This window comes from Streptomyces sp. NPDC059785, assembly GCF_042732375.1.
Classification (GTDB): Bacteria; Actinomycetota; Actinomycetes; order Streptomycetales; family Streptomycetaceae; genus Streptomyces.
In genome coordinates, this window is record NZ_JBHWHV010000034.1 from 1 (window position 1) to 98,518 (window position 98,518).

The 98,518-nt window shown below is 72.3% G+C and carries 90 protein-coding genes and 1 tRNA gene; 51 read left to right on the plus strand and 40 right to left on the minus strand.

What is annotated here, in order from left to right; genetic code table 11:
• The first annotated feature begins 181 nt into the window (after window positions 1-181).
• The 4 genes from ACFV6E_RS24540 to ACFV6E_RS24555 all read left to right on the plus strand — a co-directional run bounded on the left by ACFV6E_RS24540 (window position 182) and on the right by ACFV6E_RS24555 (window position 3,656).
• Window positions 182-1,324, plus strand: coding sequence for an acyl-CoA dehydrogenase (locus ACFV6E_RS24540; protein WP_385174621.1), 1,143 nt, complete (start codon window positions 182-184; stop codon window positions 1,322-1,324).
• A gap of 93 nt (window positions 1,325-1,417) precedes the next feature.
• Window positions 1,418-1,915, plus strand: coding sequence for a PaaI family thioesterase (locus ACFV6E_RS24545; RefSeq protein ID WP_385174624.1), 498 nt, complete (start codon window positions 1,418-1,420; stop codon window positions 1,913-1,915).
• Between the two features lie 44 nt (window positions 1,916-1,959).
• Window positions 1,960-2,739 (plus strand): thioesterase II family protein, encoded by a 780-nt coding sequence (locus ACFV6E_RS24550; RefSeq protein ID WP_385174627.1) that lies wholly within the window; start codon window positions 1,960-1,962, stop codon window positions 2,737-2,739.
• Between the two features lie 197 nt (window positions 2,740-2,936).
• Window positions 2,937-3,656 (plus strand): BTAD domain-containing putative transcriptional regulator, encoded by a 720-nt coding sequence (locus tag ACFV6E_RS24555; RefSeq protein ID WP_385174630.1) that lies wholly within the window; start codon window positions 2,937-2,939, stop codon window positions 3,654-3,656.
• A 56-nt stretch (window positions 3,657-3,712) separates the two neighbouring features.
• Here ACFV6E_RS24555 and ACFV6E_RS24560 read toward each other — a convergent pair whose 3' ends face one another.
• On the minus strand, window positions 3,713-4,711 hold the full coding sequence (locus ACFV6E_RS24560; protein WP_385174633.1) for a phosphatidylglycerol lysyltransferase domain-containing protein: 999 nt from the start codon (window positions 4,709-4,711) through the stop codon (window positions 3,713-3,715).
• A 180-nt stretch (window positions 4,712-4,891) separates the two neighbouring features.
• On the opposite strand from ACFV6E_RS24560, the gene ACFV6E_RS24565 reads away from it, so the two are divergent.
• The 10 genes from ACFV6E_RS24565 (at window position 4,892) to ACFV6E_RS24610 (ending at window position 13,716) form a co-directional block, all read left to right on the plus strand.
• Window positions 4,892-4,980, plus strand: a tRNA-Cys gene (locus ACFV6E_RS24565).
• 70 nt (window positions 4,981-5,050) lie between these two features.
• A complete protein-coding gene (locus ACFV6E_RS24570; protein ID WP_385464590.1) occupies window positions 5,051-6,007 on the plus strand; it encodes a diacylglycerol/lipid kinase family protein in 957 nt (318 codons plus the stop codon).
• Window positions 6,008-6,234: 227 nt separating this feature from the next.
• Window positions 6,235-7,782: an MmgE/PrpD family protein gene (locus ACFV6E_RS24575; protein WP_385174637.1), complete on the plus strand. Its 1,548-nt coding sequence runs from the start codon at window positions 6,235-6,237 to the stop codon at window positions 7,780-7,782.
• On the plus strand, window positions 7,779-9,062 hold the full coding sequence (locus ACFV6E_RS24580) for an aspartate aminotransferase family protein (RefSeq protein WP_385174640.1): 1,284 nt from the start codon (window positions 7,779-7,781) through the stop codon (window positions 9,060-9,062). Before ACFV6E_RS24575 ends, ACFV6E_RS24580 begins: the two co-directional genes overlap by 4 nt.
• Before the next feature lies 1 nt (window position 9,063).
• Entirely contained in the window at window positions 9,064-9,531 is a 468-nt protein-coding gene (locus ACFV6E_RS24585) for a type II toxin-antitoxin system RatA family toxin (protein WP_385174643.1), read from the plus strand.
• A gap of 82 nt (window positions 9,532-9,613) precedes the next feature.
• Complete coding sequence (locus ACFV6E_RS24590) at window positions 9,614-10,141, plus strand: hypothetical protein (RefSeq protein WP_385174646.1); 528 nt, start codon at window positions 9,614-9,616, stop codon at window positions 10,139-10,141.
• A 53-nt stretch (window positions 10,142-10,194) separates the two neighbouring features.
• Window positions 10,195-11,175: a VlmB-like protein gene (locus tag ACFV6E_RS24595; protein WP_385174649.1), complete on the plus strand. Its 981-nt coding sequence runs from the start codon at window positions 10,195-10,197 to the stop codon at window positions 11,173-11,175.
• Between the two features lie 10 nt (window positions 11,176-11,185).
• A complete protein-coding gene (locus tag ACFV6E_RS24600; RefSeq protein WP_385174652.1) occupies window positions 11,186-12,229 on the plus strand; it encodes a beta-ketoacyl-ACP synthase III in 1,044 nt (347 codons plus the stop codon).
• 36 nt (window positions 12,230-12,265) lie between these two features.
• Window positions 12,266-12,496: an acyl carrier protein gene (locus tag ACFV6E_RS24605; RefSeq protein ID WP_385174654.1), complete on the plus strand. Its 231-nt coding sequence runs from the start codon at window positions 12,266-12,268 to the stop codon at window positions 12,494-12,496.
• On the plus strand, window positions 12,493-13,716 hold the full coding sequence (locus ACFV6E_RS24610) for a beta-ketoacyl-[acyl-carrier-protein] synthase family protein (protein WP_385174656.1): 1,224 nt from the start codon (window positions 12,493-12,495) through the stop codon (window positions 13,714-13,716). Before ACFV6E_RS24605 ends, ACFV6E_RS24610 begins: the two co-directional genes overlap by 4 nt.
• A 268-nt stretch (window positions 13,717-13,984) precedes the next feature.
• Here ACFV6E_RS24610 and ACFV6E_RS24615 read toward each other — a convergent pair whose 3' ends face one another.
• Both ACFV6E_RS24615 and ACFV6E_RS24620 read right to left on the minus strand, forming a co-directional pair.
• Window positions 13,985-14,806: a BTAD domain-containing putative transcriptional regulator gene (locus ACFV6E_RS24615; RefSeq protein ID WP_385174659.1), complete on the minus strand. Its 822-nt coding sequence runs from the start codon at window positions 14,804-14,806 to the stop codon at window positions 13,985-13,987.
• A gap of 185 nt (window positions 14,807-14,991) precedes the next feature.
• Window positions 14,992-16,146: an oxygenase MpaB family protein gene (locus tag ACFV6E_RS24620; protein WP_385464593.1), complete on the minus strand. Its 1,155-nt coding sequence runs from the start codon at window positions 16,144-16,146 to the stop codon at window positions 14,992-14,994.
• Window positions 16,147-16,970: 824 nt separating this feature from the next.
• Here ACFV6E_RS24620 and ACFV6E_RS24625 point away from each other — a divergent pair.
• A complete protein-coding gene (locus tag ACFV6E_RS24625) occupies window positions 16,971-18,521 on the plus strand; it encodes an RICIN domain-containing protein (RefSeq protein ID WP_385464596.1) in 1,551 nt (516 codons plus the stop codon).
• Between the two features lie 69 nt (window positions 18,522-18,590).
• Here the strand turns inward: ACFV6E_RS24625 and ACFV6E_RS24630 are convergent, their stop codons facing one another.
• The 4 genes from ACFV6E_RS24630 to ACFV6E_RS24645 form a co-directional block, all read right to left on the minus strand.
• Window positions 18,591-19,412, minus strand: a complete 822-nt coding sequence (locus ACFV6E_RS24630; protein WP_385464598.1) for an SAM-dependent methyltransferase — start codon at window positions 19,410-19,412, stop codon at window positions 18,591-18,593.
• A 130-nt stretch (window positions 19,413-19,542) separates the two neighbouring features.
• Window positions 19,543-19,989 carry a MarR family winged helix-turn-helix transcriptional regulator gene (locus tag ACFV6E_RS24635; RefSeq protein ID WP_385464601.1) on the minus strand — a complete coding sequence of 149 codons (447 nt, stop codon included), beginning with the start codon at window positions 19,987-19,989 and terminating at the stop codon, window positions 19,543-19,545.
• Window positions 19,990-20,069: 80 nt separating this feature from the next.
• On the minus strand, window positions 20,070-20,576 hold the full coding sequence (locus ACFV6E_RS24640) for a BTAD domain-containing putative transcriptional regulator (protein WP_385464603.1): 507 nt from the start codon (window positions 20,574-20,576) through the stop codon (window positions 20,070-20,072).
• Window positions 20,577-20,983: 407 nt separating this feature from the next.
• Window positions 20,984-21,181: a hypothetical protein gene (locus tag ACFV6E_RS24645; protein WP_385173993.1), complete on the minus strand. Its 198-nt coding sequence runs from the start codon at window positions 21,179-21,181 to the stop codon at window positions 20,984-20,986.
• A 195-nt stretch (window positions 21,182-21,376) separates the two neighbouring features.
• On the opposite strand from ACFV6E_RS24645, the gene ACFV6E_RS24650 reads away from it, so the two are divergent.
• From ACFV6E_RS24650 to ACFV6E_RS24755, 22 genes are all read left to right on the plus strand, one after another.
• Window positions 21,377-21,964: a DUF4255 domain-containing protein gene (locus ACFV6E_RS24650; RefSeq protein WP_385173990.1), complete on the plus strand. Its 588-nt coding sequence runs from the start codon at window positions 21,377-21,379 to the stop codon at window positions 21,962-21,964.
• Entirely contained in the window at window positions 21,961-22,689 is a 729-nt protein-coding gene (locus ACFV6E_RS24655; protein ID WP_385173987.1) for a carboxypeptidase-like regulatory domain-containing protein, read from the plus strand. The genes ACFV6E_RS24650 and ACFV6E_RS24655 overlap by 4 nt, the downstream gene beginning before the upstream one ends.
• 11 nt (window positions 22,690-22,700) lie before the next feature.
• Complete coding sequence (locus ACFV6E_RS24660; RefSeq protein WP_385464606.1) at window positions 22,701-24,956, plus strand: phage tail sheath family protein; 2,256 nt, start codon at window positions 22,701-22,703, stop codon at window positions 24,954-24,956.
• A gap of 104 nt (window positions 24,957-25,060) precedes the next feature.
• Window positions 25,061-25,516, plus strand: coding sequence for a phage tail protein (locus ACFV6E_RS24665; protein WP_385173982.1), 456 nt, complete (start codon window positions 25,061-25,063; stop codon window positions 25,514-25,516).
• Between the two features lies 1 nt (window position 25,517).
• Window positions 25,518-27,017 (plus strand): phage tail sheath family protein, encoded by a 1,500-nt coding sequence (locus tag ACFV6E_RS24670; protein WP_385173979.1) that lies wholly within the window; start codon window positions 25,518-25,520, stop codon window positions 27,015-27,017.
• Window positions 27,014-27,532 carry a phage tail protein gene (locus tag ACFV6E_RS24675; protein ID WP_385173976.1) on the plus strand — a complete coding sequence of 173 codons (519 nt, stop codon included), beginning with the start codon at window positions 27,014-27,016 and terminating at the stop codon, window positions 27,530-27,532. The genes ACFV6E_RS24670 and ACFV6E_RS24675 overlap by 4 nt, the downstream gene beginning before the upstream one ends.
• 14 nt (window positions 27,533-27,546) lie before the next feature.
• Entirely contained in the window at window positions 27,547-27,723 is a 177-nt protein-coding gene (locus ACFV6E_RS24680; RefSeq protein ID WP_385173973.1) for a putative phage tail protein, read from the plus strand.
• A complete protein-coding gene (locus ACFV6E_RS24685; RefSeq protein ID WP_385464608.1) occupies window positions 27,720-28,391 on the plus strand; it encodes a LysM peptidoglycan-binding domain-containing protein in 672 nt (223 codons plus the stop codon). The genes ACFV6E_RS24680 and ACFV6E_RS24685 overlap by 4 nt, the downstream gene beginning before the upstream one ends.
• Before the next feature lie 10 nt (window positions 28,392-28,401).
• On the plus strand, window positions 28,402-29,583 hold the full coding sequence (locus ACFV6E_RS24690) for a phage late control D family protein (RefSeq protein WP_385173967.1): 1,182 nt from the start codon (window positions 28,402-28,404) through the stop codon (window positions 29,581-29,583).
• Window positions 29,580-30,275 carry a phage baseplate assembly protein V gene (locus ACFV6E_RS24695; protein WP_385464611.1) on the plus strand — a complete coding sequence of 232 codons (696 nt, stop codon included), beginning with the start codon at window positions 29,580-29,582 and terminating at the stop codon, window positions 30,273-30,275. The genes ACFV6E_RS24690 and ACFV6E_RS24695 overlap by 4 nt, the downstream gene beginning before the upstream one ends.
• The gene (locus ACFV6E_RS24700; protein WP_385464614.1) at window positions 30,272-30,694 is read left to right on the plus strand and encodes a GPW/gp25 family protein; all 423 of its coding nucleotides are present in this window, start codon (window positions 30,272-30,274) and stop codon (window positions 30,692-30,694) included. Before ACFV6E_RS24695 ends, ACFV6E_RS24700 begins: the two co-directional genes overlap by 4 nt.
• Window positions 30,691-32,640 (plus strand): baseplate J/gp47 family protein, encoded by a 1,950-nt coding sequence (locus ACFV6E_RS24705; RefSeq protein WP_385464617.1) that lies wholly within the window; start codon window positions 30,691-30,693, stop codon window positions 32,638-32,640. The genes ACFV6E_RS24700 and ACFV6E_RS24705 overlap by 4 nt, the downstream gene beginning before the upstream one ends.
• Window positions 32,637-34,679, plus strand: a complete 2,043-nt coding sequence (locus tag ACFV6E_RS24710; RefSeq protein ID WP_385464619.1) for a putative baseplate assembly protein — start codon at window positions 32,637-32,639, stop codon at window positions 34,677-34,679. Before ACFV6E_RS24705 ends, ACFV6E_RS24710 begins: the two co-directional genes overlap by 4 nt.
• Entirely contained in the window at window positions 34,676-36,676 is a 2,001-nt protein-coding gene (locus tag ACFV6E_RS24715) for a phage tail protein (RefSeq protein WP_385464622.1), read from the plus strand. Before ACFV6E_RS24710 ends, ACFV6E_RS24715 begins: the two co-directional genes overlap by 4 nt.
• 18 nt (window positions 36,677-36,694) lie before the next feature.
• The gene (locus ACFV6E_RS24720; RefSeq protein ID WP_385464624.1) at window positions 36,695-38,116 is read left to right on the plus strand and encodes a hypothetical protein; all 1,422 of its coding nucleotides are present in this window, start codon (window positions 36,695-36,697) and stop codon (window positions 38,114-38,116) included.
• Window positions 38,117-38,118: 2 nt separating this feature from the next.
• Window positions 38,119-40,245, plus strand: coding sequence for a hypothetical protein (locus tag ACFV6E_RS24725; protein WP_385464626.1), 2,127 nt, complete (start codon window positions 38,119-38,121; stop codon window positions 40,243-40,245).
• Window positions 40,242-41,390, plus strand: coding sequence for a hypothetical protein (locus ACFV6E_RS24730; protein WP_385464629.1), 1,149 nt, complete (start codon window positions 40,242-40,244; stop codon window positions 41,388-41,390). The genes ACFV6E_RS24725 and ACFV6E_RS24730 overlap by 4 nt, the downstream gene beginning before the upstream one ends.
• A 27-nt stretch (window positions 41,391-41,417) precedes the next feature.
• Window positions 41,418-41,975, plus strand: a complete 558-nt coding sequence (locus tag ACFV6E_RS24735; protein WP_385167670.1) for a hypothetical protein — start codon at window positions 41,418-41,420, stop codon at window positions 41,973-41,975.
• Window positions 41,972-43,732 (plus strand): hypothetical protein, encoded by a 1,761-nt coding sequence (locus ACFV6E_RS24740; RefSeq protein ID WP_385464632.1) that lies wholly within the window; start codon window positions 41,972-41,974, stop codon window positions 43,730-43,732. The genes ACFV6E_RS24735 and ACFV6E_RS24740 overlap by 4 nt, the downstream gene beginning before the upstream one ends.
• Window positions 43,733-43,820: 88 nt before the next feature.
• On the plus strand, window positions 43,821-45,995 hold the full coding sequence (locus ACFV6E_RS24745; RefSeq protein ID WP_385464635.1) for an ATP-binding protein: 2,175 nt from the start codon (window positions 43,821-43,823) through the stop codon (window positions 45,993-45,995).
• A 5-nt stretch (window positions 45,996-46,000) separates the two neighbouring features.
• Window positions 46,001-46,318 (plus strand): hypothetical protein, encoded by a 318-nt coding sequence (locus ACFV6E_RS24750; RefSeq protein WP_385464638.1) that lies wholly within the window; start codon window positions 46,001-46,003, stop codon window positions 46,316-46,318.
• Between the two features lie 254 nt (window positions 46,319-46,572).
• A complete protein-coding gene (locus ACFV6E_RS24755; protein ID WP_385464641.1) occupies window positions 46,573-47,145 on the plus strand; it encodes an exonuclease domain-containing protein in 573 nt (190 codons plus the stop codon).
• A 326-nt stretch (window positions 47,146-47,471) separates the two neighbouring features.
• Here the strand turns inward: ACFV6E_RS24755 and ACFV6E_RS24760 are convergent, their stop codons facing one another.
• The 3 genes from ACFV6E_RS24760 to ACFV6E_RS24770 all read right to left on the minus strand — a co-directional run bounded on the left by ACFV6E_RS24760 (window position 47,472) and on the right by ACFV6E_RS24770 (window position 54,218).
• Window positions 47,472-48,149: a hypothetical protein gene (locus ACFV6E_RS24760; RefSeq protein WP_385464644.1), complete on the minus strand. Its 678-nt coding sequence runs from the start codon at window positions 48,147-48,149 to the stop codon at window positions 47,472-47,474.
• 19 nt (window positions 48,150-48,168) lie between these two features.
• Window positions 48,169-52,155 (minus strand): hypothetical protein, encoded by a 3,987-nt coding sequence (locus ACFV6E_RS24765; RefSeq protein ID WP_385464647.1) that lies wholly within the window; start codon window positions 52,153-52,155, stop codon window positions 48,169-48,171.
• Window positions 52,156-52,493: 338 nt separating this feature from the next.
• Window positions 52,494-54,218, minus strand: coding sequence for an aminotransferase class V-fold PLP-dependent enzyme (locus ACFV6E_RS24770; protein WP_385464650.1), 1,725 nt, complete (start codon window positions 54,216-54,218; stop codon window positions 52,494-52,496).
• Window positions 54,219-54,540: 322 nt separating this feature from the next.
• Here ACFV6E_RS24770 and ACFV6E_RS24775 point away from each other — a divergent pair, with 322 nt between their 5' ends.
• Together ACFV6E_RS24775 and ACFV6E_RS24780 are read left to right on the plus strand one after the other, a co-directional pair.
• Window positions 54,541-55,812 (plus strand): phosphatase PAP2 family protein, encoded by a 1,272-nt coding sequence (locus tag ACFV6E_RS24775; RefSeq protein ID WP_385167684.1) that lies wholly within the window; start codon window positions 54,541-54,543, stop codon window positions 55,810-55,812.
• A 179-nt stretch (window positions 55,813-55,991) separates the two neighbouring features.
• Window positions 55,992-57,221 carry a cytochrome P450 gene (locus ACFV6E_RS24780; RefSeq protein WP_385464653.1) on the plus strand — a complete coding sequence of 410 codons (1,230 nt, stop codon included), beginning with the start codon at window positions 55,992-55,994 and terminating at the stop codon, window positions 57,219-57,221.
• A 94-nt stretch (window positions 57,222-57,315) separates the two neighbouring features.
• Here the strand turns inward: ACFV6E_RS24780 and ACFV6E_RS24785 are convergent, their stop codons facing one another.
• The 4 genes from ACFV6E_RS24785 to ACFV6E_RS24800 form a co-directional block, all read right to left on the minus strand.
• Window positions 57,316-58,548: a PLP-dependent aminotransferase family protein gene (locus ACFV6E_RS24785; protein ID WP_385167682.1), complete on the minus strand. Its 1,233-nt coding sequence runs from the start codon at window positions 58,546-58,548 to the stop codon at window positions 57,316-57,318.
• A 209-nt stretch (window positions 58,549-58,757) separates the two neighbouring features.
• Window positions 58,758-59,939 (minus strand): alpha-hydroxy acid oxidase, encoded by a 1,182-nt coding sequence (locus ACFV6E_RS24790; RefSeq protein ID WP_385167654.1) that lies wholly within the window; start codon window positions 59,937-59,939, stop codon window positions 58,758-58,760.
• Window positions 59,936-61,048, minus strand: a complete 1,113-nt coding sequence (hppD, locus tag ACFV6E_RS24795) for a 4-hydroxyphenylpyruvate dioxygenase (RefSeq protein ID WP_385167652.1) — start codon at window positions 61,046-61,048, stop codon at window positions 59,936-59,938. Before hppD ends, ACFV6E_RS24790 begins: the two co-directional genes overlap by 4 nt.
• A 208-nt stretch (window positions 61,049-61,256) precedes the next feature.
• Complete coding sequence (locus ACFV6E_RS24800; protein ID WP_385464656.1) at window positions 61,257-61,754, minus strand: DUF3592 domain-containing protein; 498 nt, start codon at window positions 61,752-61,754, stop codon at window positions 61,257-61,259.
• A 190-nt stretch (window positions 61,755-61,944) separates the two neighbouring features.
• Between ACFV6E_RS24800 and ACFV6E_RS24805 the strand changes: the two genes are divergently transcribed.
• Window positions 61,945-63,267, plus strand: coding sequence for an alcohol dehydrogenase catalytic domain-containing protein (locus tag ACFV6E_RS24805; RefSeq protein ID WP_385167648.1), 1,323 nt, complete (start codon window positions 61,945-61,947; stop codon window positions 63,265-63,267).
• Between the two features lie 160 nt (window positions 63,268-63,427).
• Window positions 63,428-64,090, plus strand: a complete 663-nt coding sequence (locus ACFV6E_RS24810) for a phosphoribosyltransferase (protein ID WP_385167646.1) — start codon at window positions 63,428-63,430, stop codon at window positions 64,088-64,090.
• Window positions 64,091-64,225: 135 nt separating this feature from the next.
• On the opposite strand, the gene ACFV6E_RS24815 is transcribed toward ACFV6E_RS24810, so the two are convergent.
• The 3 genes from ACFV6E_RS24815 to ACFV6E_RS24825 form a co-directional block, all read right to left on the minus strand.
• Window positions 64,226-64,621: a hypothetical protein gene (locus ACFV6E_RS24815; RefSeq protein WP_385167645.1), complete on the minus strand. Its 396-nt coding sequence runs from the start codon at window positions 64,619-64,621 to the stop codon at window positions 64,226-64,228.
• Between the two features lie 133 nt (window positions 64,622-64,754).
• Window positions 64,755-66,131, minus strand: a complete 1,377-nt coding sequence (locus ACFV6E_RS24820; RefSeq protein WP_385167643.1) for a jacalin-like lectin — start codon at window positions 66,129-66,131, stop codon at window positions 64,755-64,757.
• Between the two features lie 340 nt (window positions 66,132-66,471).
• A complete protein-coding gene (locus tag ACFV6E_RS24825; protein ID WP_385464659.1) occupies window positions 66,472-67,923 on the minus strand; it encodes an MFS transporter in 1,452 nt (483 codons plus the stop codon).
• A gap of 145 nt (window positions 67,924-68,068) precedes the next feature.
• Between ACFV6E_RS24825 and ACFV6E_RS24830 the strand changes: the two genes are divergently transcribed.
• The gene (locus ACFV6E_RS24830) at window positions 68,069-69,004 is read left to right on the plus strand and encodes a LysR family transcriptional regulator (RefSeq protein WP_385464662.1); all 936 of its coding nucleotides are present in this window, start codon (window positions 68,069-68,071) and stop codon (window positions 69,002-69,004) included.
• A gap of 268 nt (window positions 69,005-69,272) precedes the next feature.
• On the opposite strand, the gene ACFV6E_RS24835 is transcribed toward ACFV6E_RS24830, so the two are convergent.
• The 5 genes from ACFV6E_RS24835 to ACFV6E_RS24855 all read right to left on the minus strand — a co-directional run bounded on the left by ACFV6E_RS24835 (window position 69,273) and on the right by ACFV6E_RS24855 (window position 74,607).
• A complete protein-coding gene (locus ACFV6E_RS24835) occupies window positions 69,273-70,067 on the minus strand; it encodes an ABC transporter ATP-binding protein (protein WP_385464665.1) in 795 nt (264 codons plus the stop codon).
• Complete coding sequence (locus ACFV6E_RS24840) at window positions 70,057-70,905, minus strand: ABC transporter ATP-binding protein (protein ID WP_385464668.1); 849 nt, start codon at window positions 70,903-70,905, stop codon at window positions 70,057-70,059. Before ACFV6E_RS24840 ends, ACFV6E_RS24835 begins: the two co-directional genes overlap by 11 nt.
• A gap of 3 nt (window positions 70,906-70,908) precedes the next feature.
• Window positions 70,909-71,724: an ABC transporter permease gene (locus ACFV6E_RS24845; protein ID WP_385167635.1), complete on the minus strand. Its 816-nt coding sequence runs from the start codon at window positions 71,722-71,724 to the stop codon at window positions 70,909-70,911.
• A gap of 186 nt (window positions 71,725-71,910) precedes the next feature.
• Window positions 71,911-72,960: an ABC transporter permease gene (locus ACFV6E_RS24850; RefSeq protein ID WP_385464671.1), complete on the minus strand. Its 1,050-nt coding sequence runs from the start codon at window positions 72,958-72,960 to the stop codon at window positions 71,911-71,913.
• 27 nt (window positions 72,961-72,987) lie between these two features.
• Window positions 72,988-74,607, minus strand: coding sequence for an ABC transporter substrate-binding protein (locus ACFV6E_RS24855; RefSeq protein ID WP_385177264.1), 1,620 nt, complete (start codon window positions 74,605-74,607; stop codon window positions 72,988-72,990).
• 311 nt (window positions 74,608-74,918) lie between these two features.
• On the opposite strand from ACFV6E_RS24855, the gene ACFV6E_RS24860 reads away from it, so the two are divergent.
• Complete coding sequence (locus tag ACFV6E_RS24860) at window positions 74,919-75,494, plus strand: hypothetical protein (protein WP_385177266.1); 576 nt, start codon at window positions 74,919-74,921, stop codon at window positions 75,492-75,494.
• Between the two features lie 44 nt (window positions 75,495-75,538).
• Here ACFV6E_RS24860 and ACFV6E_RS24865 read toward each other — a convergent pair whose 3' ends face one another.
• The 7 genes from ACFV6E_RS24865 to ACFV6E_RS24895 form a co-directional block, all read right to left on the minus strand.
• Window positions 75,539-76,894 (minus strand): hypothetical protein, encoded by a 1,356-nt coding sequence (locus ACFV6E_RS24865; protein WP_385464674.1) that lies wholly within the window; start codon window positions 76,892-76,894, stop codon window positions 75,539-75,541.
• 120 nt (window positions 76,895-77,014) lie between these two features.
• Window positions 77,015-77,785, minus strand: coding sequence for a pentapeptide repeat-containing protein (locus ACFV6E_RS24870; RefSeq protein WP_385177270.1), 771 nt, complete (start codon window positions 77,783-77,785; stop codon window positions 77,015-77,017).
• A 358-nt stretch (window positions 77,786-78,143) separates the two neighbouring features.
• Window positions 78,144-79,682, minus strand: a complete 1,539-nt coding sequence (locus ACFV6E_RS24875) for an acyl-CoA synthetase (RefSeq protein WP_385177272.1) — start codon at window positions 79,680-79,682, stop codon at window positions 78,144-78,146.
• 43 nt (window positions 79,683-79,725) lie between these two features.
• Window positions 79,726-80,214 (minus strand): (2Fe-2S)-binding protein, encoded by a 489-nt coding sequence (locus tag ACFV6E_RS24880; RefSeq protein WP_385464676.1) that lies wholly within the window; start codon window positions 80,212-80,214, stop codon window positions 79,726-79,728.
• A 29-nt stretch (window positions 80,215-80,243) separates the two neighbouring features.
• Entirely contained in the window at window positions 80,244-82,565 is a 2,322-nt protein-coding gene (locus ACFV6E_RS24885) for a molybdopterin cofactor-binding domain-containing protein (protein WP_385464679.1), read from the minus strand.
• A 165-nt stretch (window positions 82,566-82,730) separates the two neighbouring features.
• Window positions 82,731-83,954, minus strand: a complete 1,224-nt coding sequence (locus ACFV6E_RS24890) for an oxygenase MpaB family protein (RefSeq protein ID WP_385464682.1) — start codon at window positions 83,952-83,954, stop codon at window positions 82,731-82,733.
• A gap of 25 nt (window positions 83,955-83,979) precedes the next feature.
• Complete coding sequence (locus ACFV6E_RS24895; protein ID WP_385175119.1) at window positions 83,980-85,215, minus strand: oxygenase MpaB family protein; 1,236 nt, start codon at window positions 85,213-85,215, stop codon at window positions 83,980-83,982.
• Window positions 85,216-85,388: 173 nt separating this feature from the next.
• On the opposite strand from ACFV6E_RS24895, the gene ACFV6E_RS24900 reads away from it, so the two are divergent.
• The gene (locus ACFV6E_RS24900) at window positions 85,389-86,075 is read left to right on the plus strand and encodes a TetR/AcrR family transcriptional regulator (RefSeq protein WP_385464685.1); all 687 of its coding nucleotides are present in this window, start codon (window positions 85,389-85,391) and stop codon (window positions 86,073-86,075) included.
• A gap of 24 nt (window positions 86,076-86,099) precedes the next feature.
• Here the strand turns inward: ACFV6E_RS24900 and ACFV6E_RS24905 are convergent, their stop codons facing one another.
• Window positions 86,100-86,312: a hypothetical protein gene (locus ACFV6E_RS24905; RefSeq protein ID WP_385175125.1), complete on the minus strand. Its 213-nt coding sequence runs from the start codon at window positions 86,310-86,312 to the stop codon at window positions 86,100-86,102.
• 8 nt (window positions 86,313-86,320) lie between these two features.
• On the opposite strand from ACFV6E_RS24905, the gene ACFV6E_RS24910 reads away from it, so the two are divergent.
• A complete protein-coding gene (locus tag ACFV6E_RS24910; protein ID WP_385464688.1) occupies window positions 86,321-87,004 on the plus strand; it encodes an HAD family hydrolase in 684 nt (227 codons plus the stop codon).
• Window positions 87,005-87,045: 41 nt separating this feature from the next.
• On the opposite strand, the gene ACFV6E_RS24915 is transcribed toward ACFV6E_RS24910, so the two are convergent.
• A complete protein-coding gene (locus ACFV6E_RS24915; RefSeq protein ID WP_385175131.1) occupies window positions 87,046-87,198 on the minus strand; it encodes a hypothetical protein in 153 nt (50 codons plus the stop codon).
• A gap of 124 nt (window positions 87,199-87,322) precedes the next feature.
• On the opposite strand from ACFV6E_RS24915, the gene ACFV6E_RS24920 reads away from it, so the two are divergent.
• Window positions 87,323-88,063 (plus strand): M55 family metallopeptidase, encoded by a 741-nt coding sequence (locus ACFV6E_RS24920; RefSeq protein WP_385464713.1) that lies wholly within the window; start codon window positions 87,323-87,325, stop codon window positions 88,061-88,063.
• Window positions 88,064-88,105: 42 nt separating this feature from the next.
• Here ACFV6E_RS24920 and ACFV6E_RS24925 read toward each other — a convergent pair whose 3' ends face one another.
• The 3 genes from ACFV6E_RS24925 to ACFV6E_RS24935 all read right to left on the minus strand — a co-directional run bounded on the left by ACFV6E_RS24925 (window position 88,106) and on the right by ACFV6E_RS24935 (window position 89,949).
• On the minus strand, window positions 88,106-88,540 hold the full coding sequence (locus tag ACFV6E_RS24925; protein ID WP_385464690.1) for a hypothetical protein: 435 nt from the start codon (window positions 88,538-88,540) through the stop codon (window positions 88,106-88,108).
• Window positions 88,541-88,549: 9 nt separating this feature from the next.
• Entirely contained in the window at window positions 88,550-88,993 is a 444-nt protein-coding gene (locus ACFV6E_RS24930) for a glutaredoxin domain-containing protein (protein ID WP_385175137.1), read from the minus strand.
• A 74-nt stretch (window positions 88,994-89,067) separates the two neighbouring features.
• Window positions 89,068-89,949 carry a LysR family transcriptional regulator gene (locus ACFV6E_RS24935; protein WP_385175139.1) on the minus strand — a complete coding sequence of 294 codons (882 nt, stop codon included), beginning with the start codon at window positions 89,947-89,949 and terminating at the stop codon, window positions 89,068-89,070.
• Between the two features lie 400 nt (window positions 89,950-90,349).
• Here ACFV6E_RS24935 and ACFV6E_RS24940 point away from each other — a divergent pair, with 400 nt between their 5' ends.
• Entirely contained in the window at window positions 90,350-91,618 is a 1,269-nt protein-coding gene (locus ACFV6E_RS24940) for an MFS transporter (protein ID WP_385464693.1), read from the plus strand.
• Here the strand turns inward: ACFV6E_RS24940 and ACFV6E_RS24945 are convergent.
• Complete coding sequence (locus tag ACFV6E_RS24945; RefSeq protein WP_385464695.1) at window positions 91,551-92,375, minus strand: nucleotidyltransferase; 825 nt, start codon at window positions 92,373-92,375, stop codon at window positions 91,551-91,553. The two genes, ACFV6E_RS24940 and ACFV6E_RS24945, sit on opposite strands and share 68 nt — an antisense overlap.
• A gap of 66 nt (window positions 92,376-92,441) precedes the next feature.
• Complete coding sequence (locus tag ACFV6E_RS24950) at window positions 92,442-92,903, minus strand: hypothetical protein (protein WP_385464698.1); 462 nt, start codon at window positions 92,901-92,903, stop codon at window positions 92,442-92,444.
• An 82-nt stretch (window positions 92,904-92,985) separates the two neighbouring features.
• Between ACFV6E_RS24950 and ACFV6E_RS24955 the strand changes: the two genes are divergently transcribed.
• Window positions 92,986-93,399 (plus strand): DUF3224 domain-containing protein, encoded by a 414-nt coding sequence (locus tag ACFV6E_RS24955; protein ID WP_385464701.1) that lies wholly within the window; start codon window positions 92,986-92,988, stop codon window positions 93,397-93,399.
• A 75-nt stretch (window positions 93,400-93,474) separates the two neighbouring features.
• Here the strand turns inward: ACFV6E_RS24955 and ACFV6E_RS24960 are convergent, their stop codons facing one another.
• The gene (locus ACFV6E_RS24960; protein ID WP_385464703.1) at window positions 93,475-93,927 is read right to left on the minus strand and encodes a DUF6355 family natural product biosynthesis protein; all 453 of its coding nucleotides are present in this window, start codon (window positions 93,925-93,927) and stop codon (window positions 93,475-93,477) included.
• Between the two features lie 273 nt (window positions 93,928-94,200).
• On the opposite strand from ACFV6E_RS24960, the gene ACFV6E_RS24965 reads away from it, so the two are divergent.
• A complete protein-coding gene (locus ACFV6E_RS24965; protein WP_385464706.1) occupies window positions 94,201-94,659 on the plus strand; it encodes a hypothetical protein in 459 nt (152 codons plus the stop codon).
• A gap of 130 nt (window positions 94,660-94,789) precedes the next feature.
• Here ACFV6E_RS24965 and ACFV6E_RS24970 read toward each other — a convergent pair whose 3' ends face one another.
• From ACFV6E_RS24970 to ACFV6E_RS24980, 3 genes are all read right to left on the minus strand, one after another.
• Window positions 94,790-95,473, minus strand: coding sequence for a lytic polysaccharide monooxygenase (locus tag ACFV6E_RS24970; RefSeq protein WP_385175158.1), 684 nt, complete (start codon window positions 95,471-95,473; stop codon window positions 94,790-94,792).
• A 252-nt stretch (window positions 95,474-95,725) separates the two neighbouring features.
• Complete coding sequence (locus ACFV6E_RS24975) at window positions 95,726-96,151, minus strand: pyridoxamine 5'-phosphate oxidase family protein (RefSeq protein WP_385175161.1); 426 nt, start codon at window positions 96,149-96,151, stop codon at window positions 95,726-95,728.
• 19 nt (window positions 96,152-96,170) lie between these two features.
• The gene (locus ACFV6E_RS24980; RefSeq protein WP_385464708.1) at window positions 96,171-96,842 is read right to left on the minus strand and encodes a hypothetical protein; all 672 of its coding nucleotides are present in this window, start codon (window positions 96,840-96,842) and stop codon (window positions 96,171-96,173) included.
• A 126-nt stretch (window positions 96,843-96,968) separates the two neighbouring features.
• On the opposite strand from ACFV6E_RS24980, the gene ACFV6E_RS24985 reads away from it, so the two are divergent.
• Both ACFV6E_RS24985 and ACFV6E_RS24990 read left to right on the plus strand, forming a co-directional pair.
• Entirely contained in the window at window positions 96,969-97,979 is a 1,011-nt protein-coding gene (locus ACFV6E_RS24985) for a phosphotransferase family protein (RefSeq protein ID WP_385464710.1), read from the plus strand.
• Between the two features lie 208 nt (window positions 97,980-98,187).
• Complete coding sequence (locus ACFV6E_RS24990; RefSeq protein ID WP_385175168.1) at window positions 98,188-98,436, plus strand: DUF5133 domain-containing protein; 249 nt, start codon at window positions 98,188-98,190, stop codon at window positions 98,434-98,436.
• The last annotated feature ends 82 nt before the right edge of the window (window positions 98,437-98,518 follow it).

Sequence of the window (98,518 nt, forward strand, 5' to 3'; positions counted from 1 at the left end):
TGGCACTGCGGGAGGCGAAGTCGGCGCGGCCGTACGGGGGCTGAGACGGCCGTGGGCGCCCCCGGTCCCGTGCGGGCCGGCCCCCGGCCCCCCCCCGTGGGGGGGGCCGCCCCCCGGGCGGCGGCCCGGGCGGGGCCCCGCGCCCCGGCGCGGCGCCCCGCCCACGGAAGGACGTCACCGCGTGCGCTCTCTGGACTCGGACCGGGAGGTCTGCGAGCAGTACCACCCCGGCCTCGGCAAGGCCCTGGAAGACATCGACCTCACCGAACGGGAGGCCCCCGGCAGCCCGGTGACCGAACTCTTCCGCGAGCACGGCGGCCCCGCCCTGCTGGTCCCCGCCGGCTTCGGCGGCCGGGCCGCCGACCCCGTGGACGCCGTACGCGTCATGCGGGCCGTCGGCTCGTACTCGCCCTCCCTCGCCGCCGCCGCGACCATGCACCACTTCACCGCCGCGATGCTGTTCTCCCTGGCGGGACGCGAGGACGGGCTCACCGGCGTCCAGCGGGCCCTGCTGCACGACATCGTCCCCGGACGCAGACTGATGGCCTCGGGCTGGGCCGAGGGACGTACCCGGCAGAACATCCTGACCCCCGCGGTCGCCGCCCGGCCGGTGGACGGCGGCTACCGGCTCGACGGCGCCAAGAAGCCGTGCAGCCTGTCCCGTTCGATGGACCTGCTCACCGCGAGCGTCGCCGTCCCGGACGCGGACGGGCGGCCGGAACTGGCGATCGCGCTGGTCACCCGCGACACCCCGGGGCTGACCGTGCACCCGTTCTGGAGCAACGGGGCGCTCGCCGCGGCCGAGAGCGACGAGGTGCGCCTGACGGACGTGTTCGTGCCCGAGCAACTGGTGGTGCGCACCACCGCCGGTGACCCCGACCGGCTGTCGGAGCTCCAGAGCACCGGGTTCGTCTGGTTCGAGCTGCTGATCTCCGCCGGGTACGCGGGCGCGGCCGCCGCCCTGGCCCGGCGGGCGCTCGACAACGGCCGGGGCGCCGCCACCGACCGGGCCGCCCTCGCCGTGCGCACGGAATCGGCCCGCCTGCTGCTGGAGGGGACCGCCCGGGCCGTCCGCGACGGCGACCTCACGGGCGAGGAGGCGGTCGCCGCCGTACTCATCGCCCGGTACGCCGCCCAGGAGGCGCTGTCCGGCGCCGCCGACCTCGCCCTGGAACTGCTCGGCGGCATGGACTTCGTCCGCTCGCCCGAAGGCGCCCTGCTCGCCTCCTCGGTCCGGCCGCTGGCCTTCCACCCGCCGTCCCGCAACAGCGCCGCGGAACCCCTCGTGGCGTACCTCGGCGGGGACCCCCTCGTCCTGACCTGAACACCGCCCGGAACCGCGGTGGACAGGACCGTCCGCCGTCGCCCACGGTGGGACGGGACCGACCGACGCGCCGGCCCGGGGAGGCGGACCACCATGCCCGAGACGATGGAGAGCGCGATGCTCGCGCTGTGGGACGAACTGTCCGGAGCACAGATGCTCCAGGCCGTCGCCGACGGACGGATACCGCACGGCGCCCACCACGCCCTGCTCGGCCTGCGCGTCACCGGGGCACGGGCGGGGCTGGTCGAGGAGACCTGGCGGCCCCCCGCGGAACTGGCCAACTTCGCCGGCAGCGGGGTGCACGCGGGCTACATCGCCATGGTGCTCGACGACATGTGCTGCGCCGCCGGGTCGAGCCACGGCGACCACGCCTACCCCATGATCACGCTCGATCTCGGCATCGACTTCCTGCGCCCGGTGCGCCCGGGCCACGACTACGCCGTGCGCGGCGAACTCGTCCACCCGGGCCGGACCCGGATGGTCGCCAACGCCCTGATCACGGACGCCGACGGCGCCGCGGTCGCCCAGGCCCACGCCGGCATCGTCCCGGACCTGAAGTTCCAGGAGCGCATGCGCGACGCCGGGGCCTGAGCGCACCTCACCCACCTCACCCGTCCCCTACCGGGAGTCATCAGGTGCTGTCCCCGACGGCCCGCTGGTTCCACACGGCGGAACCGAGCCCCGACGCCGCGTGGCGGCTGTTCCTCTTCCCGCACGCCGGCGGCAGCGCCGCGGCCTACCCCGGGTGGCCCGCCCTGCTGCCCGGCGCCGAGGTGCACACCGTCCAGTTGCCGGGCCGGCGCGAACGCCGCGGCGAGGAGCCGTACCGGCGGCTCGGCCCGCTGATCGAAGCGCTCGGCGAAGCGCTCGACGCCGAACTGGACGGCCGCCCGTACGCGTTCTTCGGGCACAGCCTCGGCGCGCTGCTGGCCTACCGGCTGACCGTCCGCACGGAACGGGAGCGCGGTACGGGCCCCGCCCTGCTCGCGGTGTCCGGCTGGGCACCGGGCCGGTTCCGGCCGGTCGACGGCCTGCTCCCGCTGCCCGACGCCCGGTTCACCGCCGCCGTCCGCCGCTTCGGCGTGCTGCCCGAAGAGGCCGTCGCCGAACCGGAACTGCTCGCGCTGGTGCTGCCCGCGCTCCGCGCCGACCTCGCGCTGGTCGCCGACTTCCGCGACGACGGCGCCCGGACCGTCTGCCCGGTCGCCGCCTACGGAGCGCGGTCCGACCCGACGCTCGAGCCGGGCGGGCTGACCGAGTGGGCCGCCCGCACGCCGGCCTTCCTGGGCAGCAGCGAATTCCCCGGCGGGCATTTCTATCTCGCCGACGGCACCGCCGCGCTCGCCATCGCCGCCGATCTCACCCGCCACCTTGGGCGCCGCACGGGCGACGAAGCCGCGAAAGGGGGACGATAGCGGGTCGTTGTAACGTCCCGCTCACGCGTTCCGCGTTTCGTTCCCCGCTGCTCCGGCTCCCTTCGCGGAGTCCAAGGAGAGAAGAATTGACCGGTGGCGGTACAACAGAAGACCGAGCAGTCGAATTCCGTATTCTCGGCGGCCTGGAAATGCTCTCCCCCGAGGGGAGGGCCACGGTGGGCGGAGAGTTGCAGCGCGTGCTGTTACAGACCCTCCTGGTGAGCGAGGGCAACGCCGTCTCCGCCGGGACACTGATGGGTGAACTGTGGGGAGAATCGACTCCGGACGGCGCCTCCAACGCCCTCCAGGCCCACGCCAGCCGCATCCGCAAGAAGATCAGACGGCTCGAGCCGCGCCGCACGCACCCCCGGATCGTCTGCCTGCCGCACGGCTACCAGTTGCTGATGGACGGCGCCGAACTCGACGCCGTCGCGTTCGTCAGGCGCGCCGAGCGGGCCGAGCGGATCCGGGCGAGCGCCCCCGCGGAGGCCGTCGGCCTGCTGCGGGGGGTGTTCCGGCTGTGGCGCGGGGCCGTCTTCGGCGGCGGCGCCTGCGGGCCGCTGTGCCGGGCCGCCGCCGCGCGCTACGAGGAGCACCGGCTGCTGGCCATGGAGACACTGTTCGACTGCGAGCTGCTGCTCGGCCGGTCCGCCGCGGTCCTCGCGGAACTGCGCGAGGCCCATATGCGCGACCCGCTGCGCGAGCGGTTCTGCGAACAGCTCATGGTCGCGCTGTACCGCTCGGGCCGGCAGGCCGAGGCGCTGGACACCTACCGGCAGACCCGCCGGTGCCTGGACGAGCAGCTCGGTGTCGACCCCTCGCCCGCGCTGCGCCGGCTGGAACGCGCGATCCTGACCCAGGACGCGGCACTGGAACGGGGACCCGCGGGCGTCCGGCACGCCGCACCGGCCGGTTAGAAGGGGCGGCCGGATCAAGGGTTCCGGCGGCCGGGCGGCCCGCCGGAACCGCGTGCTCACAGTGCGCCCGCCGCCCGGAAGACGTGCGCGAAGGACCGCAGCGACGCCCGCCCGTGGAAGGCGATGTAGTCCGGGAGCACCACGTCAGGGGCCCACTTCTCCTTGTAGGCGAGCTGGGTGCGCGCCGGGTAGACGGCCTCGCCGTGCTCCCACAGCCAGCGCACCAGCCGCCCGAACGCGGCGCTGTGCCCGTCCAGTTCGTGCCTCCGCTCCAGACCCGTGAACGGCGTGAAGCCGAAGTGCAGCCAGCGGGTCCCCTCGCCGCGGAACGCCTCGATCGCGTACGCGTTGACCGCTTCGGCCACCCCGGGCGGGCCGTCGGGCCTGCGGCGGCTGAGATCGTGCAGCCACCCGGCCCGGTCGCCGAAGACGGGAGAGTACGAGATGTAGCCGGCCAGCTCGCCGCCGGTCAGGCCGATGAACAGCCGCCGGTGCCGCTGGGCGGCGCCGCCGTGCTCGCCCACCAGGAACCGCAGCGGCCTGGCGTGCCTGCCCTTGCCCGCGAGCCAGACGGCGTCCAGCTCGCCCAGCGCCTCCTCCCACTGCTCCGCGTCGGCCTCCCGCACGGTCAGGCCGCTGCGCAGCGACCGCGAGATCTTGTTGCGCAGCCGCATGAAGCGCGCGCCGCGCAGGGAGAACCCGTCCAGGTCCACCGCGTAGGACGCGCCGAGCTGGTTGACGGTGAAGCCGGCCGCCGCGTACCGCTCGGCGTCGGCCCGCTGGAGCTGGACGGCGACCAGGCGCCGCCGCCGCTCCCGTGCGTGGGCGACGAACTCCGCCAGCAGCCGGCAGTAGTCCTCCTCGGGCGCGAAGACCCCGCCGAACTGGACCAGGCAGCGCCCCGAACGCCGGTGGACGGCCAGGCCCTCGGCCACGGGCGAGGTGAACAGGTCGTTCCCCTCGTTGAGGGCCAGGAAAGCGCTGGGATTGCCGGAATGCGCGTACGCGGTGATGGCCTGGAAAGCGGAAACTTCCGATGCCGGTCCGGCGGTCACGTCTCCTCACCTCCGAGCGCGGGAAGCGGACGAACGGAGTGCCGAGTACAGCACCGGGAAAGGACCACGGCAAGAATCGCGCACTTCCCGGGTACGTAATCGAGTCACGCCGCGGAACGGTCAGCGGAATGTCAGTCGGCCGTCAGCGCGATGGTGCATCCTCATTCGCGGAACGGTTCGGGAGAGGTACCCGAAGTGGCCCAACGGGGACCGGTGCATTCACCGGCCGGGCGCTCGCGCCCCCGCAGGTTCGAATCCTGCCCTCTCCGCCCATCTCGCCAATTCCGCCGCCCGCGCGTGCTCCACGGCGCCCGGGGGCGGACGACATCAGGAGTGAGCATGCCGTACCCGGTCGGCCCGGCCCCGCGGCGCGCCCTGATCGTGGCCAACCCCGCGGCGGGCGGCTACCACCCCGATCTGGTGGAGCAGCTGGCCGCCCGCTGCGACGAGCTGACCGGAGCGGTGACCGTGCACCGCACGACGGGGCCGGGGGACGCCACCGACGCCGTGCACCGCGCCGTCACCAAGGAGCCCGCGGACCAGCGCCCCGGCGTGATCGTCGCGGTCGGCGGCGACGGCACCGTCCGCGAGATCGCCGAGGGGCTGCTCCGCCAGGGGAACCTGGACCGGCGGGCCGCGCTGCTCGTCGTCCCTGCGGGCAGCGCCAACTCCGACTACCGCATGTTCTGGGACGACCGGCCGTGGCAGGAGGCGGTGTCCATGGCGCTCGGCCCCGAACAGCGGGCCCGGCTGCGCCGGGTGGACCTGGCCCGGCTCGCTCAGACCGGCGCGCATGTGCTGCTCGGCTCCTGCACCGGCCTCGGCGCGCAGCTCCTCGCCACCCTCGCGTCGGTGCCCGGCACCGGGCGCGAGCGCTACGCCCGCGCGCTGGCCGAGACGGCGGCGGACTTCCGCCCCTACCCGGGCCGGGTGACCGTCGACGGTGCCGTCCTCGCCGAGGGCCCCACCGTCCTCGTCAACGTCGGCGGCGGGCGGCACCGGGCGGGACAGTACCTGCTGCTGCCGCACTCGGAGCCGGACGACGGCCTCCTCGACGTCTGCGTCATCGGCGACATCGACCCCGTACTGGTACCGCGACTGACGCGCGACGGCGCCCACCTGGGCCTGCCCGGGACGGCGTACGGGCGGGGCAGGCGGATCGTCGTCGAGCGGCTGGACGGCGAGGGCCTCGCCCTGGAACACGACGGCGAGCCCCAGGACCGCTTCGGCCCCAAGGCCACCTTCGACGTGGTACCGCGCGCGTTGCCGGTCTGGGCGGCACCACCACGGCGCTGAAACGTCCCGGCGCCGCGGCGGTGGGACCGTCCGGCGGTGCGAGGTGAGTGAAGGAGGAGGCGTGGGGGCCACTGCGCTGGAGGAACTCGGCGCCCGGGCCGTCCGGTTCGGGTCGAGGGGTGCTTTGGACGTGGTGCCGCGCGCGTTGCCGGTCCGGGCGGCGCCGCCGCGGCGGTGGGACCGTCCGGCGGCGCGTCCGGCGGTGCGAGGTGAGTGAAGGAGGAGGCGTGGGGGCGACCCTGTTGGAAGAGCTCGGGGTCTGGGCCGCCCGGCTCAGGCCCGAGGACGTGCCCGAGCGGGTGCTGCGCCTCGCGGCCAGCCAGGTGCTGTCCCAGCTCGGGGCGATCCGGGCCGGCGCGGACCATCCGCTCGGCCGCCGGCTGACCGCGGCCTTCGGGCCGCCGCTGCAATCCGATCCGCGCCGCTCGGCCTGCGTCCTCGCCGGACTCGGCTCCTGGCTCAACCTCGACGACACCGCGTACGCGGGCCATCTGTCCAACTCCACCGCCGCGGTACCGCTCGCCTTCGCCCACGCCCGCCTCCTCGACGGCCCCGCGCTGCTCACCGCGGTGGTCGCGGCCAACGAGTGCGCGGCCCGGATCACCGCCGCGGCCACCCTGGGCCCGCTGCGCGGCCAGACCGCGCTCCACGCCCACCTGGCGGGAGCCGTCGCCGGACGGCTGCACTGCGAGCGCGCGGCGAGCCGGCGCTGGCCGGACGCGCTCGCCCTGGCCTACGCCCAGCCGCCGTGGCCGCTGCTGCGCGCCTTCCTGGGCGGCGACGCCCGGCTGCTGAACGCCCTCGGACCGGTGCGTACGGCGATGGACGCGTGCGACGCGGCCGCCGCCGGACTGACCGGACCGCACGACCTGCTGGAGCACCCGGACGGGTTCCTGCGCCGGTTCGCCACCGTCCCGCTGCCCGAGGCGGTCACCGCGGGACTCGGCACGCGCTGGCACACCGAGACCTTCTCGTACAAGCTGCACCCCGGCGGGCCCGGCATCGACGCCGCCGTGGACTGCGCGTCGGCGCTCCACCACGACCTGGACGCCCCAGGGCCCGACGACGTCGCCGACGTCCTGGTGGAGGCCTCGCTCTACACCGTCCTCGCCGCCCGGCGGGCCCGCCGCTACCTCGACGGGACCGCGCGCCCGCCCGGCGCCCTGGTCCTCGACGTCGGCTACCCGGTGGCCACCGCGCTGCTGACCGGCCGCTTCACCGTGCCCGACCTGGACCCGCAGGCGTCGGACGACCCGGTACGCCGGTCCGTGGCCGCCCGGGTCCGGCTGCTGCACGACACCGCGATGACCCGCGAACTCCTGGACTCCGTCGCCCCGTTCGGGGAGGCACTGCGCCAGGCGGGACCCGCGGGAGCCGCCTGGCTGCGGGAGTTCGGCGGGACGGAGCTGGCCGACCTCGCGGACCGGCCCGGGGCTCCCGCCGCGGACTTCACCACGGCCGCCAAGGCCACCGGCGCCCGGGTCACGGTCCGGCTCCGCGACGGCCGCCGCGCGGTGCGCGAGCTGCGCATCCCGCTGGGCGCCGCGGGCCCGCACACCCGCACCCACCATGCCGCCCTGGTCCGCGCCAAGTTCGGCGGCCTCGGCGGCCCGCCCGGGGTCGCCGACGCGCTGCCGTACGTACCCCGGATGACCGGCACCGAGCTGCGGCGGTGGACCGAGGCGGCGCTCGGCGAGCCGGCCGCGAGACACCGGGCGCCGTCCCGTACCGCCGTCCGACCGTGCCCAGACGACAGCGAGGAGCCACCCCCTTGAGCGCCCCGACCGACACCGCACCGGGTGCGGAACAGCACATCCTGCGCCTGTGCCGGGAACACTTCGGCAAGGGCCGGGCGACCATGGCCGAGCTGTTCGGCGCCCGCATGGAGGCCGGGTCCCGCGGCGCCTGGCTGACCACGAGCGACGGCGAGCAGTACCTCAACTGCGGCGGCTACGGGGTGTTCGTCATGGGCGCACGGCACCCGGTCGTCATGGCCGAGGTCCGCCGCCAGCTCGACACCCACCCCGTTGCCACCCGCCTGCTCCTCGAACCGTCCGCCGCCCGCGCCGCCGAGGCCCTGGCCGGGGTCACCCCGCCGGGCCTGGACCGCGTGCACTTCTCGCTCTCCGGCGCCGAGGCGGTCGAGACCGCGCTCAAACTCGCCCGGGCGCAGGACCGGCGCAGGGTGGTCTCGGCCCGCATGGGCTACCACGGCAAGACGCTCGGCGCGCTCTCCGCCACCGGCAAGGACGTCTTCCGGCACCCGTTCCGCCCCCTGCTCCCCGACGTCGTACACCTCCCGTACGGGGACACCGGGGCGCTGGAGAAGGAACTGGCCGCCCACCCGGGCGAGGTGTGCCTGGTGCTCGAACCCGTGCAGGGCGAGGGCGGCGTGGTCATCCCGCCGGACGGCTATCTCCGCCGGGCCGGCGAACTGTGCCGTGCCCACGGGGCGTTCCTCGTCCTGGACGAGGTGCAGACCGGCATGGGACGCCTGGGCACCTGGTGGGGCGCCGACGCCGAGGGCGTGGTGCCGGACGTGCTCCTCGCGGGCAAGGCGCTCGGCGGCGGCGTACTGCCGGTCTCCGCGGCGGTCGCCACCCGGGAGGCGTTCCGGCCGTTCGACAAGGACCCCTACCTCCACACCGGGACGTTCTCCGGCGCCCCGCTCCTCATGGCCGCCGTCCTCGGCGCGATCCGCGCGGTGCGCGAGGACGACCTCGTCGCCCGCGCCGCCGCCCTCGGCGCCCGGCTGCTGCCCGATCTCGCGGAGATCGCCCGCCGCAACATCCCGGACCTGCTCATCGAGGTCCGCGGCCGGGGCCTGCTCATCGGCGTCGAACTGGTCGAGGCCGGACTCGCGGGCGAGCTGCTGATCGAGCTCTTCAACCACCACGTGGTGGCCAACCACTCCATGAACGGCAGCAACGTCGTGCGGTTCACCCCGCCCGCGGTGCTCACCGCCGCGGACGCCGATTTCCTCCTGGAGGCGTTCGACGGCGCCACCCGCGCCCTGGTTGAACAGGGCGTCCGCACCCCGGAAGGAGGCAGGTGAGATGCGGCAGGTCGTCCTGGCGGCGCTCGTCCCCGGCCGGTCCCCGGAAACCGTCTTCGACGGCGTGACCCGCTTCGAGCGCTACCCCGGACTCGCCCCCCACGTACGCGCCACCACCGTGCACGCCGGGCCGCCGGGGGAGCGGGGCAGTTCGAGCTGGGAACTGCGCTTCCGCAGCGGACTGCTGCGCTGGACCGAGACCGAGGACTTCGACCGCGCGCACCTGCGCATCGCCTTCCGGCAGACCGACGGCGACTTCGACGCGTTCTCCGGCCGCTGGGTGCTGCGCCGCTCGGGCGACGGCTGCGCCCTGCGCTTCGAGGCCCGCTTCGACTTCGGCATCCCCAGCATGGAGGGGATCCTCGACCCCATCGCCGGACGCGTCATCAGGGAGACCGTGGCCTGGGCCGTCACCGGCATGTTCACCGGGACCGTGCTCGGCGAGGAGACCGGCACCACCACCCCGTGACACCCGAGCACCCCCGAGACCGGGCGGCCACGCGCCCGAGCACCCCCGAAATCCGGCGGGCCACGCGCCCAAGGAGTGACCGATGGATCAGGCCAACCCGTTCGAGACCCGCACCACCTTCCGGCTGCACCGCGCCGAGTACCTCGTCGCCCTCGCCGTGTGCACGGGACTCCTCGTCGCCCACGCGGGCGAGATCCGCTGGCCCTACGCGCTCGCCCTGTTCGCCTACATCGACCTCATCGGCTACATCCCCGGAGCCGTCGCCTACCGGCGCAGCGGCGACGGCCGCGTCTCCAAGGTCTACTACGTGCTCTACAACACGATGCACAGCCTGATCACCCAGGCGGCCGTCGCCGCGCTGTGGTGCTGGCTGGTGCGTCCCGAGTGGGCGCTGCTCGTCCTGCCGTTCCACCTCTGCGGCGACCGCGGCCTGTTCGGGAACTTCCTCAAACCGTTCGCGCTGCCCTTCGAGCCCCACCCCGAGCCGGGCTACCGGCGGCTGGTGGCGGAACTGCGCGGCCGCGCCGCCGGCCGCCGCGTCCCCGTACCCGTCCACGAAGTGCCGGGCCCCGGGGCGGCACCCGTCGGCACGCCCGGCGCCGGCGGATGACACCGCCCCGCCGCCGGCGGCCCGTCACGACCACCACAGGAGGACGACCAGCGATGACCGACGCCATATCGCCCGAGGCTGACTTCGACACCGCCCCCGGGCTGCTGCACGGTGCCAAGCACCTCGAGCTCACCGCCGAACGGTGCGACCTGGCGTACTGGCTCCGCCACGTCGCCCAGGGCACCCTGCGGGGCCGCGCGGTCACCGGACACGCCGAACGGGCCCGGACTCCGGAGTACATGCGGCGCCCGGGACCGCTGCGCGAGGCGCTGGCCCTGGAGCTCGGCTTCCGGTCCCTGGCCGAGGAGGCGGCCACCCGGGCCCTCGGCTTCTACGTGGCCCACGCACCGGACGTCCCGGAGCTGGAGTTCTACGCCACCCAGCTCGTCGACGAGGCCCGCCACGCCCGGGTGTTCCGCCAGTACCTGGTCGAACTCGGCCTGCCCGCCCGGACGCTGCTCCAGGACATCCGCGCGGCGGGCGCCGACTACCGGGAGCGGGTGCTTCGCCCGCTGGAGGAGTTCACCCTCGACATCGTCCGCGACCGGGCCGACTTCGCGGGCGGCGTGGCCGTCCTCACCATCATCGTCGAGGGCGTCCTCGCGCCCGCGGCCGAACTGAGCGAACGCAAGTGGGGCCCGCTCGACCCGGCCGCCTCCGAGGTCTCCCGGGGTGCGGCGATCGACGAGATCCGCCACCTGGCGGTCGGCGGCGCCATCCTGCGCGACCACCTCGCCGCCCGTCCCGAGTACCGGCCGCGGCTGCTCGACATCCTGCGCGGCGGCCGCAAGCTGTGGGACGAACTGCCCGACCGCGAGTTCGTCATCGCCCGCGAGGAACTCTTTCAGCAGGGCATGCTCCGGCACGCCGACGTGGTGGGCGACTACGAGATCTGGCCGGGCCGCCGCATGCTCGACACCACCCCCGAGGAACGCTACGACGCGGCCGAGCGCTGGACCGACGAGACGGCCGGAGTACGCCTGACCCAGATGGGCCTGAAGGACGGCCTCGCCGTCCTCGGCGGCCAGGGCTGAGGGGGCGGCGGTGGACGACGCGACGCCCCCCGTCACCGGCCGCCCGGACGGCCCGCGCCGGGCCGTCGTCACCGGTGTCGGCGGCTGGCTGCCGCCCGACATCGTGACCAACGACGACCTGGCCGCCCGCCTGGACACCTCGGACTCCTGGATCCGCACCCGTACCGGCATCGCACGGCGCCACGTGGCCTCCCCCGGCACGGCCGCCTCCGACCTGGCCGTGGAGGCGGGCCGCCGCGCCCTGGCCTCGGCGGGCAGCCCCTCGGCGGACGCGGTCCTGCTCGCCACCATGACCCCGGACCACCGCGCCCCGGCCACCGCGCCGGCCGTCGCCGCCCGCCTCGGCCTCGCGGGCGTCCCCGCCTTCGACCTCGCCGCCACCTGCGCCGGGTTCGTCCACGGCCTCGCCACCGCCGCCGGACTGATCGCCACCTCGGCCGCTGACCGCGTCCTGCTCATCGGCGCCGAGGTGCTCACCACCGTCGTCGACCCCCGGGACCGCTCCCTGGCCGTCCTGTTCGCCGACGGGGCCGGAGCCGTGGTGCTGCGCGCGGGACACGAGGACGAACCGGGCGCGCTGGGCCCCGTCGTCCTGGGCAGCGACGGCACGCTCGCCGAACTGCTGTGGATCCCCGAGGGCGGCTCCCGGCGGCGTACGGACGGCCGGTCCGCCGAGCCGGGCGGCGCCTTCCTCCAGATGCGCGGCCGGGAGATCTTCCGCAACGCGGTACGGCGGATGAGCGAGTCCTCCCGGCGCGCCCTCGACGCCGCGGGCTGGAAGACCGGCGACGTCGACCGCCTCGTCGCGCACCAGGCCAACGCCCGCATCCTGGCCGCGCTCGGCGACGAACTGGGCATCCCCGCCGACCGGGTGCCGACCACCATCGAGCACACCGGCAACACCGCTGCCGCCTCCGTCCCGCTGCTGCTGGCCGAGGCCGACGCGGACGGACGGCTGCGGCCCGGCCACCGCATCCTGCTGACGGCCTTCGGCGGCGGCCTCGCCTGGGGCGCCACCACCCTCGTGTGGCCGCACCTGCCGGGCGCGCGCTGACATTCCCGTACCTCATGGACCCCGGGAGGACCGGTCATGTTCGAGCAGTTGAAGGAGATACTCGTCGGCAAGCTCCACGTGCCCGCCGACACGATCACCCCCGACGCCACCCCCGGGGACATCGAGCTGGACTCCCTCGCCGTCGTCGAGCTCTCCCTCGTCCTGGACAAGGAACTCGGCATCCGGATCAGCGACGACGAACTGGCCGAGGCCAGGACCGTCGGTGACATCGCCGGGCTCATGGCGTCCAGGGAGGCGGCCCTGTGAGGCCCGGACGCGACGCGGCCGTCACCGGGGTCGGACTCGTCACCCCGGCGGGCATCGGCATTGAGGAGAACTGGGCGGCCGTGTGCGCGCCCGCGCCCGCCGCCGCCCTGGACCCGGCACTGGAGGACGCCCCGGTACGGATCTCCTGCCGCGTGCCCGGCTTCGACCCGGCGGCACGGCTCGGCGCCCGGCGCGCCCACCGCCTCGACCGCTTCGTCCAGCTGGCCCTCGTCGCCGCCCGCGAGGCCCTGGCCGACGCCGGCCTCGACCCGCGGACCTGGAACGGCGGCAGGGTGGCCGTGGTCCTCGGCTGCGGCGACGGCGGCACCGCCACCCGGGAACGCGAACACCGGGTACTGCTGGAGGAGGGTGCGCACTGGGTCTCGCCCCTGCTGCACCCGATGGGACTGCTCAACATGCTGGCGGGACAGGTCGCGATGGAGTACGGGGCGAGGGGCCCCAACCTCGTCGTCGCCACCGCGTGCGCCTCCGGGACCACCGCCATCGGGGTGGCCAGGGACCTGCTCGCCCTCGACCGCTGCGACATCGTCCTCACCGGAGCGAGCGAGGCCCTGCTCACCCCGCTCCAGGTCGCCGGCTACGCCCAGCTCGGTGCCCTCTCCCGGCGCGAGGACGACCCGGCCCGCGCCTCCCGGCCGTTCGACGCCGACCGCGACGGCTTCGTCCTGGGGGAGGGGGCGGGGGTGCTCGTACTGGAGCGCCCGGACCACGCACGGGACCGCGGCGCGCGCATCCGGGCCCGCGTCGTCGGGTACGGGTCCTCCGCGGACGCCCACCACATGACGGCCCCGCACCCCGAGGGCCGCGGCATCGAGGCCGCGCTGCGCGGCGCGCTCACCGACGCGGGAGCCTCCCCGCGCGACGTCGCGCACGTGAACGCGCACGGCACCTCCACCCCGCTCAACGACCTGGTCGAGGCGCGGGCGCTACGCCGGGTGCTGCCGCACAGCCCGGTGGTGACCTCGACCAAGGGGGTCACCGGGCATCTGCTCGGGGCCGCCGGGGCCGTCGAGGCGGTCTACACCGTGCTCACGGTGGAACGCGGGCTGATTCCCCCGACCGCCAATCTCACCCGGCTCGACCCCGGTGTGGAACTGGCGGTCGCCGCCGTTCCCACCCCCGCCCGGATCGGCCTCGCCCTGACGAACTCACTCGGCTTCGGCGGCCAGAACGCGGTCCTCGCGGTCGCCGCGGCGTGATCGGCACCGAGCGATGCATGGTGTCCCGCCGTCCCGCCGTCCCGCCGTCCCGCCGGTCACCTGGTCACCCGGCCTGCGGGACCCGGCAGGGCGCGGCGGCCCGCCGGACAACCGGATCCGGGAAACACTGCTGCCCAGCCCGGCGCGGGAGGGATCGTCTGCGCGCCCGGCGTGGAAGTTGTCGTCTGTGCGCCCCGCCCGGAAGCGGCCGTCCGCGGGCCCGTTGCGGAAGCGGCCGCCCGCGCGTCCGGTGCCGAAGAGATCGTCCTCACGCGAAGTGCGGGAGACCGCCGCACCCCTGTGCCAGGTCGTCGTCCCGGCGCAGGATCGCCCGCTCCAGCGCGCGCAGTTCCCGGCCCGGCTCCAGCCCCAGTTCCGTCGCGAGCACGCTGCGCGCCCGCCGGTAGGAGGCCAGCGCCTCCGCCTGCCGCCCCGACCGGTACAGCGCCATCATCAGATAGCCGTTCAGCCGCTCGTTCAGCGGATATTCGCCGACCAGACCGGTCAGTTCGGGTACCAGCGTCCGGTGCAGACCGAGCCGCAGCTCCAGCTCGATCCGCTTCTCCGACGCCGCGATGCGCTCCTCGTCCAGCGGCGCGGCGGCCCGGCGCGCCGCGTCCGCGTGCAGCCCGGACAGCGCGGGACCGCGCCACAGCGCGAGGGCGGACCGGTACAGGCCGACCGCCCCGTCCCGGTGGCCCCGCGCCTGCGCGAGATCCGCCGCCGCCGTCCTGCGCCGGAAGACCTGGACGTCGAGATCGCCCGGCCGCGCGGGCAGCACGTAACCGTGCGGCCGGGTCTCGATCCCGGGACCCGCCGGCGCCGTCTCGGCGAGCCGGTGCCGCAACTGCGAGATGCAGATGTGGATCTGGCCACGGGCGGTGGACGGCGGCCGCTCGCCCCACACCGCGTCGATCAGCCGCTCGGTCGCCACCACCCGGCCCGCGCTGAGCAGCAGGGCCGCCAGGATCAGCTTCTGCCGCTCCCCGCGCAGCGGCGGCGCGCCGGTCGCGGGTCCCACCTCCAGCGGCCCGAGGACGCGGAAGAACGGCAGGTCGCCGGGGTGCGGACGGGGGGCGGGGACCAGCATGGCTCTTCTCCCTGACAGCGCAGCGCACGGTGCCGTACTTCGCGGACTGTCGCACAGTAGACCGACCGCTGATTACCTCTCAAGGCGCCCGAATCGGCACAGAGGGGCTTGAGCCATTTCCACCGTCGGCCGTCCTGACGCGACGGACCTGCCGTGCTCCCCGGCACGGCAGGCCGCCCGGGGACTCAGCGGTCGTCGCCGAGTTCCTGGTGCATCTGGGGCTGGTCGTCCTGGCCCTGGGTGAGCGCCGCCTTCTCCATCTCGCGGAACGCGCTGGAGGCGACGCCGAGAATCTCCTTGTAAGGGTTGACGCCGACGGTGTCCTCGGCGGTGCCTCCCAGGAGCCCGCCGCCGAGACCGCTGACGGCCTTGTGACCCGCCGCCAGCGGCCCCGCGGCGGTGTCCAGGAAGCCGCGGGGCAGGCCCGCCATGTCGGCGTACTGGTCGGTCAGCGCGGTGCGGACCATGGCGACGAACGCGTCGTGGAAGGGGCCCGGGACGAACTTCTTGTAGTAGTCGAGGGCCTGCTTCGTCATGAAGACCCCGTCGTCGGTTTTCTTCCACTCCCTGTCCCGTTCCTCGGTCCACACCCGGTCCACCGCGTCCACGTCCTTGGGCAGCACCCACTTCTCGGGGGTGCCGAGGTAGTGGTTGACGTAGTGCCAGGCGCACATGAACCCGTGCGCGTCGTCCGCGGACACGTCCAGGCCGAGATTGCGCATGGCCTGGAGGATCTGCACGCTGAAGACGCAGGAGGCGCCGGTGGTGTACTTCTGCGAGACCGGCTCGCCCCACTTGTCGTAGTCCCACTGACCGCTCTTCTTGTGCAACTGCCGCACGGAGGCGTGGACCAGGCGCACCTTGGTGACGTTGGCGGCCAGCGTCCCGTCCGTCATCGCCCCCTGCTTGTCCATGTCGATGAACAGGCGCGAGGACTGCGACAGCCGCCGGCCCGGCCCGTCGACACCGCCCAGCCGTCCGGTGGAGCGCAGCGTGAACGCGCCGGTCGGGGACAGATAGGTGCCGATCAGGCCGACGGTGCCCTGGAGCATGGCCACCTCGCCGCGGTGGCGGGAGAAGAACTTCTCCGCGGCCCTGACATCGGCGTCGCTCCAGCCGGGCGGTTCGGCCTCCGCGGCGCTGAGGAACTCCGCGAGCCGCGGCGGCAGACCGGAGCGGTCCTGGCCGTGCTTGAGGGTGGCGACGGTACGGAACAGGGCGTTGACCCCGTCCACTTCGCGGTGGTCGATCAGGTCGGACACGAGCGCGTCGGCCTCCGGGTCACCGACCTGGTTCGCCGCCTGCAATTCCTGCGCGGCGTTCTCGATAGACAGCGGCATGGTCAAACTCCCTCTGCTCGGTGGACGTTCGGCTGGGACCGGCCCGGCCCTGCTGCCGCCACTCCGCCACTCCGCCACTGCGCGACTTCGCGACTTTGCGACGGCTACCGGAACGGACCACTCAGCCGGAGTGCTGCCGGTGATCGTCGCAGCGGCCCCACGCACTGGCGATGCCCCGATCGTGGGACGTGGGCGTACGCCCCACGCGCGGCGGCCGCGAGCGGAACACCGCCCCGCACTCCGCACTCCGCGCCGCACCCCGCCCTCCGCTTCCCACGCCGTCCTGCGCCCCCCGACGCCCTCCGCTTCCCGCGCCGCCTCCCGGTGTCCGCGCCGCCCTCCGCGCCCCGCACGGTCGCCGCCACCACCCGGCGGAACGGCCGTCCGCCGGCCCGGAACGCCGGAACGCCCCTGTTCGACCCGGCGGTTACGGCTCCCGCACCACGCACGCCTTAGGTCCCCTTCCGTCGCGAATGACCTCGTCAGCGCAGTCGTCTCAACCATTTACATCGATGTACAAGCGGCTCTACATTGACGCCAATGTGTCCGCAGGAAGGAATGCCGTGTTGCCGTTCCTCTCGTTCCGCGTCTTCAGACGCCAACGCCCCCCATCCGCTGGTCACAGCGCGACCCGATCACAGGGATCGGGATCCAGCGCGCTCCGCTTCCGGCGTACCGCACAGACCGCGGCCCTGGGTCTGACCGTCCTCCTCGGCCTGGCCTACGGTCCCCCAGCCGCAGCCCTGACCGCCGCCTCCACGGCCTCGTCGGCCTCGTCGGCTTCGTCTGCCTCCTCCGCCACGGCCGCCGCGGCCGCCACCGCGGTGGACGACGCCTCCGTGCTGGCCACCGGCACGGCGCTGGGCGACGGCACCGGGCTCTACCCCCGGGCCATTCGGCTGGCGCACAACGGCTCCGCGAACGGCCGGGTCATCGCCAGCGTCGTGTCCTTCAGCGGCAACAACGGGATCGGCGCCATCTACGAGAGCACCAACGACGGAGCGTCGTTCTCGCGGGTGGGCGGCGTCTCGGACCCGGAGTCCGCGAGTGGCCAGGGGCTGTGCTGCACCACGCTGTTCGAGCTTCCCCGGCAGGTGGGCAGCCTCCCCGCCGGCACCCTGCTGTGGGCGTCCTCCGCGGGCCAGGACGAGACGGACCGGCGCATGTCGCTGCGCATCTGGCGCAGCAACGACGTCGGCCGCACCTGGTCCTACCTCTCGGCCTGCGCCACCGCGACGACCACCGGCGGCCTGTGGGAGCCCGAGTTCTCCGTGGCCTCGGACGGCGCCCTGGTGTGCCACTACTCCGACGAGACGGACTCCGCGCACAGCCAGAAGCTCGTGGCCGTGCGCAGCTACGACGGCGTCACCTGGCAGGGCAAGCACGACACCGTGGCCAGCACCCTGTCGACCGACCGTCCGGGCATGCCGGTGGTGCGCCAACTGCCCAACGGCACCTACTTCATGAGCTACGAGATCTGCACCCCGAGCGGCCAGTACCAGTGCGTGGTGCACTACCGGACCTCCGCGGACGGCTGGAACTGGGGCGACGCCACGTCGCTGGGCTACCGGCCCGAGACGGTCGACGGCAAGTACTTCCGCGCCGCGCCCACCATCGCCTGGGCACCGGCGCCGGACGGCAGCCCCAACGGGCGGATCCTGCTGATCGGGCAGCGCCTGCTCAACAAGGACGGCTCGGTCGCCTCGGACAGCGGGCACACCATCCTCGCCAACACGGAGAACGGCTCCGGGCCCTGGTACGAGATCGAGTCGCCGGTGAACGTGCCGTCGCCCGAGATCAACTACTGCCCGAACTACAGCTCGCCGCTGCTGCCGTCGGCCGACGGCACGAAGGTGCTGGAGATCGCCACCGACTACGACGGCACCGTGTGCCGGCCCTACTTCGCCACCGGCAGCCTGCTCGGCAGCTCGGATGCGACCGGCGTCACCGACGGCGCGACGTACCGGCTGGTGAACGCCAACAGCGGGCTCTGCCTCGACGTCTCCGCCGACTCCCGTGACCCCGGCGGCAACATCCAGCAGTGGACCTGCAACGGCCTGAACCCGCAGAAGTGGACGCTCCACGCGCGCGGGAGCGGCTACTTCACGCTGACCGGCCTGAACAGCGGCTACTGCGCGGACGTCGAGAACGGCTCCGCCACGGCGGGCGCGAACGTACGGCAGTGGTACTGCAACAGCGCGGCGGCGCAGGACTGGAAACTGTCGAACGTCGGCCGCGGCTACTACCGGCTGATCGTGAAGTCCAGCGGCCAGTGCCTGGACGTGGCGAACGGCTCCCGCGAGGCCGGCGGCAACGTCCAGCAGTACACCTGCAACGGCCTCCAGCCGCAGGTCTGGCGGCTGGAGAAGGTCTGACCCGACGGGTTCGTCCGACGACGGGTCACCCGACGGGTCAGTGGTCGCCCTGCCGTAGGCCCCCGGGGCCTACGGCACGCGGGCGACCGCCGCGTACATGGGGCTGGCGAAGCCGTCCTCCTGGCCGGGGACGGCTTCGCCCAGCTCCGGGTGCCACTGCTCGGCGAGCACCACGCCCGGCTCGACGAGGTCGAGTCCCTCGAAGAAGCGGGTGAACGCGGCGCGGCTGCGCGGGGCCAGCGTGAGCCCGCTCGCCTTGTACTTGCTGTCGGCCTCCCGGGTGACCTCGGCCGAGTGGAAGTCGGAGGTGATGTGCGACAGGACCACGTAACTCCCCGGGGCCGGGGCGGCCTTCAGCCGGTCCACCACCGCCTGGGCGCCGTCCTCGTCGCTGAGGAAGTGCAGCAGCGCGATCATGGAGAGGGCGACGGGCCGGCCGAAGTCCAGGATCTTCCCGGCCCGTTCGAGGATCAGCTCCGTGTCGCGCGCGTCGGCCTGTACGTAGTCGATGGCGCCCTCGGGGGTGCCGCGCAGCAGCGCCTCGGCGTGCGTCAGGACGATCGGGTCGTGGTCGCAGTAGACGACCCGGGTCTCGGGGGCGACCCGCTGCGCCACCTGGTGCAGATTGGGCTCGGTGGGTATGCCCGTGCCGATGTCGAGGAACTGCCGCACGCCCTGGGCCGCGGCCCACCGGGTGGCCCGCTGCATGAAGGCCCGGTTGATCCGCGTGATCACGGGGATGTTCGGTTCCAGCGCCATGAGCTGCCGGCCCATCGCCTCGTCGACGGGGTAGTTGTCCTTGCCGCCCAGGAACCAGTCGTACATCCGTGCGGGGTGAGGTCTGCTGGTGTCGATCCGGGGAAAGCCGGACGCGCCGTCCAGTGCGGACATCGTGAACTCCTGGGAGACGTGACGAAGGATGTGATCAACCGCGCGTCAGTCTAGGCGAGTTGACCTGGCGGAGTGGCCGGTCGGACGACCGCGCGGCCGTCCGCGTCGCCACCCCGCCGGACACCCGTCCTCAGTCGTGCGTCAGCCGTTCCAGTACGGTCATCGCCGCGATCACCGTGCGGCGTTCCTCCTCGGTGCACCGCTCCTGGAGCCGGGCGGCCAGCCACTCGGTGCGGGCCTGGCGTCCTTCCTCGACCCGGCGGCGGCCCTCGGCGGTCAGTGCGACGAGCTGGCGCCGTCCGTCGTCCGGATCGGGGCTGCGCCGCACCAGGCTCCGCGCGGCCAGCGCGTTGACGGTCGCCGTCATCGACTGGTGCCGCACCCCCTCGACGGACGCCAGATCGCTGACCGTCACCCCGTCCTTGCCGGAGAGCCGGGCCAGGGCGGACGCCTGGCCCAGCGTGAGGTCCTCGACCTCCGAGGCGTTCAGGATGCGCCGCCGCAGACGGCTGATGACGGCGCGGACCTGGTGCGACGCCTGGACCGCCGAGGCCGACGGGCGGGGACTCTCACTCATGTCCCCACGTTAACCTGTACAGGCTCACCTGTCCAGGTAAGCCTGTACAGCTAAAACTGCGTAACGGACGGGGGCGAGGGTCAGGCGCCCGAGTGCTGGAGCCGTGATCGTCCGTTGTGTTCGGTGCGGGGTGGCAGGAGGGCTCGCAGGGATGCGGAAGGTTCGAGTCCCAATTCGTTCTGCAGGGTACGGCGGCATTGTTCGTACTGGCGCAGTGCCGCGCCCCTGTTGCCGGCCGCCAAATGTGCCCTCATCAATACGTGATGGGCGCTTTCCCTTAAAGGTTCGGTGCGTACGGCGGTGAGTCCGGCGGCGACCGCTTCACCGTGGCGCCGCGCCGCCGTGAGTCGTTCGGTCATCGCCTCCAGGGCATAAAGCCGCAACTGACGGTATTGCTCCTGCTCGATCAGCATCCAGTCGTTTTCCGGCCATTCCGGCAGCAGGTCGGCCGACAGGTCTGTGAGGGTTTGCATGGTGAGGATGTCGTCGCAGGTGCGTGAGTTGTCCAGCAGTCGGTGGGCGCGCGCCACCGACTGGTGCAGATCGACGACGATGTCCTTGGAAATCGCCAGTTCGTGCGAGGACACGTCGATGATGGGATGGCCCGGGCGAGTCGCTCGCCAAAGGGATGATCTCAGGTTGGCATTGGCGCGGGACGTGGTGACGTTCGGCCAGAGGATTCCGGCCACGTAGGCGCGGGATCGGGGCATGTCCTGCAAAGCCAGGAATGCAAGAAGTCGTTGAGTGCTGGAACATACCGGAATGCGGGTGTGATCAATCGTCAGTGCGAATCCCTTGAGCAGTCTCAGGGAGATGGGATGTGATTGTCCGTTCATCGACGCCCCCGGTGACGATGTCGGCTTCGGTGATCTTCGGTCTGTCTCCGTGTGACTCCAGAGATTCCCGATGCCATGTTACGAGCAAGTTATGATCGCAGGCTCGACTATTAACGCGGCGGGCGTCAAAAGGGAATCACCGGTGCGTCGCAGAAACGTCACGCACCGCGTTCCAGGAGCTCATCGAGCCAGGTCCGCACCACCGCGAGGACATCGGCGGTCTTGCTCACGGCGGTGGGGGGCTCCTGCTGCCCCTCGACGCTCTGGAGGATGCGTGCGCGGAAGCCGTCCTCCCGGTCGTTCTCCACCCACACCCGGAGGATCAGGACGCCGGATCGCGCTGAGGGAGTCTCCATGAGAGACCGAGTGTGCCGCACCGCTGTCACCCCGGCGTTGTCGATCCGTGTCCGCCGACGTCATCGCGAGCGGCGCCGACGGACGCGCCGACGCGGCGGTGACGCCGGTGTGACGGGCGAGTCGCGGACCGATCACAGGGGGCTCTGCATCCTCTCGGTGTACGTCGTCAGCGCGCCGGCCAAGGGGGGCTTCGCATGGGTGACTTCGGTGTGATCGCCGATGTCTCGACCGTCATCGTGGACGCCCTGACCCGCTCCCTGGCCGCGTTGGGCCAGGGCCCCGACGTGCCGCCGCCGAAGGCGGAACTCAACGACCTCTCCGAGACGGTGCAGACGACCGAACCCAAGCTCACGGTGTTCCTGTACGAGATCGCCGAGGACCCCACCTCGCGCAACCGGCCCCCGGTGCGCTCCCAGCCGCCCGACCCGCTGACCGTACGCAAACCGCCGATGGCCCTGCTGCTGCGGTACCTGATCACCCCGTGGGGCGGCAGCCAGGAGACGCAGCACCAGATGCTCGGGCGCGCCCTCCAGACCTTCTACGACGACGCGATCCTCGACGGCCTGCAACTGGCCGGCAGCCTCGCGGGCAGCGCCGACTCGCTGCACGTGACCCTGACACCGCTGACCCTCGACCAGAAGTCCTGGGTCTGGTACGCGATCCAGAAGCCCTACCGGCTCTCGCTGAACTACGAGATCCGCGTGGTCAACCTGGACTCGGCCGTCGAACTGCCGGTGCGCCCCGTACGCAGCCGGATCATCGAGGGGACGCCGACCTCATGACCGCCTTCGTACCCCTCACCCGGTCGACGCTCTACAGCCCCGTCTGGCTGGTGCCCTACGACGACTTCGCCCGCAGACCGCGCTCCGCGGGCGTGGAGGCCGCCCTCGAACGGTCCGACGGCGCGGGCGGCTGGGTGCCGCTCGACGACAGGGCGGTGCGCACCCCCAGCGGAGCCATCGCCTTCCCGGGACTCGGCAGGCGGTCGGAGCCGTGGGCGGCCCGGCCCGAGCCGCACCGGATCCGGCTGTCGGCCGCCGGCTACCGGCCGCTGTACCCGGCCGACGGAGAGCCGTTCTCGGCGGACCTCGCCGCCATCGAATTCCTGGTCCACCCGTACGACAACACCAACCCCCCGTCCGTGGAGGCCTCCCCGCGGCTGGTCCGGCTGCTGCCCTCAACCGCCTTCACCTACCCGCCGTACGTGCGCACGGTGCGCGGCGTCGTCCTCGACGCGGCCACCCGCGCACCCGTCGCCAACGCACTCGTCGAGGCCGAGGGACACACGAGCGTCGAGCACACGCCGTGGCACGAACGCACCCTGACCGACGCCACGGGCGCGTTCCGGCTCGCCCTGCGCTGGGAGGGCGAGAAGGCCCCCGTGCCCTCCGTCGAGGAGACATTCCTGCTGGTGGCCACCGAACGGCCGGGCCGGGCCGGGTCGCTGACCGTACGCCTGCCCCAGGACGCCGAGAGCCGACACGTCATCGAGATCCGTGAGCAGTGAAGGAGCCATCCATGGCCGAGTATCTGAGCCCCGGGGTCTACATCGAGGAGATCGATGCGGGGCCACGGCCGATCGCGGGGGTGAGCACGAGCACCGCCGGCATGGTCGGAGTGACCGCTCGTGGCCCGTACACCGGGAAGCCCAAACTGGTCACGAACTTCCTCGAGTTCCAGACGGTCTTCGGCGGCTTCCTGCCCGAGCCTGACGCCGACGTACGCGACGCCTGGGTCAACAACCCGTCCGAGGGCGGCCGCTGGTGGCTGTTCCCGCTGGCGGTCAAGGGCTTCTTCGACAACGGCGGCCAGCGGCTCTACGTCAAGCGGGTCGCCAGCGCGGACGCGGCACCCGCCTCGGGCACCCTGGTCCAGGGCCTGGTGAGCCCGATCGCCGCCGGCGCGGCGGCCGGCGCGACCAGCCTCCAGCTCGGCCACCTGATCGGCTTCAGCGGCGTCGACCAGCAGCTCACGATCCACCGCGGCGACGACCAGACGGTGATCACCACCGTGCAGGTCGCCGACTACGACGTGACCGCCCGCCGGATCGAGCTGCGGGCGCCGCTGGAGGCCGGGGTCAGGACCTCCCGCGGGGACTACGTCCAGGCCGGGAGCCAGGACGGCCGGCCCGAAGAAGCGCTGCGGCTGTCCGCGGTCAGCCCCGGCGCCTGGGGCGGCGGCGTCCAGGTCCGCGTCCAGCCGACGGTCGGCGCGTCGCTGCCGGTGCTGCCCGACCCGCAGCAGGGCGCGCTGTTCATCACGCGGCTCGCCGCGGCCGCGGCCGCGGACAGCGAGACCGTCGAGGTGGTCGCGGTCGACGGGCTCGATGCGGGCACCGTGACGGTGCAGATCGGCCCCCGCCGGTTCGAGGCGGAGGCGAGCGCGGCGGCCGAGGGCAGGGTGACGCTGACCTTCCCGGCGGGCACCACCCACGCGGCCTGGGACCGCGGACTCACCGTGCGCCGGGTCCGGCTCGGCAACCCCTCGGGCGGAGCGAGCCTGCACATCGGCGGCGCGAGCCGGCTGTACGAGGGCGCCGTCGTCCAGATCGACACCGGCACCGCACTGAAGGTGCACAAGGTCCAGTCGGTCCTGGACGACCAGGTGACCTTTGACGGGAACATCCCCGACAGCCTCTACGAGAACGACCGCATCCAGCTCATCGAGGCCGAGGTCAGCACCCGGTTCACGGATGCGGGCGGGGCCGCGGTCACCGAGACGTTCCCCAACCTCCGGCTCGAGGGCGACAGCCCGTCGAACGTGGTGACCGCCCTGGAGAGCCGGTCCCAGCTCGTCCGGGCCACGGCACTGTCCCTGTCCGGCGACCCCGCGCGGTTCCCGGTCTCCGCGACCGGCTCCTGGCTGACGCTGGCCGACGGCGACGACGGGTACGACAGCCTCAGCGTGGCGGACTTCGTCGGCACGGACGGCGGCAGCGGCCGGCGCACCGGCATCGTCGCCCTGGAGGACATCGACGAGGTGGCCGTCTGCGCGGTGCCCGGCATGTGGTCGGGCACCGTCGAATCGGCGCTGGTCACCCACTGCGAACTGCTCAAGGACCGGTTCGCGATCCTCGACCCGCGCGACGGCCTCGACATCGAGGGCATCCAGACGTTCCGCGAGCCCTTCGACACCAAGTACGCGGCGCTCTACTACCCGTGGCTGGTCACCCAGGACCCGTCCACCGGGCGCGACGTCGAGGTGCCGCCGTCGGGGCACATGGCCGGGATCTACGCCCGGGTCGACGTGGAGCGGGGCGTGCACAAGGCTCCGGCCAACGTCGTCGTGCGCGGTATCAAGCAGACCGACGGCTTCGCCGCGGACATCACCAAGCGGCACCAGGACCTGCTGAACCCCAAGGGCATCAACGCGCTGCGGTTCTTCCCCGGGCTCGGCCACCGGGTGTGGGGCGCGCGCACGCTGTCCTCGGACAGCTCGTGGAAGTACATCAACGTCCGGCGGCTCTTCCTCTTCCTGGAGGAGTCGATCGACGAAGGCACCCAGTGGGTGGTCTTCGAGCCGAACGACGAGGCGCTGTGGGCCCTGGTCCGCCAGACGGTCACCAACTTCCTCACCACGGTCTGGCGCAGCGGCGCGCTCGCCGGCACCACCGCCGACGAGGCGTTCTTCGTCGCCTGCGACCGCACCACGATGACCGAGGACGACCTGGCCAACGGCCGGCTCATCTGCGTCATCGGGGTCGCGCCGGTCTTCCCGGCGGAGTTCGTGATCTTCCGGATCCAGCAGAAGACCCGCGAGACCCAGCTCACCTGAGCGCCGAGCCCGGGCGCCGAGCCCGAGCGCCCCACCGAGCCTGAGCACCCGACCGGGACCGAGCGCCCGGCCGGGCCCGGGCGTCCGACCGAGGAGAGGCCAGCATGCCACCCGTGACCAGGGAAGATCCGTACGCGTCATACAACTTCCAGATCATCGTGACCAACGTCAGTGACGACGGCGTCGCGGTGAGCGGCTCCTTCACCGAGATGAGCGGTCTGGAGCTGGAGATCCCGCCGATCGAGTACCGCAACGGCAGCGAGGACATCACCGTCCGCAAGATCCCGGGCCTGAAGAAATTCACCAACCTCACCTTCAAGCGCGGGGTCACCGGCCACGTCGGCTTCTGGAACTGGGTGACCGAGGCGCTCAACGGCAAGGTGCGCCGCACCTCCGGCTCGATCGTCCTCCTCGACGAGAACCGTCAGGAAGCAATGCGGTGGAACTTCGACCGGGGCTGGCCCACCAAGTACACCGGGCCGACGCTCACCGCGACCAAGAACGAGATCGCCATGGAGACGCTCGTCCTGGCGGTCGAGAAGCTGGAGATCGACGTCTGACATGACCAGCGAAGCGCTTCCCGGCGTAACCCTGACGTTCGCGCCCCGCGGCTTGGACACGGAGCCGCTGCGCACGGACGTGGCGGCGTTCCTCGGCCGGTTCCGCCGCGGCCCGGTCGGCACCCCGGTGCGGGTGGAGAGCTGGAACGACGTCGTGGGCGCCTTCGGACCGCCACCGCCGGAGGGCGCCTTCGCCACCCCGTACGCACTGCGCGGCTTCTTCGAGAACGGCGGCCGGACGGCCTGGGTGCTCCGGGTGTCCGGGCCGGCCGCCACCGCGCAGGTCCGCTGGGAGGCCGGGGACATCGGCGGATTCGGGGCGACGGCCTACCGGGTGGTCGCCACCAGCCCGGGCGGCTGGGCCAACGGCGTACGGGTCGCCGTCCGCTACCAGGCGAGCACCGTCGCCGGACCGCCCACGGTGAGCCTGCGCGTCACCGTCCCCGGCGAGGCACCCGAGACCTTCCCCGGCCTGCCGCCCGCCGGCGTGGCCGACGGGGTGGCCGCCTCCCGCTACATCCGGCTCGTCCCCGACGGCGAGCCGCCGTCCCCCGACGGGCCGGGACCGATCTCCGCGTCCTGGGACCTGACGCTCGCGGGCGGCACCGACACCCCGCCGGGGCGTCAGGAGTACGCGGACGCCGTGACCGCGCAGTCCGAGCTCCCGGAACCGGCCCTGGTGGCCCTGCCCGACCTGGGCACGGACCTGACCGGCACCGCGCACTCCGACCTGGTCCTCGACCTGCTGAACAGTGTGCTCCCGCTCCTGGACCGCCTCGTCGTCCTGGACGTCCCGCCCGAGCACGACTCCGTGGACGCCACGGTCGAATGGGTCGGGTCACTGACCGGGACCGGCGACAACGCGCTGCTGAGCTGCGCGGCCGTCCACCACCCGCCGCTGCGGGTGCCCGACGGCACCGCGCTGCGCACCGTCCCGGCGTCCGGGCACGTCCTGGGCGTGATCGCCCGGCTCGACGCGGAACGCGGCGCGCACCACACCCCCGCGAACGCGGTGATCCTGGAGGCCGTCGACCTCGCCGCCGACCTCCCCGAACCCCAGCAGGTCCGGCTGTTCGACGCGGGCGTCGACCTGATCCGGTGCACCCGCGGCCGGGGCCTGACGGTGTGGGGCGGACGCACCCTGTCCGCCGACCCCCGCACCCGCTACATCGCCCACCGCAGACTGCTGCACCTGCTGGTGCGCGCGATCCGGCGGGTGGCGAGCCCGCTGGTCTTCGACGTCAACTCGCCCGAACTGCGGCTGACCCTGGTGCGCGCGATCACCTCGGTGCTCCTGTCCGCCTTCCGGGCGGGCGCGCTCGCCGGGACCAGACCTGAGCAGGCGTTCCGGGTGGTCTGCGACGACACGAACAACCCGCCCGAGCAGGACCCGGGGCAGCTCGTCTGCGAGGTCGAGGTCGCCCCCGCCGTGCCCATGGAGTTCATCCGGCTGCGTCTCGTACTCGGCCAGGACCGCGGTCTGGAGGTGATCGAGGCATGACCCAGGATCCACTGCCGAAGTACCGCTTCCTCGTGACGCTCGACCCGGGTGACGCGTATCTGCCGTCCGCGCAGGCGCTGTTGCTTCCCCTGGTCGCGGCCGGCGCGTTCCAGGAGGTGGCCGGGCTCGGCGCCCAGCTCGAGGTGACGAGCTACCCGGAGGGCGGCCGCAACGACTCCGTCCACCAGCTCCCGCTGCGCCACTCCTGGAACCGGATCACCCTCAAGCGCGGCGTGGCCCGCGATCCGGGCCTGTGGGCCTGGTACCAGGCCGGACTCGCCGACTCGCTCGGCGCCCGCCGCGACGGCGCGGTGATCGTGCTCGCCCCGGACGGGACGCCCGCGGCGGCCTGGGCGTTCCACGGCGGGCTCGCCGCCAAGTGGAGCGGCCCCGACCTGCACGCCGAACAGAACGCGGTGGCCATCGAGTCGCTGGAGATCGCACACGAGGGGCTGACCAAGGTCCTTCAGGACACCGTGGCGAACGCCCTGCCGCAACAGAGCCAAGGGAGGTGACCGGAGTGCCGAAGGTGACCATTCACAACCTCGAGGTCCGGTTCCAGGTGGAGGGCGACGACGGCGCCGTGTTCACCCGCCTGTTCAACAAGCACATCCAGGCGTGGTCGAAGCTGTACGAGGACGAGTGCGCCCGCGTGAAGCACACCGAGGCCGAACGCCGCTTCGGTGACGAGGAGGGCGCGCTGTGAGCGTGACGCCCGTCTCCTTCGCCCGGCAGGGCGCCGCCCAGGCCCGCCTGGAGATCGTCCGGCCGGTCATCGCCGACGAGCGGCAGCGGCGCATCCCGCTGCGGTTCAACCCCGCCGACTACAAGCTCAGCAAGAGCAACACCTTCGCCGAGATCACCATCCCCGGCCTGGAGACACCCCCGCTGCAATACGTGCGCGGCGGCACCGAGACGCTCACCGTGCAGGCCCTCGTCGACACCTCCGACACCCTGGAAAACGTACGCACCGCGTACGTCAACGCCCTGCGGAACCTGCTGCGGCCCGACAGCCGCGAACACGCGCCGCCCGTCGTCCGGTTCGTCTGGGACGAGGAGGTCTTCACCGGCGTCCTGGAGAAGCTGGACGTCAACTACCAGCTCTTCCGGCCCGACGGCGTGCCGCTGCGGGCCATGCTGGACATCTCCCTCAAGGAGTTCAGGCCGGCCGCCGTCCAGGTCGCCGAGACCCCCCGCTCCTCGCCCACGGTGGAGAAGAGCTACGTGGTGCGCCGCGGCGACACCCTCAGCTCCATCTCCTTCGCCCTGTACCGGCGCCCCGACGCCTGGCGCGAACTGGCGCGCGCCAACGGGATCGACGACCCGCGGGACCTGCGGCCCGGCCGGGTGCTGACCGTGCCCCGGCTGCCGTGAGGAGGACGCGATGAGCTCTCCCACGCCCGAGGTCGCCTCTCCCGACCGGTACGCGCCCGAGTTCGAGGTGCGCATCGAGGGCCTGGAGATGGACCCCTCCACCAAGAACGACATCATCGACATCAAGGTGAACCGGGACATCGACGAGATGTCCGGCTTCGACCTCACCCTGAACAACTGGGACGACGCCAACCTGCGCTTCAAGCACAGCGACTCCACGAGCCTCCAGCTCGGCGGCCGGGTCTCGGTCCGGCTCGGCTACGCCGACCAGCTCCTCACCGTCGCCACCGGCACCATCTCCACTCTCAGCCCGAAGTTCACCGACAGCGCCTCGCCCACCGTCGCGATCAGCGGAGTCGACGGACTGCTGAAGCTGAAGGACCGCAAGCCCGAGGAGAACGAGACCAAGATCTACCGCAACAAGGCCGACTGGCAGATCGCCCAGGAGATCGCCCGGCGCAACCACCTGCGGATACAGGTCACCGAGGAAGGACCGGTCCACGACATCGTCGTACAGAAGAACCAGGACGACGCCAGTTTCCTCCTGGAGCGCGCCAAGCGGCTCGACTTCGACTGCTACATCCTGCCCGACCCGGCCACCGGCGAGGACACGCTGTACTTCATCAAGCCCACCGACGGCCGGGACGGCCGCCCGATCCGCCTGTACCGCCTCGCCTACGCGCCCGGACTCTCCACCGGCCCCACGAACCAGCCCGAGGGCCTGATCCCCAACCTGATCGAGTTCACCCCGACGATGACGGTCTCCCAGCAGGTCAGCAAGGTCACCGTGCGCGGCTGGGACCCCCGCACCAAGGAGTCGATCGCGTTCACCGCGACCGCCGAGAACCTCCCCGCAGGACAGAACTCGGCCGACGGGCAGAGCGGGCCCGAGGCCGCCGAATCGACGCTGGGCGGACGCCAGGAGGTCGTCGTCGACGCACCGGTCACCAGCGACCAGGAGGCCCGCGAACTGGCGATCAGCCTGCTGCGTGAACGCGCCTACGAGTTCATCACCGCGACCGGCAAGGTCGCCGGACTGCCCGAGCTGCGGCCCGGCGACAACCTGGAGATCTACGGACTCGGCCGCCGGTTCTCCGGCACCTACTTCGTCAAACGGGTCGAGCACACCCTCAGCACCAGCGGTTTCTTCACCCAGTTCACCGGACGCCGGATCCACCAGGGGGACCAGTGACAGCCAGGACCACGCCACGGGCCCGCTCCACCGACAAGCGGTACTACGGGGTCGTCACCGCGCTCGTCGTGGAGAACGACGGCGACGACGAGGGCCGGGTCAAGCTCAAGTACCCGTGGTTCGACAACACCACCGTCACCGACTGGTGCCGGATGAGCCAGCTCTACGCGGGCAACGGCTACGGCTCCGTGTTCGTGCCCGAGGTGGGCGACGAGGTGATCGTCGCCTTCGTCCACGGCGACATGCGCCTGCCCATCGTCCTGGGCGGCCTCTACAACGGCAAGGACAAGCCGCCGACCGCCCGCACCGACGGCCGCGACCAGAAGATGATCCGCACCAAGCACGGCCACGAGGTGCTGCTCGACGACACCGGGTCCAAGGCCGCCGTACGGATCACCTCGGCCGCCGGGCACGTGGTGGAACTCGACGACGAGGGCAAGGAGATCCGGATCACCGCGGCCGGGGGCGGCAAGGTGACCGTGACGGCGCAGGGGGACATCACCCTGAAGGCGGAGAAGGTGGTGGTCGACTCCGCCGGCACGATCGAACTCGGCGCCGGCGCGAGCCAACCGCTCGTGCTCGGCAACGTGCTGATGGCCGCGTACAACACGCACACCCATGGGGGTCCGGGCAGCCCGCCGAGCAACCAGCTCACGAAGACCGCACTGACCGAGAAGGCGAGGGCGGTATGAGCGAGGAGTTCCTCGGAACCGGCTGGCGCTTTCCGATCCTGCCCGACGAGGCCGGGCGGCTCGGCTACGCCGTCGGCGAGGAGAGCATCGAGCACTGTCTGCGGGCGCTGCTGCTCACCGGCCGGGGCGAGCGCGTCATGCAGCCCGAACTGGGCACGCGCGCCGCGGAGCTGGTGTTCGCGCCGGGCAGTGTGCAGAACCTGCGCGACCTGGAGAGGTCGATCGCCGAGGCCGTACGCACCCATGAGCCGCGGGTGGAGCTGGACGAGGTCCGCGCGGAGGCCGACCCGGCCGACGAGTCCCGGGTCACCGTCTCGGTCGTCTACCGCATCCGGCGCAGCAACACCAAGGCGAACCTGGTGTTCCCGTTCTACGTCGGTCTCACCGGTCTCACAGGCCCCACGGGGAGCACGCCATGACCCTGCCCGCGCCGAAGCTGGACGACCTGACCTGGGCCGACATGATGGCGGCCATCCGCCGCCGGATCCCGGCCGAGTCGGACGGCATCTGGACGCTGCACGCGCCCGTCGACCCCGGCGTCACCCTGCTGGAGCTCTTCGCCTACCTCCTCGAACAGCGGCTGTACTGGCTCGACCAGGTGCCCGACACACTGGTCGTCGCCATCCTGCGGCTGCTCGGACTCGAACCGCCGCGCCCCGCCGTGCCCGCGGCCACGGTGCTGCGACTGTCGGCCCGGCGGCCGGACACGGCCGTCCCGGTCGTCCCCGCGGGGACGGCGCTGACCCGGGACCCGATGGGGCGCGTCGTCTTCACCCTGGACGACGACGTCACCGTCCTGCCGCTCGCCGAGGACGGCGAGGTCACCGTGTGGACCGACCGGGACCGCACCGCCGATCTGCGGGCCGGGCGGGGCGTCGCGCTCCTGGCGGGTGACGGCGGGGCCGCCGAGGCCCGGTTCACCCTGCCGCTCGCCGGGGCGGAGCCCGCGCCCGGCCCGGTCAGTCTCCTGATCGCCCTGGACGCCCCGGCCGCCGCCGTGCCGTCCTGGCTGCCCGGCGCCGTCTCCGACGTGCCCCCGCCCGCCGGACTGACCTGGTCCTGGTTCCGGCCGGACACCGGTGTCTCGGGCCCGTTCGAGAAGGTCGAGGACGGCACCGGCGGGCTGCGGCGCTCCGGGATCGTCCGGCTGCACCCGCCCGCCGGCTGGACCACCGAGGACCGCGGCGTACTGGTGTCGACCACGGCCGCGACCTACGCGGCACCGCCCCGGCTGACCCGGCTCGCCGTCAACGTCTCCGCCGCCCGCCACCGCCGTGAGTTCACCGCGCAGGCCGCCGATCTGGCGGACCAGGTCCACGCCTGGCTCAAACTCCCCGGCCAGCACCTCGTACTGCCGGACGCCGCGGGCCGGCTCCTCGACGCGGCCGTGCGCCTGGACGGCGATGAGTGGCTGCCCGTACCCGACTTCACCTTCGGCGCGCCGACCGACCGGGTGTACCTGGCCGACCGGACCGAGGGCGCGGTGGTCTTCGGCGACGGGCTCACCGGACGTATCCCGCCGCCGGACACCGAGGCCGTCGTCGGGTACGCGCTCGGCGGCGGCCGGGACGGCAACGGCGGACTGACCGCCAACTGGACCGCCACCGACGACACCCCGGTAGAACTCGGCGCCGTCACGGCCGCCAACCTCGTACGGGCCGAGGGCGGCGAGGACCCCGAGACGGTCGACGCCGCACGGCAGCGCGCCGCGGGCTCGCTGGGAGAGGTGACCCGCGCGGTCACCGCGGACGACTACGTCACCCTCGCCCGGACCACCCCGGGCGTCGCCGTCGCCCGTGCCTACGCCGCCCTCGGCGAGCACGCCGGGTTCCCGTGCACCCAGGTGCCCGGCGCGGTGACCGTCCACATCGTCCCGGCGGCCCCGCGCACCGACCTCGGCCGCGAGGACTTCACCGCCGCGCCGCAGCCCGACCCGGGCATGCTGCGCGCGGTCGCCGCCCGCCTGGACGAGGCCCGGCTGCTCACCGCCGAGGTCTTCGTGCGCGGGCCCCGCTACCGCGACGTGGCGCTCCGCGTCGACCTGTCCGGCTCCCCGGCCGACCGCGCCCGGGTGTCCGCCGTCCTCGCCGCCGCGCTGCGCCGCTTCCTCGATCCGCTCGTCGGCGGCGAGGAACAGGACGGCTGGCCGTTCGGGGAGGCGCTGCGCCCGTCGGCCCTCCTGCGGGCCGCGCAGCGGGCCCTGGGCGATCTCGCGGACGTCGCCGCCGTGGCGATCGGCCTCGACGGGGCCGACCCGGAGGAGGACTGCAACGAAGTGCCGCTGGGCGCGGGCGAACTGCCCGTACTGCGCTCGGTGCGCACCCGGATCGTGGCCGTCGTCGAACCGGGGGAGGGCCTGGCATGACCGGCGATGTGTGGTGGGAGAAGGACGCGCGTACCGAGGGCGAGATCGTCCCGGGCCCCGGGCCCTCCGGGGTCCAGCCCGAGCTGGTCGAGGCGGCCCGGGAGGCGGTCCGCAGCGACGTACGCGGCCGGATCCCCGGATACACCCCGGACTGGACCGACCCCGACCGGCAGGACGCCGGGGTGGCGCTCGTCCGGCTCTTCGGCACCCAGGCCGAGCCGGTGCTCGCCCGCGTCAACCGGCTGCCGGAGAAGCTGCTCGCCGAGCACCTGGCGACGGCCGGGGTGCGCAGACGGCCCGCGGGCGCCGCCGCCGCGCTGCTCGAGTTCACCGTGAACCCGCCCGACGGCGCCTCCGTGCTCGTCCCGGCCGGCTTCCAGAGCGCGGCCTCCACCGCGGCGGGCCAGGTCGTCTACGAGACGGAACAGGACCTGTACGCCACCCCGGCCACCCTCGGCGCGCTCGCCGTCGAGGAGGCCGGGACCCTGGAGGACCTGCCGCTCGGACCGGCCGGACCGGGCCGCCCGTTCCCGCCGTTCGGCCAGGACCCGCAGCCCGGCAACGGCCTGTGGATAGGCCTCGCCGGGACGGCCGCCCCCTACCCGAGCCTCTCGCTCGGCTTCGTGGTCGTCGCCACGGCGCCCGCACCCGTGGACTCCGGCGGTCCCACGCCCCTTCCGCTGTCGCCCGCGCCCCTGCTGCGCTGGGACGTCCTCGACGGCACCCGGCTCGTCCCCGCCGAAGTGGTAAGGGACTCCACCGGCGGACTGACCGCCGACGGGACCGTGGAACTGAGGGTCCCGCGCGCGTGGGAGCCCGGCAGCCCGCCCGGCTCGCGGGCCAGGGCCAGGGCCCGGCTGCGCTGGCTGCGGTTGCGGATCGCGCACGGCGCCTTCGACGGGCCCGCGCCCGTGCTGTCCGGGCTGCGGCTCAACATGGTCGCGGCCACCGCCGCCCGCACGGTCAGGAACGAACCGCTGCAACCGGTCCAGACCCCGGGGGCCGACAGCTCCCGCACGATGCTGCTCAGCCAGACGCCCATCCTCGCCGGATCCGTCGTCATCGAGGTCGACGACGACACGGCCGGCGACGTGTTCGGCACCACGGCGGGCACGTCCTCGCGCTGGCAGGAGGTGGAGAGCCTGGCGGCCTACGGCGCCGACGACCGGGTCTTCACCGTGGACCACGAGAGCGGCGCGGTGACCTTCGGGGACGGCGTCCACGGCACGGCCGTGCCGCCCGGCTTCCGCAACGTACGGGCCGTGCGCTACCGGGTCGGCGGCGGCAGCGCCGGAGCCGTGCGCGCCGGTGCCGTCAACGGGGTGGTGACCGCGCTGCCGTTCGTCACCGGCGTCAACAACCCCTTCCCGGCCACCGGGGGGTCGGACGCCGAGCCCGACGCCGACGCGATGCGCCGGGGCGTCGGCCAGCTCCGCGCCCGCGGCCGGGCCGTGGCACCGGCCGACTACGGGCTCCTCGCCACACAGGCGCCCGGCGCGTCGGTGGCCCGCGCCCAGGGCGTGGCGGGCCTGCACCCCGACTTCGCCGGGGTGCCCATCCCGGGCGTCGTGGGCGTCCTCGTCGTACCGCCGGGCGACGACAGCGGTGAGCCGCCCGTGCCCACCGCCGCCACGCTGCGGGCCGTCACCGAGTACCTGAGCCGCGAGGTCGCCCCGGCCGGAGTCACCGTGGTCGCCGCCCCCGCGCCGTACCGGAGGGTCGCCGTGGAGGCGTGGGTCACGCTCGACCCGGACCTGGACCGGGCCACCGTCCTGACCGGCGCGGGCGACGCGGTCCGCACCTACCTCGATCCGCTCACCGGCGGCGAGAACGGGGCGGGCTGGCCGTTCGGCGGCGCCCTGCGGCACACCGCGCTGGTCCGGCGGCTCCTCGCGGCCGACGGCGTGCTGGCCGTCTCCCGGCTCTCGCTCCTCGTCGACGGCGTACGGCAGCCGGCCTGCGCCGATCACGCCATCCCGCCGCACACCCTTCTCTGGCCGGAGCGCCCGCTGCTGATCCCGGTAGGAGACCGGACATGACGTGCACCCCGCACCCCGCCACCTTCCGCCTCCTGGACCCCTACGTCGGCTGGGAGGAGCCCGCCGCCGGCGAGCCCGGTATCGACGGCATCGTCGGGTTCGACGACCCGGCCGGACTCCGGCTCGCCCACAGCGGCTCCGCACCGGAGGGACCCACCCGGGAGCAGCTGCTGCCGTGGTTCCCCGACCCCCGCCTTGCGCCGGGCTGCGGCCCCTGCTCCTGGTACCTGCTGGTCCCGGACGCGGCGGACGGCCCCGGGCTGCTGCGCCGCGACGTCTGCGCGGGCACCTGGACGAGCGTGTGGCCGCGCGGGCACGGCCCCCGGCCGCTGCGCGATCCCGTCTCCGTCGCCGCGCGGGGCCACCGGCTGGCCGTGGTCGACGGCGACCGCGTCCTGGTGTGGCGCCGCGAGGGAGAGCAGCTCGCCGGTGTCATCGGGCTCCGCGAGCCCCGGTGGGCCGCGCTCGGCGCCGACGACGAGGTCCTCGTCGCCTGCGCCGACGGCACGGACCTGCGCAGGTTCGACTCGACCGGCGCCTTCCGCGGGGTGCTGCGCACCGGCGCGCGAGGAGCGGTCGCCGGACTGCGCACCGGCCCCGACCGCACGGTCTGGCTGCTCACCGACGACGACGGGCGGCTGACCCTCTACCGGGGCACCGGGCGGGGGCACGGGCACGGCGCCTTCCGCACCGCCACCCCGGACGAACTCGCCGCGGCCCTGCCCCCGTCGGCACTCGTCTCGGCGGACGCGGACGGATTCTGCCTGCGCGAGAACGGCCCGGACGGCGCCGTGACCACCTGCTGCACCTGGCAGGGTGAGCCGCGCCAGAACCCGCCGGCGGCAGGCACCCCGTATCTGACCAGCGGTTCGCTCCTCACCGGGTTCATCGACAGCGGTATCTCGCGCTGTCGCTGGCACCGCGTCCGGGTGGACGCCGACGTGCCCGCCGGCACCTCGGTCGCGGTCCAGATCGTGGTGTGCGAGGGCGAGCAGTACGGCGAGAGCGACTGGCAGGCATCGCCTCCCGGAGTCACCGACTTCCTCGTGGACCAGCCCCCGGGACGCCGGCTGAGGCTGCGGCTGCGGCTCACCGGGGACGGCGGCGCGACCCCGGTCGTCCGCCGGATCCGGCTCGACTTCCCCCGCTCCACGAGCGCCGAACTGCTGCCGCCCGCCTACCGCCTGGACCCGGCGGCCGACGACTTCACCGAACGCTTCCTGTCCCTGTTCGACGCCTCGCTCGCCGACCTGGACAGGGTCATCGAGAGGTACCCGGCGCTCCTCGACCCGGCCGGTGTGCCGGACCGGGTGCTGCCGTGGCTGGCCGGGCTCCTCGGGCTGTCCTTCGAGGCCGGCTGGGACGCCGGCACGCGCCGGAAGCTGCTGGCGGCGGCCCCTGAGCTGTACCGGCGCCGGGGCACGCCGTGGGCGCTTCAAAAAGCGGTGAACATCGTGTTCGGGGTGAGCCCGGTCATCGACGAGCAGGCGACGGACCGCCGCTGGGCGTATCTGCGCGAGGCCGTCGGTCCCCCGGGAGCGTCCGGCGCCGCGGCGGCCCGGGGACTGGGTTCCGTACGGCTGTTCAGCCGGTCGGCGAGCCGGTTCCGGATCGGCGGCTCGACGCTCGGCGGGGCACCCCTGCGCGCGTACGGGTCGCCGGACAGCGACCCGCTCACCGTGGACGCCCACCGCTTCCGGGTGCTGCTGCCCGCCGGTCCGGCGGACGAACAGGCGCTGCGCCGGCTGGTGGAACGGCAGGCCCCGGCGCACACGGTGGGTTCGGTACGGACCGGCGGCACGGGCTTCGTGGTCGGCTCCAGGTCCACCGTCGGCGTGGACACGGCGTTCGTACCACTGCCGCCGCCCGTACTGGGCGGCGCACACCCCCTGCGGCTGGGCCGCGACGGGGTGCTCAGACCAGGACCGAGAGGGTTGCGCCGAGGGGTGGGCGCCGGAGTCGTCTCCGCCGTCGGTGTACATACGCAAGCGTGGTGATGTGGTGAGGAGCCAGCGATGACGGAGACAGGGACGCGCAGGCCGGAGGAGTTCGACGCGCCGCCACTGCGCAGGCTGCGGTATTTCCACGGCCAGATGCTGAGCGCCAGGGACTTCCAGCGCGAACAGGAGTACTACCGCGAGAAGCTGAAGCTGCGCATGCGCTGCCTGCTCGGCTACGGCGTGGTGTGCGGCCTGTTCGTGGAGCCGGTGGGGCACGGTCATGACGGCCACGACGACCATGGGGGTCACGACGGGCACGACGGCCATGACGGGCACGACGGCCATGGCGGTCACGACGATCACGGCGGTCCCCGGGTGGACGAGGCGGCGGAGGCGGCGGAGGCACAAGCGTCGTCGGACCGCTTGGGACCGGACGACACGGAGACGGAGCGCGGCCGGCCCGAGGCCAAGGTGCGGCTCACGCCCGGCCTCGCCGTGGACTGCGACGGCAACGAGGTCGTGGTGCGCGGCGGCTGCGTGATCGACCTGTGGAAGGCGCTGCCCCGGGACGAACGGGACGCGGACACCGTCTGGGTCGGCATCCAGTACGCCGAGCGGGCCGTCGAGGCCACCCGCGCCGTCTACAACGACGGCTGCGCGGACACCTCCGACTGCGAGTACGGCTGGACGGAGGAGTGCTACACCGTCCGCGTCACCGGCTGCGAGCCCCCGGCGGACGAGCGCTGCGACACCTGCTGCTCCCCGTGCGGGCACAAGACGCTCTGGCTGGCCAGGATCGACTGCGCGGACCGGCACGAGCCGGTGCGCAGGGACCGCATCCACATGAACGTGCGCCGCCCGTTCGGCCGCCACGTCCCCACGGTGATCACCGGTGTGAACTGGATCCACGGACACACCTACACCATCGACGAGGCCAGGGAACTGCTCGGCACCCAGGACGAGCACGGCGGCCTGCGGGTGCGGTTCTCCGGGGACGTACGGGCCGACTCGCTGAAGCCCGGCGTGGTCGAGCTCCAGGTGATCGAGGGCGGCAGCGGCCGCAACGCCTCGAGCTGGTACATGGGCGGCAAGTTCACCGAACCGGACGACGACTCCTGCGAGTTCACCCAGGAGTTCAAGTACCGGCAGACGACGCGCGAGACGCTCCAGGACGGCGACCGGCTGATGATCACCGTCAGGACCGCGTTCCTCCTGGACCGCTGCTGCCGCCCGGTCGACGGCACCCACGTCGGCGGACGCGTCCCGCTGATACCCCGGCACCACCGGGACGCGGACACCACCGACGCCGCCGGCAGCGGGGCCGCCGGCCCCACCGATCCGGCCGGGAGAACCGAAACGGCCGGTGGATCCGATGTAGATACGACGGCCGGACACCGGGGCTGTGACGTCCCGCCGTCCGGTGTCGGGCCCTGGACGTCCGGCACCGGAGCGGGTGGGGACGTCTTCGAGAGCTGGTTCTTCGTGAAGGAGCGCTGATCATGCGAACCGACTGCGGATGCGGCTGCGGTGGCGAGGCCACCGGCACCTCCGCCTTCGTACGACCCCGCTTCTTCGCAGGACAACTGCTGACCGAGGACGACCTCGGTCTGCTCGTCGACTACCTGACGGCGAAGGGCAGACTGCACAACCGGTCCCTGTACGGGCCGGGCGTCGTCTGCGGACTCGGTGTCAGCTGCGACCCCTGCGGCGGCGGCACCGTGGCCGTGCGGCCCGGACACGCCCTCGACTGCGCGGGCAACGACATCGTCGTCTCCTGCACCGAACAGGTCGACGTACGGGCCCTGGTGCAGGAACAGCGCGTCAGCGCCCTCGGCGTGGACTGCGAGGAGCCCTGCGACGACGACGGCGCCCGCCGCTACGGCCTCTTCGTGCGCTACCGGGAGCTCTCGGTCGACCCGGTCGCCCCGTACGCCACGGAGGAGCCCTGCTCGTCCCCGGGGTGCGTACCCTCCCGGGTCCGGGAAGGCTTCCAGTTCCTCGTCAAGCACGGCGACTTCGAGGACCACCGGCACAACCCGGGCACCCGACTGCTCGCCGGACTCGGCCCGATGTCCCGTGCCGACGACGCCCGCAGCCGCGACCGGCGGCTCGGCTTCTGCCTCGACGCCCTCTTCGCCGCCTCCCTCGGCACCGGCCGCACGTTCCGCTTCGACGCCGCCGACGCCAAGCGGTACGCCGACGGACTCGCCTGGCTGCGCGAGAACGCGGGCGGCGAGGGCCCCCTGCCGGCGACCGCGGCCCGGGAGGCGACGGAGCACGTCCGCGCGCTGGCCAGTGCCGTCGCCCGGTACGATACCTACGACCGGGCCGGACAGGACCAGCTCAAGAAGGACTACCCCGACCTCGGTTCCGAGCAGGAGGCCCGCAGCGTGCTCGGCACGGCCTGCGGCCGGCTGCGCGCGACGGACTGGGAAGCCGCGTGGCCGGACGCGCCGCGCCGCTCCCTGGCCCGCGCGGTACTCACCGAGACCGAGGCCCGGGTGGTGCCCCAAGGGGGCGACACCGACGGCGCGCTGGAAGTGCGCCTGGTGGCCCAGGGCACCCCGCTCAGCCACGCACTGCGGGCCGAGTTCCGCGCCGACCTCGTGCAGATCCGCGAATGGCTGCTCGGCCGGCTGGAGCAGAGCCCCGGCACCGGCGACTGCGGACTGCGCGGCAAGGTCGCCGCCGTCGACGTACCGTCGCTGCTGCCGACCCCGCCCGAGGACAGCACGGAGCGCACGACCATCGCGGACGTCCAGCAGCTCGCGGAGGCCGCCGCCGAGCTGACGGTGGCGGTGCGGCGGTTCGTGACCGACGCGGCCTGCGCCACGCTGAACCCGCCGTGCGGCGACTGCACCGACACCGACGTCCTGCTCGCCGAGCTCGAACTGGACGGCTGCGACGTCGTACGGATCTGCACCGCCACCCGGGAACAGGTGCTGCCCGGCGGATCGGCGTACGGCGAGTGGCTGCCCAAGCTCTACCGGCTGCGGGAGCTGGCCGAGCGGCTGTGCTGCCAGCCACCGCCGTGCCACACCAGACCGGAGCTTCCGTCGGAGGGCCCCGTGCCGCGCCCGTACGCCGGTGGACTGCTCGGCGACTGGCCGCGCACCGGCGACCTGGAGGAGATGCTCTCCCTGCTGCTCACCCCGGCCCCGGGCGAGACCCCGCCCAAGGCCCTGCACGAGCAGGTGTACACGACCCCCAGCGAGGTCACCGACAGCATGCAGGAACTGGCCATGCTCAGAACCCAGGTGGCCGACCTGACGGCGGCACTGGAGGGGCTGCGCGCCCAACTGGGCAGCGCCCAGCAGCAGGTGACCCGGGTGGCCGAGCAACTGCCGGACCGGCTCGGTTCCCGGCTGGAGGAGCTGGAGGGCGCGCCGCGGGGTGGTGGAGCGCAGGGTGGTGCTTCGCAGGGGGGCGCCTCGCGGGGCGGCGGCCAGTCGTCCGGTGATGCCGCCGATCCGGCTGATCCGGCTGATGCGGCTGATGCGGCCGATCCCGCCGACCCGGGCGATGCTGCTGATGCCGCGGGGCCGGCACAGGCGGCCGAGTCGGCCAAGCCTCCGGCGAAACGGACCAGGTCCTCCCGTACCCGGAAGCCCGGTGAGACGCCATGACGGGTCCGATGCGCCCTGCCTTCTCCGAGGGGCAGGTACTCGCCGCCGCGGACCTGTCGGCCACGGTGGAGCACGCGCGCGGCGTCTCCGGCCGGCACGCCCGGCACCTGCACGACTGGGGCGTCGCCGAGGGACTGGCCCTCACCACGGAGCCGCGCACCGACGCGGCGACGGGCGCGCGCTACGTCGAGGTGAGCGTGGCGGCGGGGTACGCCGTCGACGGCACCGGCCGCGAGATCGTCGTCACCGATCCGGTGGTGCTGCGGGAGAGCGACTTCGAGGAGGTCAACGGCGCGGACTCGGCACTGGCGGTGCAGGACGAGCCGTATCCGGTCTTCCTGGCCGCCGCCGACCGCGAGCCGGCCGCGTCCCCGCAGCCGGTCTCGTGCGGCGGCGCGAACGCCAGGACACGGGTCGAGGAGTCGTACCGACTCGTCTTCGGACGGCTCGGCGACGAGCTGCTGGTCGGCGGCCAGGAGCCACCCGCGATCGGTGCCGCCCCGGCCGCCCCGCCGGTCCGCTGGCTCATCCTCCTCGGCTACGTCCACTGGACGGACGGCCACTTCAGCGGCGTCGCCACGAGCGCCCGCGGCGTCCCCGTGCGCTACTCCGGGGTCCGCGCGGACACGGTCTCCGCCCAGTCGGGCGCGCTGACCCTGCGGACGGGCACGGCGGTCCAGGAGGGCAAGCCCGCGGTCGTCCTGTCCGGCGGCGAACAGCCGAGCCTGGTCTTCGGCCTGTACCAGGGCAGTGGCACGGTCGCGCCGCTGATGACCATGGCGGCCAACGGCAACCTGACGATCGAGGGCAGCTTCAACGGCCGGATGCCGGTCGGCAGCACCCTGGTGACCTCGGGGACGGCCACCGACGGCATGCTCCTGCCGCTGCCCGCGGGCATCACGGCGCAGCAGGTCGCCGACGGCCGGGCCGTCGTGCACGTCCACCTGACCCCACGCATCCCGGCCACCGCGGAGGAGTCGGTGCTCCACGTCCCCGCGGAGGCGACCGTCGACGCCGACCTCCGGGTGCGGTGCAGGGCGCGCCTGTACGACCCACTGAACGCTCCCGGCGAGGTTTTCGAGCGCCCCGGCGCGGTCGACTTCCTCGTCGTGGCGGCGGTCCCGGCAACGAACGGTGGTGGCTGACGATGGCTCTTCCCGTGATGAACGGCGGTGGCTGAGGAGATGGCTCTCTCCGTGGTGTACGCGGTCGACACCGACCACGTACTGGGCGCGCTGACACTCACCGGCGCGAGCGCGCCGACCACCGCCGCCGCGCTCGTCGGACCCGCCCTGCCCCTGCGGGTCTCCCTCGGCACGGGCCGCACCGCGACGCTCCCGGTCGACGCCCGGGAGCTGGCCGTGGCACCCGTGGACGACGAACCGGGCGCGCTCGGCGAGCCGTTGGCCTACGCGATCGAGAGGGGGACGTCGGACGACGGTACCCAGGCGAAGCCGAAGCCCAGACTGCTGCATCTGCCGTCGTGGACGGGCGGCCTCGACCTGACGACGGACGACCTCACCGTCACCGTGCCCCTGCCCACGACCACCACCGCCCGAGTGGTCGCGCTGATCTCCGACGACCAGGCCACCCACGTCCTCGCCGGAGAGATCCCCGCCGACCGGAACACGGTGAAGCTGCCGGTCTCCCTCGCCGGCGACACCACGTACGGCGTACTGGTGCTGGTGAGCGGCTGGGCGGGACGGCTGGAGAAGGCGGCCGTGGCATGACCGCACCCACCGACCGGACCACCGGAGAGATCGCCGTGCACCACTGCACGGTGACGGTGGTCCGGCGCGGTGGGTGGAGCTGGGGACCCGATCCGCGCGGTCTGGTCGACCAGGTCGTCGACGCCCTTCCCGAGGTGCTGCGGGACCACTTCGCGGCACACCTCGAGGGCGAGGGCCCGGACGTGGAGATCACCGAGCCGGTGCGGGTCACCGTCCGGCCGGGCGGCCACGGCCGGTCCGGCCCGGGGGAGTCGCCCTTCGAGGTGGAGGTGGCACCGGTCCGGGTGGCGGACGTCCCCGCCGACGCGACCGCCGCGGAACCGGCCGGGTTCGAGGAGTCCTTCGCCCCCGCACGTACGCCGTGGTCGCCACCATCGGCCGCGGCGCTCTTCACCGAACTCGCCGAGCGGGACGAACTGGACGCACTCCTCGCCCTGCTCCCGGACGACTCGCTGCGCGTCTACGCACTGGCCCTGCTGGGACAGGACGACGAACCGGCCGGACGCCTGCTCGCGGAACTCGCCCGGCGCGCCGTGGAGGCCGGCCGGGACGGGACGCTGCCCGAGCAATTACGTGGAACACAACCCGGAGCGACTCCGACGCAACGGCTCACCGACTACGTCACCGGGGCGGACCACGACGAGATCACCAGGCTCGTACGGTCGCTGCCCGACGGTGTCGACCGCCCCGACGAGCCGGACCGGGCCGCTCCGGTTCCCTCCCCGGCGACCGGGAGCGGGCCGGTGTCCCGGACGGGCGCACACGAGGTACAGGTGTGCTCGGTCCTGCCCTTCCTGCTCGCCGGACCCCTGGCGCAGATCGGGTACCTAAACGCGATCGGACCGGCCCTGGCCGGTATCGAACTGGCCGAGCAGACACCGCTGTTCGCGGCCGCCCTGGCGTACAAGGTGCTGGGTGTCGCGGCGCGGGGCTGGCGCCGCGGTGAGCAGGACAGGGCGGCGGCAGCCGCCTTCGCCGGTTTCGACCCGCCCGTACCCGAGGAGCGGCTCACCGACTTCGCCCGGCAGGCGCGCCCCGCGCTCCCGCTCCTCGACGGCGTCCTGGCGCTGTCGGTGTGCCGGGGCCACGACCCCGCCGACCCGCTCCTGGTCACCGGGGCGGGTGACGGACTGCTCCTCGTCGACGCCGAGGGCATGTTCCCGGTCGCCTGGGCCGGGGAGACCGCGGACCTGCTGCCGCACTGGCAGGCGTGCGGTCGGCCGCCCGTGCTGATCTGCGACGGACCCCTGCCGCCCGGTGCCCTGCGCGAACTTGCGGAGGCGGACGTACCGTTCATGACCGCCGTACCCCCGTTGCGCGGCGACCCGGTGCGGCGGCTGCCCTGGCAGCCCCCGCTGTGGGCGTCCGCGAACGGCTCCTCGGACCCGCGGCTCGCCGCGGCCCTGCCCGGCCACGCGGCCCTGCTCGCCGACCTGGTCACGGCCCTGACGGTGGAGCGCAGAGCCGTCCCGCTCGCGGACGACGGGGCCCTGGAGCGCACCGTCACCCTGGCCGCGGCCCTCGGCCTGTCCACGATCGCCTGGACGCTCTGGCACGGCCGCGAGACACCGCACCCCCTCCTCTCCCTGAACCGCTTCGCGGACCTGGACGCCACGGTCCGCTTCGAGCCCGACGCCGTCCGCGTCCGCGTCCCGCTGGGCCGCCGCCACTCCGATCTGCTGCGCGGCGGCCTGCTCGCCGACGTACCGGACGTGCCGTGGCTGGACGGCCGGACGCTGACCTTCTCGGGCGGGTGACGGCCGGGTGACGGGCACGGGTGGACCATGGGAGGGACGAAGCCGGGACATGGATGAAGGCGTATCACTGGGGGGCCGGGGGACAGGCATGGGCGAGCCGGCGGTCGAACACCTGCGGATCCGGCTGGGCGATCTGCACGGCGCGCTGCGCGCCGCCGTCGAACGGCAGGCGCGGATCGCCGCGAGACTGACCCGGCCGGACCTCACGCCGTACTGCGTGACGGACGAACAGGTCGGCGTACTCCTCGAAGAGGTGCACGGCCTGACCGCGTCGATGACACAGCCGTACGCACCGTCCGGATCCGAGCCGGAGGCGGAACGGCAGCTGAGACGACGCGCGTCCGCCGAGGGCAGCACCCTGCCGCTGGACGCGCTGGCCACCCGATTCGGCCTGACCCGCGCCGACCAGGACGCACTGCTTCTGGTCGCCGCGCCCGAACTGGACCGCGGGTACGAGCGGATCTACGCCTACATCGTGGACAACCTGAACCGCCGGCTGCCGAGCGTGGAGCTGCTGGTGACGGTGGGGGCGGCCGGCGCGATCGGCCCTGCGACCGACGTGGGCGCCGACGGGAACCCTGAACGCCCCGATGACGCGGGGGCAGGGGCCCGGCTGGCCCTGCGCCGCGCCCTGGGCCCGACGGGCCCTCTGCGCCGGTACGGCCTCCTGCGCCCCCATGGTGAGGCACCGGTCGAACTCTCCCAGGAACTGCTCCTCGGACCGGGCGTCCTCGAATTCCTGCTGGGCTGGGGCGGCGACGTAGGTCTGATCGGTCACGACCCGGGCGAGATGGTGGAGCCGGAACCCCGCGTCCTTTCCCCGTACTTGTCGTCGGAGCGCCTCACGCGGCTGGGCCGTGCGCTGGGCGCCGGCGACCTCGACCTGGCCGGGCTGTGGGGCTGCCCGCCGGGCGGCCAGCTCGACGCGGTACAGGCCCTGGCGAGAGCCGCCGGCGCACCCTTGAGGCAGTTGACGACGAACCCCGAGGCAGACCTGCGGACGGCGGCGGCGCTGGGTGCGGTGCTGTGGATACCGACCGACGAGCTGCACGACGTGGGATCACCGCAGGGCCGGCATGCCGCCGAGGCAGTGTCGGGCGCGCTGCTCCGCTCCCGGGTCCCGGTGTGCCTGACGGGCCTGAAGCCGTGGCGCCCCGCGGGCCTGCTGGCGAGTCGTACGTACGCGGAATTGACCATCCCTGTACCGGAGTTGGCGGACCGGCGGGCCATGTGGTCGTCCGCGCTCCCGGAGCTGACGGGCCCCCTGCTGGAGGACTTGGCCGGCCGCTACCGGATGAGCGGCGGCGAACTGCGCGCCGTGGCGGCGGTGGCCGACGCCGGGGCCCGGCTGGCGGGCAACGGCCGCCCGGAGCCGGTGTCCGACCACGTCGAGCCCGCGATCGCCACGGTGACGCGCGGGCGCAGCGGCAGCTCCGTCCACGCGATCGTGCCGCGCCGCACGGTGGAGGACCTGGTGCTGCCGGATGCCCAGTTGAACCAGATCCTGGAGATAGCGTCGGCCTTCCGCGCCTGGCCGCGCATCGCCGAGAGCTGGGGCTTCGCCCGCAGCGCGGCGCACGGCGGTGTGAAGGCGCTGTTCACGGGCGAGCCAGGTACGGGCAAGACGATGTCGGCCGAGATAGTCACCGGCATGCTGGGCCTGGAGCTGCTGAAGGTGGACCTCTCCCAGGTCGTGTCGAAGTGGGTGGGGGAGACGGAGAAGAACATGGAGGCCGCGTTCCGGCAGGCGGAGGAGAGCCACGCGGTACTGCTCTTCGACGAGGCGGACTCCCTGTTCGGCAAGCGCGGCGAGGTGAAACACGGCACGGACCGCTACGCCAACCTGGAAGTGGGCTACCTCCTGCAACGCCTGGAGGAGAGCGACGGCCTGGTGATCCTGACGAGCAACCTGAAGGACAACATCGACCCGGCGTTCACCCGCCGCTTCCACTTCGTCGTCCACTTCCCGCGCCCGACCTCGCCGGAGCGCCGCCGGCTCTGGCACCTGGCCTTCCCGCCCGAGGCCCCGCTCGCCCCCGACGTCGACCTGGACGTCCTGGCCCGCCTGGACATGACGGGCGCGGGCATCGCCGCCGCGGCCCGCACGGCTGCCCTGGCCGCGGCGGACACCGACAGCGCCGCGATCGGCATGCGCCATGTCGTCCGTGGAGTAGCGCGCCAGTACCAACGCGAGGCACGCTTGCTACGCCCGACCGAACTCGGCCCCCACGCCCACCTCCTCGCCGACGTAAACCAGGGGTGACCCGGATGCTGCCTTCCGAACCACCGCTCTCACTGCACCGGTTGGTGGCACCTGTGCCGCCGGCGCGACCGCAGGAAGCAGCGTCGGCGACCCACCAGACACCACCGGCGAAGGTCGCGGTACCGGTACCGGTGCCGGTGCCGGTGAGCAACGCGACGGCCGCCCACAGCGGGCAGCCCCAGGTACCGGTGGTGCCCATGCTGATGGCCGGCCATGACGGGGTGGGGAACGCGGCGGTGGCGAAGGCGGCGCTGCAAACGCCACCGGCCGCACCGGTGGCGGTGGTGCCGGTGTCTCCCAAGAATCCCGGTCAGCCATCCTGACGTCCGCCGCCCCGCCGACCCGCCGCTTTGGCTTCCGATCCTTTCGAGCAGCGCTTGTGCCGCGTCCGCACTTCCCTGTCTCAGCGCGCCGAATCGGTCTCGCCGACTTCTCCGGCAGTCACCATCTCCCGTGCGACCTCGTACGCCGACTTGATGGTCCGCTGGTCCCGCCGGGCGCCGATGCCTCCAGAGCCCGCTCTGCGCGGCCAGGAAATGGGGCGAAGGTTAGACGCTCACCCCCTTACTCTGTCGGCATGGGAAGTGCTGACGGACTGCTGAACGTCATCGATGTCGAGGCGACATGCTGGGAGGGCGAGCCACAGCGCGGCTCGGTCAGCGAAATCATCGAGATCGGGCTGACTGTCGTCGACCTTGGCAATCGTGAGCGTGTCGGACGGCATCGGCTTCTGGTGCGGCCCGTGCGATCCGTTGTAAGCCCCTTCTGCACTCGGCTGACCGGCCTCACTCAGGCCGAGGTTGATGAGGGCGTGAGATTCGCGGAGGCATGCCGTGTGTTGGCTGCCGAACATCAGGCGGGAGTGCGTCCGTGGGCGAGCTGGGGTGACTACGACCGTCACCAGTTCACTCGGCAGTGCCAGGGCACCCGTACCGCGTATCCGTTCGGACGCCAACATGTCAATGCCAAGGCCGTCTTCGCTCATGCCCATGGATTGCGGAAGCGCCCTGGCATGGACCAGGCCCTGAAAATCGCCGGACTGCCACTGGAAGGGCGTCATCACTGTGGCGAGGACGATGCCTGGAACATCGCTGGGTTGATTCTCGGCCTGACCGCCCGTGGTGCTTGGCCCGAGGTCAGGGATGCTTGACAGAGGCCGAACGGTGCAGAGCGTCCGGCCGCGTTGGCTGCTTCGACGAGACCGACGGACTGGACGCCGTCCACACTTCGCGGTGGACCTCGCGCCGGACACCGATCCAGCGCCGCGCGTGAGAATCATGGAAATACCCAGTCCCCTGGATTCATTTGTTGGGCAAGCTGGCTTCAGCGGAGGCAGTTGAGCGGCAGGCCGCCGCGATGCGGGAACTGTTTCGCATCGCGTTCCCCTCGCTGCCCGTCAGGCTGTGGTGGCTGACCGCTGGACTGCAGCCTGCGTCGCACCGACTCGATGAATGATCCGTGCCGGGGTCTCGCTGGCTACTCTGCCAGGCCCATGTCCCGGAGTGCTTCAAGAGTTTCCAGGAACCAACGGAACTGCTTGGATCTCGTCGGAGCGACGACGACTGTCGAGTCAAAGGGCGTAAGGTTTATCTGGTTCAGTAGGATGTCGGCGTTGTCTGGCAGTTCGCGCCCGGCTACTTTCGATAGACTGTCCCGTCGTAGCAGGAACTGGGTTCGCGGATCTCGCCGCACAAGGTCTCCCGGCACGTAATTCAGCGTCATCTCGGCGAACTCGGCTTCAGAGATGTCGACTGCCCAGTCGATCGACCTGTACGCGTTGATGAGCGCCTGTTCGGCTCCTGGCACCAGTTCTCCGTCCGGCACGGGCAGGGGAGACGTTATGCCCAACGGCCCGATTTTTCCGCTGATCTTCACGTGGGAGAAGATGCAGCCGTGGAGGTGTTGGGTGCCGCCCCTGACGGAGAGCCCGTCGAGCGTGACGTCCTCAAAGCGCACGCCGCTGACCCTGCAGCGGTTGAGTGTGCACCCGATGGCCCTGACACCGCGGACCACGAGACTTGGGTTCGGATTGACATGCTGAACCAGGACCGCGCCGACGAACGTGCACTGATGCAACTCGAAGTCTTCGATGGTTTCCGTGTCCTCAAGGTTCCTGACGTTCTCGAACAGCTCGTCGGCGAGGGAAATCGTCACGCGGACGCCTTTCGTGAATTCACTCGAAAATCTTGTCTACGCGTTCCTGGCTCATGCGCGGATAGGTGATGATTTGCATCTTTCGACTGTAGTAGGCGCGACCCAGATGGTCAGACATGGCTGTATCGCTTGGTCCGGTGATGTCGATGGATATAAGTCGCTCGCCATCCTGAATGGTGCAATCTGGCACGGACTCACCCGGCTCCGCTTGTCCCAGCCAGTTGACATTGTGCAGGCTGGCCGCTTGTGCGGCGATATAGCCTTCTATGACGGACCCCAAGAAAACTCTCTTAAGGAAATCTCTTTTCTCTCCGCGGGCGGCCGCTATTCTCCCTGGGCCGAGTTTATCCTGATAAAATTGTACCGGCAGTTTCGTGGCGTCTTTTGCCGCCTTCTGAATTTTTTCGAGGCTTTCCTGCGCCTCTTTGCTGATCAGCTCCTGATCGCCGATCAATATGTAGTACGTGTGTCCCGAGTCGCGATGGTAGTACGGCACGACGTAGAAGGCGGCGTTCTGGATTACGTCCTTACCGCTCCACTTGGGATAGTCCTTTTTGGCGGCCGACTCGCGCAGGGAGGCCGGGGCTTTGTACGTGGTGAGCATCATAACGTGGTTGTTCTTGTTGACCTCGTCGACCACGGTCTCGACCACGTCCTCGTACCGGCCCGTCTTGTCGTGCTTTCGCGCTACCTTGGTGACGTCACCTTGGATCTCCTTCTCTATCTTGACGACATCGACGATGTCGCTCGCAGTCAGATCCTTGACGCCGAATTCGGAGCCGTAGCCGACTATGAGATCTCTGAGGTCACGGAGTGCAGCAAGCAAGCCGGGGTAATCGATCAGCGATTTAACTTCCCGATTATTCCGATCATTCAGGGCTGCTTCAGCCTTCTTGACGAGTGCTTCGGCTTTTACTGCGTCGTCGACGATTTTCTTGAGTGCCTTGATCTTATCTTTTTCTTTGGGGTCTTTCGGGTTCCTCTTTCCTATATCGCCGATCAGATTTCTGGCTTTGGTGGACAGTTTCTTCTGTCTGCTCGCCATGTCCACGCCGCGACCTGGTGTCGCGATGAGGGTGTGCCCCTCGCCGCTCATCGACAAGCTGAGCCGAGCCGGTGCGAGGCTCTTGTCCGTGGGCTTCTTCTTCGAGGGCTTCTTCCGGTCCGGCCTGCGTTTGCGTGGCCTGCCGTCCGGACGTTTGCGCGGGCGTCGGGGCCGGGGGCGATGGGATCTGGCGCGGTCCTTCGGCCGCCTTGGCCGCTTGGGCCCGGGGCGCCGGGGTTTCTTGGGCTTGAGCTTGCTCCAAAGCTTCCTGAGCAGCCCCGTTATCTTGTCGATGACCCAGTCGATGGCGCGGTTCACCGGCTTTGCGAGGGCCTGGAAGATCTGTTTGACCTTGCCGGCTATGCCGCCGATGCCGAGGATGGCGGCCAGGGCGCCGATGAGGACCGGGATGGAGCGGGCGAGGGCGCGTTCGACGAGGGCGGGGACGCCGCCCGTGCCGCCGCGGGCGATGGCGATGACCGCGTCCAGGACGGTGTTGACGAACTCGATGATCTGCCGGCCTTGGGTGACGATGAACCGGACGATATCGATGATCATCTTGCAGGCGCGGATGAACGCCGAGGCGGGGTTGAACAGCGACACGATCCAGGTGACGCCCGCGATGATGATGGTCGGCAGCAGGTAGGACACCAGCTTGCCGACCAGGTCCTTCTTCAGGTCCCCGACCCGGGACTTCAGGTCCGACCACAGGCCGGCGACGCCGCGCTGCTTGGCCGCCACGACGAGTGGGATGGCGTCCTTGCCGGTCTCGGCCGCCGCCATCGCGCGAGGGTCGACCTTGCGGGCCAGGCGGGCGCGGATGTTCGGCCAGGACAGCCCGAGCAGCCCGGCGATCATCACCAGGATGCCCAGCACGTCGAACGTGGTGGGCAGCACCAGGCCCGCGCCCACTCCGGTGCCGAGCAGCCAGGCCAGCACGCCCTGTTGGAGGTGGCGGGGGGCGTTCTTCATGAACAGTTTCAGGCCGCCGCCGACCCCGGTGATGAGCCGGCCCAGGAACCCGACCGGGTCCTTGAGGATCAGGCCGACCGCGCTGGCCGCCTTGCGCAGCACGCCCATCAGCATGCGGCCGAGTTCCTTGATGGTGTTGATGACGCCACCGATGGCGTCGGCGGCCTTGGAGACCAGCCCCTTGTTCTTCTCCTTCTCCGCGGCGATCTCGGCGTCGACCGCCTTGACCGCGTCCGTGTACTTGGTGGCCAGGGTGTCGACCAGCTCGGTGCCCTTGTCGTCGACCGTGTCGGCCAACTCGTCGAACTTGCCCGCGAAGTCCTCGGCTGCCTGCCGGCCGAGGGCCCTGAGGTCCTTGGGCAGGGTGTCGACCGCGTGCTGAAGGTCCTTGCGGCCCTTGGCGATACGGTCCTTGGCGCGGCGCAGCTCGCCCTCGACGGTGTCGGCGACGTCGGAGATGACCTGGCGCATCGCGGTCAGGTAGTTGTCGCGGGCGCGTTCGTAGATCCGGTTGGCGTCCTCGGGGAGGTCGGCGAACCGGTCCTTGAGCCAGCGTGCCCAGCCGGTCGGGCCGGAGTAGCGGCGGTCCTTGTACTCCTCCATGCCGCGGGTGTGCTCGGCGGTGAACCGGTCCCGGGCGCGCTTCTCGCCCTGGGTGAACTGGTCGTCGACCTTCTTGTCCAGGTCGGACAGGATCTTCTCGACGTCCGTCTTGGTGGTGTCGAAGACCTTCTGCAGCAGCGCGGTGACCTTCTTGCGCTTGTCCTCGTCGCTCTCCTTGGTGCCGTGCTTGCCGGTGGTGACCTGCTGGCCGGCCACCACCCGGGTGGTGTGGATGGCGCCCATCGCGGCCGTGCCCCGGGTCGCCGCGGTGGCCTTGGCCTCCTTCAACTCGGCGGCCTCGCCCGCGCGCAGGTTCTTCGGGGCGGTCGCCGAATGCTCCTCCATCGTCTTCTTGCGCTTCACCGCCTGGTCGAAGCCCGGCTCGTGGGACTTCTTGAACGTCAGCTGTTCCTCGGTGACCTGCGCCGCCGCCATCTGATCGTTGACCTGCGCCGGGCCGTCGGACATGTCGGTGGCCGACGTCGGCAACGCGTCCGGGGCGGCCTGGTTCGCGTTCGGCGCGCCCGGCCGGCCCGGCACCTGGTCCGCCTTCAGCGGCACCACCTGCTTGGCGTCCGGCGCGGGCTGCGGCGTGGCCGCGGTGGTGTCGGCGATCTCCTGTCCCGCTGCGTCCTTGCCTTCGCCGACCTTGCCCTGGACCTCGGTCTTGACCTCGTCGGCCTTGCCCGACTCCCCGAACTTGTCCGCCTCGTCCAGGTTCTTCGGCGCCCGGTCCTTGATCGCCTTCTCGACCGCGGCGATGAACGCCTTCTTGTCGAACTCCTTGGGCTGCGCCGCGTCCATGTCCTCCGCGTGCGCCGCCTTGCCCCGCGCCTCCTGATCGTCCACCGGCGCCACCGCCGCGCTCTGCGCGGCACCGGCCTCCGCGGCCGCCGGCGGGTGACTGGCCGCCACCCGCTGCTTCTTGACCGCGACGTCCTTCTTCAGCGCCTGGAACTTCGGATCCGTCCCCGGCGACCGCGGCCCCGCGGCCTCCTTCTTCTCCTTCGTCCCCTTGCCGGGACGCTCCTCGGTGTCCTTCGCGTCCTTCTTGTCGGGAGCGGGCGCGGGAGCGGGCGGCGCCTTCGCCTTCCGCACCGGCTTCGGCTCCGGCTTCTTGCCCGGCTCCGCCTTCTTGTCGGGTGGCTGTTCCGCCGGGAGCCGCTCGGGCACCGAGGTGGGAGGCCCGGCGGCGGGCAGCGCGCCCGCCTGCGCCGCCACGGCCTGATTGCCGAGCAGATCCTGCCCGGCCCGCATCATCATCTGCCCGGCCCACCCGGACGGGGCCGGCCCGGCGCCCGGCAGCGTCTCGCCCAGCGCCGCCGCCACGACCGCGTTGCCGACCACCGACCGCGCATGCGCCACGGCCGACGGACCGGGCTCCACGGCCGAACCCGACGCACGCGAAGCCGGTGCCCGCGGGCTCGAGACCTCCGTCCCCGTCGGCATACTCGGATCGCGCACCGGGGTGACCGCCGGTGTCGCCGGACGCTGCGTGCGGACCTTGAGAGGCACAGGCATGGTTGCCGCACGATCCCACCGGTGACGTCGCGGCCACGCCATCACACCGTCACCGACGCGTCACCGGAGCAGGAACCCGCCCGGCAACCCGCTCGGCAACCTGCCCGGCAACCCGCTCGGCAGCCCGACCGGCAACCCGCTCGGCAGCCCGACCGGGCCCTGACACGACCGCAGTCCGTGCCGCCGGTCGAGGCCGCGGTCCCTTACGCCCGGGAACGGGTTTCCGGGCCGATGCCGGCGGCTCGGTTCCGCTCCACGCACGCGGGCGGCAGCGGGAACCAGCGCAGCTGCTCGACGCCGGGCGGCAGCCCGGTGGGGCCGTCGTCCAGGCGGTCGGTGCGCGAGTCCAGTACGGCGCGGGCGTGCCCCAGCCGGCCCGCCAGCGACTCTTCCCCCAGACGCCGTCGGGGGACCGGTGCCGGGGCGGTGAGGCCCTCCTCGCCGGTGAAGCGCACGTCCGTCAGCCGCAGCGCAGGGGCGACCGGGCGGGCGTGGTGGTACCACCGTCCGGTGCCGGGATCGAAGCGGTAGTCGGGCAGCAACCGGTGCCCGTACGCCGCGATCAGGCGCACCGCCTCGATCAGATAGTCGCGGACCGTGTCGCTGATGAAGTAGTTGAAGTTGAGCCGGCTCCAGCCGGGCTTGATGCCGGTGCAGCCGTCGACGATCTGGTCCCGGAAGGCGTGCGAGGCCTCGGTGTCGATGCCCAGCAGCCGGTGGCCGTAGGGACCGGCGCAGGAACAGCCGCCCCTGGCCTGGATGCCGAAGAGGTCGTTGAGCAGGGCGACGACGTAGTGGTGGTGCAGATAGCGGTTCTCGCCGTGGCGGATGCGGAACGAGATGATCGGCAGCCGTCGGGAGCGGTGGTTGCCGAGGACCTCGATCCGCGGCTCGCCCGCCCAGTCGGCCAGCGCGCGGTGCCAGTGGCGTTCCTCGGCGGCCCGGATCGTGTCCGTACCGACGGCCTGTTTGAGCGCGAAGACGAGCCCGGCCCGGACGGACTCGACGATGGCCGGGGTGCCGCCCTCCTCGCGTGCGACGGGATCGTCGAGGTAGCGGTGCGCGGCGGGGTCGACGAACACGACCGTGCCGCCGCCCGGCGTGGTGGGCACCCGGTTGCGCATCAGGTCACGGCGTACGACCAGGACACCCGGCGTCTGCGGGCCCCCGGGGAACTTGTGCGGCGACAGGAACACCGCGTCCTTGCGGTCGCCGGCGCCGGGCGCGCTCTCCGCGACCCGGATGGGGACGTAGGGCGCGGCGGCCGCGTAGTCCCAGAAGGACAGGGCGCCGTACGCGTGCAGCAGGCGCGCGACACGGTCGGTGTCGGTCAGGATGCCCGTGACATTGGAGGCGGCCGAGAAACTGCCGATGCGCAGCGGGCGGTCCGCGTACCGGCGCAGCGCGCGCTCCAGCGCCGCGAGGTCGATGTGACCGTCGGCGTCCTCGTCGATGACCACCACGTCGGCGGCCGACTCGCGCCAGGGCAGTTCGTTGGAGTGGTGCTCGTACGGTCCGATGAGGACCACCGGCCGGGCGGCGGGCGGTGGCGGCGGGTCCGTGCGGCCCAGTTCCAGGATGCCGAGGAGCCTGTTGACCGCGGCGGTGGCGCCCGAGCCGCAGAAGAGCACGATGTCGTCCCCGGTGCCGCCGACCGCGTCGCGGATGATGCGGCGGGCGTCCTCGCGCAGCCCGGTGGTGTACAGGCCGGTGGCGGAGGTCTCCGTGTGGGTGTTGCCGTAGAGGGGCAGTACGCGGGCGCGGACGAAGTCCTCGATGAAGTCCAGGGCGCGGCCGGAGGCGGTGTAGTCCGCGTAGACGATCCGGTTGTCGCCGTAGGGGCCGGGCAGCACCTCGTCGTCCCCGACGAGTCCGGCCCGGATGCGGTCCAGTAACGCGGATGTGCTCGGCGCCGGGGCGGCGTTCACGGCGTCGGCTCCTGGCCGGAACCGGACGGTGGGGGAGCGGGGGTGGCGGCTGAATCAGGACAGTGGGGCATGAGCAGAAGGATCGTGACGTTCGGCGGGAATCGTCAACGGCCGACGTCACCGCTCCGATAACATGATCGGACTCACAGTGATCGCACAGGTCGTCAAGCCTTCACCAGAAAGTCATGCCACCTAGCGCGAAGGGTGAGGTTCTTCACCACAACCTAACAAATCGGTCAAATAGTTGATATCTCGAAACTCGCAAGTGATCTCACGAATAGGCAGCGGACTCACGTCCGCGGTACGGGGCCGGCCCCAGGTGCTGCTGTGGGCCGCGGCCGGTGTGGCGACCCTCGGTTTCCTCATCGCGCTGGAAGTCGCCGCGCGCAGCTACGGCGTACCGGGACCGATCAGCAACCTGGGGCGCGAGCTGGTGTTCGCCCCGCACTCCGGGCCGCTGCTGTACGCCGGTCTGGCGCTGATGATGGTGGTGCTCACCTGGCGGCAGCGGGCGGTGGCGGCCGCCGTCGCGGTCGGCATCGACCTCGTCTTCCTGCTGGTGCGGTGGGCGGCCGACGCCCGGATGAACTTCGGGAACGGCGCGCTGTGGGTGATTCTGGGCTGCGCGGTCATCGCCGTCACACGCCGCACCGGCCAGGAACGGGCCCTGCTGCTCAAGGGCGCCGGACTGGGACTGCTGCTCGTGGCCGGTCACAAGACGGGTGACACCTGGCTGCTGATCACCTCGAAGACCCGCCCCACGGTGCTCGACCCGTACGTGGCGACCGCCGATCATGCGCTCGGCGACCCCTCGTGGCTGGTGGGCCAAGTCGTCGCGGCCACCGATCCCGTCGGCCCCCACCTCCTGCACGCCGTCTACGGCCAGCTCCCGCTGGCCGCCGCCCTCTTCGGGCTGTACCAGCTCCGCAACGTCGCGGTCGAGCGCCGCTTCCCCGGCCACCACCTGGTGCGCACCTTCCTGGTCATCGGCCTGCTCGGACCGGCCGTCTACATGCTCTTCCCGGTGGTCGGACCGGTCTTCGCCTACGGCGCCGACGGCGGGCAGTGGGCGGCGGCGCACCTGTGGCCGAACACCCCGCCGCCGATCCGTCCCCCGCACCCGGTGCCGTTCGACGAGATCACCCCGCGCAACTGCATGCCCAGCCTGCACACGGCCTGGGCCACCACGCTGTTCATCCACTCCCGCAAGGCGTCGCGGTGGCTGCGCTTCGCGGGCGCGTTCTGGCTGACCGGCACGCTCATTGCGACGCTGGGCTTCGGCTACCACTACGGCGCTGACCTGATCGCGGGTGTGGTGTTCGCGCTCACCATCGAGGCGGCGATGCGCTCGTTCGACCGCGGCTGGGACTGGGCGGGCGCCCGGCTCGTCGCCTACGGCGCGGTCCTCTTCGCCGCGCTCCTGGTCGCGTACCGCTGGCTGCCGCTGGAGATGGCCCGGCTCCCGTTCGTTTTCGGACCGCTCCTCGTGCTGGCGCTCGCCTCGATGATCTACGGATACGTACGGACCACCAAGGCGTGGGACCCGCTGGCCGCGCCCGCACAGCAGCCGGGGCCGCAGCTCATGCCTGCGTGAGCGGGGACGCATGGCCGCGGGGGCTGAGTGAACCGGATGCGGGACGGCGGGGTGCTTCACGGTGAAGCACCCCGCCGTCCCGTATTCAGCGCTCCGTCGGCTCCGTGAGCCCTCGCGGCTCGGCGTGACCGTTCACCCCTGCCGACGGCTCCCCGGCGCGGGCCACTAGGTTGGAGCTCATGCCCAACGTGCCCCCTGCGCCCGCCCCGTCCCCCTCAACCGCCGCTCGACACAGCCTCGTTGACCCGGAGGAGCTGAAGGCCGATCCGTACGGCGTGTACGCGCGGTTGCGGGAGGCCGGGCCGGTCCACCGCATCAAGGGGACGGACGGGCTCCCGGCCTGGCTGGTCACCCGTTACGAGGACGTGCGCGCGGCGTTCGCCGACCCCCGGCTCTCGCTCGACAAACGCCACGCGGCACCCGGCGGCTACCAGGGACTGGCGCTGCCGCCCGCACTCGACGCCAACCTGCTCAACATGGATCCGCCCGACCACACCCGCATCCGGCGCATGGTCGCCCGGGCCTTCACCCCGCGCCGCGTCGCGGGGCTGCGCGAACCCGTCCGCAGGACGGCCGACGCCCTGCTCGACGCCGTCGAACCGCACGGACACGCCGACCTCATCGCCGCGTACGCCGGACCGCTGCCGATCACCGTCATCTGCGACCTGCTGGGCGTGCCCCCGCAGGACCGGCGCGACTTCCGTTCCTGGACCGATGCCCTGATCGCACCGGACCCGACGCAGCCGGGCAAGGCGAAGGAAGCCGTCCGGACCATGCTCGGCTTCTTCACCGGGCTCATCGCGGACAAGCGGGCCGCTCCCGCCGACGACCTGCTCTCGGCCCTGATCGCCGTACGCGACGACGAGGACCGGCTGAGCGAGGACGAGCTCATGTCCCTGGCCTTCCTCATCCTCATCGCCGGATACGAGAACACCGTCCATCTCATCGGCAACGCCACCCTGTCCCTGCTGAGCCATCCCGAACAGCTCGCCGCGCTGCGCGCCGAACCGGCCCTGCTGGGCGGGGCGGTGGAGGAACTGGCGCGCTACGACGGCCCCGCGCCGCTGGCCATCCGCCGTTTCCCCACGGAGGACGTCGTCATCGGCGGCGTCACCGTCCCGGCCGGGGAGACCGTGCTGCTGTCGCTGGCCGGCGCGCACCGGGATCCGGCCCGTTTCCCCGAGCCCGACCGCCTCGACATCACCCGTGACGCGACCGGCCATCTGGCGCTCGGCCACGGCATCCACTACTGCCTCGGCGCACCGCTGGCGCGTATGGAGACCGAGATCGCCCTGGCCGCGCTGCTCGACCGCTTCCCCCGGCTCGCCCTCGACGTCGCGCCGGAGGAACTGAGCTGGCGGCCTTCGATGCGGTCGCGCGGGCTGCGCGGCCTGCCGGTGCGTTTCTGATACGGCCCCGGGACCGGCCCTGGTCCCGGCCCGGCCCTGGTCCCGGCCCGGCCCTGGTCCCGGCCCCGGTCCCGGCCCGGCCCGGCCCCGAGGATCAGCGGTGCGTGCGTTCCGCGATCAGGGCGGCGAGCCGGTCGAGCCCCTCCTCGATCTGAGTTTCCGTCACCAGGCTGATGGACAGCCGTAGTTGTCGGTCGCCGCCCGAGCCGCCGTAGAAGTGGCTCATGGGCGTCCACAGGACGTGGTGCCGGCGGGCGGAGTGCTCCAGCAGGTCGTCGTCCACGGTGAACGGCACGGTCAGGACGACGAAGAAGCCGCCGGCGGGATGGTTCCACTCGACGCCGGAAGCGGGCGGGAAGCGGCGGGCGAGGCCGTCCAGGACCTGTCGCAGGTTGCGGTCGTACCGCTGACGTGCGGCGGTGCCGGCCTCCGCCAGGGAGAAGTCGTGCTCGATGAGCTTGCCGCCGACGACCGCCTGGGCGATCGGCGAGGTGTTGACCGTCAGCATGCTCTTGATCTTCGACAGTTGCGCGGCGAACGGCTGGGTCCGGCCGGTGGCCTCGTCGCGGACGGGCTGGTCGGCCACCGCGTAGCCCACGCGTGCGCCCGGGAAGACCGTCTTGGCGAAGGAACCGAGGTAGAGCACGTTCCCGTGCCGGTCCAGTGACTTGAGCGTGGGGAGACGGCGCTGCCGTCCGTGGAAGAGCCCGTAGGGGTTGTCCTCGAGGAGCAGGAGGCCGTGTTCCCCGGCGAGGTCGAGGAGGCGGCGTCGGTCGTCGAGGGTGACGGTGGCGCCGGAGGGGTTGGCGAAGTCGGGCACCAAATAACAGGCCCTGGGGCGCAAGCCGTCCGCCTCGGCCGCACGGAGCTGGACCAGCAGGTCCGCACGGTCGATCCCGGCACTGCCGCTCGCGACCGGCCGCACGGGCATGTCGACCAGCCGGGCGGCGCCGGTGAGTCCCACGTACGCGGGCTCGACCGCGAGCAGCACGTCACGTGCGTCGGCGCGCAGGGCCCGCAGTACGAGGAAGATCGCCTCCTGGAAGCCGACGGTCACCACGATGGCTGCCGGGTCCACGGCCATGTCCTCGTCCACGGCGAGGTTGCGGGCGATCAGCTCCTGGACGACCCCGTTGGTCGGACCGTACTGGCACAGGACGCGGTCGGTCCCGGTCCGGGTCAGTCCCTTCTCCTCGGTGAGGTAACGGCAGAAGGTGCGCAGATGGCGGTGGATGTCCTCGCTGCTGAAGAACTCCTCGCAGGGCCGCCCCGGGGCGAAGGAGATGGCGTCCGGGAAGCGGTTGGCCACCTCGTTGAGCAGGTTCATCGACGTGAGCGCGGTGTCGCTGAGGGAGGGGTGCAGGGTGTCGGTGGACAGCGTGAAGGGGGCGTGGGTCGTGCGTGTGGCGGAGGGCGTGCGTGTGGCGGAAGGCGTGCGTGCGGTGGGGTGCGTGCGCGCGATGGCGGCCGGGTCCGCCGGTGTGCTGCGCGGATCTTTCGCGTCGTAGTCGTAGTCGTTCATCGCAGGATGCTCGCTCATCGTGGTGTGCTCGCTTGGGTGCCGGTGCGCAGTCGCCGGGCCGCCGGTACGTCGGCGCAGCCCGCCAGGGTCAGTGCCTCGCCGATCTCGCGGCGCAGCAGGTCCAGGACGAGGCGGGCGCCCGCCTCGCCGTCGGCGGCGAGTCCCCACAGCAGCGGGCGGCCCACCAGGACGCCCGACGCACCCAGGGCGAGGGCCCGCAGTACGTCGGTGCCGGAGCGGATGCCGCTGTCCAGCCATACTTCGCAGCCGCCGGCTTCGTCGGCGACGGCTGCGGCGACCGCGGGCAGCGCGTCGATCGAGGCGGGGGCGCCGTCGAGTTGTCGGCCGCCGTGGTTGGACACGACGACCGCATCCGCGCCGACCGCCACGGCCCGCCGGGCGTCGTCCGGATCGAGAATCCCCTTGAGCACCATGGGCAGTTCCGTGCGGTCCCGCAGCCAGGCGATGTCCCGCCAGGTGATGGTCCCGTCGAAGAAGGTGCGGGTGTGGGCGGCCAACGGCGATTCGTGGGCGCGCGGTTGCGCCTGCCGCGAGGGCGTGCGGGTGCCGGCATGGACTCCGGCGTCCGGGGCGGGCGGCGCGAAACCGTGCCGGAGGTCGCGCGGACGCCGGGCCATGACAGGGAGGTCGACCGTGACCACGAGCGCCCGGCAGCCCGCCCGCTCCGCCCGGCGCACCAGGTCGAGTACGGCGTCGCGGTCCCGCAGCCAGTAGAGCTGGAACCAGGTGTCCGCGCCTGCGTCGGCGATCTCCTCCACCGTGTGGCTGCTCAGGGTGGAGACGATGTAGGGGACACCCGCCGAGCGTGCCGCCGCCGCGAGCGCCGGCTCTCCGCCCGGGTGGACGAGCCCCTGGTACGCCATCGGCGCGACCGCCACCGGCATCGTGGCCGCCCTGCCCAGGAACGTCCCGCTCGGGTCCGCCGCGTCCGTACCGCTCAGCACCCTCGGGTAGACGGCGATGCGGTCGAGGGCGGCCCGGTTGGCGGTCAGGGTGAGTTCGTCGCCGCTGCCGCCCGCGACGTAGTCACGGACGTCGGCGGGCAGCCGGGCCTCGGCCTGGGCCTGGATGTCCGACAGGGACGGTGGATGCGGCCTCGACGTGGGCTGGGACCGGAACCGGAAGTGCGGCTGTGGGCGGGCCGGGCCGGGGGCGGCCGGGCCTTCGGTCCTCACTCGGGCGCGCCGGATGCCGTCCGCCGTGCCCGCGCGCGTTCCTCTTCCACGGCCTGGTACAGCGCCTTGATGTTGCCGCTGCCGAACGTCTTGGCGCCCTGCCGCTCGATGATCTCGAGGAAGAAGGTGCCGCGCGGATGGCGGGACCGGGTGAAGATCTGGAACAGCTGGCCGTCGCTGTCCTCGTCGGCGAGGACGTCCAGTTCCTCCAGTTCGCCCACGGCGTGGTGCCAGGGACCGAGGTGCCGCGCCAGGTCGTCGTAGTAGGTGCTCGGCGTGGAGAGGAACGCGACCCCGTTCGCGCGCAGGTCGCGCACGGTGCCGACGATGTCGGCCGTGGTGAGGGCGAGGTGCTGGACGCCGGGGCCGCGGTTGTCCGCCAGGAAGGCGTCGATCTGGCCGGGCTGCCGTGCGGTGTCGGGCTCGATGAGGGTGAAGGTGACGCCGCCGCAGGCGCTGCGCACCACCTGCGAGTTCATGGCCTGCTCGGCGACCACGATGCGCTCGCCGAAGACGAGCTGGAAGTCGAGCACCTTCTGGTAGAAGTCGACGACGGGGGAGAGCCCACCGGGACCCAGGCACACCGCGATGTGATCGACCGAGGTGAGCGGGGGCGAGGGAGCGGTGTGCGGCTCCTTCGCGAGCCTGCCGTCGTCCGCGGCGTGCGCCACGCCCGCGGGGCGCTCGACGAAGGTGTGCACGACATCGCCGAACGCCTCGATCGACGCCCTCGTGACACCGCCCGTGGTGTCCGGCTCGGCCACCGGCCGGGCGCCCCGTCCGACCGCCGCCGCGAAGGCCCCGGCCGCGTCGCGGACACCGAAGGCGACGGACCGTACGCCGTCACCGTGCCGGCCGGTGAAGTGTGCCGCGGGGTGCCGCTCCGCCGTCGCCTGCGTGAGTACGACCCTGATGCCGCCGCGTCGGCCGACCGTGTCGAGGTCCGGGCCGCTGCACAGCCCGAGCCGCCGGGCGTCCGCGTCGTCGCCGGACTCCTCGTCCCACGGCCGGAACCCGTACCCCGTCTCCAGCCACTCCCGTGCGGCGGCCAGATCGGTGGTGCACCACTCCACGTGGTCCACGACCACGTGATCGAAAACAGACTCCATGGCACCCGTCCTACGGCAGCGGGTGACCGGGCGCGACCGCACACGACCGGTTGGCCGCACCGGTGAACAGGGTGGGCCGGAGCCGGAGCCGGAGCCGGAGCCGGAGCCGGAGCCGGAGCCCGAGCCGGAGCCCGAGCCGGAGCCCGAGCCGGAGCCCGAGCCGGGGATGGGGGCCGGACTCGTACGCCCGCGGTCGGCCGCGGACCGTCTACGAGCGCCGCCTGCGGGTCACCAGTGCGACGGTGGTCCCGATGCCCGCGACCAGCAGTCCGATCCCGCCGAAGATGATCGGCGCCAGCCACAGTGAGGCGAAGCCGTTGATCTTGGCGTCCTCGGGGGAGTCCGCGCGGTACAGCACCTCGACCTGCTCGCCCACCTCGTAGGACGGGGGATTGCTGCCGGTGGAGTCCCGGAACTGGAGCGACGTGCCGCCGGCCGGGGTGAACTCGACCACCGGGTACGCCGCGGGCTCGTCGTGAGCCCGCGTCCGGCGGGACGAGGAGCTGTGGTCGGTGCGCCAGTCCAGGGCCACCACCGTGCCGTCGGCGCGCTTCGCGTCCGTCAGGTACGAGACCGAGACCCCCGCGAGGATCAGTCCGATCACCATGAACAGTGATCCGAACGTGATGACCGCGAAGATGACCCACCGGCGGGCACTCCGCCCACGCACCTGAAACCGCACGACAACGTCCCTCTCCCCAGCCACGAATGAGTTAGGGACGCTATCCCAGAGTCCGCGGCGGCTTTCCTCCAGGGTGGGCCCCGTCCCAGCCGGCACATGCTGTGCCCGTCGAGCCCGTCGAGCCCGTCGAGCCCGCCGTTTCGGCTTCGGCCGGCAGGAAACCCCTCAAGGGCCCGGGGGACCTTTTGGGGGGCCTCATGGAGGGAGCATCCGCATGAAGGCCGTCGTCTGGCGCGGGCTCGGGAACATCGGTCTCGAGGACGTGCCCGAACCAACGATCAAGGATCCGTACGACGCGATCGTACGGATCACCACATCCGCCATCTGCGGCACCGACCTCCACTTCGTCCGCGGCACCATGCCCGGTATGCGGGAGGGCCGTGTCCTCGGTCACGAGGCGGTGGCGGTGGTGGAGGAGGTCGGGCCCGCAGTACGCAACCTCCGCGCCGGTGACCGCGTGGTCGTCCCCTCCACCGTCGCCTGCGGCACGTGCAGCTACTGCCGGGCGGGCTACTACGCGCAGTGCGACAACGCCAATCCCGGAGGTCCGTCGGCGGGCACCGTGTTCTTCGGCGGGCCGCAGGCCGCGGGCGGTCTGGACGGGCTCCAGGCCGAATACGCGCGCGTGCCGTTCGCCCACGTCGGGCTCGTGCCCGTGCCGGACACCGTGGACGACACCCAGGCGATCCTGCTGTCGGACATCTATCCCACCGCATGGTTCGGGGCGAAGCTCGCGGGCATCGGGGACGGCGACACCGTGGCGGTCGTGGGCGCGGGGGCCGTCGGACAGGCCGCCGTCGCCTGCGCACGCTTGCAGGGAGCGGGCCGGATCATCGTCGTCGACGGCGTCGGCGACCGGCTGGACGTGGCCCGCAGCCAGCACGCGGAGACCGTCGACTTCAACGCCGAGGACCCGGTCGAGGCGGTCCGCGAGCTGACCGGCGGCATCGGAGTGGACCGGGTGATCGACGCGGTGGGCGTGGACGCCCGGCAGCCGTCGAGCGGTCCGGCCGCCGAAGCCCTGGGCGAGCAGGCCGACGAGTTCCGTCACGAGGTTTCCGAGGCGGCACCCGAACAGAACCCGGACGGCGAGACGTGGGTGCCCGGCGACGCGCCCTCGCTGGCGGCGCGCTGGGCGGTGCGGATGGTGGCGAAGGCCGGCACGGTCGGAACGGTGGGCGTGTATCCGCCGCAGGTGCAGCACTATCCGTTCGGTGAGGCGTTCATGAAGAACCTGACCCTGCGGACGGGCAACTGCAACCACCGCCGCTACGTGCCCCACCTGGTCTCACTGGTCGCCTCGGGAACTCTGGACCCCACCCCGCTGGTCACCCGCTGGGGCAGCGCGGAGAACGCCGTCGAGGCGTACCGCCGCTTCGACCGGCGCGAGGCGGGCTGGGCCAAGGTGGTTCTCGGTTTCTCGGACGAGGGGTCGGTCGCGCCCGGACTCGGCGAGGCGGCGGGCACCGGCACGGCGACCACGGCCGGATCACCAGGCCCTACGGCGGCAGAGGCCACGCAGCGGGCGGGGCGGTGACGGGGCCGGGTACAGGGCTGCCATCGCCCTCGCTGCCGGCCGACCTCGGCCCGCGCCACGCAAGAGAGGCAGGCACCACGCAAGAAAGGCAGGCGTCACGTAAGAGAGGCAGGCACCACGTAAGAGAGGCAGGCATCAGGTCATGGGCAGGCATAAGGTCATGCGCTTCCGTGATCGCCGGGAAGCCGGGCAGGCGCTCGGTCTGCGGCTGATGGAATGGGAGTCCGACGGCGAACTGCCCCATCCGATCGTCCTCGCGCTGCCCCGCGGCGGCGTGCCGGTGGCCGCCGAGGTCGCGGCCGCCCTGGGTGCCCCGCTGGACGTGCTGGTCGTACGGAAGATCGGGCTGCCTGGTCGGCCGGAGACGGGCATCGGCGCGATCGTGGACGACGAGCCGCCGCTGTTCGACCGGCGGGCGCTGGAGACGTTCGGCCTGAGCGAGGACGGTCTCGGAGAGGACGTGGCCCGTGAGCGCCGGGAACTGAAGCGCCGCGCCCTGCGCTACCGGGGCGAGCAGCCCGTGCCCGACGTGCGGGGCCGTACCGTCGTCCTCGTCGACGACGGTCTGGCCACCGGAGTCACGGCCCGCACCGCCCTCCGCCACCTGCGCCGTCAGGGACCCGCCCGGCTGATCCTCGCCGCCCCCGTCGGCGCTCACGAGACCGCCGCGGCGTTGCGCTCGGAGGCCGACGACGTGGTCTGTCTCCGGCAGCCGCCCGACTTCCGGGCGGTCGGTTACTGGTACGCCGACTTCGACCAGGTGAGCGACGACGAGGTCATGGAGGCCCTGGCGGAACGAGGGACCTCGGCCTCGAACACGTGAGGCACGCCCTGGGGGCCGGGTGGGGCGGCATCAGCGGCCCCCGTGCGCCCGGTCAGTGGGCCCCGTGCGCCCAGCCTAGATCGTAGGCACGTAAATCGTAGGCACGTAAATCGTAGGAATCTAAATCGTAGGAATCTAAATCGTAGGCAGGTGCGACGTGACCCGGCGATCGCTGCCGATCAGGCCCGCGGTCGCCACCGCGGCCCAGCTCAGCGCGGTGACGGCCGACCCGATCCGGCGGACCCGGCCGGGCAGGACGGTGCCGAAGAAGACGGCGTCGCCCACGTCCGAGGCGATACGTACCGCAGTGGCCGTGACCAGCGCGGGGCCCGCCGGAGCGACGAGCATCGCCAGTCCGGAGGCGGCGTCCCGCCAGGCCAGCGGGCGCACCACCATGGCGGTGTGCGGACCGACACCGCCGTGCGGGTCCACCAGGCCCGTGGGCCGGGCCAGCAGGCCGGGCCGGCAGGCGGTGGCGAGCCCGTAGGCGCACGTCGCCGCTCCGACGGCCCTCAGCAGGCTGTTCCGCATCGTCAGCACCTCCAGAGCCGATGACGTCGAGTGCTTTCGCAAGGGTGGGTACCCATGAGAGCACTTCTGCCACATGCCCGGACCCGACCCTGTGAACGCGCCGGGTCGGGGTCGAAGACCGGTGCCGCCTCGTCTAACGCCGGGTGTAGATGAAGCCGAGCTTGTCGATCTCGTCGCCTGCGCGGCCGTGGAAGCCGGTGATCTGCCAGCCGGACGGGGCGGTGCGGGTCACGCAGTCGGAGGTTGTCGTGCCGCCGGCCAGCGTGCGGCCCAGGCTGGTCGTGAACTTGGCGTAGAAGATGCGCGTGTGGCTGTCCTGCTGGCCCTGGCACAGGTACGCCGACGTGACGTACTCGCCGCTGCCCAGCGTCAGCGAGGACGCGGTGCCGCCGGTCCCGCCGTGGGTGAGGCTCGTGCCGTTGGTCAGGGTCGTGCTCAGTTGGTCGACCCGGGAGCCGGCGCGCAGGGCGATGACGGTGGCCCGGGCGTCCGCGGGCACCCTGTCGATGTCGTTGTAGTAGTCGCCGTGCGGGCCGCCGAACTGGTCGCTGAGCTGGTACGACGCGTTGCGCGACCAGCTCAGGCCGACCTTGATCGGGTCGTGGTCGGAGAGCATCAGGGTGTCGTCCGTGAGGAACCCGGCGTGCTCGTTGTTGTACGACGTGGCGTTGAGCGAGACGAGCCTGCTGCCCCGGTAGAGGATCTTGTCGACGACCTCGCAGGTGTTGGGGACGGTGGCCCCCGACTGGTCGCAGACGAGCGCGTCGCTGCCCTTGGCGGGCGCGCTGCCGCCGCGGATCAACTGGACCCAGGCGTCGGTCAGCCCGTTGGCGGCGGCGAACTCGGCGATGGTGTCGCCGGTGCGGGTGTAGCGGGTGTTCGTGTCGCCCATGACCACCACCGCGTTCCCGGCGGAGTGCGTCGCGATGAAGTCGGTGAGCTGGCTCAGGTTGTCGGCGCGGGCGGCGAGGTCGTCGTCGTTGGTACCGGCGTTGGTGTGCACGTTGTAGAAGTCCACGTAGACGCCCTCGGCGAGGCGCTCACGCATGAAGGTGAAGCCCTTGGGCGTCAGGCAGTCGCCCGAGCCGTAGGTGCAGGTGTTCCAGCCCACCCGCTCGAAGTCGTCCTCGTCGTACGGGAGTTTCGACAGCGTGTTGAGCCCGCTGCCGATACCGGCGCCGCCGCTGGTGGGGGTGCGGTACGCGTGTGCGGTGTCCGCGGCGTACAGGTAGGCGTGGTAGTTGAAGTCCTCCTGCACATGGACCACGTCGTACGGCGCTATCCGCCGGCCGATGGTCGTGGTGCTGGGCTGGCGTGGTGTCGGCGCGCTGGAGATGCCGTCGGGCAGGCCGGCGACGTTGTAGCTGAGCACGGTGAACGTACCCGAGTCGGCGGCCGCGGCGGCCTCGGCGGCAGTGGCGGTCTCCGCAGCCTCGGCGGAGGGTGCGGTCAGGGTGAGCCCGCCGACGAAAGCGGCTGTCGCCGCCAGACAGGCCAAGAGTCTGCGCATGCGTGTCTCCCGGGGAAGGAAAGCGGTTGCGATGCGAACAGGGCGGAAGTTACCGCTAGTTACCCGAGGCGTGTCGAGGGTTTCGGCGCCCTCGCGGAGGCGTTGCCGGCTGTACACGAGTGGTTGGGTTGTCGTCCGCCCAGGTGGGGGACGCCGCCGTGAGTGGGGCGGGCGCTCCGGTCGACGGGGCGCTCCGGTCGAGCGGCCGTTCCCGGCCGACGGGCCGCCCTTGGCCGAGCGGTCGGCCCCGGTCGACGGGCCATCCTTTGGTCGAGGGGCCGCCGCCGGCCGACGGACCGCCCCCCGGCCCCTTGATCGGCCCGCCCCGCCGTGACACTCGTCAGGCGCGGCTCGACGCCGACGCCGACGCCGACTCCGCTCCCGCTCCAGGCCCAGGCCCAGGTCCCGACCCCGCCCCCGACTCCGCCTTCAGTCCCGCCCCCGCCTCCGACCCCGGCCCCGGCGGCGAATCAGCGACAGGCGCCGCCGCACGGCGAGGCAGCAGCAGCGGGGTCACCAGCAGCAGTACCCCGGCCAGGCCGATGGCCGTGCGTGGGCCGAGCAGGCCGCCCAGGACACCCCAGACGGCGGTCAGCAGCGCGGTCGTGGCCTTCGTCGTCACCGACCAGGCGGTCAGCGTGCGGGCGACTCGCTCGGTCGGGGTGCGTTCGAGGCGGTAGGTGGTGCAGACGGGGTTGAACACCCCGCAGCAGAAGATCAGCCCGAGCTCGACCCCGATCACCCACAGCAGCCCTCCGGTCCCCGGCCCGATGAAGGCCAGGCTGATGGGCCAGACCGCACGCAGTCCCCCGGTCGCGACCAGGACGCGGTGCTGCCCGTACCGGGTGGCGAGCGGCCGGGCCAGCCGCGAGCCGAGCAGCCCGCCGATCGACGGTGCGGCGAAGGCCAGCCCGTACTGCCACGACGTAAACCCGAGCTGACCGAGCATCAGGACGGCCAGCAGCGGCTGTGCGGCCATCACCAGGCCGTTGAACAGCGCGGTGTTGATGAACAGCGGGCGCAGCGCCGCGTCGGCGAGGACGTACCGCCAGCCGTCGAGCAGGTCCCCGGCCCGTATGCGCGGTACCTTCCGGCGCTCGGGCCGCGGCTCGTGCCCGCCGATCGCGCGGATGCCCAGGGCCGAGAGCAGATAGCTGACCGCGTCGGCCACCACCGTGGCCACCGGTCCGAGGAGCGCGATCGCCGCGCCGCCCAGCGGCGGTCCGACGATCGTGGTCGTCCAGGCCGTGGACTCGAAGCGGGCGTTGGCGACGAGCAGGTCCTCGGCCGGCAGCAGCGTCTTCAGATACGCGCCGGAGGCGGCCCGGAAGCCGATGTCGCAGGCCGAGGCGGCGACCGAGACGAGCAGGAGCTGAAGGAAGGTGAGCACGCCGAGCGCGTACGCGGCCGGGACTGTCAGCAGCGCCGCGCACCGCACCAGGTCCATCGTGATCAGTACGGGCCGTTTGCGGCGGAACTCCGCCCACGGGCCGAGCGGCACCGCCGCGGCCGCGCCCACCGCCGCCCCCGCGGAGGAGAGCGCGGCGACCTCGGCCGGTCCGGCGTGCAGCACCTGGATGGCGATCAGCGGGAACGCGCCGAAGGCGAGCCAGGTACCGAGCGCGCTGGTCGCGTACGCCCCCCAGAGCCACCCGAACCGCCGCCCCAGCCCTGCCTTCCCGGACCGCCGCCCCGGCCCTGCCTTCCCGGACCGCCGCCCCAGCCCCTCCTCCCCGGACCGGCGCCCCCGCAGCCGTCCGAGCAGCCGTCCCCACCCCTGCCCGCTCTCCATAGCCCGATGCCTCCGTCACTCACTCGCTCACTCACCCGCACAACCGATCAGCGATCGGAAGCATCAAAGCGAGCCCGTGACGCAGGCGGCAAACAACCGCGAGGCCGTCATGCACAACCAGTGGTTGTACCCCTAGGGTGCCGGCATGGATCTCGACTCCGTCCGGACCTTCGTCGCCGCCGCCGACGCGGGACAGTTCCAGGAGGCCGCCGCCGAGCTGGCGGTCACCCAGCAGGCCGTCTCCAAGCGCATCGCCGCGCTGGAGCGCGACCTCGGCGTGCGGCTGTTCACCCGCACCCCGCGCGGCGCCGAGCTCACCATCGACGGGCAGGCGTTCCTGCCCCACGCGCGCGAACTGCTGCGGGTGGCCGAGCGCGCCGAAGCCTCCGTACGCACCGGCCGCCGGCCGCTCCGCGTCGACGTGATCGCCTCACGCGGCGCCGCGACGGGCCTGATGCGAGCCTTCCACCGCGCGTACCCCGAGATCGAGCTCGATGTGGTGATGCTGTTCGGCATGGAGACGGCCGTCGCCGCCATCCGCTCCGGCACGATCGACGCGTCCTTCCGCGCCGTCGCCGCGCCCGGCCTGCCCCTGCCCGAGGACTTCGCGTCCGTCCGGGTGCTCGACGAGCCGCTGCAACTGCTCACCGGCCCCGCCCACGCGCTGGCGGAAGCCCGGTCGGTGACCGTCGCCCAGCTCGTGGGGCACCGGATCTGGATGCCGGGCATCGCCCCGGGGACCGAGTGGGCCGCCTACTACGACGACCTCGTGGCAGAGTTCGGCCTCACCATCGAGGCGACCGGACCCAACTTCGGCTCCGACGTCCTCATCGACACCGTCGCCGACACCCCGGCCCTGGCCACCTTCATGAGCGAGCAGACCCGCCTCGTCTGGCCCGCGGGACACGGCCTGCGCCGCATCCCGGTGACCGGTCCGACGCCCGTCTACCCGCACTCGCTCATCTGGCACCGCGACAACCCCCACCCGGCGCTGGCCACCCTCCGCGCCCACCTCGCCGCCACGACGGCCGGCCACGACGCCGCCGGCACCTGGACACCGGACTGGGTGCTCCCGCACTGAGAGCCTGTGTCATATCCCCGGCCGGGCGCGCGACGCCTGGCACGCACTCCCCCTAGCTCTGCGAGCAGGGGGACCCCCAGCCGCGTTGCCGAAACGCCCTAGTAGCTCCTCCCCCAAGGTCTTAAGGACCAGGGGGGACCCCCACCGAGAACGCTCCGGCGCCTTGCGATCGCACGCACCAGACGCCGCACGCTGATCCGACCGGGGATATGACACAGGCTCTGAACGCTGCCGCATCGAGTCGGACGACTCGGCGCCGCCTCGCCCGTCACCGACGAGGAGTACGCGGCTGCCCCGGCGGAGGCGGCGACTGCGCGTCGGTGAGCCGCGGTACGGCGTCGCGCAGCGTGCGCGTGGCGGGGTGACGGGGGTCGCGCAGGACCTCGGTGAGGTCGCCCTCCTCCACCACCCGGCCGCGGTGCAGGACGAGCACGTGCGGGCAGAGCTGTTCCACCACCGCGAGGTCGTGGGAGATCAGCAGGCAGGAGAGCCGGTGCTCGGCGCGGAGCCGGCGCAGGAGATCGAGGATGCGGGCCTGCACGGTGGTGTCCAGCGCGCTGGTGGGTTCGTCCAGGACCAGGAAGCGCGGCCGTACGGCCAGGGCCCGGGCGATGGCCGCCCGCTGGCGCTGGCCGCCGGAGAGCTGGTGCGGGAAGCGCGCGGCGTGCTCGGCGGTCAGCCCCACCTCGGCGAGCAGTTCGGTGACGCGCTCGGCCTCGGCGCCGCGCGGCACCATCCGGTGGGCGCGCAGCACCTCGGCGATCGCGGTGCCCACGCGCATCCGCGGATCGAGGGCGCCCTCGGTGTCCTGCACGACGATCTGTACGGCACGCCGGTAGGGGCGCGAGTGCCGCAGCCCGCTGATGTCGGCGCCGCCGAACCGTACGGTGCCGCTCGTCGGTGCCACCAGGCCCAGCAGGCACCGGGCCACCGTCGTCTTGCCCGAACCGCTCTCGCCGATCAGGCCCAGGCCGAACGGGCCCCCGGGCAGCGTGAGGCTCACCCCGTCCACCACGGCCGTACCGTCGTAGATCACGGTCAGTTCGCGTGCCTCAAGCGTCATCGTCCGCCCCCGTGCCGTTCCCGTCGCCGTACTCGGGCACCGGCGGTCCGCCCAGTCGAGGGGCCGCCGCGAGCAGCCGTCTCGTGTGCTCCGACCGGGGAGCGGTGACGAGGTCCGCGGCCGGCCGGTCCTCGATCACCCGCCCGTGGTGCAGGACCGCGATGCGGTCGCAGAGGCCGGCCAGCAGCGCGAGGTCGTGGCTGATGAACAGCACGGCGGTGCCGTGCGCCGTACGCAGCTCCGTCAGCAGGGCGCAGATCTGCGCCTGGGCGGTCACGTCCAGCGCGCTGGTCGGTTCGTCGGCGATCAGCAGCCGCGTCCTGAGGGCCGAGGCCAGGGCGATCGTGACGCGCTGGAGCTGCCCGCCGGAGAGCTGGTGCGGGTAGCGGTCCAGGTGTTCCGGGGGCAGTCCCGCCCGTTCCATCCCGGCATCGGCGCGCAGCCGGGCCCCGGCGCGGGTGCAGCCGTGCAGGCGGAGCGCGCGCAGCACGGTCACGCCCACCGGCAGGACCGGGCTGAAGGCGGCGGCCGGGTTCTGCGGGATCAGGGCCATGGTCGAGCCGCGCAACTGCCGCAGCCGCCGTTCCGGCGCCGACAGCAGTTCCTCGCCGGCCAGCCGGAGGCTGCCCGTCACCTGGGCGCCCGCGCGCCGGGACAGCCCCAGCACCGTCAGTCCGAGCGTCGTCTTGCCCGCGCCGCTCTCTCCCGTCAGACCGAGGAACTCGCCGTCTGCCAGACGCAGTTCGCCGACGTGCAACAGGGGCTCGGGACCGGCCGCACCGTAGCGCACGCGTACGTCGCGCAGGTGCAGCCAGGCGGTGTCACGAGGAGCGGTCATCGGTCACATCCGTGGGGCGGGGCGTGGGGCGCGCCGCGGGTCGAGGCGGTCCTGGAGCGCGTCGCCGAGGAGGAAGCACACCGCCGCGACCAGCATGATCGCCAGACCGGGGAAGGTGCCGAGCCACCAGTGGGTGGTGAAGTAGTCCTGCGACTGATCCACCATCAGGCCCCAGTCGGGGGTCGGCGGCTGCGGGCCGAGACCGAGGAAGGACAGCCCCGAGGAGACGAGCAGTACCCCGCCGACGTCGGTCGACGCCTGGACCAGCAGCGGTGTCGAGGCGTTGGGCAGGACATGGCGCAGCAGGGTGCGGCGGTGGCCGAGACCGAGCGCCCGGCACGCCTCGATGTACGGGCGTCCGGCGACCGACGCGGTCTCGCCGCGCACCAGCCGGGCGTACCACGGCCACCAGGTCACGGTGAGCGCGACGGTCAGCCCCACCGGGCCCGGCGCCAGCACGGTGGCCAGGGCCAGCGCGAGCAGCAGCGCGGGCACCGCCAGGAACACGTCGGTCAGCCGCATCAGAGCCTCGTCGATCCAGCCGCCGAAGTAGCCGGCCACCAGCCCCGTCACGGTGCCCACGACCAGCGAGACCGCCACCACGATCACGGCGACGACCGGGCCGATGCGCGCTCCGTACAGGACCCGGGAGAGCACGTCGCGGCCCAGTTCGTCGGTGCCGAACCAGTGGGCCGCGGAGGGCGGGCGCAGCATCCGGGCGGTGTCGGTGGCACCGGTCGCGTCCGCCGGGTACGGGGCGAGGAGCGGCGCGAACAGCGCGACGAGCACGACGATCACCACGCCGACGGTGGCGATCACGAGCGCCGTCCGGCCACCGCGGCCACCGCCTTTCGTCCTCGTCCGCCCGCCGCCTTCCGTCCCCCTCCGGCTGCCGCGGCGACCGCCCTCCGTCCGCGTCCGCCCGCCGCGCGTACCCCGCCACCCCCGGATCCCGCCCGTCATCCCCGCCACCCCCGGACCCCGGCCGTCATCCCCGTTCCTCCCTCACCGCAGGGTGATGCGCGGGTCGAGGGCCGCCTGCGCCAGGTCGACGGCCAGGTTCGCGGCGAGGTAGAGCAGCGCGACCAGCAGGGTCACTCCGACGACGGCCGGTACGTCGAGGGACCGCACCGCCTCGGCCGCGTACCGGCCGAGCCCCGGACAGTCGAACACCTCCTCCACCAGGAAGGTGTTGACCAGCGCGTACCCGAAGACCAGCGCGTTGAGCTGGAGCACGGGGTTCCAGGCGAGCCGCAGGGCGAAGCGGCCGAGGACGGCGCGCTCGGGGAAGCCGAGGGCGCGCACCATCTGGATGTGGGGCTCGCCCAGCGCGTCCAGCAGGCTCGCCCGCACCAGGCGGGCGATGACGGCCGCCGGGTAGGAGGCCACGACGAGGGCGGGCAGGACCAGGTGGTCGAAGAGGTCGGCCGCCGCGGCCCCGTTCCCGGTGAGGACGGCGTCGAGCAGGGGCAGGCCGGTGACGGTGGTCACCGGATGGGCGGCGAGCACCGCGCGGTCGTGACTGCCGGCGATCGGCAGCAGACCGAGCCGGCTCGCGAAGAACATCTGCAGCAGCAGCGCCAGCCAGAACGTCGGGACGGAGGCGGACAGCAGCGCGCCGGTCCGCACCAGCGCGTCGGGGGCCCGCCCGTGCCACCGCGCCGCGACGAGCCCGGCGGGGACGCCCACGACCAGTCCGGTGACCAGTCCGGCGAGCACGAGCTGCAAGGTGTTGGGCAGCAGCGCGAGTAAATCGGTCAGGACCGGGCGGTGGGTGCGTACCGACAGGCCCCAGTCGCCGCGCAGCACCCCGGTCACGTACGACGCGATCTGCGCGGCGAGTGGCCGGTCGAGCCCCAACTGGGCGCGTATCCGGGCCCGTTCCCCGGCCGAGGCGCGTGGTCCGGCCCAGACTCCGGCCGGGTCGCTGGGCACCACCCAGGCGATGAGGAAGGTCAGCACCACCACTCCGAGAGCGACCAGCGCCGCGAGGCCCAGACGGCGGGCCGCGTAACGGGCCACCGGCAGCCCGCGGCCGTTCCCGGTGCGTTCCATGTCCACCCCCGGGCTCCGTGGCGGCGGCTAGTGACGGGTGAGGTCGTGGACGAACACGACGTTGGCGTACGCCGGGTTGTCGACGAAGCCCTCGGTGTCGCTGCTCAGCGCCCGCTGGTAGGTGTTGGTGCCGAGGAACAGCTCCGGTGCGTCCTTGATGAGGATCTCCTGCATCGTGCGGTAGGTCCGCACGGCCTGTTCCGGATCCGTGGCGGTGAGCGCGCCGACCGAGTCGATGAGCCGGTCGAGCCGGGGGTTGGAGTAGTAGGCGAGGTTGTAGGAGATCTCCTTCTCGGTGCGGAACACGTTGCGGAAGTACGACAGCGGCTCGGGGTCGTCCGGCCACCACCACATGACGAAGATGTCCTGGCGGTCGTTGGGGTTCTTCTTCTTGGCGCGCGGCCACTGCGCGGACGACCAGGTCAGCCCCTCGACCCGCAGATCGATGCCGTACGGGCGCAGTTGGGCCTTCATCACGTCGCCGACGGTGCTGACGGTGCCGTAGCCCGCCGGGTAGGTCATCTCCAGTTTCATGGTGCGGCCGCTGCCCGGGCCGTACCCGGCCTCCTTGAGCAGCTTCAGGGCGAGGGCGCGGTTGTCGCCCGGCAGATCCAGGGTGGTCGTGTGCGCGAACATGCCCTTCGGGATGATGCCGTCGGAGGCCACGAGCGCGCCCCTGCTCGCGGTGATGATCTCCTTGTAGTCGAGCGCGTTGGCGATGGCCCGGCGCACCCGTATGTCGTCCAGCGGCTTCTTCTCGGTGTTCATCAGGCCGATCAGGGTCTCCCACGAGGGCCGTCGGTACACGGTGACGTCCGGCCGGTCGCGCAGTGTGTCCAGGAGCTGCGGCGGCAGGCCGCCGGCGTAGTCGGCCTCGCCCGAGTTCAGCAGCTGCGCCTCCGTGGAGGACTGCGGCACCGACTGGTAGACCACCTTCTTGTAGCGCTTGCCGTGCCACCCGCCCCAGTAGTCCTTGAAGGCGGTCAGCTGGACCTCGTTCTCGCTGCCGGGCTTCCACGAGGTGACCGTGTACGGTCCGGTGCCGCGGCCGGTGGCCCGGTAGTACCCGGGTTTGTCGGAGACCTCGTAGATGAAGGCCGCGTACGTGGCGGAGGCCACGATGTCCAGCGGCGCCGGGCGGGACAGCTCGAAGCGGACCTGCCGTTTCCCGATCGCCGTGATCTTCCGGACCGGGTCCCACACGTAGGAGGCGCTGGCCTTCAGCCTCATGGTGCGGTCGATCGCCGCCTTCACCGCCTGGGCGGTCAGCGGGTGACCCGAGTGGAACCGGACGTGGTCCCGCAGGGTGAACGTCCAGACGCGGCGGTCCTTGGACGCGGTCCACTTCGTCGCGAGTACCCCTTCGGTCCTGCGGGTGTCGGCATCGAAGCGGGTGAGGGTCTCGTACACGTTCGACAGGGCCACTACTTCATCGGAGTAGGAGCGGGCCGGATCCCACTCGGTCACCAGCCCCGTGCCGCACAGGTACACGAACGTGTCGTCACCGCCCGCCCGGTCCCCGCTGTCGCCCCCGCCGGAGCAGCCGGCCGCGAGCAGCGCCAGCGCCACGGCGCTGACCAGCCCCGCGGCGCGCGGCGACGGACGGCGGTACGGGCGCCGAGCACCCAGCAGAAGCCGCAACGACATGACCGAACCTCCCCGGACACATCGGACAGGAACGCGCGCCCCGCACCACGCGCGGCGCTGCCAGCATGCCACGCACCCACCGGAAGGGGCAGGCGCCACTTGCCCGCCTCGCGGTGCCGCCGAACGCCCCGAGGCCGCGGGTGAGGTGCCAAGGACGGTGAGGTCGGTGGCCCTGCGTCACAACCGGCCCGTGTCGACGGGCGTCTTACGGCCCGGCGATGTCAGCCGTGGGCGGAACTGTCGTTGGGGGAGGGGTCGATGGAGACCGAGCAGCGTGTGGTGAGTCGCAGTGGGTTGTTCTCCCGGTTGTTGTGGGGTCTCTCCACGAGCTGCTCCACCAGCAGGACCGCGTCGGTGACGGGCTGGGCGCCGTCCTCCAGGACCGCGAGATGTCCCGGCTGCCCAAGCCGCAGCGCCCCCCGGTCACCCTCACCGGGCTCGACTACCTCGTGGCCGTCGAGACGGTGCTCGCCGAGCCCGCCGAGCGGCTGCTGCACGACCTGCACCGCATCCGGCAGCTGCTCGACGAGGAACTGCGCCCGGCGCTCGCCACCCTGGAGACGTCCGCGCCCGCCCGCCACTTCGGTGTCGACACCGTCGCCCAGGACCTCATCGACGACCTCGCCCAGGGCTGCGACCAGGCCGACGCGCTGGCGCGGACGGTCGCCGAGGTCGAGCGGGCGAGCAGCGACTTCATCGGAGCGGACCTCAGCGGCGCCAAGCTCGACGGCGTGCTCCTCGAGGGCATCCTGTGGGACGACACCACCGTGTGGCCGGAGGACTGGGAGTCCCTCATCCGGCGCGCCTCACTGCCGTCCAGCGAGGAGCAGGGCGTCCTCGTCGTCTCCGCCGAACCCTCCGGGACCGTGCTGCACGCCGAGGCGTGAGCGCTCTCCGCCGGCCGCCGGGCGCCGAACCGGCCGCCGGGGCCCTACAACCGGGCCTCCACCCGCCAGCCCGTCACGAGCTCCGTCACCAGTTCCGGCCAGCGTGCCGCGAGGCGCTCGCGGGCGATGCGGTCCTCCAGCGACGACCCGACGACGGTCCGGGTCCACGCCGGCCGCTCGCGCAGCAGGCGCCGGTACGCGGGGAGGGTGTCGCCGGTGATGTACTGCCAGCGGCGGGCGCGGTCCGCGATGTTGAAGGCCGGCAGCGGCGTGATCAGCCGGACGGAGGTCACGCCGGGCTCCGTGGCGACGGTCAGGGGCGCGTACTGAGCGGGCGTACGCGCGCCGGGCACGGACACGCTGCCCGCCAGGGTGATGGCGTAGGTGACGAGGCCGCCGACGGGGCCGAGACGGGCACGCATCCGGTCCCACTGACCGGCGATGATCTGGTTCTGCTCCCGCGACAGCAACTGCGTGTTGGCGGCGTCGACGTCCTGCGGACGGTGTCCGGCGATGCCGTGCCAGGAGGCGGCCGCGGCCGCGTCGATCAGTCCGGCCGACCGCATCTCGTCGGTGGCGGCCGTGCCCCCGTACAGGTACGCGGCGTGCATGGCGGCCTGGTCCATGAAGATGTGCTTCTGCATGGCCAGGAGCCGCGCGGCGAACCAGCCCAGTTCCAGGTCGGTGAGTCCGGTGCCGTCGCGTGCCAGGTCCCGTACCTCGGCGGGGAGCCGGTCCCGCGCCTCGGGCGGCTGGGCGGCGATCCGGCCTGCCAGGAGCCGGGCGAGGTCCGGCACCATGTCGAGGTCCATGAAGCCCGCCGCGAACGACGGCCCGGCCAGGTTGGCCATCCCCGCCCAGCGCAGCTCGGGGTGTCGCAGGAACAGCGCGCCGTAGTAGGCGTACACGGCCACGACCGTACGCCGGTTGGCCTCGACGCCGCGGTCCGGTGCCCATCCGGTGAGCTCGATGCCCGCGTCGTCGGCCGCTCTGACCACCCAGTACTGCCACAGCAGCGCGCGGTAGCGGGAGGGCGCGACGTGGGCGGCGCGGACGGCGTCCAGCGCCGCGCGCAGCGTCCCTGCGTCCGTGGGCAGCGCGGGGTGCACACCACCGGCGCGCTCGCCGTCCCCGTTGACCAGGGGCAGGTCGAGACAGCGCCGCACGGGCCCCGGGTCCGTGACGCCCTCCGCGGCGCGGACCGCCCCGTCGGAGCGCGGCGGGGCGGCGGCGGCCGGCACGGCCTGCGCGGTGCTCGCCAGGACGGCGAGGGCGAGCCCTGCGAGGGCCGCGTTCCTGCCGCGTCCGGGGCCCGCCCGGTCAACGGGTCCGCCGCTCACGGGCTTCGGCTTCGGCGTGGTCGTCGTCGGCGGCGGCGGAGTGTCATCGGTACGTCGCATATGCAGCTCAACGCGCGGTCACGGCCGACGACACGAGCGATCTCGACGGGCCGGCGAAGTCGGAGAGCAGTGTCGGCGGGGATCGCACCGGCCGGGCGTGGGCGGGAGCGGCCGGTCGGCTCAAGTGCGGTCGGGTGACGGGGTACGCGAGGTCTGCGGGGCCGGGCTCGACGTGATGTCGGGCAGGTCCCCTTCGGGCCGGTGGACCCCGGTCAGGACCGTGTCCTTCCACGTGGTCCCGGTCAGGTTCGCGCGGTCCAGCCTCGCGCCGGTCAGGTCGGCCCTGTCCAGGTCCGCGTCCGTGAGATCCGCTCCCCGCAGGTCGGTCCGCTCGACGACCGCCCCGGTCAGATCGGCACCGCTCAGATTCGCGTCGCCCAGCACCGCCGACTCCAGGTTCGCACCGGAGAGGTCGGCCTTCGCCAAGTCACCGCCGGTGAGGACCGCTTCGCGCAGATCCGCCCTGGACAGGTCCACGCCGGTCAGGTCCAGCTCCCGCAGACGGACCCCTCTCAGGTCGACGACGGCGTTCGCGTCGTGGGCGGAGTCGCGGTTGCCGAGCGTGTAGAGCGCGGCCTGGACATCGGGGGCCTTCTCCGCGGTCACCGACTTCTTGGTGGCGCGGTCCCGGATGTACTTGGACAGCATGTCGATCACGGCGGGCTGCGTGCGCGGGGAGTCGGCCATGATGCTTTGCAGGGAGTAGATGGCGCCCCTGCGGACGTCGACGGACGGGTTGACGAGCTTTTCCACCGCCGCGTCGTACCGGTCGGCGATCTGTCCCTGTTCCGAGATGCTCAGCTCGTCGGACGCCTGGTCGATGGAGATCCAGGTGAAGATCAGGGCGGCGACCGCCGCCAGTCCCGGAAGCGTCGTCGTGAAGAGATGCACCCAGTGCGGCGAGCCTCCCGCCTCCTCGGCGGGACCGTGAGGGGACGGGCGGAAAGGGGATACGCGGACGGCGGACCGTTCCGGTGCCCCGCGGCGGTGTCCCGGGCGCCGGGGTCCCAGGGGCGATCGCGTCCGCCCGCGCCCGCCCTGGCGTTCCGTACGTTCCCGGCGGTCCCGTATGCGATGAAGCTGCCGGCTGCGGGCTCCCGCACGAGGCGTCCCTCTACTCATGATCGCTATTGGAGCGCACGAGGACGGGCGGGCGAAAGGGTGCGGTCAGCGAGGACCGGTCAGGCAATTCCTCGCCAGTGCCGGTCGCCGCCCCGCCCGCTCAGGCCGCGCGCCGGCCCCCGCCCCCTCAGGCCGGGCGCCGGTAGCGGTCGGTGAGGGTGCGTTTGACCAGCTTTCCGGTCGGTGTGCGGGGCAGGGTGTCGACGAAGTCCACGCTGCGCGGCGCCTTGTAGTGGGCGATGCGGTCCCGCACGTAGGCGATCAGCTCACGTTCCAGCTTCCGGCCCGGCCGCACGCCGGGCGCGGTGGCCACCACGGCCTTCACCTGCTCGCCCATCTCCGCGTCCGGCACCCCGATCACCGCCACGTCCGACAGCTTCGGGTGCAGGGCCAGTACGTTCTCGATCTCCTGCGGGTAGATGTTGACGCCGCCGGAGATGATGACGAAGTCCTGCCGGTCCGTCAGGAACAGGTAGCCGTCATCGTCGACATGGCCGACGTCACCGGTGGTCGCCCAGTTCGGGTGGTCCGGGTGCTGCGCCCGGCGGGTGCGCTCCGGGTCGCCGTGGTACAGGAACGGCAGCTCGTCCCGTTCGAAGTAGACCGTCCCGACCCGGCCCGGCGGCAGCTCCCGGCCGTCCGCTCCGCAGATCCGTACGGTGCCGAGGCGCGCCCGCCCGACCGAGCCCGGCTTGCGCAGCCATTCGTCGCTGTCGATGAACGTGGCCCCGATGCCCTCGGTGGCCGCGTAGTACTCGTGGACGATCGGCCCCCACCAGTCGATCATCGCCCGCTTGACGTCCACGGGGCAGGGTGCGGCGGCGTGCACCGCGACCCGCAGCGAGGACAGGTCGTGTGCGGCCCGCACCTCGGCGGGCAGTTTCAGAGCCCGTACGAACATGGTCGGCACCCACTGGGTGTGCGTGACCCGGTACTGCTCGACGGCGGCGAGGGCCCGCTCGGCGTCGAAGCGCCGCAGCATCACCACGGTCCCGCCGTACGCGTGCACCACGCCGCCGAAGCGCAGCGGCGCGGCGTGGTAGAGCGGGGCGGGCGAGAGGTAGACGGTGTCCGGACCGAACCCGTAGAGCGGGCCGAACAGCGCGGCCGTGATGTCGCCCGGCTCGTGCACCTGGCGGTCCGGCAGCGGGCTCTTGATGCCCTTGGGCCGCCCGGTGGTGCCGGACGAGTAGAGCATGTCGGCGCCGCGGGGCTGCTCCGGCGGCGGCTCGGGGGAGGCGGCGGCCAGTGCCTGTGCGTAGGAGCCGTGTTGTGCCACGTCGCCGCCGAAGGCGAGGCGCAGCGTGACGCCGGGTGTGTCCGGCACCACCGCTTCGGCCGGCCGGCGCAGGGCCGCGGAGGCGACCAGGGCGCGGGCCCCGCAGTCGTTGATCACGTAGGCCACCTCGGCCGGTGCGAGGTGGCAGTTGACCGCGGTGATGTACAGGCCGGAGCGCAGGGCCGCCCAGTACACCTCGAACACCTCGACGGCGTTGTCCGCGAGGACGGCCAGCACGTCGCCGCGGCGCAGCCCGGCCGTGCGCAGGGCGTCGGCCAGCCGGACGGAGTTCTCCTCCAGCGCGCCGTAGGTCAGCGTCCGCCCGGTCTCCGCGAGGACGACGGCGGGCTTGCCGGGGGACGTGCGGGCATGGGTTCCCGGATACACGGGCTGCCTCCTTGGCGAAGCGGTCTCCTGGGCACGGCGGTGGTCATTGCGCCGCCTTCATCGCGGCGGCGCCGGCTCTGATGGCCTCGCGGATGCGGAAGTACGTGCCGCAGCGGCAGATGTTGCGGATGCCGTCGAGGTCGGCGTCGGTGATGTCGCGGCCTTCCTCCGCCGCCCGGCGTGCGACGGCGACGGCCGCCATGATCTGGCCCGGCTGGCAGTAGCCGCACTGGGCCACGTCGTGGTCGAGCCACGCCTGCTGCATCGGGTGCAGGTCCCCGTCCGCCGTAGCCGCGAGCCCTTCGATAGTGGTGACCTCGTCGGTCGGTCGCAGGTTCCCCACCGGGATCGCGCAGGGGTTGACGGCCTTGCCGTTGACGTGACTGGTGCATGCCTTGCAGACGTTGATGCCGCAGCCGTACTTGGGCCCGGTGACGCCCAGGATGTCGCGCAGCACCCACAACAGCCTTACGTCGTCCGGGACTTCGACGGTGACCTGCTCGCCGTTGAGCCGGAAGGTGTGTTCGGGCACAGGAACTCCGTGGGTCGGTGGCCGGATGGTCAGTAGGCGTGGTCCAGGCCGTCCGTCGGGGACTGGGGGACGGGCGGGACGGTCGGCTTGGGCTCGAAGGAGAGCGTGCCGTGGTTGACCGGGAAGGTGGTCGGCATGGTGCCGGTGGCGCGGCCGTAGGCGCAGGCGACCGCGGCCATCGAGGCGGCGACGCCCAGCTCACCGGCGCCGCCGGGCTTTCCCGTGGTGGCCGGCATGACGATGATCCGCAGTTCGGGCGGGGTGTTCCACTGCCGGGTGTAGAAATAGTTGTCCCAGCTCGCCTCCAGGAAGCAGCCGTCGCGCAGGTGGAGGCTGGAGGTGAGGGTCTGGGCGATGCCGTCCATCAGGCAGCCCGTCATCTGTGCCTCCAGGCCGCGTGGGTTGACGGTGAGGCCGACGTCCACGGCGAGTACGGCCTTGGTGACCCGCGGTCCGGTCACTCCGTCGCGGACCGGCCGGTTCACCGTCTCCGGGCGGCAGTCGATCTCCACGAGCACCGCGCTGGTGGAGTGGTACTCGGAGTGCAGGGCGATGCCCTGTGCCGTGCCGTCCGGCATCGGCCGGCCCCAGTCCCCGGCCTCGGCGACCTTGTCGAGAACGGCCGCCGTCCGCTCGTCCCTGATCAGGTCGCGCCGGAACCGGTAGGCGTCCTTGCCCGTCTTCGACGCCAGCCGGTCGATCATGAGTTCGCGGGCGCAGGTGACGTCGGGGGAGTAGACGTTGCGCATGCTGCCCGTGTTGAAGCCCTTGTCGGTCTCGTTCAGCAGCCGGCTGCTGACGCCGACGTCGTACGGCATCGACTGCGAGAGCTGGAAGAAGGTCTCGGAGAAACCGAGGTCGGCCACCGGCAGCCGTGCGGCGAGGGCGGTGAAGATCTCGCCGAAGCCGTGGCTGAGGTCGGTGGCCACGCTGGTGTGCCGCTGTGTGTAGCCGAGGACGGTGCCGCCGAGGTGGGCGATGCGGACCCGGGACGTGGCCATGGGGTGGACGCGTCCCTGACGTGCGTCGTCAGCGCGGTGCCACATGAGCTTGACGGGCTTGCCCATCGCCTGGGAAATCTCGACGGCCTCCAGCGCGGCGTCGAAGAAGAGCTTGCGGCCGAAGGAGCCGCCGCCCTCGGTGACGTGCACGGTGACCGCGTCGAGCGGCAGCCCGAGCTTCGCGGCGATCATCTCCTTGGCGACGATCGGTGCTTTGAGACTGGACCAGATCTCCGCGCGGTCAGGGCGTACGTCGGCGATGGCGCAGTTGGTCTCCAGCGCGCTGTTGCCGCGGAAGTGGAAGGTGAACGTGGCCTCAACGCTCGGGGTCAACGGCGGCAGTCCCATGGGCAGTTCGGCGGCACGCAGCTCCTCGCGCACGGTCACGTCGGACTTGCCCTCCGCGGTACCGGGCCGCCACGACACCCGCAGCGCGCGTACGGCGTCGATGCACTGGCCGAAGGTCCGGGCGCGCACGGCCACGCCGGTGGGGATCACGGCGATGTCGGTGACGCCCGGCATGGCGCGTACGTCGTCGGCGTTGGCCACCGAACCGACCGTGCCGTTGAGCGTCGGCGGACGGCACACCATGGCCGGGGCGGCGCCGGGCACGGCGAGGTCCATCGCGAACTTCTTGCGCCCGGTGACCGCGTCGAGCGCGTCGATACGGCCGCGCGGTGTGCCGATGACGCTGAACTGGTCCGCCGGTTTGAGTTCGGCGGTGACCTGTTGCGTCCGCGGGCTCGCGGCCTTCTCGGCGAGGGCGCCGATGGTGACGCTGCGGCCCGCCGGGCCGGTGATCACCCCTGCCTTGACGGTGAGTTCGGTGACGGCGGCGCCGAGTTCGATCGCCGCGGCCCAAAGCAGCCGTCCGCGGGCGACGGCGGCGGCGACCCGGACGGGGGCGTAGGTGGCGATGGTGGTGTTGGAGGCGCCGGTGAGCTGGTTGAACAGGAGTTCCGGCCGTGCGTCGGCCAGGGCGACCCGCACCCGCTCGAGCGGTATGTCCATCTCCTCGGCGATCAGCATGGCCGTCGAGGTGGTGATGCCCTGCCCCACCTCGGCACGTGGCAGGGCGAAGGAGACCGTGCCGTCGGGGTGGACCTGGACGGTGATCAGCCCTGAGGTGGGCAGGGCGGCCGCGGTCATCACGTCGTTGAGGTCGGCCAGTTCGGTGATGTCGGCCGAGGGCAGGCCGGTCGGGGGGACGGCGGCGTCGGACGGTGGGGCGGGTACGAGTTCGGCGGCGGTCACCAGGGTCGGTGCGGCCAGGACGTAGCCGAGGAAGCGGCGTCTGCCCAGGCCGGGGCCGTCGGCGGGCGGCTCGGTGCGGTGTCGTCGTCGTTCCATGGGTGCGGCTCGGCTCCGGAGGGTGGGGGGAGGAGGGGCGGCTCATGGTGCCGGTGTGCGGGCCGGGCGGCCGGGAGCGGCGGGGAAGTCGCCGCCCCCGGCGCGGACGGCACCCGTACGGGATGGGGCGCCGGGTGCCGTTCAGGTGTGCGCGCGGGGGTCGGGTCAGGACGGGCGGTTGGTGTCCGGAAGGTCGATGGCGATCTGCTGCCCCTCGGAGAGGAAGAGCAGCACGAACTTACGCAGCGCCTCCTCCAGGGTCCAGGCGACCGCCGGAATACCGGGGAACGGAATCAGCCCTTCGCGGAAGGCCACCAGAAGGGGCCAGGCGGTCGCGATCAGCGGCTCCAGGACGGGTTCCCTGGACAGGCCGATCATGTCGCCGACCCGGTCGCTGAGCGTGTACCGGGAGAAGGCGCTGATCAGGGGCCGGGTCAGACCGGCGTCGATTTCGGCCACGATGCCGAGCAGGACGTCGGCCAGGGCCTCGCCCTCGGCCGTGTGGGCCAGGATCGGATCGAGGACCTGCTGCGACTGGGCGTTGGCCGCGTCCCAGCTCACGGGGATGTACTCGTCGCTGACGCCGAGCATGGACGCGCTGACCTGCCACACGTGCAGATACGCGGTGGCGTCGGCGGTGCTGACCCGGACACCCCAGTCTTTCAGCTTGCGCATGACAAACGTGGCCAGGCTGTGCCAGGTCACCAGGATGTCGGCCTGGCTGATCGGGATCGTCTGGCCGCCGTTGGTCTGCTCCCAGGACGGTGACCGGGGCAGCAGATGCCGCACCGCCGCGTGCACCATCCGGGTCTTCACGGCGGTCACGATCATCGACCCCTGCGGCTGGTACGCGTCCAGGTCCCCGATGTCGTACCCGAGCCGCGCCGTCTTGGCGACGCGGTCCTTCATGTCGGCGCCGCCCTTGGAGTAGTACACGGCGCGCGACTCCCGGGGGATGGCGGTGCTCATCAGCCCGCTGCCGAGCCCGTACAGGGCGCCGACGTAGATCCCCTTGGTCTTGCTGAACCGGGCGCCGCGGTCGAGCTGCGCCCGGTCCGCCCAGGACGGCAGCCGGCGGGCGTTCTCCATGAACTCCCGTAAGTCCGCGGGCAGTCCGTCGGGCAGCGGCTGGTCGTTGCGGGTCCACTGCCGCAGCAGTTCGTTGACCCTGGGTACGTCGCCGCGGTCGAGCACGGCGGCGAGCACCGGGTCGGCCTCCTCGTCCCACACCCATTCGGGGTCGACGCCGGCTCCGGCACCGGCCACCGACGCGCTCGCCGGCCACGTCCACAGGGAGCGGGCGGCGGCCGGTGATGCCGCGCCGATCGCTCCGGCGGCGCCGAGGGCTCCGCCCGCGAACAGCATCCTGCGTCTGCTGAGTCCGTCCATTGCTCGGTGCTCCTTTCCGCCCGCGTCAGCCGGCGGCGGGTCGGTTGGTGTCGGGGATCTCGATCCGGGTGCCCTTGCCCTTGGTGAGGTAGAAGAGGATGTACTGACGTGCCGCTTCGTCGATCGTCCAGGCGAGCGGAGGAACCAGGGGAAGCGGGATGAGCTTCTCCCGGAAGGCGACCAGCTTGGGCCAGAGCGCCTCGATCGTCTTCCCCCAGAAGGGCTCCTGGGGAATGCGGTCCATGTCGGCGACCCGGTCACCGACCAGGTAGCGGGCGAGCGCGTCGACCAGCGGGCGGTCCACGCCGCCGGGGCTGGTCTGTTCGGCGAGCTGGCCCAGCAGGATGTCGGTGAGCTCGACGCCTTCCCGGGTGGAGGTCAGGACCGGGTCGAGGACCTGCTCGGACTGGGCCTCGGCCGCCTGCCAGCTCGCGGGGATGTACTCGTCGCGGACCCCGAGCAGGTGCGCGGTCACCTGCCACACGTGCAGGTAGGCCGCCGACTCGGCCGCCGTCACCGGGACCTGCCACTCCAGCAGCTTCCGCATGGCGTACGTGGCCAGGCTGTGCCAGGTGACCAGGATGTCGGCCTGGCTGATCGGGACCGTCTGGCCGTTGCTGACCTGCTTCCATCCCGGCGACTGCGGCAGCAGGTGCCGCACCGCCGCGTGCACCATCCGGGTCTTGACCGCCTGCACGACGACGTCGCCGTCGGCCCGGTACGCGTTCAGGTCGCCGACGGCGAAGCCCAGCAGACTCGTCTTGGCGACCCGGTCCTCCATGTCGGCGCCGCCCTTGGAGTAGTAGACGGAGCGCGCCTCCCGGGGGATGGCGGTGCTCAGCATGCCGCCGCCCACGCCGTTGAGCAGGTTCAGATAGAAGCCGCGGCTCTCGTTGAACGAGGCGGCGGTCTCCAGCTTCGCCCGGTCCGCCCAGGACGGCAGCCGGCTCGCCCCGGCCATGAAGTCCCGTACATCCTGCGGGAGTCCGGCCGGCGGCGCCTGGTCGTTGCGGGTCCAGGCGCGCAACTGCTCGTTGACCCTGGGCACATCACCCCGGTCGATCACGTCGGCGATCAGCCGGTCGACCTCGTCGTCCCACACCCACTCGGGGTCGGCGCCCGCGCCGGCGCCCGCCACCGACGCGCTCGGCGACCACGTCCACAGGGAGCGGGCGCTCGCCGGTGACGCCGCGCTCAGCGCCCCGGCGGCGCCCAGGGCCCCGCCCGCGAACAACATCCTGCGCCTGCTGAGTCCGTCCATCGCGCTGAACTCCTCCTTGAGTCCAAGTCCGTTGCTCTCGCGGCTCCTTGGCCTGTCCTTCGGCCTGTCCGTCAACTGCTGATACGGTGAAACAAGTTTAGGTACTCTGTTTCACCAGGGGAGCACAAAGGAGTCGTGAACGCCAGAGGCTTCACGGAAACAGGGAGGCGCGTGTGGAACCTGTCCCAGCGGGCCGCACCGGTCCCGCCGGCCCGCCGTCCGTGCTGGCCCTCGCCTTCAGCGACGCGACGGAGGGCGCCGACCCGGACGACGAGGTGTCCACGCGGCTGCTGGACGCCGCGTTCGACCAGTTCTGCCGCATGGGCATCAAGCGGTCCGCCATGGCGGACGTGGCACGGCTCGCGGGCGTCTCACGGATCACCCTCTACCGCCGGTTCGCCACCAAGGAGGCACTGGTCGAGCAGGTCGTCCGCCGCGAGTTCCGGCGCTACTTCGAGCAGTTCATCATCGACATCGGACACGCCGAGACCGTCGCCGACCGCGTCGAGCAGGGCTTCGTGAGCTCCCTGCGCGCCCTGCGCCACAACCGTCTCATCGGCGGACTCATGGCCGTCGAACCGGACGCCGTCGTGCCGTCCGTGACCGGCGACGGCGGCCGGACCCTGCACGTGGTGCAGCAGTTCCTCGCCGAACGGCTCCGCCGGGAGCAGCGGGGCGGCCATGTCGCGGCCGACGTGGACGTGGACGTCGTGGCCGAGATGATGGCCCGCGTCTGCACGTCGTTCCTGGTCGTCCCCAGTCACGTCGTCGACCTGGACGACGAGGAGCGGTTGCGCGCGGTGGCCCGGCAGTTCCTCGTCCCGATGCTGGGACCGCCCTGCTCGGCGGGCGGCGCCTGAGGCCCGTCTCGCTTACGGGCGCGGTCACTTGCTCACACGTCGCTCGCCGTCGCGGCAGGTCCGGGCGCCGGCGGTCACCTCGTCCAGCACGGCGAGATCGACTTCCTCGGCACCCTGCTCACTGAGCGAGCGGCGGGCCGCGCGCCGGCGCAGCTCGAACTGTTTGTCCGCGTCGTGCGCCCCGCGGGCGCGGTCCAAGTGCGCCAGGACGCCGGGATCGCCTCGTACGTGATCCACTGCCGACCATGCCCTTGATGCTGCTGGACCTCGACAACACCCTGGTCGACCGCGACGCCGCGTTCCGTGACGCTGTCACCGCGTTCCTCGCCGAACACCGCCTGCCCGCCGCCGACATCACCTGGGTGATGGCCGTCGACGCCGGCGGCTACACGGCCCGCCACGAGGTCGCCGCGGCGATGACCGGCCGTTACGGGGACAGGGTGCCCGCGACGGCCGTCCACGCCCTGCTCGAACAGGGCGCCGCCGACCGCGTCGAGCTGACGGCCCCCACCCGTGAGGCCCTGCACGCGGCTCGCGCCGACGGCTGGACCAGCGTGATCGTCACCAACGGCCGCACGTCCCAGCAGGAAGCCAAGATCCGCCATACCGGACTCGACCGGATCGTGGACGGTTGGGTGATCTCGGAGGCGGTCGGTCACAAGAAACCCGGACCGGAGATCTTCCACGCGGCAGCGGACGCCGTCGGAACGCCCCTCCCCGGCGCGTGGGTCATCGGCGATTCCCCGCAGGCCGACATCGCCGGCGCGAACGCGCTCGGCCTGCGCAGCGTGTGGGTGTCCAACGGGAAGCCATGGACGCAGGACGCCTACCGGCCCACTCATGCCACCGGGAACGCCGCGGCCGCGGTGCGCTACATCGTGACTCGGCAGGCGGCGGAAGCCCGGGCGAGGGCCGGCGCGGGTGACTGACTGACGGGCGCTACGAGGGGGCGAGAGCGCGTCCCGGTGGGTTACGCAGGCTGTCGGGCCGCCTCGGTGACCTGGGCGAACAGGGTGAGGAGTCGGCCGTGGAGCGGAGCGGGGGCGGCGAGGATGCTCGTGGCTCCCGCCCGCCAGGGGGCGCCCTCGGCGTCGGTGACGTACAAGCCGGCCTCGGTCGCCACGAGGGCGCCGCCGAGGAGGTTGGCGTCGTCGCGCCCGTACTCCCAGAACGCGTCGATACGTCCCGCCGCGGTGTCCGTGAGCGATGTCCAGCCCGGCGGGCGGGACTACGAACGCGGCCGGGTCATGATGACGGAGGACGTGAACGCCGCGGTCCGTGGCGCCCTCACCGCCGGCGCCACCTCCGTCACCGTCAACGACGCACATGGACCCATGCGCAACCTCCTTCCCGACAGCCTGCATCCGGCCGCCCGCCTGATCCGCGGAAAGCCCAAGAACATGACCATGCTCGAAGGCCTCGACGCCACGTACGACGCTGTGCTCTGCATCGGTTTCCACTCCCGCGCGGGCACCCTGGGCGTGCTCAGCCACAGCTTAATGGGCCACGAGATCGAGGACATGTGGCTGGACGACCGGCCGGTGGGCGAGATCGGACTCGCCCATGCCACCGCCGCTGCGCTCGGAGTCCCCGTCGTCATGCTTTCCGGTGACGACACCGCCTGCGCGGAGATGACCGCGTGGGATCCCACCGTCACCTGTGTCGCCGTCAAGAAGGCGGGGAACCGGTTCAGCGCCGTGCTGTCCCCTGTCGGCGAGGCCCGGCAGGCGATCGAGAAGGCGGTCGTCGACCGTCTCACCGCCACCACTGCCGCCACCGCCGCCCGTGTTCCTTCGCCCGGTACGTCCACGCTCACCGTCCGCTGGCAGTCGGCGTCGGTCGCCTCCACACTGCTCGGCATCCCCGGTGTCACCTCGTCCGACAGCCGCACCGTGCAGGCCGGCGGTAACCTGCCCGATCTGTACCGGCTCTTCGGCGTCTGGATGCGTGTGGCCACAGCGCTCACCAACCAGGCGCCGTATTGCTGAGTCGACACCGAAGCCGGAGCCGGAGCCGGACCCCGAAGCTCGCTACAGCTCGTAGTCCTGTGCCAGTTCGTCCCAGGGGAGGTCGCGGAGACCGTGCGGGTCGTCGGGGTCGTCCGACGGGACGTGCGAAGTGGACTGGAACCAGACGACGGTGAGGGCGGAGCGGTACAGGACCGGGTCGTGGTCGGGGGCGACCACTGCCGACCGGAAGGCACCGATGCAGGCGACGGCGGGCAGCACCTCGACGGGGCCGAACGCGCCTCCGGTCTCGTCCGGGTACTCACGGGTGGGCGGAACGAGATATACCGGAGTGGTCGGGAAGGCGCGCTCGGCGGTCCGCAGGAAACCACTCACCTTCATGTCGTTGACCACCTTGCACGGATAGCCCTCCAGCATCCCGCCGTAGGTCGAGGAGAGCCGCAGCTCGGAGAGCTCGACGGTACGACCGGACGTGAGAACTATGCGGCTCAGGGACATGCCCACACCCTACGCACCGGCGGTACGGGGAAGTTGCTCGCGCACCCACGCGGGGTCAGGGTTGACGTGCGGGCGGCCCGCCACGACGACGGTCGGCACGGTCTCGTTGCCGTCGTTGGCCTCCCTCACCACGGCCGCACCGGCCGGGTCGCGCCAGATGTCGACCCAGTACGCCTGCCGGGCGCGGCGGCCCAAGCGGAAGCGCAGCCGGATGCAGTACTTGCAGCCCGGCCGCCAGAAGACGACCGGCCGCCCGTCGACCGCGGCACGGCGCTGCGCCTCCTGCGCCCCGACCGGCTTCGGGAAGACCAGAGAAGAGTGCACGCCCGCGATCAGCACGAACACCACCAGCAGCACCGCGGCTACGCCGAAGGCCCCGGTGAAAGCCTGCCCGGCCGCGAGGGCCAGACCGCAGAGCACATACAGGACCGGCAGAAACCAACGACGCGTCATGAACACGAAGACTACCGACGACCGGAACGGTGTCCGCGCCTGCACTGAGGAGGACGGGCCTCGGCCGGTTGCCGTCAGGGGCGGGCCGCCGCGTACAGGATGTCGCGGAGGCCGGGGAGCGATTCACGGTCCTCGCGCCAGACGAGGCGCAGGCTGAGGTCGGGCAGGCGGAGGCCGAGCGGGACGAGGGTGCCGGCGTCGAGACTGTCGGCGACCGCGAAGCGGGGCAGGAGCGAGATGCCGAGGCCGTGTTCGGCCCACGCGCGCATCACCGGCACCCCACCGGCGCGCACGCGCTCGGGACCGGCGCCCAGTATCCGGTCTCCGGCCATCCAGAACGAGCACTCCGGGACGTTGACCAGGAGCCGTTCGCCGGTCAGGTCGGCGGGGCTCAGCGCATTGCGGTCGGCCAAGGGGTGGGTCGGGGCGGCGACCAGGGCCAGCGGGACCGGAGCCAGGTCTACGAAGGCGAGCGGTTCGGCCGGCGCGGGGAAGCCGAGCCCGCCGAGGTCGTCACCGGCGTCCAGCAACAGCGCGGCGTCGAGCCGCCCCGCGACGACATCGGCGAAGAGCCCCTGGCGGGCGCGGTCGGTGTGCACGTCGACGTCGATGTCCCGCCGCCGCTCGGCCAGCCTGGCCAGCACGAGCGGAACATGCGAACCGGCCAGCGTCTCCAAGGCACCGAGCCGCAGCCGGCGGCGCTCGTCACGGACGTCCAGGACGGCCTGCTCGGTGGTGTCGAGCAGGGTGCGCGCCCAGCGGCGCAACCGCTCCCCGGCGGCGGTCGGCTCCATGCCCTTGGGGCCACGCACGAACAAGGGCACGGCGAGCGCGTCCTCAAGGGTCCGTATCTGCTGCGAGACCGATGACGGGGCCAGACCGAGCGCGACGGCGGCATCGGTCACGGTCCGGTGCTGAACGACGGCCTCGAACGTCCTGAGTTGGCGTAGCTCCACGTGACGCGCGAACGCGGAGCGGCGTTCGGAAATTCCGAACGCAGTGTGCGGAAGCGCCGGTGGAGCGGGCGGGCACCGGCGACGACAGTGAGCACAGCACGTCGTTCACGGCATGGCGCGCCCACGCCCCACGCATTGCGCTGCCTCGCAGACCGTGTGCTGCCTTGCGCGTCGGGCCGGGCGGTGTTGTGCGTCGTACCGCCTTGCGCGTCGTTCCGCCCTGCACGCCTTGAGGAGGCTGTCCCCGAGCATGACTGCTACGAACTCCGCCGCGTCACCATCATCGTCACCGTCGGCGTCCCCTTCTGCGTCCCCTTCCGAGTCCGCGTCCCCTTCCGAGTCCGCGTCCCCGTCCCCGTCCGAGGGCCGTTCGCCGTCCCGGAGACGGCGCGCCGGCGCGTTGACGGGCATCTCGCTCGGCTACTTCATGGTGCTGCTCGACACCACCGTGCTGTCGGTCGCCGAGCCCGACCTGGCAACGTCCCTGCACACCTCGATGGCCGGACTGCAATGGGCGATCACCGGTTACACGGTGGCGTTCGCGTCCCTGCTCAGTTCCGTCGCCCCCGGCCTGTGGGCGCTGCTGCTTCTCCGGGCGGTGTCCGGAGCGGCCGCGGCCGCCTGCGTACCCGCCTCGATGGCGATGATCGCCCGCCTCTGTCCGGAGCCCGCGGCGCGGGCTCGCGCGATCTCCGTGTGGGCCGCGATCAGCGGTGCGGCCGTCGCGGCCGGCCCGATCGCCGGAGGCGCCCTGGTCGGCGCGGCGGGATGGCGGGCGGTGTTCCTCGTCAACGTACCCATCGCGCTCGTCGTGCTGGCGCTGACCTGCACGCGCTCGGTGCGCTGCCCGCGCGGTGACCGCCGCGTCGACTGGCCGGCCCAGCTCGCGGCCGTGGCGGTACTGGCGCTGCTCACGGACGCGTTGATCGCCGCCGGCGCGGGGAACTGGGGGCACACCGCGTGGTCGTCAGCCGGACTCGCCGTCGCGGCAGTGGCGTTCACCGTCCTCGAACGCCGCAGCCAGGCACCGGTCGTGAACCGGGCACTGCTGCGCTCCGCGCAGATACGCGCCGGTCTGCTGGCAGCCGCGGCAGCCAACTTCGCACTGGCGGGCGCGCTGTTCGTGCTGCCGCTGCTGCTCCAGCGCGAACGGCAACTGAGCGCGCTGGAATCCGGTCTCGCCTTTCTGCCGCTAACGGTGCCTTTTGCCGCCAACCCGCCACTGACCGGCAGAATCGTGGCCCGGACGGGACCCCGGCCGCCGATCCTGGCCGGCCTGGCGCTGCTGACCGCCGGCGGTACGGTCCTCGCGTGCACGGTCTTCGCCGAGGGCGCGTACCCCTGGCTGGCGCTGGGTCTGCTGCTCACCGGCTTCGGGATCTCCTACGTCCTGCCCGCCCTTGTCGCCGCTGTCGTCAGCGCCGCGCCGCCGGGTACGGCCGGCGCGGCAGGCGGCCTGCTCAACGCCGTACGCCAGATCGGCGCCACCCTCGGCGTCGCCCTCATGGGCGCCGCCGCGAGCGCCGGTACCGGATGGTCACTGCTGCTGTCGGCCGTCTGCTGCGCCCTCGCCTGGCTCGCGTTCACCAGAACCCATCCGATCACCGGGCCTTCTCGCCGTGCACGGCCGTGTACTCGGCCGCGAGCCAGGGGCCGAGGTCGTCGATGAGTGTGGCGAGCACCGCCGGATCGGTCGCGGGCGTACGGCCGACGGCCGCGGCGGCGCGCATCTGCTCGACGCGGTCGGGGTAATAGCGGCCGAAGACCTCGGCGGACCGCTCGAGATCGCTGGTCCAGCCGCCCCAACGGGGCATGACCAGGGTGAATCCGGTACGGACGGTACGGCGCCCGACGGCGCGGCTGAGCGTCCGCCGGTCGGCGTCCGTGACGGCCGCGGCGGCTCTGGCGCGCCAACGGCAGAGCACGCGCGCGAGGTCGCCGTTGGTCTCCCGCGCGAGGAGGGTCGTGGGGCGGTAACGCGGCAGTTGCTCCGCCAGGTCGGGGCCCAGCAGCGGTGTGCAGAGGCAGGCGATGAAGAAGCCGCCGTCGTACCGTTCGAGGTCGCTGAGCAGTGATCGCTTGCTCGCCAGCAGGATGCCGACGCCGTCGATCTGCGGGAACGCGCCGTCGAGTACGGCCTCGATCGCGTCGGCGTCGGCGCGGTCGGCCTCGGTGGGCTCGTCGTGGAGGGCGAGCTGGAGGTCGAGGTCGGAGACGCCGGGCGTGGCGGTGCCGCGGGGGATGCTGCCGTAGAGGTAGGCGCTGTGCAGGCGCGTCGTGTCGAACGTCTCGGAGACACGAGCGCGGGCGGCGTCGACGACGGACGCGAACGCCGCCGGTACTCGGTCCAGTGAACCTTCGCGCGCGATCGTCCCGTCGCGTTCCAGCCCTCGCCCGTCCCCGGGATCACTGTGTCTTGCGCTCATGGAGTCACTCTGCCCTGCGCCGCGGTGCGGTGCCCAGCGGATTTGGCAGTGGATGAGGGCCGTGCGTCAGATGTGGGTGAGGATCTGTCGCAGGGGGTGTCCGAGTACGTGGGCGAGGGCGGCCAGTTCATCGGCGGTCAGCCAGCCCCGGTTCGGGTACAGGACCTCGATCCGGAACCGTGCGAAGCCCATCGGCCAGTCGTACACCAGGTCGTTGAGCGACGTCTCGGCGCCACAGCAGGGGACCCTCGCCATGAGTGTCGTGAAGCTCTCGGCGTGGCGCTCGGAGACGGCCTCCGCCCACCAGCCGTGCGCGATCTCCGCCCCGCAGTGCGGACAGGAGACCTTCTCCATGTCGGTGCCGCAGTGGACCACCTCGACGGTGTCGTGCCACCTGCCTTCGAGGCCGCGGCGGGCGTCGTCGTCCGGGAGCATGGCGGACAGCACGACCACGGCACGATCCGCCGCCTCCTTGCCGGGCTGCCAGTACGGATCAGCCGGAATCACCGTCAGGTAGTTACCGCTCATCGCCCGCCCCAGTGCCCACTGCTGTCCTCGTCCCTGTCCCCGTCGCAGCCGCATTGTCAGACCCACTCGCTACGGTCAGGGTATGAGAGCTACGGCGACTTTCACTGTCACGACGTTCGTGCCGGCGGACGTGAAGTCCGAACCGGCCGTGCCCACCGGCCTGCCGGTGGGTGTGGCGACGATGGAGAAGCGTTTCGAGGGAGAGGAGCTCTCGGGGCGCTCCGCGACCCTGTTCACCGCCGCCTTCGACCAGTCGACCGGCGTCGGCACCTATGTGGCCATGGAGTCCTTCGAAGGCTCGGTGCAGGGACGCGAGGGGGCCTTCAACTTCGTGCACTCGGCGACGACGACCGGGAGCGACCGCACAGCGGAGTTCTTCACCATCGTGCCTTCGAGCGGTACGGGCGAGCTGGCCGGGATATCGGGCACCGGAGGAATAACCGTCGACACCGACGGCACGCACCGCATCTGGTTCGACTGTCAACTCGCCAACTGAACAGCCTGCTTGGGGTCGAAGCGGGGGAGCGGGACGGGCCCGGCCTCCGCCCAAGGGCGGGCCCGTCGTCCTGGGTCAGGCGGTGTCGCCCGGGTGGGAGCACAAGCCGCCGCGGAAGTTGCTGTCGTACCAGGCTCCCGTCGCGTCGTAGTCGAGATTGGTGCGGCCGGGACCGACGCAGCGGTGGTAGTCGGGCCGGGCCCACCGCGTCACCTGGATCCACACATTGGTGTCCGTGGCGCAGTGCTCGTAGTACGCGTGCTCGCCGTGCCCCTCGTTCCAGCCGCAGGCCTGGGGTCCGGCGGGCGCGATCGCGACCGCCGCACGCTCGGGCGCCGCGCTGGCAGGTGCCGTGACTGCCGCGGCCATCGCCCCGGTCAGCGCGAGGGCGGCGAGTCCGCCGGCCAGCCGACTGCGCCGCGTCCGACGCCCCGGACGGCTCTGACGATTCGGGTGGTTCGGACGGCTCTGGCGGTTCTCACGGCTCCCGAGGTACGGGGCCAGGCGGGAGTGTTCGGTCGCGGACATGTCGGATTCCCTTCGCCGTGTGTGGTGAAGCCCAGGTCAGGGCCCCTCCGCGAACCAACATGCCGCCGCGTCCGACGCCCCGCCAACACTCTTCGACACCGATCGAAGTGAAAGGGATGGATGCACTCATGCGGGTGAGTATCGGTTTATTGCCATAGCTGCCCCACGTTGTCGTCCGCGGCTCACGGCTCGTCCCGGAAACGCCGTAGCGGTGAGGCAGGGCGAGCGGAGTCCAGTGGGTTGGGCACGTCGGGGTACGAGCAAGGTAGGGGAGTGGAGTGGACTGGATTACTCAACACCGCGCTCGGCGCCCTCATCGCCCTGGGAGCCTCCGCCTTCGTCGAACACCGTCGATGGTCACGCGAGAGCACGCAGCGTGCGAACGACGACCGCCGGGCCGTCTACGTGGCGTTCCTCGACGCGACGGCGACGGCGAGCGAAACCCTCATCAACATCGCACGCGCTCACGGCGATGGCGACGGCGAAGACGTGTCCGTCCGGGCGTGGACGGTCCTGCGGGACAGCAGCGTGCTCTCCCGCAGGCTGGAACTGGCCCTCGTCGCCGATGACCGCGTCCTTGCCGAAGTAGGCAAGCTGGTCGCGATGTTGCGTGCTTACCGCGATGTCGTCTCGGAGGGGCGGTACTTCGACACGGACGAGTTCCAGCACGCCCGCACCGCCTTCAATGAGCAGCGGGACCGGTTGATGCGAGTGATGCGCGAGTCGTTGTGAGGCGGGTGGCGCGACGGTTCCTCGCCGCGGTCCGGAGCGGTCGGCGGACCGCGGCGAGGAAGTGAGGTCTTGCGAGGAAGTGAGGTCTTGCGAGGAGGTGAGGTCTTGCGGTTCCCGGCCGGAACGAGTGTCAGCCGAAGTCGACGTCGCTGCAGATGAAGTACGTCTGGTCCATGTGCGACGCCTGCCAGATCGTGTAGAGGACGTGACGGCCGCTGAGGCCGGACGTGCTCACGTCGATCAGGTAGTTCTGGCTGGGCGCGTACGAGCCGGTCTTGGTGAGGAGTTGCAGGTCACTCCATTTCAGCGGCTGGGTGGTGGGGTCGTAGCCCTGCCGGCTGACGTACACCAGGAAGTAGTCCGCGCCGTGGCTGGCCTGGTCGTACAGGTGCACGGTGAAGCTGTCGGGGACGTCCGTGGTCTTCCAGGCGCCGACGGCGTCCATCGAGTTGTAGCGACCGCTCTCGGTCTGGCCTCCGCTGCACAGCTGGCCGTCGGGGACGACCGCCGGGAAGTTGCCCGCGGAGCCGTTGCGGTACAGGCCGTTCCAGTTCCACATGGCGTTCGGGTTGTCCTGCCATGCCTGCCAGCACATGGGGTCTTCCTCGGCCATGGCAGGGTTCTGGAAGTCGCTGCCCCAGCGCAGCCAGCAGCCGTAGTTGCGGGACGCCGGGTCGATGACCGAACCGTGGGCCGCGGCGGTGCCGCTGCCGGGGATCAGGCTGAGCAGCAGGGCGGCGAGGACGCTCAGCAGGAGAGCCGGGCGTAACGCGACCCTGCGAATGACGCGATCATGACAATGCGAGTGCTGCATTGCGATCCCTTTCTTGCGATGTGGGGGATGCTGTGGGGGATAGTGCCTGTGGGGGGTGCGGGAGCCGCAGGGTGACGCGGGCGTGCGTGCGTCACCCTGGGAGCGCTCCCACGGTGCACAGACTGCGCCTCACGTAACAGAGCCGCAACGTTGGATCCCGCCACTTTCCGGCGCGGCGCGAACGTACGCGGGCCGGCCCGGCAACGCGAGTCGCCCGCCCGGCCCGGCGGACGACCGCGCTCGCCGCACCGGTCAGCCCGCTCCGAGGTCGGCCGAGAGCCAGTGTTCCGGTCGCATGCGGACCACGGCGTGGTCGGAGAGCTCGGCCTCGGCGAACGCCGTGTAGCGGTCGAGTGCGTCGCCCGTGAGATAGCGGCTCGCCATCTCCCGATGGAGGCCGTCGGCTGCCGCCGTCACCTCCGCGACGGGGCCTTCGACCGAGACGTACCTGATGGTCGGCGTCGTACGCTGGACCAGCAGGCTGAAGCGGCCCGCTGCCCTGAGCCGCCGCATCTTGCGGGAATTCGCGCCGGTGAGGACCCAGGGCAGACCGCCGGGCTCGTAGGCGTACCAGATCGGGACCAGCAGCGGCCCGCGATCGTCACCGGCCGCGACGCCGAGCGCGGCCACGTGCGGCTCGGCCAGGAACTGCTCGCGTTCTTCGCGTGAAAGCGCCATGCCTCGACAGTAGGCCGGGCTACCGACAACGGCAGGGATAACCGATTTCGGCCGCGTCCTTCGCCAGGTCTTCCGGCGTGACCCCCTGGTGCAACGACGACACGAGCCGACGGCTCAGCGGTCGCAACGCGTAGACGTCGCTCACCGCGCCCAGGTCCACGGAGACCTCGTAGTAGTCCTCGGCGAAGCGCTGGTACGCCTCGGGGGAGCGGTCGGCCAGGAGCCGGAAGAGGCCCGTCGCTCCGTCGGGGTCGGCATCGCCCGAGGGAAAGTCGATGGGGCCGTGGTGCCACCGATCGTCCGTCGTCTCCCGCCAGAGGCAGGCCGTGACGGCCGGTACGCCGTCCTCGTCGGCGAACGCCGGCTCCCCGGCGAAGGGTCTGAACACCTCGGGGAGCTCGTCGATCACCCCGGGCCAGGGCTCGCCGTCGTGACCGTACGGACTCATCTCAGACTCGTGGGCGAAGCCGCGGACGCAGGCACCGGCCGCGGAGAACACGATGGAGTACTCGTCTCCCGACCCATTGCGCATGGAGGCCAGCTCCTCGCCATCGGCCCAGGCGGAGCCGAAGGAGTAGTACCGGCTCTCCCAGTCGGGGCTGAGGATCGCGTCCAGCATCGCGAGCGAGCGGCACAGGTCCCGCAGTTCGTTGATGGCAGGGAGTCGGCGGGCCACGTCGTAAACGGTCACAAGGCTCATTCAAGCGGATGCCTCTGACATCGGCCGCGCGCCCGCGCCCGTGGCCGCGCTCGCCCCCGCGCCCGTCGGCCGCCCCCGCGCTTCTGGCCCCGGTCCCCTGTGCCAGCATGCTCGACCGTGTTGAAGTACGAGACGAGCGACGAGACATGGGCCGCCCTCGCCGGTCGGCACGGGACCGGCACCGAACGCGTACGGGGCCTTCCCGCCGGAGTGGCCAACCAGGTCTTCCTGTTCGGCGACGACCTGGTGCTGCGCATTCCGCGGACCGAGCAGTACCTCCCGGACCTGGTCAAGGAGGCCGCCGTCATCCCGGCCGCCCGGGCCGCGGGTGTACGTACGCCCGAAGTCGTCGCCTTCGACGACACCTGCTCGGTGGTGAACGTGCCGTACATGCTGCTCACCCGGGCGCCGGGCGCGGACCTCGCGCGCCGGGAACTGCCCACCTCGGACAGCGACCTCGTCGCCCGTCAGGTGGGCCGGGAACTGGCCAGGCTCCACCGGCTGACCCCGGCCGCCGCACCCGAACTACGTGCCCTCCCCGCGGACGACGGCGCCGCGGACCCCTGGGCGCTCACCGAGCGTCTCCGCAGGGCCGGCTGGCTCGATGCCGGAACCGCCCGCTGGCTCACCGGATGGTTCGGCCGGCTCGCGGCTCACCGCCCCGCCGGTCCGTCCGACGCCGCCGGTCTGTCCCATGCCGCCGATTCGCCCTCCTCCACCGATCCGTCCCACTCCACCGATCGGTCCCCGACCGTCCTCATCCATGGCGACATCGCGCCGCAGAACCTGCTCGTCTCCGCGCAGCCGGCGCGGCTCACCGGCATCGTCGACTGGGGCGATGCCCAATGGGCCGATCCCGCCGCCGATTTCGCCAAGATGCCGCTGACCGCCGTCCCGGCCATGCTCGCCGGTTACCGGGAGGAGAACGGCGAGCCGGGTGCGTCTTCCGCGCCGGTCTGGGAGGCCCGGGTGCTGTGGATCCACCTCACGTGGGCCCTCGGACGCTTGGCCGATCCCGTCCCGCACCCCGGCGAGCGCCACTGGACCGCGCCTCCGCCCAGCCGCTTGCTGGGTCTGCTCCGCTTCTTCGCCTCGGGCCCACCGGCTCCCTGGAACGACCTCGTGTGACCTGCTGTGATCTGCTCTGACCTGTGGTGATCCAGCGGGGCGAGGCGGGCCGGAATTTGTACAGGCATGGAACTTAATCCGCCGGGCAGACGATGATCTGCCCGGTGTCGCTCGGCATCGGGCCATGGCGTCGGACGCCATGCATGCATTCTGTTCCTCGCGGCGGCGTCGGCCGTCTGGCGAGCTGTGCGTTGGGGAGAGGAAGACCATGATCCTTCCGGCGGAGAAGGAACTGCGCGCCGCACTGGCCCGGTTCGCCGATGCGCGCATCGAGCACGACGTGCACCCCACCGGCCGTTCCAGCCGCGTGCTGGAGGACGCCACCTACACGCTCTGCGTGATGACCGGCGCGCGCACCGCCGAGCAGGCCCTGTCGACCGCGGACGCCATGCTGGAGCGTTACCGCGCCGACCGGGAGGACATCGGCGCCCAGGACGGCGAGGCCCTGGCCGCGTGAAAGCCTCGGCGGCGGGCTGTCGCAGCAGCCGTCTCGGCGTCGGACATGCCGCTGCCCCGCTCCGTTACGTACGGAGCGGGGC

Excerpts from the sequence above, each read along its gene's own strand:
- ACFV6E_RS24545 (WP_385174624.1), top strand. The coding sequence starts at position 1,418 with ATGCCCGAGACGATGGAGAGCGCGATGCTCGCGCTGTGGGACGAACTG.
- ACFV6E_RS24570 (WP_385464590.1), top strand. The coding sequence starts at position 5,051 with ATGCCGTACCCGGTCGGCCCGGCCCCGCGGCGCGCCCTGATCGTGGCC.
- ACFV6E_RS24585 (WP_385174643.1), top strand. The coding sequence starts at position 9,064 with ATGCGGCAGGTCGTCCTGGCGGCGCTCGTCCCCGGCCGGTCCCCGGAA.
- ACFV6E_RS24590 (WP_385174646.1), top strand. The coding sequence starts at position 9,614 with ATGGATCAGGCCAACCCGTTCGAGACCCGCACCACCTTCCGGCTGCAC.
- ACFV6E_RS24595 (WP_385174649.1), top strand. The coding sequence starts at position 10,195 with ATGACCGACGCCATATCGCCCGAGGCTGACTTCGACACCGCCCCCGGG.
- ACFV6E_RS24605 (WP_385174654.1), top strand. The coding sequence starts at position 12,266 with ATGTTCGAGCAGTTGAAGGAGATACTCGTCGGCAAGCTCCACGTGCCC.
- ACFV6E_RS24615 (WP_385174659.1), bottom strand. The coding sequence starts at position 14,806 with ATGCTGGTCCCCGCCCCCCGTCCGCACCCCGGCGACCTGCCGTTCTTC.
- ACFV6E_RS24620 (WP_385464593.1), bottom strand. The coding sequence starts at position 16,146 with ATGCCGCTGTCTATCGAGAACGCCGCGCAGGAATTGCAGGCGGCGAAC.
- ACFV6E_RS24630 (WP_385464598.1), bottom strand. The coding sequence starts at position 19,412 with ATGTCCGCACTGGACGGCGCGTCCGGCTTTCCCCGGATCGACACCAGC.
- ACFV6E_RS24635 (WP_385464601.1), bottom strand. The coding sequence starts at position 19,989 with ATGAGTGAGAGTCCCCGCCCGTCGGCCTCGGCGGTCCAGGCGTCGCAC.
- ACFV6E_RS24645 (WP_385173993.1), bottom strand. The coding sequence starts at position 21,181 with ATGGAGACTCCCTCAGCGCGATCCGGCGTCCTGATCCTCCGGGTGTGG.
- ACFV6E_RS24650 (WP_385173990.1), top strand. The coding sequence starts at position 21,377 with ATGGGTGACTTCGGTGTGATCGCCGATGTCTCGACCGTCATCGTGGAC.
- ACFV6E_RS24655 (WP_385173987.1), top strand. The coding sequence starts at position 21,961 with ATGACCGCCTTCGTACCCCTCACCCGGTCGACGCTCTACAGCCCCGTC.
- ACFV6E_RS24660 (WP_385464606.1), top strand. The coding sequence starts at position 22,701 with ATGGCCGAGTATCTGAGCCCCGGGGTCTACATCGAGGAGATCGATGCG.
- ACFV6E_RS24665 (WP_385173982.1), top strand. The coding sequence starts at position 25,061 with ATGCCACCCGTGACCAGGGAAGATCCGTACGCGTCATACAACTTCCAG.
- ACFV6E_RS24670 (WP_385173979.1), top strand. The coding sequence starts at position 25,518 with ATGACCAGCGAAGCGCTTCCCGGCGTAACCCTGACGTTCGCGCCCCGC.
- ACFV6E_RS24675 (WP_385173976.1), top strand. The coding sequence starts at position 27,014 with ATGACCCAGGATCCACTGCCGAAGTACCGCTTCCTCGTGACGCTCGAC.
- ACFV6E_RS24690 (WP_385173967.1), top strand. The coding sequence starts at position 28,402 with ATGAGCTCTCCCACGCCCGAGGTCGCCTCTCCCGACCGGTACGCGCCC.
- ACFV6E_RS24700 (WP_385464614.1), top strand. The coding sequence starts at position 30,272 with ATGAGCGAGGAGTTCCTCGGAACCGGCTGGCGCTTTCCGATCCTGCCC.
- ACFV6E_RS24705 (WP_385464617.1), top strand. The coding sequence starts at position 30,691 with ATGACCCTGCCCGCGCCGAAGCTGGACGACCTGACCTGGGCCGACATG.
- ACFV6E_RS24710 (WP_385464619.1), top strand. The coding sequence starts at position 32,637 with ATGACCGGCGATGTGTGGTGGGAGAAGGACGCGCGTACCGAGGGCGAG.
- ACFV6E_RS24715 (WP_385464622.1), top strand. The coding sequence starts at position 34,676 with ATGACGTGCACCCCGCACCCCGCCACCTTCCGCCTCCTGGACCCCTAC.
- ACFV6E_RS24720 (WP_385464624.1), top strand. The coding sequence starts at position 36,695 with ATGACGGAGACAGGGACGCGCAGGCCGGAGGAGTTCGACGCGCCGCCA.
- ACFV6E_RS24725 (WP_385464626.1), top strand. The coding sequence starts at position 38,119 with ATGCGAACCGACTGCGGATGCGGCTGCGGTGGCGAGGCCACCGGCACC.
- ACFV6E_RS24730 (WP_385464629.1), top strand. The coding sequence starts at position 40,242 with ATGACGGGTCCGATGCGCCCTGCCTTCTCCGAGGGGCAGGTACTCGCC.
- ACFV6E_RS24740 (WP_385464632.1), top strand. The coding sequence starts at position 41,972 with ATGACCGCACCCACCGACCGGACCACCGGAGAGATCGCCGTGCACCAC.
- ACFV6E_RS24745 (WP_385464635.1), top strand. The coding sequence starts at position 43,821 with ATGGGCGAGCCGGCGGTCGAACACCTGCGGATCCGGCTGGGCGATCTG.
- ACFV6E_RS24750 (WP_385464638.1), top strand. The coding sequence starts at position 46,001 with ATGCTGCCTTCCGAACCACCGCTCTCACTGCACCGGTTGGTGGCACCT.
- ACFV6E_RS24755 (WP_385464641.1), top strand. The coding sequence starts at position 46,573 with ATGGGAAGTGCTGACGGACTGCTGAACGTCATCGATGTCGAGGCGACA.
- ACFV6E_RS24780 (WP_385464653.1), top strand. The coding sequence starts at position 55,992 with ATGCCCAACGTGCCCCCTGCGCCCGCCCCGTCCCCCTCAACCGCCGCT.
- ACFV6E_RS24785 (WP_385167682.1), bottom strand. The coding sequence starts at position 58,548 with ATGAACCTGCTCAACGAGGTGGCCAACCGCTTCCCGGACGCCATCTCC.
- hppD (WP_385167652.1), bottom strand. The coding sequence starts at position 61,048 with ATGGAGTCTGTTTTCGATCACGTGGTCGTGGACCACGTGGAGTGGTGC.
- ACFV6E_RS24805 (WP_385167648.1), top strand. The coding sequence starts at position 61,945 with ATGAAGGCCGTCGTCTGGCGCGGGCTCGGGAACATCGGTCTCGAGGAC.
- ACFV6E_RS24810 (WP_385167646.1), top strand. The coding sequence starts at position 63,428 with ATGCGCTTCCGTGATCGCCGGGAAGCCGGGCAGGCGCTCGGTCTGCGG.
- ACFV6E_RS24815 (WP_385167645.1), bottom strand. The coding sequence starts at position 64,621 with ATGCGGAACAGCCTGCTGAGGGCCGTCGGAGCGGCGACGTGCGCCTAC.
- ACFV6E_RS24820 (WP_385167643.1), bottom strand. The coding sequence starts at position 66,131 with ATGCGCAGACTCTTGGCCTGTCTGGCGGCGACAGCCGCTTTCGTCGGC.
- ACFV6E_RS24825 (WP_385464659.1), bottom strand. The coding sequence starts at position 67,923 with ATGGAGAGCGGGCAGGGGTGGGGACGGCTGCTCGGACGGCTGCGGGGG.
- ACFV6E_RS24830 (WP_385464662.1), top strand. The coding sequence starts at position 68,069 with ATGGATCTCGACTCCGTCCGGACCTTCGTCGCCGCCGCCGACGCGGGA.
- ACFV6E_RS24835 (WP_385464665.1), bottom strand. The coding sequence starts at position 70,067 with ATGACGCTTGAGGCACGCGAACTGACCGTGATCTACGACGGTACGGCC.
- ACFV6E_RS24840 (WP_385464668.1), bottom strand. The coding sequence starts at position 70,905 with ATGACCGCTCCTCGTGACACCGCCTGGCTGCACCTGCGCGACGTACGC.
- ACFV6E_RS24850 (WP_385464671.1), bottom strand. The coding sequence starts at position 72,960 with ATGGAACGCACCGGGAACGGCCGCGGGCTGCCGGTGGCCCGTTACGCG.
- ACFV6E_RS24855 (WP_385177264.1), bottom strand. The coding sequence starts at position 74,607 with ATGTCGTTGCGGCTTCTGCTGGGTGCTCGGCGCCCGTACCGCCGTCCG.
- ACFV6E_RS24865 (WP_385464674.1), bottom strand. The coding sequence starts at position 76,894 with ATGCGACGTACCGATGACACTCCGCCGCCGCCGACGACGACCACGCCG.
- ACFV6E_RS24885 (WP_385464679.1), bottom strand. The coding sequence starts at position 82,565 with ATGGAACGACGACGACACCGCACCGAGCCGCCCGCCGACGGCCCCGGC.
- ACFV6E_RS24890 (WP_385464682.1), bottom strand. The coding sequence starts at position 83,954 with ATGGACGGACTCAGCAGACGCAGGATGCTGTTCGCGGGCGGAGCCCTC.
- ACFV6E_RS24895 (WP_385175119.1), bottom strand. The coding sequence starts at position 85,215 with ATGGACGGACTCAGCAGGCGCAGGATGTTGTTCGCGGGCGGGGCCCTG.
- ACFV6E_RS24910 (WP_385464688.1), top strand. The coding sequence starts at position 86,321 with ATGCCCTTGATGCTGCTGGACCTCGACAACACCCTGGTCGACCGCGAC.
- ACFV6E_RS24920 (WP_385464713.1), top strand. The coding sequence starts at position 87,323 with ATGATGACGGAGGACGTGAACGCCGCGGTCCGTGGCGCCCTCACCGCC.
- ACFV6E_RS24925 (WP_385464690.1), bottom strand. The coding sequence starts at position 88,540 with ATGTCCCTGAGCCGCATAGTTCTCACGTCCGGTCGTACCGTCGAGCTC.
- ACFV6E_RS24930 (WP_385175137.1), bottom strand. The coding sequence starts at position 88,993 with ATGACGCGTCGTTGGTTTCTGCCGGTCCTGTATGTGCTCTGCGGTCTG.
- ACFV6E_RS24945 (WP_385464695.1), bottom strand. The coding sequence starts at position 92,375 with ATGAGCGCAAGACACAGTGATCCCGGGGACGGGCGAGGGCTGGAACGC.
- ACFV6E_RS24950 (WP_385464698.1), bottom strand. The coding sequence starts at position 92,903 with ATGAGCGGTAACTACCTGACGGTGATTCCGGCTGATCCGTACTGGCAG.
- ACFV6E_RS24955 (WP_385464701.1), top strand. The coding sequence starts at position 92,986 with ATGAGAGCTACGGCGACTTTCACTGTCACGACGTTCGTGCCGGCGGAC.
- ACFV6E_RS24960 (WP_385464703.1), bottom strand. The coding sequence starts at position 93,927 with ATGTCCGCGACCGAACACTCCCGCCTGGCCCCGTACCTCGGGAGCCGT.
- ACFV6E_RS24970 (WP_385175158.1), bottom strand. The coding sequence starts at position 95,473 with ATGCAGCACTCGCATTGTCATGATCGCGTCATTCGCAGGGTCGCGTTA.
- ACFV6E_RS24975 (WP_385175161.1), bottom strand. The coding sequence starts at position 96,151 with ATGGCGCTTTCACGCGAAGAACGCGAGCAGTTCCTGGCCGAGCCGCAC.
- ACFV6E_RS24990 (WP_385175168.1), top strand. The coding sequence starts at position 98,188 with ATGATCCTTCCGGCGGAGAAGGAACTGCGCGCCGCACTGGCCCGGTTC.